Origin of the sequence: Acinetobacter sp. Q186-3 (assembly GCF_013420655.1) — a bacterium.
In the GTDB taxonomy this organism is placed as follows: Bacteria; Pseudomonadota; Gammaproteobacteria; order Pseudomonadales; family Moraxellaceae; genus Acinetobacter; species Acinetobacter indicus.
On record NZ_VOXS01000007.1, the window covers coordinates 1 to 115,343 of the forward strand.

103 protein-coding genes, 7 tRNA genes and 1 pseudogene (1 of these 111 running past the window's edge) are annotated in these 115,343 nt (G+C 46.4%); 56 read left to right on the plus strand and 55 right to left on the minus strand.

All coding sequences use genetic code 11. The annotated features are described in order from the left end of the window. Positions 1-109, plus strand: a pseudogene (locus FTT64_RS07860) (IS5/IS1182 family transposase); the annotation flags it as partial. Between the two features lie 85 nt (positions 110-194). On the opposite strand, the gene FTT64_RS07865 reads toward FTT64_RS07860, so the two are convergent. Continuing rightward, positions 195-280, minus strand: a tRNA-Leu gene (locus tag FTT64_RS07865). A 199-nt stretch (positions 281-479) separates the two neighbouring features. Between FTT64_RS07865 and FTT64_RS07870 the strand changes: the two genes are divergently transcribed. Beyond that, the gene (locus FTT64_RS07870) at positions 480-2,249 is read left to right on the plus strand and encodes an alkaline phosphatase (RefSeq protein ID WP_180182258.1); all 1,770 of its coding nucleotides are present in this window, start codon (positions 480-482) and stop codon (positions 2,247-2,249) included. Between the two features lie 39 nt (positions 2,250-2,288). On the opposite strand, the gene FTT64_RS07875 is transcribed toward FTT64_RS07870, so the two are convergent. The 3 genes from FTT64_RS07875 to FTT64_RS07885 form a co-directional block, all read right to left on the minus strand. Next, positions 2,289-3,020 (minus strand): hypothetical protein, encoded by a 732-nt coding sequence (locus FTT64_RS07875; protein WP_180182259.1) that lies wholly within the window; start codon positions 3,018-3,020, stop codon positions 2,289-2,291. A gap of 91 nt (positions 3,021-3,111) precedes the next feature. Continuing rightward, positions 3,112-3,197 (minus strand) — tRNA-Leu (locus FTT64_RS07880). A 14-nt stretch (positions 3,198-3,211) separates the two neighbouring features. Then, positions 3,212-3,285 (minus strand) — tRNA-Cys (locus FTT64_RS07885). A 153-nt stretch (positions 3,286-3,438) separates the two neighbouring features. Here FTT64_RS07885 and folD point away from each other — a divergent pair. Together folD and FTT64_RS07895 are read left to right on the plus strand one after the other, a co-directional pair. After that, complete coding sequence (gene folD, locus FTT64_RS07890) at positions 3,439-4,287, plus strand: bifunctional methylenetetrahydrofolate dehydrogenase/methenyltetrahydrofolate cyclohydrolase FolD (RefSeq protein ID WP_005176331.1); 849 nt, start codon at positions 3,439-3,441, stop codon at positions 4,285-4,287. Positions 4,288-4,484: 197 nt separating this feature from the next. Then, positions 4,485-5,153, plus strand: coding sequence for a methyltransferase (locus FTT64_RS07895; protein ID WP_034597408.1), 669 nt, complete (start codon positions 4,485-4,487; stop codon positions 5,151-5,153). Positions 5,154-5,184: 31 nt separating this feature from the next. Here FTT64_RS07895 and FTT64_RS07900 read toward each other — a convergent pair whose 3' ends face one another. Further along, positions 5,185-5,619, minus strand: coding sequence for a hypothetical protein (locus FTT64_RS07900; RefSeq protein ID WP_168381648.1), 435 nt, complete (start codon positions 5,617-5,619; stop codon positions 5,185-5,187). Between the two features lie 175 nt (positions 5,620-5,794). Continuing rightward, on the minus strand, positions 5,795-7,624 hold the full coding sequence (locus tag FTT64_RS07905; protein ID WP_005176337.1) for a phosphoenolpyruvate carboxykinase (GTP): 1,830 nt from the start codon (positions 7,622-7,624) through the stop codon (positions 5,795-5,797). Positions 7,625-8,040: 416 nt separating this feature from the next. On the opposite strand from FTT64_RS07905, the gene FTT64_RS07910 reads away from it, so the two are divergent. The 5 genes from FTT64_RS07910 (at position 8,041) to FTT64_RS07930 (ending at position 13,258) form a co-directional block, all read left to right on the plus strand. Next, on the plus strand, positions 8,041-8,979 hold the full coding sequence (locus FTT64_RS07910) for a diacylglycerol kinase family protein (protein ID WP_180182260.1): 939 nt from the start codon (positions 8,041-8,043) through the stop codon (positions 8,977-8,979). Further along, on the plus strand, positions 8,960-9,718 hold the full coding sequence (locus FTT64_RS07915; protein ID WP_127798940.1) for a metallophosphoesterase: 759 nt from the start codon (positions 8,960-8,962) through the stop codon (positions 9,716-9,718). The genes FTT64_RS07910 and FTT64_RS07915 overlap by 20 nt, the downstream gene beginning before the upstream one ends. 200 nt (positions 9,719-9,918) lie before the next feature. Continuing rightward, positions 9,919-10,209, plus strand: coding sequence for a co-chaperone GroES (gene groES, locus FTT64_RS07920; RefSeq protein ID WP_004810787.1), 291 nt, complete (start codon positions 9,919-9,921; stop codon positions 10,207-10,209). A gap of 57 nt (positions 10,210-10,266) precedes the next feature. Beyond that, on the plus strand, positions 10,267-11,901 hold the full coding sequence (gene groL, locus FTT64_RS07925; protein ID WP_127798938.1) for a chaperonin GroEL: 1,635 nt from the start codon (positions 10,267-10,269) through the stop codon (positions 11,899-11,901). Between the two features lie 202 nt (positions 11,902-12,103). Next, on the plus strand, positions 12,104-13,258 hold the full coding sequence (locus FTT64_RS07930; RefSeq protein ID WP_180182261.1) for a LuxR C-terminal-related transcriptional regulator: 1,155 nt from the start codon (positions 12,104-12,106) through the stop codon (positions 13,256-13,258). 62 nt (positions 13,259-13,320) lie between these two features. Here FTT64_RS07930 and FTT64_RS07935 read toward each other — a convergent pair whose 3' ends face one another. Further along, positions 13,321-14,460, minus strand: a complete 1,140-nt coding sequence (locus FTT64_RS07935; RefSeq protein ID WP_005176354.1) for a glycerophosphodiester phosphodiesterase — start codon at positions 14,458-14,460, stop codon at positions 13,321-13,323. 289 nt (positions 14,461-14,749) lie between these two features. Here FTT64_RS07935 and FTT64_RS07940 point away from each other — a divergent pair, with 289 nt between their 5' ends. The 3 genes from FTT64_RS07940 to FTT64_RS07950 all read left to right on the plus strand — a co-directional run bounded on the left by FTT64_RS07940 (position 14,750) and on the right by FTT64_RS07950 (position 19,979). Next, a complete protein-coding gene (locus FTT64_RS07940; protein ID WP_180182262.1) occupies positions 14,750-17,842 on the plus strand; it encodes a multidrug efflux RND transporter permease subunit in 3,093 nt (1,030 codons plus the stop codon). A gap of 117 nt (positions 17,843-17,959) precedes the next feature. Then, positions 17,960-19,297 carry a magnesium transporter gene (gene mgtE, locus FTT64_RS07945; RefSeq protein WP_005176359.1) on the plus strand — a complete coding sequence of 446 codons (1,338 nt, stop codon included), beginning with the start codon at positions 17,960-17,962 and terminating at the stop codon, positions 19,295-19,297. 88 nt (positions 19,298-19,385) lie between these two features. Then, positions 19,386-19,979, plus strand: a complete 594-nt coding sequence (locus FTT64_RS07950) for a DUF4112 domain-containing protein (protein WP_005176362.1) — start codon at positions 19,386-19,388, stop codon at positions 19,977-19,979. A gap of 94 nt (positions 19,980-20,073) precedes the next feature. Here FTT64_RS07950 and htpX read toward each other — a convergent pair whose 3' ends face one another. Both htpX and FTT64_RS07960 read right to left on the minus strand, forming a co-directional pair. Beyond that, positions 20,074-20,979: a protease HtpX gene (htpX, locus tag FTT64_RS07955; RefSeq protein ID WP_180182263.1), complete on the minus strand. Its 906-nt coding sequence runs from the start codon at positions 20,977-20,979 to the stop codon at positions 20,074-20,076. A gap of 115 nt (positions 20,980-21,094) precedes the next feature. Beyond that, complete coding sequence (locus FTT64_RS07960) at positions 21,095-21,937, minus strand: lytic transglycosylase domain-containing protein (RefSeq protein ID WP_034597413.1); 843 nt, start codon at positions 21,935-21,937, stop codon at positions 21,095-21,097. 509 nt (positions 21,938-22,446) lie between these two features. Between FTT64_RS07960 and ttcA the strand changes: the two genes are divergently transcribed. After that, positions 22,447-23,370, plus strand: a complete 924-nt coding sequence (ttcA, locus tag FTT64_RS07965; RefSeq protein WP_005176370.1) for a tRNA 2-thiocytidine(32) synthetase TtcA — start codon at positions 22,447-22,449, stop codon at positions 23,368-23,370. A 216-nt stretch (positions 23,371-23,586) separates the two neighbouring features. Next, positions 23,587-23,970: an SCP2 sterol-binding domain-containing protein gene (locus FTT64_RS07970; protein ID WP_016659963.1), complete on the plus strand. Its 384-nt coding sequence runs from the start codon at positions 23,587-23,589 to the stop codon at positions 23,968-23,970. Positions 23,971-24,041: 71 nt separating this feature from the next. Here FTT64_RS07970 and FTT64_RS07975 read toward each other — a convergent pair whose 3' ends face one another. Next, positions 24,042-25,157, minus strand: a complete 1,116-nt coding sequence (locus tag FTT64_RS07975; protein WP_005176374.1) for a transglycosylase SLT domain-containing protein — start codon at positions 25,155-25,157, stop codon at positions 24,042-24,044. Positions 25,158-25,523: 366 nt separating this feature from the next. On the opposite strand from FTT64_RS07975, the gene greB reads away from it, so the two are divergent. Together greB and FTT64_RS07985 are read left to right on the plus strand one after the other, a co-directional pair. Continuing rightward, positions 25,524-26,018, plus strand: coding sequence for a transcription elongation factor GreB (gene greB, locus FTT64_RS07980; RefSeq protein WP_005176376.1), 495 nt, complete (start codon positions 25,524-25,526; stop codon positions 26,016-26,018). 90 nt (positions 26,019-26,108) lie between these two features. Next, positions 26,109-26,198 (plus strand) — tRNA-Ser (locus tag FTT64_RS07985). Between the two features lie 326 nt (positions 26,199-26,524). Here FTT64_RS07985 and FTT64_RS07990 read toward each other — a convergent pair. The 6 genes from FTT64_RS07990 to FTT64_RS08015 all read right to left on the minus strand — a co-directional run bounded on the left by FTT64_RS07990 (position 26,525) and on the right by FTT64_RS08015 (position 33,961). Continuing rightward, on the minus strand, positions 26,525-27,457 hold the full coding sequence (locus tag FTT64_RS07990; RefSeq protein ID WP_180182264.1) for an IS5 family transposase: 933 nt from the start codon (positions 27,455-27,457) through the stop codon (positions 26,525-26,527). Between the two features lie 230 nt (positions 27,458-27,687). After that, a complete protein-coding gene (locus tag FTT64_RS07995) occupies positions 27,688-29,316 on the minus strand; it encodes an iron ABC transporter permease (protein WP_005176455.1) in 1,629 nt (542 codons plus the stop codon). A gap of 80 nt (positions 29,317-29,396) precedes the next feature. After that, on the minus strand, positions 29,397-30,410 hold the full coding sequence (locus tag FTT64_RS08000; RefSeq protein WP_016659966.1) for an extracellular solute-binding protein: 1,014 nt from the start codon (positions 30,408-30,410) through the stop codon (positions 29,397-29,399). A 24-nt stretch (positions 30,411-30,434) separates the two neighbouring features. After that, positions 30,435-31,547: an ABC transporter ATP-binding protein gene (locus FTT64_RS08005; protein ID WP_180182265.1), complete on the minus strand. Its 1,113-nt coding sequence runs from the start codon at positions 31,545-31,547 to the stop codon at positions 30,435-30,437. A 312-nt stretch (positions 31,548-31,859) separates the two neighbouring features. Continuing rightward, positions 31,860-32,552: a pirin-like bicupin family protein gene (locus FTT64_RS08010; RefSeq protein ID WP_180182266.1), complete on the minus strand. Its 693-nt coding sequence runs from the start codon at positions 32,550-32,552 to the stop codon at positions 31,860-31,862. Positions 32,553-32,722: 170 nt separating this feature from the next. Further along, positions 32,723-33,961, minus strand: coding sequence for a L,D-transpeptidase (locus tag FTT64_RS08015; protein ID WP_180182267.1), 1,239 nt, complete (start codon positions 33,959-33,961; stop codon positions 32,723-32,725). Between the two features lie 204 nt (positions 33,962-34,165). On the opposite strand from FTT64_RS08015, the gene hemE reads away from it, so the two are divergent. The 5 genes from hemE to FTT64_RS08040 all read left to right on the plus strand — a co-directional run bounded on the left by hemE (position 34,166) and on the right by FTT64_RS08040 (position 40,153). After that, the gene (hemE, locus tag FTT64_RS08020) at positions 34,166-35,236 is read left to right on the plus strand and encodes a uroporphyrinogen decarboxylase (RefSeq protein WP_005176463.1); all 1,071 of its coding nucleotides are present in this window, start codon (positions 34,166-34,168) and stop codon (positions 35,234-35,236) included. A 28-nt stretch (positions 35,237-35,264) separates the two neighbouring features. After that, complete coding sequence (locus FTT64_RS08025) at positions 35,265-36,089, plus strand: DUF817 family protein (RefSeq protein ID WP_016659970.1); 825 nt, start codon at positions 35,265-35,267, stop codon at positions 36,087-36,089. 123 nt (positions 36,090-36,212) lie between these two features. Continuing rightward, positions 36,213-36,683 carry a DUF3015 family protein gene (locus FTT64_RS08030; RefSeq protein ID WP_005176467.1) on the plus strand — a complete coding sequence of 157 codons (471 nt, stop codon included), beginning with the start codon at positions 36,213-36,215 and terminating at the stop codon, positions 36,681-36,683. Between the two features lie 76 nt (positions 36,684-36,759). Beyond that, positions 36,760-38,658, plus strand: a complete 1,899-nt coding sequence (locus tag FTT64_RS08035) for a DUF4105 domain-containing protein (RefSeq protein ID WP_180182268.1) — start codon at positions 36,760-36,762, stop codon at positions 38,656-38,658. A 133-nt stretch (positions 38,659-38,791) separates the two neighbouring features. Next, the gene (locus FTT64_RS08040; protein WP_180182269.1) at positions 38,792-40,153 is read left to right on the plus strand and encodes a diguanylate cyclase; all 1,362 of its coding nucleotides are present in this window, start codon (positions 38,792-38,794) and stop codon (positions 40,151-40,153) included. Between the two features lie 111 nt (positions 40,154-40,264). Here the strand turns inward: FTT64_RS08040 and FTT64_RS08045 are convergent, their stop codons facing one another. From FTT64_RS08045 to FTT64_RS08070, 6 genes are all read right to left on the minus strand, one after another. Next, on the minus strand, positions 40,265-40,621 hold the full coding sequence (locus tag FTT64_RS08045; protein WP_005176472.1) for a cupin domain-containing protein: 357 nt from the start codon (positions 40,619-40,621) through the stop codon (positions 40,265-40,267). A 96-nt stretch (positions 40,622-40,717) separates the two neighbouring features. After that, positions 40,718-41,266, minus strand: coding sequence for a GTP cyclohydrolase I FolE (folE, locus tag FTT64_RS08050; protein WP_005176473.1), 549 nt, complete (start codon positions 41,264-41,266; stop codon positions 40,718-40,720). A gap of 93 nt (positions 41,267-41,359) precedes the next feature. Next, a complete protein-coding gene (locus FTT64_RS08055) occupies positions 41,360-42,043 on the minus strand; it encodes a Smr/MutS family protein (RefSeq protein ID WP_168381699.1) in 684 nt (227 codons plus the stop codon). Positions 42,044-42,249: 206 nt separating this feature from the next. Continuing rightward, entirely contained in the window at positions 42,250-43,056 is an 807-nt protein-coding gene (gene trpC, locus FTT64_RS08060; RefSeq protein ID WP_005176475.1) for an indole-3-glycerol phosphate synthase TrpC, read from the minus strand. A 17-nt stretch (positions 43,057-43,073) separates the two neighbouring features. Then, entirely contained in the window at positions 43,074-44,120 is a 1,047-nt protein-coding gene (gene trpD, locus FTT64_RS08065) for an anthranilate phosphoribosyltransferase (RefSeq protein WP_016659977.1), read from the minus strand. Between the two features lie 19 nt (positions 44,121-44,139). Further along, positions 44,140-44,724, minus strand: a complete 585-nt coding sequence (locus FTT64_RS08070) for an aminodeoxychorismate/anthranilate synthase component II (protein WP_005176479.1) — start codon at positions 44,722-44,724, stop codon at positions 44,140-44,142. Positions 44,725-45,533: 809 nt separating this feature from the next. On the opposite strand from FTT64_RS08070, the gene glnA reads away from it, so the two are divergent. The 4 genes from glnA to FTT64_RS08090 all read left to right on the plus strand — a co-directional run bounded on the left by glnA (position 45,534) and on the right by FTT64_RS08090 (position 49,887). After that, positions 45,534-46,949 carry a type I glutamate--ammonia ligase gene (glnA, locus tag FTT64_RS08075; RefSeq protein WP_171065055.1) on the plus strand — a complete coding sequence of 472 codons (1,416 nt, stop codon included), beginning with the start codon at positions 45,534-45,536 and terminating at the stop codon, positions 46,947-46,949. 182 nt (positions 46,950-47,131) lie between these two features. Further along, complete coding sequence (locus FTT64_RS08080) at positions 47,132-47,641, plus strand: chorismate lyase (protein ID WP_016659978.1); 510 nt, start codon at positions 47,132-47,134, stop codon at positions 47,639-47,641. A gap of 8 nt (positions 47,642-47,649) precedes the next feature. Beyond that, positions 47,650-48,528, plus strand: coding sequence for a 4-hydroxybenzoate octaprenyltransferase (ubiA, locus tag FTT64_RS08085; RefSeq protein ID WP_168381698.1), 879 nt, complete (start codon positions 47,650-47,652; stop codon positions 48,526-48,528). Positions 48,529-48,654: 126 nt separating this feature from the next. After that, on the plus strand, positions 48,655-49,887 hold the full coding sequence (locus FTT64_RS08090; RefSeq protein ID WP_127800416.1) for a S9 family peptidase: 1,233 nt from the start codon (positions 48,655-48,657) through the stop codon (positions 49,885-49,887). Between the two features lie 44 nt (positions 49,888-49,931). Here the strand turns inward: FTT64_RS08090 and FTT64_RS08095 are convergent, their stop codons facing one another. Further along, positions 49,932-50,825, minus strand: a complete 894-nt coding sequence (locus tag FTT64_RS08095; RefSeq protein WP_168396304.1) for a LysR family transcriptional regulator — start codon at positions 50,823-50,825, stop codon at positions 49,932-49,934. A gap of 213 nt (positions 50,826-51,038) precedes the next feature. Here FTT64_RS08095 and FTT64_RS08100 point away from each other — a divergent pair, with 213 nt between their 5' ends. Beyond that, positions 51,039-52,781 (plus strand): FAD-dependent monooxygenase, encoded by a 1,743-nt coding sequence (locus FTT64_RS08100; RefSeq protein ID WP_168396303.1) that lies wholly within the window; start codon positions 51,039-51,041, stop codon positions 52,779-52,781. Between the two features lie 167 nt (positions 52,782-52,948). Beyond that, positions 52,949-53,227: a hypothetical protein gene (locus FTT64_RS08105; protein ID WP_005176496.1), complete on the plus strand. Its 279-nt coding sequence runs from the start codon at positions 52,949-52,951 to the stop codon at positions 53,225-53,227. Here the strand turns inward: FTT64_RS08105 and FTT64_RS08110 are convergent, their stop codons facing one another. The 6 genes from FTT64_RS08110 to FTT64_RS08135 form a co-directional block, all read right to left on the minus strand. After that, the gene (locus FTT64_RS08110; protein WP_005176498.1) at positions 53,228-53,671 is read right to left on the minus strand and encodes a DUF2726 domain-containing protein; all 444 of its coding nucleotides are present in this window, start codon (positions 53,669-53,671) and stop codon (positions 53,228-53,230) included. Between the two features lie 56 nt (positions 53,672-53,727). Further along, positions 53,728-53,803, minus strand: a tRNA-Asn gene (locus tag FTT64_RS08115). A 263-nt stretch (positions 53,804-54,066) separates the two neighbouring features. Then, positions 54,067-54,142, minus strand: a tRNA-Asn gene (locus tag FTT64_RS08120). A gap of 5 nt (positions 54,143-54,147) precedes the next feature. Beyond that, positions 54,148-54,223: transfer RNA gene (locus FTT64_RS08125), tRNA-Asn, on the minus strand. 146 nt (positions 54,224-54,369) lie between these two features. Continuing rightward, positions 54,370-54,996, minus strand: coding sequence for a superoxide dismutase (locus tag FTT64_RS08130; RefSeq protein ID WP_005176500.1), 627 nt, complete (start codon positions 54,994-54,996; stop codon positions 54,370-54,372). A 151-nt stretch (positions 54,997-55,147) separates the two neighbouring features. After that, positions 55,148-55,906 (minus strand): Nif3-like dinuclear metal center hexameric protein, encoded by a 759-nt coding sequence (locus tag FTT64_RS08135; RefSeq protein ID WP_168381693.1) that lies wholly within the window; start codon positions 55,904-55,906, stop codon positions 55,148-55,150. 170 nt (positions 55,907-56,076) lie between these two features. Here FTT64_RS08135 and FTT64_RS08140 point away from each other — a divergent pair, with 170 nt between their 5' ends. Further along, positions 56,077-57,255, plus strand: a complete 1,179-nt coding sequence (locus tag FTT64_RS08140) for a trypsin-like peptidase domain-containing protein (RefSeq protein WP_168396301.1) — start codon at positions 56,077-56,079, stop codon at positions 57,253-57,255. A 317-nt stretch (positions 57,256-57,572) separates the two neighbouring features. Here the strand turns inward: FTT64_RS08140 and FTT64_RS08145 are convergent, their stop codons facing one another. From FTT64_RS08145 to FTT64_RS08155, 3 genes are all read right to left on the minus strand, one after another. Next, entirely contained in the window at positions 57,573-58,565 is a 993-nt protein-coding gene (locus FTT64_RS08145) for a Tim44 domain-containing protein (RefSeq protein WP_168396300.1), read from the minus strand. 121 nt (positions 58,566-58,686) lie between these two features. Next, complete coding sequence (gene radA, locus FTT64_RS08150; protein ID WP_168396299.1) at positions 58,687-60,078, minus strand: DNA repair protein RadA; 1,392 nt, start codon at positions 60,076-60,078, stop codon at positions 58,687-58,689. A 135-nt stretch (positions 60,079-60,213) separates the two neighbouring features. After that, positions 60,214-61,563, minus strand: coding sequence for a sodium:alanine symporter family protein (locus FTT64_RS08155; protein ID WP_180182286.1), 1,350 nt, complete (start codon positions 61,561-61,563; stop codon positions 60,214-60,216). Positions 61,564-61,877: 314 nt separating this feature from the next. Between FTT64_RS08155 and FTT64_RS08160 the strand changes: the two genes are divergently transcribed. The 7 genes from FTT64_RS08160 (at position 61,878) to FTT64_RS08190 (ending at position 68,031) form a co-directional block, all read left to right on the plus strand. Continuing rightward, positions 61,878-63,281 (plus strand): amino acid permease, encoded by a 1,404-nt coding sequence (locus FTT64_RS08160; RefSeq protein ID WP_127800407.1) that lies wholly within the window; start codon positions 61,878-61,880, stop codon positions 63,279-63,281. A 133-nt stretch (positions 63,282-63,414) separates the two neighbouring features. Further along, complete coding sequence (locus FTT64_RS08165; RefSeq protein ID WP_016659988.1) at positions 63,415-63,645, plus strand: lipoprotein; 231 nt, start codon at positions 63,415-63,417, stop codon at positions 63,643-63,645. Between the two features lie 22 nt (positions 63,646-63,667). Further along, the gene (gene lysA / locus FTT64_RS08170) at positions 63,668-64,912 is read left to right on the plus strand and encodes a diaminopimelate decarboxylase (RefSeq protein ID WP_168396298.1); all 1,245 of its coding nucleotides are present in this window, start codon (positions 63,668-63,670) and stop codon (positions 64,910-64,912) included. A 13-nt stretch (positions 64,913-64,925) separates the two neighbouring features. Further along, complete coding sequence (dapF, locus tag FTT64_RS08175; RefSeq protein WP_016659990.1) at positions 64,926-65,771, plus strand: diaminopimelate epimerase; 846 nt, start codon at positions 64,926-64,928, stop codon at positions 65,769-65,771. Positions 65,772-65,860: 89 nt separating this feature from the next. Beyond that, complete coding sequence (locus FTT64_RS08180; RefSeq protein WP_164844958.1) at positions 65,861-66,484, plus strand: alpha/beta fold hydrolase; 624 nt, start codon at positions 65,861-65,863, stop codon at positions 66,482-66,484. A gap of 34 nt (positions 66,485-66,518) precedes the next feature. After that, complete coding sequence (locus FTT64_RS08185) at positions 66,519-67,445, plus strand: tyrosine recombinase XerC (protein WP_168396297.1); 927 nt, start codon at positions 66,519-66,521, stop codon at positions 67,443-67,445. Between the two features lie 214 nt (positions 67,446-67,659). Beyond that, entirely contained in the window at positions 67,660-68,031 is a 372-nt protein-coding gene (locus tag FTT64_RS08190) for a hypothetical protein (RefSeq protein ID WP_034597425.1), read from the plus strand. An 82-nt stretch (positions 68,032-68,113) separates the two neighbouring features. Here FTT64_RS08190 and FTT64_RS08195 read toward each other — a convergent pair whose 3' ends face one another. Beyond that, positions 68,114-68,608: an Lrp/AsnC family transcriptional regulator gene (locus FTT64_RS08195; RefSeq protein WP_045795165.1), complete on the minus strand. Its 495-nt coding sequence runs from the start codon at positions 68,606-68,608 to the stop codon at positions 68,114-68,116. Between the two features lie 113 nt (positions 68,609-68,721). On the opposite strand from FTT64_RS08195, the gene FTT64_RS08200 reads away from it, so the two are divergent. The 7 genes from FTT64_RS08200 to serC all read left to right on the plus strand — a co-directional run bounded on the left by FTT64_RS08200 (position 68,722) and on the right by serC (position 77,683). Then, positions 68,722-69,327: a LysE family translocator gene (locus FTT64_RS08200; protein ID WP_016659994.1), complete on the plus strand. Its 606-nt coding sequence runs from the start codon at positions 68,722-68,724 to the stop codon at positions 69,325-69,327. Between the two features lie 500 nt (positions 69,328-69,827). Next, positions 69,828-70,577: an electron transfer flavoprotein subunit beta/FixA family protein gene (locus FTT64_RS08205; RefSeq protein WP_005176529.1), complete on the plus strand. Its 750-nt coding sequence runs from the start codon at positions 69,828-69,830 to the stop codon at positions 70,575-70,577. 18 nt (positions 70,578-70,595) lie between these two features. Beyond that, positions 70,596-71,528, plus strand: coding sequence for an FAD-binding protein (locus FTT64_RS08210; RefSeq protein WP_005176532.1), 933 nt, complete (start codon positions 70,596-70,598; stop codon positions 71,526-71,528). 175 nt (positions 71,529-71,703) lie between these two features. After that, a complete protein-coding gene (locus FTT64_RS08215; protein ID WP_016659995.1) occupies positions 71,704-72,405 on the plus strand; it encodes a hypothetical protein in 702 nt (233 codons plus the stop codon). Positions 72,406-72,844: 439 nt separating this feature from the next. Next, positions 72,845-75,808 carry a DNA gyrase subunit A gene (gene gyrA / locus FTT64_RS08220; RefSeq protein ID WP_180182270.1) on the plus strand — a complete coding sequence of 988 codons (2,964 nt, stop codon included), beginning with the start codon at positions 72,845-72,847 and terminating at the stop codon, positions 75,806-75,808. Between the two features lie 68 nt (positions 75,809-75,876). After that, entirely contained in the window at positions 75,877-76,308 is a 432-nt protein-coding gene (locus tag FTT64_RS08225) for a DUF3887 domain-containing protein (protein WP_168396295.1), read from the plus strand. A 295-nt stretch (positions 76,309-76,603) separates the two neighbouring features. Next, positions 76,604-77,683 carry a 3-phosphoserine/phosphohydroxythreonine transaminase gene (gene serC, locus FTT64_RS08230; protein ID WP_168396294.1) on the plus strand — a complete coding sequence of 360 codons (1,080 nt, stop codon included), beginning with the start codon at positions 76,604-76,606 and terminating at the stop codon, positions 77,681-77,683. Between the two features lie 62 nt (positions 77,684-77,745). Here the strand turns inward: serC and FTT64_RS08235 are convergent, their stop codons facing one another. Then, the gene (locus FTT64_RS08235) at positions 77,746-77,886 is read right to left on the minus strand and encodes a hypothetical protein (RefSeq protein ID WP_005176552.1); all 141 of its coding nucleotides are present in this window, start codon (positions 77,884-77,886) and stop codon (positions 77,746-77,748) included. Between the two features lie 397 nt (positions 77,887-78,283). Further along, on the minus strand, positions 78,284-79,216 hold the full coding sequence (locus FTT64_RS08240; RefSeq protein WP_075168247.1) for a hypothetical protein: 933 nt from the start codon (positions 79,214-79,216) through the stop codon (positions 78,284-78,286). A gap of 264 nt (positions 79,217-79,480) precedes the next feature. Between FTT64_RS08240 and FTT64_RS08245 the strand changes: the two genes are divergently transcribed. Then, positions 79,481-79,948: a YaiI/YqxD family protein gene (locus FTT64_RS08245; RefSeq protein ID WP_160232612.1), complete on the plus strand. Its 468-nt coding sequence runs from the start codon at positions 79,481-79,483 to the stop codon at positions 79,946-79,948. Between the two features lie 5 nt (positions 79,949-79,953). Continuing rightward, the gene (locus FTT64_RS08250; RefSeq protein ID WP_005176560.1) at positions 79,954-80,877 is read left to right on the plus strand and encodes a DMT family transporter; all 924 of its coding nucleotides are present in this window, start codon (positions 79,954-79,956) and stop codon (positions 80,875-80,877) included. On the opposite strand, the gene FTT64_RS08255 is transcribed toward FTT64_RS08250, so the two are convergent. Further along, positions 80,865-81,431: a PilZ domain-containing protein gene (locus tag FTT64_RS08255; RefSeq protein ID WP_005176561.1), complete on the minus strand. Its 567-nt coding sequence runs from the start codon at positions 81,429-81,431 to the stop codon at positions 80,865-80,867. The genes FTT64_RS08250 and FTT64_RS08255 overlap by 13 nt on opposite strands. Positions 81,432-81,456: 25 nt before the next feature. Between FTT64_RS08255 and FTT64_RS08260 the strand changes: the two genes are divergently transcribed. The 3 genes from FTT64_RS08260 (at position 81,457) to FTT64_RS08270 (ending at position 85,856) form a co-directional block, all read left to right on the plus strand. Then, positions 81,457-82,692, plus strand: coding sequence for a lipoprotein-releasing ABC transporter permease subunit (locus tag FTT64_RS08260; RefSeq protein WP_005176562.1), 1,236 nt, complete (start codon positions 81,457-81,459; stop codon positions 82,690-82,692). Beyond that, the gene (gene lolD, locus FTT64_RS08265; RefSeq protein ID WP_005176563.1) at positions 82,685-83,368 is read left to right on the plus strand and encodes a lipoprotein-releasing ABC transporter ATP-binding protein LolD; all 684 of its coding nucleotides are present in this window, start codon (positions 82,685-82,687) and stop codon (positions 83,366-83,368) included. Before FTT64_RS08260 ends, lolD begins: the two co-directional genes overlap by 8 nt. A gap of 85 nt (positions 83,369-83,453) precedes the next feature. Then, positions 83,454-85,856, plus strand: a complete 2,403-nt coding sequence (locus FTT64_RS08270; RefSeq protein WP_180182287.1) for a DNA internalization-related competence protein ComEC/Rec2 — start codon at positions 83,454-83,456, stop codon at positions 85,854-85,856. Here the strand turns inward: FTT64_RS08270 and FTT64_RS08275 are convergent. Further along, positions 85,853-86,797 carry a lysophospholipid acyltransferase family protein gene (locus FTT64_RS08275; RefSeq protein ID WP_180103592.1) on the minus strand — a complete coding sequence of 315 codons (945 nt, stop codon included), beginning with the start codon at positions 86,795-86,797 and terminating at the stop codon, positions 85,853-85,855. The two genes, FTT64_RS08270 and FTT64_RS08275, sit on opposite strands and share 4 nt — an antisense overlap. A 130-nt stretch (positions 86,798-86,927) precedes the next feature. Between FTT64_RS08275 and sppA the strand changes: the two genes are divergently transcribed. Both sppA and FTT64_RS08285 read left to right on the plus strand, forming a co-directional pair. Beyond that, positions 86,928-87,953 (plus strand): signal peptide peptidase SppA, encoded by a 1,026-nt coding sequence (sppA, locus tag FTT64_RS08280; RefSeq protein ID WP_045795154.1) that lies wholly within the window; start codon positions 86,928-86,930, stop codon positions 87,951-87,953. Continuing rightward, positions 87,950-88,753 carry an alpha/beta fold hydrolase gene (locus tag FTT64_RS08285; RefSeq protein ID WP_005176572.1) on the plus strand — a complete coding sequence of 268 codons (804 nt, stop codon included), beginning with the start codon at positions 87,950-87,952 and terminating at the stop codon, positions 88,751-88,753. The genes sppA and FTT64_RS08285 overlap by 4 nt, the downstream gene beginning before the upstream one ends. A 76-nt stretch (positions 88,754-88,829) precedes the next feature. Here FTT64_RS08285 and purN read toward each other — a convergent pair whose 3' ends face one another. Together purN and purM are read right to left on the minus strand one after the other, a co-directional pair. Beyond that, positions 88,830-89,459 carry a phosphoribosylglycinamide formyltransferase gene (gene purN, locus FTT64_RS08290; RefSeq protein ID WP_016660003.1) on the minus strand — a complete coding sequence of 210 codons (630 nt, stop codon included), beginning with the start codon at positions 89,457-89,459 and terminating at the stop codon, positions 88,830-88,832. Between the two features lie 6 nt (positions 89,460-89,465). Next, entirely contained in the window at positions 89,466-90,536 is a 1,071-nt protein-coding gene (gene purM, locus FTT64_RS08295) for a phosphoribosylformylglycinamidine cyclo-ligase (protein WP_005176576.1), read from the minus strand. A gap of 136 nt (positions 90,537-90,672) precedes the next feature. On the opposite strand from purM, the gene cxpE reads away from it, so the two are divergent. The 4 genes from cxpE to FTT64_RS08315 all read left to right on the plus strand — a co-directional run bounded on the left by cxpE (position 90,673) and on the right by FTT64_RS08315 (position 96,996). Further along, a complete protein-coding gene (gene cxpE, locus FTT64_RS08300) occupies positions 90,673-91,896 on the plus strand; it encodes a chloramphenicol efflux transporter CxpE (RefSeq protein ID WP_005176578.1) in 1,224 nt (407 codons plus the stop codon). Positions 91,897-91,914: 18 nt separating this feature from the next. Next, a complete protein-coding gene (gene hda, locus FTT64_RS08305) occupies positions 91,915-92,619 on the plus strand; it encodes a DnaA regulatory inactivator Hda (RefSeq protein ID WP_005176580.1) in 705 nt (234 codons plus the stop codon). 120 nt (positions 92,620-92,739) lie between these two features. Continuing rightward, positions 92,740-94,548, plus strand: a complete 1,809-nt coding sequence (gene rbtA, locus FTT64_RS08310) for a rhombotarget A (RefSeq protein WP_180182271.1) — start codon at positions 92,740-92,742, stop codon at positions 94,546-94,548. A gap of 15 nt (positions 94,549-94,563) precedes the next feature. Then, entirely contained in the window at positions 94,564-96,996 is a 2,433-nt protein-coding gene (locus FTT64_RS08315; protein ID WP_180182272.1) for a CSLREA domain-containing protein, read from the plus strand. An 84-nt stretch (positions 96,997-97,080) separates the two neighbouring features. Here the strand turns inward: FTT64_RS08315 and FTT64_RS08320 are convergent, their stop codons facing one another. The 5 genes from FTT64_RS08320 to FTT64_RS08340 form a co-directional block, all read right to left on the minus strand. Then, positions 97,081-97,479, minus strand: a complete 399-nt coding sequence (locus tag FTT64_RS08320; RefSeq protein WP_005176585.1) for a DUF3106 domain-containing protein — start codon at positions 97,477-97,479, stop codon at positions 97,081-97,083. Further along, the gene (locus FTT64_RS08325) at positions 97,469-97,789 is read right to left on the minus strand and encodes a hypothetical protein (protein WP_016660007.1); all 321 of its coding nucleotides are present in this window, start codon (positions 97,787-97,789) and stop codon (positions 97,469-97,471) included. Before FTT64_RS08325 ends, FTT64_RS08320 begins: the two co-directional genes overlap by 11 nt. Continuing rightward, complete coding sequence (locus tag FTT64_RS08330; RefSeq protein ID WP_005176588.1) at positions 97,786-98,400, minus strand: RNA polymerase sigma factor; 615 nt, start codon at positions 98,398-98,400, stop codon at positions 97,786-97,788. The genes FTT64_RS08325 and FTT64_RS08330 overlap by 4 nt, the downstream gene beginning before the upstream one ends. A 159-nt stretch (positions 98,401-98,559) precedes the next feature. Further along, complete coding sequence (locus FTT64_RS08335) at positions 98,560-99,336, minus strand: RNA methyltransferase (protein ID WP_127800507.1); 777 nt, start codon at positions 99,334-99,336, stop codon at positions 98,560-98,562. Positions 99,337-99,388: 52 nt separating this feature from the next. Further along, on the minus strand, positions 99,389-100,363 hold the full coding sequence (locus tag FTT64_RS08340) for a class 1 fructose-bisphosphatase (RefSeq protein WP_180103589.1): 975 nt from the start codon (positions 100,361-100,363) through the stop codon (positions 99,389-99,391). Positions 100,364-100,551: 188 nt separating this feature from the next. On the opposite strand from FTT64_RS08340, the gene FTT64_RS08345 reads away from it, so the two are divergent. Beyond that, positions 100,552-100,749 (plus strand): NF038105 family protein, encoded by a 198-nt coding sequence (locus FTT64_RS08345; RefSeq protein ID WP_163145979.1) that lies wholly within the window; start codon positions 100,552-100,554, stop codon positions 100,747-100,749. 93 nt (positions 100,750-100,842) lie between these two features. On the opposite strand, the gene pal is transcribed toward FTT64_RS08345, so the two are convergent. From pal to ybgC, 6 genes are all read right to left on the minus strand, one after another. After that, a complete protein-coding gene (gene pal, locus FTT64_RS08350) occupies positions 100,843-101,412 on the minus strand; it encodes a peptidoglycan-associated lipoprotein Pal (protein WP_005176597.1) in 570 nt (189 codons plus the stop codon). 35 nt (positions 101,413-101,447) lie between these two features. Beyond that, positions 101,448-102,731, minus strand: coding sequence for a Tol-Pal system beta propeller repeat protein TolB (gene tolB / locus FTT64_RS08355; RefSeq protein WP_370459252.1), 1,284 nt, complete (start codon positions 102,729-102,731; stop codon positions 101,448-101,450). 199 nt (positions 102,732-102,930) lie between these two features. After that, positions 102,931-104,121: a cell envelope integrity protein TolA gene (tolA, locus tag FTT64_RS08360; protein WP_180182288.1), complete on the minus strand. Its 1,191-nt coding sequence runs from the start codon at positions 104,119-104,121 to the stop codon at positions 102,931-102,933. A gap of 3 nt (positions 104,122-104,124) precedes the next feature. Further along, a complete protein-coding gene (gene tolR, locus FTT64_RS08365) occupies positions 104,125-104,577 on the minus strand; it encodes a protein TolR (protein ID WP_180182273.1) in 453 nt (150 codons plus the stop codon). After that, positions 104,577-105,275 carry a protein TolQ gene (gene tolQ, locus FTT64_RS08370; RefSeq protein ID WP_005176608.1) on the minus strand — a complete coding sequence of 233 codons (699 nt, stop codon included), beginning with the start codon at positions 105,273-105,275 and terminating at the stop codon, positions 104,577-104,579. The genes tolR and tolQ overlap by 1 nt, the downstream gene beginning before the upstream one ends. Positions 105,276-105,297: 22 nt before the next feature. Continuing rightward, positions 105,298-105,711: a tol-pal system-associated acyl-CoA thioesterase gene (gene ybgC, locus FTT64_RS08375; protein WP_005176609.1), complete on the minus strand. Its 414-nt coding sequence runs from the start codon at positions 105,709-105,711 to the stop codon at positions 105,298-105,300. Between the two features lie 667 nt (positions 105,712-106,378). Here ybgC and FTT64_RS08380 point away from each other — a divergent pair. Then, entirely contained in the window at positions 106,379-106,543 is a 165-nt protein-coding gene (locus FTT64_RS08380) for a hypothetical protein (protein ID WP_180182274.1), read from the plus strand. Between the two features lie 192 nt (positions 106,544-106,735). On the opposite strand, the gene ruvB is transcribed toward FTT64_RS08380, so the two are convergent. The 5 genes from ruvB to FTT64_RS08400 all read right to left on the minus strand — a co-directional run bounded on the left by ruvB (position 106,736) and on the right by FTT64_RS08400 (position 112,145). Further along, entirely contained in the window at positions 106,736-107,737 is a 1,002-nt protein-coding gene (ruvB, locus tag FTT64_RS08385; protein ID WP_005176611.1) for a Holliday junction branch migration DNA helicase RuvB, read from the minus strand. A gap of 297 nt (positions 107,738-108,034) precedes the next feature. Continuing rightward, positions 108,035-108,637, minus strand: coding sequence for a Holliday junction branch migration protein RuvA (ruvA, locus tag FTT64_RS08390; RefSeq protein ID WP_005176612.1), 603 nt, complete (start codon positions 108,635-108,637; stop codon positions 108,035-108,037). A gap of 188 nt (positions 108,638-108,825) precedes the next feature. Next, positions 108,826-110,166, minus strand: coding sequence for a deoxyguanosinetriphosphate triphosphohydrolase (locus FTT64_RS08395; protein WP_005176613.1), 1,341 nt, complete (start codon positions 110,164-110,166; stop codon positions 108,826-108,828). 198 nt (positions 110,167-110,364) lie between these two features. Next, a complete protein-coding gene (locus tag FTT64_RS14370) occupies positions 110,365-110,496 on the minus strand; it encodes a putative transporter small subunit (RefSeq protein WP_005176614.1) in 132 nt (43 codons plus the stop codon). A gap of 11 nt (positions 110,497-110,507) precedes the next feature. After that, positions 110,508-112,145 carry a sodium:solute symporter family protein gene (locus tag FTT64_RS08400; RefSeq protein WP_016660013.1) on the minus strand — a complete coding sequence of 546 codons (1,638 nt, stop codon included), beginning with the start codon at positions 112,143-112,145 and terminating at the stop codon, positions 110,508-110,510. Between the two features lie 1,287 nt (positions 112,146-113,432). Between FTT64_RS08400 and purL the strand changes: the two genes are divergently transcribed. Next, positions 113,433-115,343, plus strand: the start of a protein-coding gene (gene purL, locus FTT64_RS08405; RefSeq protein WP_168381678.1) for a phosphoribosylformylglycinamidine synthase. The gene runs 1,923 nt beyond the window's last position; the window shows 1,911 of its 3,834 coding nt (coding positions 1-1,911); its start codon is at positions 113,433-113,435; the stop codon falls past the right edge of the window.

Sequence of the window (115,343 nt, forward strand, 5' to 3'; positions counted from 1 at the left end):
TGCTAGATTAAAGCAATTTAGAGGAATTGCCACACGCTATGACAAGCTAAAGCAAAGCTATGAAAATTCTGTTGCCTTAGCTTGTATCTTTATTTGGCTACCATTATGAAATGTCAACAGACCCTAAATTTCGGGCATAAAAAAACCAGCTTGACGCTGGGTAATTTATTGCACCATTTTAAGATCTATTAAAATGGTGCCCGAGGCCAGACTCGAACTGGCACGCTTTGAGGGCGGGGGATTTTAAATCCCCTGTGTCTACCGATTTCACCACTCGGGCATGTGCGCAATAATAGAGGAGGATGGAAAACTTGGCAAGTAAATTTGCTTACAATTGCTTTCTTTTCAAGCAAATCATTGTATTAGCCTAAACTCGAAGCAGGCTGGATGTCGACTGTCATCATTTTTTCATCAAAATGAGATCAAAGCTAAACCTCGGTTTTCTAAGGTAGATCAAATAAAAACAACAGGAAAACCGTATGACAACGCACATGAACCGTCGTGAACTGATTCAAAAAACCATTGCTGGTTTTGGGGCACTGTCTTTGCCACTCAGCTTAACTGCCTGTGGCGATGATGATCCAGAGCATCCATCTCCTGATGCGCCACAAATACAATTTTTACATGGCGTGGCCAGTGGTGACCCATTGGCAGACCGGGTGATTCTATGGACCCGTCTTAGCCCCGAAGATACGGCTATGCGTCTGGAAGTACAGTGGGAAATCGCGACCGATCAGGCGTTTCAGCACATTGTAAATACGGGCAAAGTGCTAACCACACAGGCGCAGGACTTTACCGTCAAAGTTGATGCAGACGGTTTAGAAGCCAATCAGACCTATTTCTACCGTTTCCGCTATGGCGCGCAAAGCTCACTGGTGGGCCAGACCAAAACCTTGCCGCTTGATACTGCTGCTGTAAAGTTTGCGGTCTGTTCCTGCTCCAACTATCCGGCCGGTTATTTCCATGTCTATAAGGAAATGGCCAAGGAAAATCTGGATGTGGTCATCCATCTGGGTGATTATATTTATGAATATGGCGCCGATGGTTATGCCACTGAAGATGCGGAAAAACTGGGACGTACCTTGGCCGCAGATAACAATCAGGAAATTATCCGTTTAGATGATTATCGCAAGCGTTATGCCTTATATCGTGGGGATACCGACTTACAGGCGGTGCATCAGCGCCATCCGTTTATTGTAATCTGGGATGACCACGAGCTAACCAATGACACCTGGATGGAAGGGGCGGAGAATCATCAGGACAACGAAGGTGATTTCTTTGCACGCAAGTTGGCTGCATTGCAGGCCTATTTTGAGTGGATGCCAATTCGTCCGGTCTCTGAAAATGACCATCTGAATATTTACCGCCAGTTCAATTTCGGTCAGCTGGTGCAGTTGAATATGCTGGATACGCGGGTACTAGCACGTCACAAGCAGCTGGATTATGCCCATTATTTAACCGCGACCGGTCTGGATGCCGCCCGATTTAGCGCAGATTTAACTGACACTAACCGTACCTTGCTTGGACGTACTCAGTTTGCCTGGCTGGCCCAGCAGCTGACTCAATCTCAAGCCACCTGGAATGTGCTGGGGCAACAGGTGCTGATGGCGAAAATGCTGATTCCGGCGGAAATCTTGCAGGTGCTCGGGCAAATCACCAGTGGTCATGCAACCGTAGAGACCTTGGCCAATGTCGAGCGGATGCTGGTAGAGCTGGTCACATTGAAAAGCCGTTATTTACAGGGCGATCCCACTTTAACCGCACAGGATAAGGCCCGTATTTTGACCGTGGTGCCGTATAATCTGGATGCTTGGGATGGCTATGCTTACGAGCGTGAAGCACTGTATAGCGTATTGGGTCAACTGGGTAAAAAAGTGGTGGTGCTGGCGGGCGATACTCATAATGCCTGGTCTGCACAGCTGTATGATGCCCAGCAGAACTTTGTCGGGGTGGAGCTGGCCACCAGTTCGGTGTCCTCTCCGGGGATGGAAAAATATCTGCAGATTCCGGCGGCCAAGCTATACGAATTTGAATTTGCCTTTAATACCCTGATTGATGAGCTGAGTTATTGCAACCTGAATCAGCGAGGTTATCTGACCGTCAGCTTTACGGCAGATGAGATGCTGGCCGAGTGGAAATTCGTGAACACGGTCAAAGCAGCAGATTATCAACTGGATGATGCGCGTTATCACCGTCTGCAATACACGCCGGCTCTGGTGGAAATTAAAGACCTGCCGGCCAGTGCTTAAACCCTGTTTCTATAAAAAACCGGGATTGTCCCGGTTTTTTTATTGGCTGATTTCGTTGAGATAACTGTCCAGATCAATAAATTTAATCTGCTGCGCAAACTTGTGTTCAAACTGCATGATTTGCTGATGCAGATTGGCATATTTCATCCGCTGTACCGCCAGGTCTGCATAGCGTGCCGAACTTTTGGGATAAAAGTACATTTTTAGGTGGGTATTACGAAGCTGACGATATGACCAGTACGCTGCACGGCGAATCTGCTGCAAACAGTATTGCTGTTCTGGTGTAGCCTCATGACGAAACAGGTTTTCTTTATAAAAACGTACAAAGCCAAAACTCAGGGCAAAAAAGAACAGTATCCCTTGCAATAGCACGCTTTGCCAGTAATAGACATTCAGTGCCTGCACTAAAATCACGATCGCCAGTTTGATTGGGGTATGGCGGAGCATGCGATATAAGGCCGCTGCACTGTGTTTGAGTTGGTAAATCACATAGGGTGTCGTGAGCATCAACAGCAACATGAGCGCTAAAATTGCCATACTTTTGCTTTGTGCGGCATCAAACTGTGGCAAGTGCTGCTGAATCACATCTGCAAGGACCATCGACAGCGGAATAAAAATCAGCAGGGCCAGCACCCAGGGGAGGATTTCTTTCCACTCATCCAGCATGCCTTTGATTTTTATTGCGCCATACAGCAGAAAATTGCGTTTAAATGCAGCCGGATGGTGTTGTTGTAGCTGTTGTAGAAAAAGCAGGGGCTGTTGTGGGGTCATGGACAGGGTCAACGCAGAAGCTAAATTGCAGGCATAAAAAAACCAGCTTGACGCTGGATTCTTTACTGCACCATTTTAAGATCTGTTAAAATGGTGCCCGAGGCCAGACTCGAACTGGCACGCTTTGAGGGCGGGGGATTTTAAATCCCCTGTGTCTACCGATTTCACCACTCGGGCATTTTTACCAAGATTGGAGGCGGAGGTCGGAATCGAACCGGCGTCCACGGAGTTGCAGTCCGCTGCATGACCACTCTGCCACCCCGCCACGTCTTGGTGATGCACATATTAGCAAGCTCTGGGAAAAAAACAATACTATAAATCGCGCATATGCACATAAATTCGGCATATGAAAGAAAATTGCCTAAATTATCATGTATTATTTGCAAAATTGATTCCTATCAACATTTGGAGATGTGCCGTGGCATTAGTTTTGGATGGTCGTGCATTAGCAAAGCAAATTGAAGCTGACTTGTTAACACGCGTAGAAGCATTAAAGGCGAAAACAGGTCGTACCCCAATTCTGGCGACTATTTTGGTAGGTGACGACGGTGCATCTGCAACTTATGTACGTATGAAAGGGAATGCCTGCCGCCGTGTCGGTATGGACTCTTTAAAAATCGAGCTTCCACAGGAAACCACCACTGAGCAGTTACTGGCTGAAATTGAAAAACTCAATGCCAATCCTGATGTACACGGTATCCTGTTACAGCATCCGGTACCGGCACAAATTGATGAGCGTGCCTGCTTCGATGCCATTTCACTTGAAAAAGATGTCGATGGTGTGACTTGTTTGGGTTATGGTCGTATGGCGATGGGTGAAGCGGCCTATGGTTCGGCAACACCAGCGGGCATCATGACTATTCTGAAAGAAAACAACATCGAAATCGCGGGTAAACATGCAGTGGTGGTTGGTCGTTCGGCTATTCTGGGTAAACCAATGTCGGCGATGCTGCTAGAAGCCAATGCAACTGTAACCACCTGTCACTCACGCACACAAAACCTGGCTGAATTCGTGAAGCAGGCAGACATTATTGTGGGCGCAGTTGGTAAAGCTGAACTGATTCAGAAAGACTGGATTAAGCCAGGTGCAGTGGTCGTTGATGCGGGCTTCCACCCACGTGAAGGCGGTGGTGTTGGTGATATCCAACTCGTTGGTATCGAAGACATCGCTTCTGCTTACACACCAGTGCCAGGTGGTGTTGGTCCGATGACGATTACAACCTTGATTCGTCAAACCGTAGAAGCGGCTGAGAAGGCTTTGGGTTAATCAAATCCTCCCTAACCCTCCACTTGCGCTAGATTTAAAAGCAGTGCTTTAAATCTTGCTCAGGAGAGGGAAAATTCATTGTAAAAATAATGGATACTCCTTCTCTTGCGCCGTATACGGCTCAGGGAGAAGGTTGGGATGAGGGTAAAACCTCTAACATCAGATTTTTGCTGAAATACATAAAGAATAAAAAACCAATGAGCTGCACCTTTCAATTTCCTAAAGCCCCTGAACATCTATTAAGTGCTTTGCATGATGTGATTCCACATTGTGAACTGCAGGCACAGCAATTGCCTGAAACACCGATTTCACTTTGGTTGATTCCGCCGGTTTTTCCCACCGATAAACTCGATGATGAAGTCATCCGCCGGATCTGGAATGATACGCCGTACTGGATTTTCTGCTGGGCCTCAGGATTGGCCATGGCGCAGTGGTTGCTGGCTGAACCACATCATGTGAAAAATAAAGTGGTGCTGGATTTTGGCGCAGGTTCAGGTGTGGTGGCGATTGCTGCCAAAATGGCAGGTGCCAAGCGGGTGATCTGCTGTGATATTGATCAGGTCAGTCTGGATGCCTGTCGGGCCAATGCCGAACTTAATGGCGTCGAGCTGGAATATCTGGATGATCTCTACAAAGCCGAGCAGGTTGATGTACTACTCGCAGCGGATGTGCTATACGATCAATGCAACCGTTTTTTCCTGGATGAGTTTTTAAAATTTGCCCCAGAAGTGTGGGTGGCGGACAGCCGAGTGAAAAACTTTAGCCATCCCAAATATGAAAAGCTGGATGAGCGTAGTGCCACCACTTGGCCCGATTTAGATGAGTCGCCCGAATTTCGTAATGTCAGTTTTTATAAGACGCTGTAAACAGCGTCTTTTTTTATTGGCTTGCAGAAGCTTAAGAGCAGGTATAGCGCACCACAGTTAAAGTGCTTGGGCGGGCAGTGAGGGCATCACGTGTGGCCGGATTTTCACTGCTGTGCAGGCCAGGGGTATTCGACAGGCTGAAGGTGGCACGGGTATCGCCAATTTGACGTCCTGGAGCAGTAAGATTATTACCGGCCGCCGGGTTGGCAATTTCATTGACGCTGAGAATATTTAATTTAAAGACTTTATTGCTGGCCAGCACTTTCTGGCAGGCACGTTGTAGGCGCTGTTCATCTAATTGCTGATTGTTGCGTGTTGCAAGGGTGTAAGCCAGGGTGGCTGTGCTGTCAGTGCGGCTTTCGATCTGATAACCGACATTGCCATTAAATTCGCGTGGCCCACTCTGGCAGGCAGTGAGCAGGGTAACCGTACAGGCAAGTCCTAAAAGTTTATAAGTATTGTGCATTGCTATTATGGCTCATGATCTCTAATTTATACTTTCAAGTATGCCATAAAAGCCTGACCTGGGGACGACTGCTTTCCTCAATGATGTGTTGAAATTTATTGCCGGTAAAATGTAGCGTGTATAGGCAGGCAATAAAAAAGGCCGCTTTCGCGACCTCTTTCATGTTAATCAGCAATTAAGCAGATTTAACCGCTTCTAAAAGCTCGGCTTGACGTTTTTTCAATGCTTCTGGTAAACGCTCACCCAGTTTATTGAATAACTCAGTGTGGCTTTCCAGTTCTTTGATCCATTGATCTTTGTCTTGTGCTGTCACAGTTTCAAATTGCTCTTTAGAGAAATCTAAACCAGTCCAGTTCAGCTGTTCGTAAGTTGGAACGCGGCCAATTGGAGTGTCTACAGCATCTGCACGACCTTCACAACGGTCAATGATCCACTCAAGTACACGCATGTTTTGACCGAAACCAGGCCATACGAAGTTGCCTTCAGCATCACGACGGAACCAGTTCACGTTGTAGATACCAGGCAGTTTGTTACCTGCAGCTTCAGCTTTCGCACCCACTTTCTCACCCATTTCTAACCAGTGAGAGAAGTAGTCCGCCATGTTGTAACCCGCGAATGGCAGCATTGCGAATGGGTCACGACGAACGATACCTTGTTGACCAACCGCAGCAGCAGTGGTTTCAGAACCCATGGTTGCCGCTTTATACACGCCATCAACCCAGTCAAATGCTTCTGAAATTAGAGGCACTGTGTCTGCACGGCGACCACCAAAGATGAATGCAGAGATTGGAACACCTGCTGGATTTTCCCAGTCAGCATCAATTGAAGGACATTGACCTGCAGATACGGTGAAACGCGCGTTTGGATGCGCTGCTTTTTCTTCACCAGTGTGTGGTTGACCTTTCCAGTTGGTCAGGTTGGCAGGTGCTTCTTTAGAAAGACCTTCCCACCATACTTCGCCGTTGTCTGTTACAGCAACGTTGGTATAGATCACGTCTTTGTGCAGCGTCGCCATACAGTTCGGGTTAGTTTTGGTGTTTGTACCAGGTGCTACACCGAAGAAACCAGCTTCAGGGTTGATTGCGTATAGGCGACCATCTTCACCTGGTTTGATCCAGGCAATATCGTCACCTACAGTTTCAATCTTCCAGCCTTCATAACCTGCTGGTGGAATCAGCATCGCGAAGTTGGTTTTACCACATGCAGATGGGAATGCCGCTGCGATGTAGTGTTTTTCGCCTTGAGGATTGGTTACGCCAAGAATTAGCATGTGTTCAGCTAACCAGCCTTGTTGACGACCCATGAACGATGCAATACGTAATGCCAGGCATTTTTTACCTAACAATGCGTTACCGCCGTAACCTGAACCGTAAGACCAGATTTCACGTGTTTCTGGATAGTGCACGATGTATTTTTCTTTGTTGCAAGGCCATGCAACATCTTTTTCACCTTCGGCAAGCGGAGCGCCTACAGTGTGTACACATGGAACGAATTCGCCATCTGTACCTAATACGTCATAAACAGCTTTACCCATACGAGCCATTTTAGACATGCTGACTGCAACATAAGGAGAGTCAGTTAACTCGATCCCGATGTGTGCAATGTGTGAACCGAGTGGACCCATTGAGAATGGAACCACATACAGCGTACGACCTGCCATTGAACCGTCAAATAAACCGTTCAATTTTTCGCGCATTACTGCAGGCGCTTCCCAGTTGTTGGTCGCACCGGCATCTTCCTGGTTTTCAGAGCAGATGTAAGTACGGTCTTCAACACGAGCTACGTCAGAAGGATCAGAGTTTGCAAGATAAGAACCAGGGTGAGTTTCTTGGTTAAGCGCTTGCATTGTGCCGTTAGCGATCATCAAGTCGATATAACGTTGATATTCTTCTGCGCTACCGTCACACCATTCAATTTTTGCTGGTTTTGTTAATTTAGCAATCTCTTCCACCCAAGCAATAAGCTTAGGGTGACGAACGAATTCTGGTGCGTTCACTTGGGTCATGGTGAGGCCTATCTAAAATGTGTACAAACTGTTGTACAAAGTACAATCTGAGAGACGAAATGAACCGCTCAGATGAAATATGAAAAAAAAGTGGCTGTATTAAAGCACAAAATGACGAAAAAAATAAGACTAAAGGACTAAAGGAATTATTTTGGTAGTTAATGCAATCTAAATAATAAGTTTATAAAAAACAAAAAGATAATGTTTAAATAAAAGGTGGTCTTATTTATTTTTTATATTTATGTATATTATTTAATTTACTTATTTCCTTTTAAAACAATAATTTATATCTAAATTTTTTCTGAGAATCATTATTGATTAAATAAATGGTGATAATTCGATTTTTACATAAAGGTGCTTTAAATTTCCACTTAATTGGCTGAAATTAGAACAAATGCTTTAAAGATGTGGACAAAATGTCTGAACAATTCAAGCCATTGTCTATTGTATATAACAAAAAATCAGGCTTTCATGCGACCCATAAAACCGAGGTGTATGAAGAGCTGATCCAGATTTTTTCCCAATACGGTTTTGAAATCCAGTCCTTTGATATTGAACAGTATGCCAGTTTTGATGAATTAATGGCGCAGGTATTTTTACGTCATCAGGACCCGGACAATTATGGCGTGGTGGTGGCCGCAGGGGGCGATGGCACCTTGAATGCTGTGGCGGCCAAACTAATTCATACCGATATTCCCATGGGCATTTTACCTTTAGGTACCTTTAACTATGTGGCCCGCGTATTTGATATTCCGGTGGATATTATTCAGGCAGCGCATGTGATTGCAACCGGCCGGCCACGCAAGGCACATATCGCGCGGATCAATGAACACATCTATTTAAACAATGCCAGCTTGGGGCTATATCCTTTATTTATCCAGAAACGGGAGCTGTATAACCGCTATCTGGGTCGCTTTCCTTTACATGCCTATACCTCCGGTCTGGATGTGCTGATTCGTCATCGCAAGGAACTGAAATTAAAAGTTGAAGTGGATGGCCAGCTGTTTCCGGTGAAAACTCCGTTGGTATTTTTTGGCAATAACCAGCTGCAATTGTCGGAGATGAATTTGCGTATTGCTGCAGCGGTGGCACAGGGCAAGGTGGCTGGCATTGTGGTGGCGAAAAGCGATAAGTTGACCTTGTTTAAAATTTTATGGCAGCTGGTGAAAGGGGAAATTGAACAAGCGCCCGATGTATATACTTTTGCTGCAGATCAGGTGGTGATTCATGCACAACTAAAAACCATGCAGGTGGCCATTGATGGTGAAATTGTCCGGATGCGACCACCGCTAAAAGTCACAGTGGAAAAAAATGCCTTAAATATGATGGTGCCTTATGATTCTGCATCTGTCTGACTTGCATTTTGGCACCGAAAAGCCGGTCTGCATGGCAGCCATCCGGCAATTTTGCCTGGAGCATCAGGCTGAAGCGATAGTGGTCAGTGGTGATTTAACCCAGCGTGCGCGTTTTAAACAGTTTTATGACTGTAAGCAGTTTCTCGACAGCCTGGAGCGGCCGTATCTGGTGGTGCCGGGCAATCATGATATTCCGCTGTTTGATTTATGGACCCGTTTTGTCAATCCATTTGCGCGTTATCAGCTGTTTTTTGGCAAGATGGAAACTGTGCTGGAAACCGAGCATTTTTTTCTGATTGGTTTAAACAGTATCCGGCGGCGTTACCATACCCGCGGGCATATTTCGCTGGCGCAAATCCAGCTGGTCGATCAGATTCTGGCCGCGGCGCCGGCGCATAAAATCAAGCTGATTGCTGCGCATCAACCGTTTTATACCCCGCCGGATGATCCGCATGGGGTAAAAGACTGTCCAATGCTTGGCAAAATGGCGCTGGAAAGCTGGAGTCAGCATGGCCTGTTCGGGCTGTTGCATGGTCATCTGCATCAGTCCGCAGTCTATGATTTAAACCAGATTTATCATTTGCAGGCCAGTCATCCGGTGCTGGATATTCATGCCGGCACGGCGCTGTCTTATCGTCTGCATCATCGTTTTAATAACAGCTTTAATGTGATTCATGACAGCGGTGAAATTCAGGCCTATTTTTTTAATGAACGCACACAAAAATTTGAACCGTATTAGAAATATGGGGAATAAAGCGACAGTGGTCTGATGGCTGGCGAAAAAAAAGACAAAAAACAGATTTTTTTTCATTTTTCCCCTTGAAGCGTTTTTTTCCATCCCCACAAAAGTGACATCTAAAATTCATTTTGATGATGACCAAAGGAATAAATAAGTCGTCATCAGTTATCTAACGAAGACTTAGTCTGATGGAGTTATTTATGAGCAACATTCGTCCATTACATGACCGTGTAGTAATTCGTCGTGTCGAAGAAGAAACAAAAACTGCTGGCGGCATTTTATTGCCAGGTTCTGCTGCTGAAAAACCTGCTCAGGGTGAAATCATTGCAGTTGGTAATGGTCAAATCACAGACAATGGCGTACGTGCATTAGATGTGAAAGTTGGCGATAAAGTATTGTTTGGTACCTATGCCGGCACCACTGTAAAAGTAGACGGTGAAGAACTGCTTATTATGAAAGAGTCTGACATTTTAGCTGTTTTAGAAGGCTAATTTCTCACTAACTCAATGGTTATCAGATTTAGTTAAGATTTAAAATTGGAGTAAATCATGTCAGCTAAAGACGTAAAATTTGGTGATTCAGCTCGTAGCAAAATGATTGCGGGTGTCAACATTCTTGCAGATGCAGTGAAAGTAACGTTAGGTCCTAAAGGCCGTAACGTGGTGATCGACCGTTCTTTCGGCGCACCGCACATCACTAAAGATGGTGTTTCTGTTGCGAAAGAAATCACGTTAAAAGACAAGTTCGAGAACATGGGTGCGCAACTGGTTCGTGAAGTGTCTTCTAAAACCAATGACATTGCAGGTGACGGTACCACAACTGCAACTGTATTGGCGCAAGCCATCCTGAACGAAGGCATCAAGTCAGTGACTGCGGGTATGAACCCAATGGACTTGAAACGCGGTATCGACATCGCGGTGAAAACTTTAGTGGCTGAAATCAAATCAACTGCACAACCTGCATCTGATTCGAAAGCAATTGAACAAGTCGGTTCGATCTCTGCAAACTCTGACACCACTGTAGGTGCTTTAATTGCACAAGCAATGGAAAAAGTGGGCAAAGAAGGCGTAATCACTGTTGAAGAAGGTTCAGGCTTTGAAGATGCGCTTGACGTTGTAGAGGGTATGCAGTTTGACCGTGGTTATATCTCTCCATACTTCGCCAACAAACAAGATACATTGACTGCTGAACTTGAAAACCCTTTCATCCTGCTGGTAGACAAGAAAGTCAGCAACATCCGTGAACTGATTACGGTTCTTGAAGCGGTTGCAAAAACAGGTAAGCCACTATTAATTATCGCTGAAGATGTTGAAGGTGAAGCGCTTGCGACGCTTGTTGTGAACAATATGCGCGGCATCATCAAAGTATGTGCGGTGAAAGCACCTGGTTTCGGTGACCGTCGTAAAGCAATGCTGCAAGACATCGCGATCTTGACTGGCGGTACTGTGATTTCTGAAGAAATCGGTATGCAGTTAGACCAAACAACGCTTGAACACTTAGGTACTGCACACAAAGTAACTGTATCTAAAGAAAACACCGTGATTGTGGATGGTGCGGGTAACGCAGGCCAAATCGCTGAGCGTGTTCAACAAATCCGTGCGCAAATCGAAGAATCGACTTCTGAATACGATAAAGAAAAACTTCAAGAACGCGTTGCTAAATTGGCAGGCGGTGTAGCAGTGATCAAGATCGGTGCTGCAACTGAAGTTGAAATGAAAGAGAAAAAAGACCGCGTAGACGACGCGCTTCATGCAACTCGCGCTGCAGTTGAAGAAGGTGTGGTTGCTGGTGGTGGTGTTGCACTGGTACGTGCTGCCAAAGCACTTGACGGTGTAACAGGGGCCAACGATGACCAAAACGTAGGGATCAACATCCTGCGCCGTGCAATCGAAGCGCCGCTTCGTCAAATCGTGGCAAACGCAGGTGATGAACCATCTGTTGTGATCAACGCTGTGAAAAATGGTGAAGGTAACTTCGGTTATAACGCTGCAACTGGTGAATACGGCGACATGCTTGAAATGGGTATTCTTGACCCAGCGAAAGTAACCCGTTCTGCACTTGAGCATGCTGCATCTGTTGCGGGCTTAATGCTCACAACTGAGTGCATGATCACTGAAATCCCAGAAGAAAAACCAGCAATGCCTGACATGGGCGGCATGGGTGGTATGGGCGGCATGATGTAATACATCTGCTGGTCATTCGATCATAAAAATCCCCGCAATTGCGGGGATTTTTTTATATGCAGGTCAATAAAAAACACAATGCAGTAAAACTAAACTTAATGCATAAAAAAGTAAGAAATAGATAAATGGTTCAAAAATAATTAAATGTATGATGAGCTTTTGTATTAAATTGGTAGGGCTTAATGATTAAGCTGGGGGAGAGATGAAAGAACAAGAACACCAGATCATTGGGTTAATTTATGATGCCGCGATGGATACGCGTTTATGGCCGCAAGTAATTGAAGCCATTGTGCACTACACCAACAGTAAAACCGCGATTTTTACCGCTTTGGACCAATTGAGTCCAAGTTATGACTTTGTGCATACTTATAATATTCCGCAAGCCTGTATTGATGCCTATCAGGACGAACGGATTAAAGTCATTGATATGAAACTGCATGCGCCGTTATGGCAGCAAATCGGGGTGGGGGATACTATTGAACAAAACTTGCAGTCCTATGGCCAGATGCCAGGCACAGATGAATATATCTTTTATGAGCGCTGTCTGGAACCGACCGGGATTTGTCATATCGCAGCTGTTTTACTTGATCAGGGGCAACATCGTTGGGCGGTCTTGGGTATTCACCGGGCGCCCGATGCTCAGCCTTATAGTCCGGAAGAGCATGAATTTCTTAAGCGGATAGGTAAGCATTTACGCCGGGCACTACAAATTCATCGGCAGCTTTGTCAGGCCAAGCAGCAGAAACTGGCTTTAGGCCATATTTTAGATCACTTAAAAACGGGCGTGCTGCTACTCGATCAGCAGTCCTGTTTGATCTATTCTAATAAAAAGGCTCAAGCAATTCTTAATCGCTCCAGCCTGATTGAGCTGGACCGTTATAATCATTTAAAAGTGGGCCGCGGCTTTCAGGCCAAACTCGATCAGCTCATTGAGGGGGCAGGTTCGAATTTAAGTCAATGGAACAAAGAGCCGGGTGGGGTTATGGCCTTGTCTGCTCCAGATCAGACGACATTAATGCTCACCATTATTCCTTTTAATTTAAGCCAGCTAAAGAATACTGAAGGACTACCAGAACAGGCCTATATCGCTGTTTTTGTGACTGAAACCGAGCAAAAATATTATTTAGCTGCAGATTTTTTAAAACAGCAATATCACTTGTCAAACCGGGAAATTGAGTTATGCGAGTTATTTATTAATGAGCATGATTTAGAAAAGATCGCTGAATATTGTCAGCTCAGTTTAAGTACCGTTCGAACCTATTTTAAAAATATTTATGCAAAAACCCAGTGTAATTCACAGGCCGAGTTAATTCATTTACTGATGGGCATTACCGTAAATTTTGAGCATATCGTATAGGCTGTTTTGTTTGAGAGTAGAAAAAAGACGCATGCCGCGTCTTTTTTAATATATGAGAATTTTTACTGTTTTAAAAACAGGTCTGCAGCCTGACGTCCTAGTCCAGGATCATCTGTAAAGACACCATCAACACCGGCTTTAAAGAAGATTTCAAACTCGGCCAACGCCCCTGTTTCACACTTCTCAGCAGGATTTGGACTACAATCGAGGCGATCAGGTAAAAATTCATTTTCTGGGCGCAAGGTATAAGGATGTACTTTCAGGCCCTGTGCATGTGCCAGACTCACAAAATTGGTGATTACTCCCTGATTACTGACGATATAGGTTTTACTTGGTCCCACACCATCAGCATATTGCGCAACCGTTTTAAGTCCTTCTGCACTGGCCAATTGACCATAAGTAGTCCCCAGACCTGCTTTTAGTGCATCAGCAGGCTGAGAACTCTGTCCGCTGTAGAGCTGAATGATTTTTGCATGTTGCAAGGTGTTTAAACGATCTAGCTGACTGCGTAGATATTGCAGATTTTTAACTTCAAAAGATTGTAGATAGACCGGGGCAATACTTCGCGAATATTCATATTTCGCCAAGCTACTCAATAAACGGTCTTCCATGGCCAGATTTAAATCCTGGAAATAGGTTGGGTGTTTAGTCTCAATATACAGCCCAATAATTTTTCCTGTTTTTTGATAGTGCTGATCAGCCAGTTCAATAATTTCTTCTATCGTCGGCACTAAAAACTGATCATTATATTGAGTGTTTTGTGGGCGAATATCTGGAATACGTTCGCGGGCTTTCAGCTGCTTCAGTTCACTTAAGGTGAAGTCTTCGGTAAACCAGCCTGTTAAGCTGACTCCATCAATGATTTTGGTGGTTTTACGATCTGCAAATTGTGGCAGTTCACTGACATTGGTCGTACCGCCAATTTCATTTTCATGACGAGCAACCAAATAACCATCTTTGGTTGGAACCAGATCAGGCTCAATAAAATCTGCACCATCCTCAATGGCTTTTTGATAAGCCTCCAAGGTATGTTCAGGACGCAAGGCGCTAGCGCCTCGATGTCCGACAATAATAATTTCAGGTTCAACATAGGCCGGTGGTGTCGGCGTTGGAGTGGGATTATGCGTTTGATTATCACGATCATCACTATTACAAGCAGTTAAAGTGAGAATGCTGGTCAGTATCAGTGTTTTTCTTAGCATGTGGTCCTCTGATGATGCTGTTATTTTATTTGACGCATGCGTAGTGTTGAAGGAAAAACTTGCATTCTCATGACAGGTTGCAAAATAGCGACAATGTAAATGATGCTAGAGCAAGATAAATCTTTTATCTCCACATTTTCTCCTTATTTTTCGTTCAGCACATCTTTATGTAATATTTTCTTGTATTTTTGGCTTTAGTCACTGAATATCAATATAAATTTGCTAGGGTAAAGCGCCTTCAGAAGTGCTCAACCAAATCTTGGCTCAACCCCATCATGTGACCAAATCTATGCTGTCAAAATTTTTTATTGAACGTCCTATTTTTGCTGGAGTCCTGGCCATTATTGTCATGGCGTTTGGTATTTTTTCCATTTTAGGTTTGCCGGTCGAGCGTTATCCAGATATTGCACCACCCCGCATTACCGTGAGTGCCACTTATACTGGAGCTTCGGCAGAAACAGTGGAGGAGAGCGTGACCCAGGTGCTGGAGCAGCAGATTCGAGGGCTAGATCATCTGCTGTATTTTAGCTCGAGCAGTGATTCTTCGGGGCGCAGCCGTATCAGTATCAGTTTTGAAAATGGCACAGACCCAGATACCGCACAGGTACAGGTGCAAAATGCGATTAACAGCGCCATTAACCGTTTGCCTGAAGATGTACAGCGCCAAGGCGTGAATGTGTTCAAATCTCTGGGTGATACCCATATGGTCATCGGGTTGTATGACAGCGCTGGTCACAGTTCCAATATTGAACTGTCCGATTATATGATGACCCATCTGGAACAGGATCTGGCGCGTATTGAAGGCGTGGGTGAGGTGGATGTCTTCGGTTCGCAATATGCCATGCGAATCTGGTTGAATCCTTTAAAACTGAAACAGTATGCCTTAATGCCAAGCGATATTCGGGCCGCTGTTGAAGCCCAGAATACCCAGGTGGCAGCCGGCAGTATTGGCGATTTACCCACCGCAACCGATCAGTATTTAAATGCCAAAGTCACCTCCGGTTCACGTTTAAAAACTGTCGAAGAATTTGAAAATGTAATTTTAAAGTCGGCTCAGGATGGCAGTTTTGTCTATTTAAAAGATGTGGCGCGGGTTGAGCTGGGCGCAGAAAATTATCAGTCCTTTAATACTATTAACGGCTATCCTTCTGCTGCGTTGGGCATCTCCCTGGCCTCTGGTGCCAATGCACTGGCGACCTCGGCTTTAATCCAGCAGGAAATTGATCATCTCTCCAAACAGTTGCCTGAAGGCTACAAGATTGTCTATCCACGCGATAACACGCCGTTTGTGAAAGAGTCGATGAAAGAGGTGGTCAAAACCCTTATCGAGGCGATTATTCTGGTGGTGATCGTGATGTTCCTGTTTTTACAGAACTGGCGTGCCACCTTAATTCCGACCATCACTGTACCGGTGGTGATTTTAGGTACCCTGACAGTGCTGTATGTGCTGGGCATGACCATCAATACCTTAACTCTTTTTGCATTGGTACTGGCGATTGGTCTGCTGGTCGATGATGCGATTGTGGTCGTAGAAAATGTTGAGCGTTTGATGCATGAGCAGCAGCTTTCAGCCAAACAGGCGGCAATCCAGTCGATGCAGGAAATTAGCGGGGCACTGGTCGGGATTACCTTGGTACTGACCGCGGTGTTTATTCCGATGGCATTTTTTGGTGGCTCGACCGGGGTCATCTACCGTCAGTTTTCCATCACCCTGGTGGCCGCGATGTCCTTATCTTTGCTGGTGGCACTGATTTTAACCCCGGCCTTATGTGCCTTAATTTTAAAGCCAAAGCAGAAAACCGCCCGATGGGCCGCCTGGTTTAATCAGAAACTGGAAAATCTGAAACAGCATTATCTGCGTTCTTCAAGCTGGACCCTGCAACATCGCACCATCTGTCTGGTGATTTTTGTGGCTTTAATCGGGGTATTTGCCTTGTTCTATCGAGCCTTGCCGACCAGCTTTATTCCAAGTGAAGATCAGGGCATGCTCACGGTACAATTTAAATTGCAAGAAGGCGCGCCCCTGTCAAAAAGCCGTGAAGTTGGGGAAACGATTCGTGCCTATTTTATTGCACAGGAACAGGCCAATGTTGATCTGGTGATGATTCGCTATGGCCGTAATTTCTCAGGTACTGGTCAGAACTTGGGGCAGGGCTTTATTGCGCTGAAACACTGGGATGATCGTCCGGGCAGTGACAATGCTGCGCAGGCAATTCGTGAGCGGGCCATGCAGCATTTCCAGCGTCATCCAGATGCGCAGATTATGATTGGGATGCCGGCCTCGGTGCGCGGTTTAGGCCAGACCGATGGCCTGCAGTTTTGGCTGCGAGATTTAAATGGGCAGGGCCGTGATTATCTGGAGCAGCAATTCCAGAGCCTGCGCAGTCAGGCCGACCGTTATTCCAGCTTTGCCAATCTGGATAAAAAATCCAATCCGGAAAAAGCCGAGCTGAATGTCAATATTCATCAGAAACAGGCCATGGCCAATGGCCTGAGCCAAGGCGCGATTAACAGCACCTTGTCGGCGGCATGGGGCGGCAGTTATATCAATGACTTTATTGATCGTGGCCGGATTAAACGGGTGATTATGCAGGGTGATGCCGAGTTCCGTGCCACCCCGGAAGATTTGCAGGCCTGGTCGGTCCGTAATGCCAACGGGCAGATGGTGCCGTTTGGTAATTTCTCTACCCTGAGCTGGGGCGGCGGACCAGAAGTGGTGAACCGGTTTATGGGCTATACCGCACTGGAAATGGAAGCCGATACCGCAGCCGGTGCCAGCTCTGGTCAGGCCATGCAGGATATTCAGCAGCTGGTTGACCAGCAGGACGGTGTTGATCTGGCCTGGAGCGGCTTGTCCTTTGAAGAAAAGCAGTCCAGCAATCAGGCTTTATTGCTGTATCTGGTATCAATTGGTTTTATCTTCCTGTGTCTGGCAGCGCTGTATGAAAGCTGGACCATTCCAACTGCGGTGATGAGCGCGATTCCACTGGGTATTGGTGGTAATATCTTGTTCAGCTACCTGGCCGGGTTCCCGAATGATATCTATTTCCAGATTGCACTGCTGACCACCATCGGCCTGTCCTGTAAAAATGCGATTCTGATTGTCGAGTTTGCTTCGATGGCGCAGCAGCAGGGGCGCAGCGCCGTGGAAGCCGCACTGGAAGGAGCGAGTCTGCGTTTACGTCCTATTCTGATGACCTCGCTGGCCTTTGGGGCCGGGGTCATTCCGCTGGTATTTGCCTTTGGGGCCGGTGCGGTCAGCCGTCAGGAAATTGGCGTGAGTGTGCTGGGTGGGGTGATTTTCGGTACGGTTCTGGTGCTGATCTTTATTCCCTTTATGTATGTACTGGTGCGTTCGATCTTTAAACTGAAACAGGCCTGATCCGCCGGGTTTATACAGAGAAAAATGCTGCTGCTTCAGGGACACTGCGGCAGCACGCAGATGCAGTGCAAATCACTTTACATTTTAAAAAATAACCAAGAATAATGATGAGAGTTTATGCTGAATCCTTTTGAACTTCAGGCACTGGAACAGGCCATTTTGCAGCAGCATCCAGAGCGGGTACAGACCCTGATTGCGCATATGAATCCGGCCGATTTGGCGGTCTGGATTGAACAGCTGTCGCTGCAAGCGCAGGTTCGATTGATTCCCACCCTGGAGCAGGCCGCGCTGATCTTTGAGTTTTTGCCAAAAACTGTGCAGGCGCAAATTGCCGAACAGCTGGACCCAGCCGATTTGTTGCAGCTGATGAGTGCCATGCATTCAGATGACCGGACCGACCTGTTTAAAGGTTTGAGTCCGACGCTACAGCCGTGGATTCTGGCCGAGCTGGCCCCGGAAAAACGTCAGCAAATTCAGCAGCTGGCGGCTTACCCGGAAGAATCTGCGGGGGCGATCATGAGTTCGGATTTTGTGACTTTATCCCCAGAGCTGACGATCCAGCAGGCGATTGAACAGTTGCGTCAGGTGGCGGCAGACCGGGAAACCCTGTACCTGATTTATATTGTCGATGCGCTACAGCATCTACTCGGTGTGGTGTCCTTGCGGCAGATTATTCAGGCCGCGCCAGAGGTACAGCTGCAGCATCTCATGACCACGGATCTGGTGATGGGCCAGGTCGATGAAGATCAGGAACAGATTGCCTGGAAGCTGGCGCATTATGATTTTCTGGCCTTGCCGATTGTTGATCAGGCGCAGCGTCTGGTCGGGATTGTCACCTATGATGATGCCATGGACATTGTCGAGGCCGAAACTACTGAAGATATTTTAAAATCCGGTGCGATTGAATCCTTGCCCAACCTGAGCCTGAAAAATGCACCAATTTTATCTTTATATCGCCAGCGCGTGTTCTGGCTGGTATTTCTGGTGTTTGGCAGTTTGCTGTCCGGTTTTGGGATTGCCCATTTTGAAGAGATTATTGCCGCGCATATTGTGCTGGTGTTCTTCTTGCCCTTGCTGGTCGGTAGTGGCGGGAATGCCGGGGCGCAATCGGCGACCTTAATGGTCCGTGCTTTAGCCACCGGCGATGTGCATTTTCGTGACTGGTTCTATCTGCTCGGGCGGGAAAGTCTGGTGGCGCTTTGTTTAGGTGGCACCATGGCACTGGCCGTGTCGGTACTGGGTTATGTGCGTGGCGATTTGATGGTGGCGGTGGTGTTGGCCTTAAGTATGCTGGGCATTGTGCTGATGGGCTGTCTGGTTGGCATGAGCCTGCCGTTTATTCTCAATAAGCTGAAACTGGACCCGGCCAGTGCGTCGGCACCTCTGGTGACCTCAATTTGCGATGCCAGCGGGGTGGTGGTTTATCTGTTTATTGCCTCACAGCTGTTGTTTTAGCCTGTATTTACAAAGCAGTAAAACGTTTGAGCAGCGCGCTCGAGTATAGTAAAAACATGACATAAATAGATAAAAATCAGGTTGATTCATGACAGAGCTGCACAGCACCAAACCCAAACTTTCCCGGCAAGAGGTGATTCGCCTGGAGCGTGATCTGGCCAAGTTTGCCAATATGATGGATTCGGTGGTGCGGATTCCGTTTACCAAACAGGGCGTGGGCGCTGATGCGGCTTTAAGTACCATTCCGGTGGCCGGCGATCTGGCCGGTTTTGTGCTGACCTGTTATGCAATTTATAAAGCCAAACAGGTCGGCGTGCCACAAGCCAAACTGAATCCGGTCATGAAGCTGGCGGTTATGGATGCGGTGGTGGGCTTTATTCCGATTGCCGGGACGATTTTTGATATTTTTATTCGCCCTAGCCGTAAGGCGCTGGATATTGTGCATGATCATATCCGGCAGGAATATGATATCCAGAGTGACCATCATGTGGTGCATCCTTTCTTGCATGAAAAACTGGAGCAGAAGCAGCAATATTCGGCATTCTGGCGTAATCCTGTGGTGGCCTGGCTGTGGATTCATCTTCCTGATTTATTAGGCCTGTTGTTCCTGATCATTCTGGTGGTGGCGACCTTGGCCGGGCTGCAATGGGTCTGGCAGTGGATGCAGGGTTTAAATCTTTAAGTAAGCTGTCATCATTCCAACCAGTATCTATCACACATAAAAACAAAAGCCTCCATATGGAGGCTTTTGTCTATTTAACGGTTGGGCATTATTATTAAGGCAGGTTTAACTGCTGTAATGCTGCCACACGCTGTTCAATGGTCGGGTGGGTCTGGAATAACGCTGCCAGACTAAACCCTTGTTCCTGACCGGCAGAAATCGCGAAGGCTTTCATTTCTTTTGGCATTGCATCTGGCATCTCAGACTCTGCTTGTAAACGCAATAACGCAGAAATCATGGCTTGTTTACCTGCTAAACGTGCACCTGCTTCATCTGCACGGTATTCACGTTGACGCGAGAACCACATCACAATTGAAGACGCCAAAATACCAAAGACAATATCTAATACAATGGTAATCACGAAGTAGGCAATGCCTGGCGCTTCGCCATCTTCACGGCCAAATACGTTACGATCAATGAAATCACCGGCAACACGGGCAAAGAACATCACGAAGGCGTTGACCACACCCTGGATTAACGCCAGCGTAACCATGTCACCATTGGCCACGTGACCAATTTCGTGCGCCAGTACGGCACGTAATTCATCTTTGTTCATACGCTCCAGCAGACCGGTTGAAACCGCCACCAAAGCATCATTCTTGTTCCAGCCGGTTGCAAAGGCATTCGACTGATAAGAAGGGAAGATACCCACTTCTGGCATTTTAATGCCAGCACGTTGCGACAATTGTGCAACTTCATTTAATAACCACGCTTCAGCCTGGTTACGTGGGGCATTCGGGTCAATCAGCTCTGTACCGGTGGTTTTTTTCGCCATCCATTTAGACATGAACAGGGAAATTAAAGAACCGACCATACCGAAGACAAAACAGATGACCAACAGGTTGCCTAGATTTAAGCCACCCGCGCCATGGTAACTACCGACACCGAAGAGTGACAAAATAATGCCAGCTACAACCAGTACCGCGAGGTTGGTTAGCAAGAACAAACCAATCCGCATCATTGAGTAAATCCTCTTAAAATGAAAATGTAATCTGATTCATAAATCATGCAAGTAAATATGCGGTGAATGTATTAAAAATTCAAGAAAAAATCGTGAAAATCAACAAAAAATCGTCTTAGTCCGAAATGGTGATTCGGGCTGCAGCAGAGGCATGTGCCGTGGCATAGGAGCGGACCGGTGCATCGGTAAAGCTGCCATCTGCGGCAACAATAATTTCACGCGATGGGCGTGCAGGCTGGGCTGCAGTTAAATGCGAACCAGAAGAAAGCGTATTGGATTGGGCCAGTAACGGTCCCTGATCGCTACTGCTGACACCACCGGCATACAGATTGTGATAACGGCTGGTCACGCGGCGCACATAGTCCTGAGTTTCACGGAAGGGCGGAATGCCACCGTATTTGGCGACATTGCCTTCACCGGCATTATAACCGGCCAATGCTAAGGATGTATTACCGTTAAAACGTTTTAGTAACCAGGCCAGATATTTGGCCCCGGCCATAATATTTTCATAAGGATCGTAGGCATTAGAAACCTGAAAACGTTTGGCAGTGGCCGGCATCAGCTGCATTAAGCCTTGGGCCCCGACCGGAGAGCGAGCATTGACATTAAAGCCGGACTCGGTGTGCATGACGGCTTTAATCAGCCCAGACGAAATACCGTGGCGCTGCGCGGCCTGCTGGATAATATGGTCAAAGGCATTTTTATTGCGGCTATAGCTTGGTAAGACCGATGCTTCAGAGCTGCCCCAGTTGCTATAACGATGAATATTGCTGTCGGGATAATACGTCACTTTGACTTTTTTCAGGGACTGGTCTGAACTTTTACGATTGGTCAGCAGGGTAGAGCCATTATTGTCTTTATAGACATAAATCTGTCCGGCATGACTGTGTGATGCAACCGCAAGCAGCGTCACACATCCCCAAAAAGCCAGTTGTTTAAAATGTAATCTTTTATACATTATCGTATTCATTATGGTAACGAAGTTCATACTGTCCCCAAACAGGTGGTTTGAGTTTAACAAAAAAAACATTGATGAAAAGAGTCTTTACATTTATTTCCCCGTTTACTTTGTAAAAATCAAGCCCTGTTTGCTGACAGAACAATCAAAAAAAATATTTATTTTTTTTTATTCTGGTCTGCTTGACACACTTAAACCATTGATTTTAATTATAAATAAAATTGATTAAAAAATGATCAATTTAAATAGAAGCCTTCAATTGCAGGCAAGTGACCTTGTCAAGTTGTTTTAAATCCACAAAGTTATCCACAGCTTTTGTGGAAAACTGTGGAAAAGTCCAAAAGATAAGCATCTTGCTTAAAAGATGAACGCAAACGTTCAAATTAGCATAAAAATAAAGACAGCGAGATGACAAAAAATGACAAGCAGGAAATTACATTCTTTTGATGCGTGCCGGGACTGAATCGGCTAAAATTGCGCGGTATTTTTTTTATGGGTAAATCTCGTCTATGTTCTCGCCAGTTGAGTCCGATCAAGGATTTAATTTTAAACCAGAACTGCCAACCAGCTCTGCGTATTACCGTTTGCTGAAAAAGCTGCGTCGCCAGGTGGGTCATGCCATTCGTGATTACAAGATGATCGAAGACGGTGACAAGGTCATGGTGTGTATTTCGGGTGGTAAAGACAGTTATACCTTACTGGATATTCTGTTGCAGTTTAAACGTATTGCCCCGATTCATTTTGATGTGGTGGCGGTGAATCTGGACCAGAAACAGCCGGGCTTCCCTGAAGATGTGCTGCCGCGTTATCTGGAAGAAAATAATATCCCGTATTATATTCTGGAAAAAGATACCTACAGTATTACCAAGCGTCTGACCCCGGAAGGCAAAACCTACTGTGCAGTGTGTTCGCGTCTGCGTCGTGGTTCACTGTACGGCTTTGCCCAGGAAATTGGGGCAACCAAGGTGGCACTGGGGCATCATCGTGATGATATTCTGGCGACTTTCTTCCTGAACCTGTTCCATGGCGGCAGCTTAAAGGCGATGCCACCGAAGCTGTTATCTTCCGACAAGAAGAATATGCTGATTCGTCCACTGGCTTATGTGGAAGAAAAAGACATCATCAAATACGCGCAAATGCGCCAGTTCCCGATTATTCCATGTAACCTGTGTGGTTCGCAGGAAAATCTGCAACGTGCGATTATCAATGACATGCTGCGTGAATGGGACAATGCTCATCCAAAACGTCTGCACAGTATTTTTGGTGCATTGCAAAATGTATCACCATCGCAACTGGCAGACCGCGAGCTGTTTGACTTTGAAGCACTCGATAGCGAGCGCGAGTTTGACTTTAAAGGCAGTTATTCGCACGAGAATGAAGATGGTCAGTCCAACCGCATCAACATGGTCAATTTAGGCTATGCAGCTGACTAAATAGTCAAAAAAAGCATTGAACTTCAGTTCAGTGCTTTTTTTATATATTTGAATTATTTCAATATTGTATTAAAAATATAAAATTTGAACGCATCGTACAAAAAATCTTAGCCATCTTTTATGATTACATGCTATAACAGGTCACAAGCATCATTGCTTCACAAAAATGTTGTCTGGACAGGCGACACAAATGAACAAATAAATTGAGGAATAATCATGCCTGCTTTTTTATCTGATGATTGGTTTGCAACCGTAGAGAACCTGACGGCTCAAGCTGGTGACTTAAATTTACCACCTGCGCTTGCGAATCTTGCAATTAATTTGGTTGTTACGGATGCTTCAGGCAATACAGAATTAGCTTTAGACGGTGGCAAAATCCAGAAAGGATTGTCTGCAAATGCAAAAACAACCCTGAATATGGATGCTGAGACCTTACGTAAAGTGTTCCTGGAGTTTGATATGGCTGCAGCCATGCAAGCCTTCATGACCGGTAAAATCAAAGTACAAGGCGATATGTCTCAATTAATGGCATTGCAAACTGCAAAACCAAGCCAAGAGCAAAAAGACCTGTTCAAAAACGTTTTGGCGCAAACCACCTGATTGTGACCCGACACAAAAAAGCTTACCCGAAGGTAAGCTTTTTTTTGCCTTGAAGATCAACGGTGAAGCATTTAAATATTCACCAGCTGCGGCGTGGTCTTGATGTGTTCCAGATAGGCACGGATACGGGTCACGTATTGTAAGGCCTGACGATAACGTCCGTTCTTGGCTTTATTGCCGTCTAAGTAAGCATACAGGTTGACCCAGTTGTTCGGGTTTTTACCGGTGGCCTGAATACGCTTCTGAATCTGGCTCACGGCACCCGGACCCATGTTATAGGCCACCAGTGCATACCAGTTACGGTCTGGAAACGGAATATGCTTATAACGGTTCAGCATCAGGTTGTAATACTTGGCACCGCCCTGAATGCTCTGGGTTGGATCGGTACGGTTACTGACGCCCATGGCTTTGGCTGTGCTGTTGGTCAGCATCATCAAACCACGAACACCGGTTGGTGAAACAGAGTTCGGCTTTAAGTACGATTCCTGATAACCAATGGCCGCCAGTAAATGCCAGTCCAGATCATACTGCTGCGCAGTGCGCTGGAAGCTGGCCTTATATAAAGGCATGCGATTGCTTAAGTCGCGCTGGATAGTATTCCAGGATTCCTGCTTAACCACATTCTGGTTATAGAACGAGGCCAGCTGGTTGATGGCACCGCTTTGTTTGCCACGGCAGACAAAGGCACTGGCGGTCTGGCTCAGCGGATCATCGGCATGTTTAAATACCCAGTTTAAATTGCTGTTTAGGCCATTTTTCTGCAAGGTGTTTAAATCGCCACAGGTGGCCGAAAAACCGGTCAGATGCTTGTTTTCAATGCTCTGAATACTGGCAGTGGTCATGGCAAAGTTGGCTTTACCTGACGCCACCCATTGCAACGCTGTCGCATTGTCCGGTACGGTTTTAAACTCGAGTTTGACATTCAAGCTATGCGCATAGTTGCGCACCAGGTCATAACCAAAGCCATGCAGATGCTGACTGTTCTGAAACACGGTGGTCGGATTCGAAACAGAAACCACGGTCAATTTATTGTGATTGACCACGCGATCAAACTGATACGCTGCTTTACTTGCATTAATACTATGAAACGGAATTAACGCACTGCTTAATACTAAGACTTTTAAAGGGAGAGAGTTGAAAAAAGAGTGAAGGCCAAGCCTCGACCCAGAAGTTGAACTACTGTGCATGTTGTCTCCGCTACAAGTAATTTATGCCCTACAAAGCAGGAGGCAAAAGGCCTCAGACTTTTTCAAGTTTGATAAATTCAATAAGAGGGTGGGCACTCATGACGTCATTCAAAATGACATGGGATGAAAGATAAAAAATGTGGCTACGCCACACAGGTTAAAAAATGATCACAATTAAAAGATGTGCGCATAATAAAGACCAAAATTTGAGTTGTCAAATTTTGTCCATAAAAAAATAAAAAACTGTTTCATAAGTAAATGATTCTATTTAGGAAAAATATTTTATAAACTTTAAAAGTGGAGTAATTGGGGAGAAGGCAGCAGTTTTTGGTAAGCTACAGGCATATTTTTCTGCTGTTAAAGGCCATGAAATCGAGCTTAATTACCCGTGGTGGACATGACAAACTGGTCGCGGAACTTCAGCATTTGTGGCATGAAGAACGCCCTGAAATTACCAAAAAAGTGAACTGGGCGGCCAGTCTCGGCGATCGTTCGGAGAACGCCGATTACCAATATAACAAGCAGCTGCTGCGCAAGATTGACCGTCGGGTACGTTACCTCGGCAAGCGGCTGGAAGAGCTGCGAATTATTGATTTTTCACCTGAACAGGAGGGCAAGGTCTATTTTGGCGCTTGGGTCGATATTGAAAATGATGATGGCGAGCAGAAAACCCTAAGAATTGTCGGGGTTGATGAAATTTATGATCATCATCCACAACATATTTCAATTGACTCGCCAATGGCGCGCGCCTTGCTGGGCAAAAGTGTGGATGATGAAGCAGTAGTGCAGACGCCATCAGGTGCAAAACACTGGTATATTGTCGACATTCGCTATGAAAAGTTTGAAAATTCAGCAAATTAAATGATTTTGATTTTATTTTGTACAGTCGGTTGCGAAAACCTGGAAAAATATTTGCCAAGTTAAAATTTTCTTTATATGATAGCCGCCATTGGAAGCGTGGCAGAGCGGTTTAATGCACCGGTCTTGAAAACCGACGAGGGTGTGAGTCCTCCGTGAGTTCGAATCTCACCGCTTCCGCCAAATTCAAAAAGCCCTGACATTGTCAGGGCTTTTTTTATTGCGCTCCGTTTTATTTTTATATTCTTTATATGGAGCTGATTTATTTTAAAGAGGAGAGCTAAACATATTTTATAAGTATTATATAAATACCTTTAAGATATATTATTTTGCTTCGAATATCTAAAAATAAAAATCCATAAAATATGAAAAACGAATATTTATATAGATTGCTTTTATATAAAATAATCATCGATAATCTTTCACCTGTCGCAATGTATATGCGACAGATGAAGATGGCTTTGTTGCATAAAGATTTTAAAGATAGAGCTTTCCTAAGTTGTTTAAATTTAAGTGACAACTTGGGTATGAGCTCGGCCTAATTCCATAAATTTATTTAATACTGCCACACGTGCATGAATCTCATTCACCTGGCTTTGAAAACTCCGTGCACTGAGTTTATCTCCCAATAATTTGATGCAATGCATCTTGGTTTCTACCAAGCTTCGGCGATGATACCCAGACCACTTTTTCCAAATTGCTCTTCCTAGGCATTTAACCGTTTTCAACAATTCATTTCTTTCTAAAGATCTCAGCTTTTTGTCTTTCCAGGGCTTCGCATTTTTTCTTGGCGGAATGATCGCATGTGCCTGTCGATCTAAAATGACTTGTCTGCAGTGCTTCGTATCGTAAGCACCATCGGTATAGACCGAATCAATTCGTTCAGCTAAAGGAATTTGAGCAAGTAAATCACCGAGTACTTGCGAATCGCTCACATTATTTGTAGTAAGCTGTACTGCACGTATTTGCAGGGTTTCAGCATCGATACCAATATGCAGCTTACGCCATTGGCGATGATATTCAGGTCCATGTTTCCTACATTTCCATTCACCTTCACCTAGAAACTTCAAGCCAGTTGAGTCTACAAGTAGATGTAACCCATCACTATTTTTTTGATAGCTAATCGCAATATCAATATGTTTTTGTCTTCGACAAAGCGTACTGTAATCTGGCGCTGTCCAACTTAATCCACATAGTTTAATCAGGCTTTGAACAAAACCTGTGACCATGCGTAGAGAGAGTCTGAATAAAGATTTGATCATTAAACAGCATTGAATAGCGGTGTCTGAGTAAGTTTGACTTCGACCTTGCTTGCCTTGTGATTGTGCATACCACTGAGTGTTTGGATCGAACGAAATAGCAATATTCCCACGATTAATGAGAGCTCTGTTATATGCGGGCCAATTGGTTGTGCGGTAGATTTTGTGTGTAGGCTTCTTCATTTGAAAATTATATTGCTGAAGAAGCCGTCTATGCTAGGTTTGTGCAACAAAGTCCTATCTGCCTAAACTATTTCTGAATAAAATTCTTTATCCCAAGCTTATTAAAAATCAAAAGTGTATCTCTATTTTATAAGGCTATTCTCTTTAAACGATTTGCACTATAAAAAGAGAGAAGGCTAAACATTGCACTCAATGTTGAAGCAGAGTTTAGCCAGTTCATCTAGTTCAGATTAACGTACAGTTTTCCCCAACCGTGCCAGTAAAATCACTGGAATCAGTCCGACCAGAACAATCAATAAGGCTGCAATTGCGCCTTCTTCATAGGTACCACGTGAGGCTTCGGCATATAACTGCGTGGCCAGGGTTTCCATATTCAGCGGACGTAGCAACAATGTGGCCGGCAGCTCTTTCATACAATCCACAAAAATCAGTAAGGCTGCTGAAATCAGTGCAGGACGTAATAAAGGCAAATGGATACGGGTCAGAATCCCGCCTTTGCTCTGGCCCAGATTACGTGCGGCATCATCAAAAACGCCATGAATCCGGTTATACCCCGATTCAATCCCGCCAATTGAAATGGCTAGAAAGCGTACCGCATAGGCGTAAATTAAGGTGAAACTGGTGCCTAAAAACAGCAGGCCGGTATCCAGACCAAGCTGGAATTCCAGAAAATCCGCTACGGCGTGATCAATCGCGCCCAAAGACAGCATCAGGCCAATGGCCAGTACGGTGCCCGGAATGGCATAGCCCAAACTGGCAACCCGGCTTAGCCAGCTGCTTCGGCTAAACCGTGCGGTACTCACAATCATAAAGCCAATCAGCATGGTCACAAAAGTGGCAATACTGGCTAAGGTAAGCGTATTGATTGAGGCTTGCAGCAGATATTCAGAGAAACCGGCATATTGTAAACGCTGATAAGATTCGACCAGTAAATGACTGATCGGAATTAGAAAACCAATAATCACCGGAATCAGCCCTAGGCCGAATAGCAGCCAGGCTTTGGCGCCGGTCACTGGCTGGGCGGGCATCAGCCGGCTACGCTGGGCCGAGTTCATATAGCGCTGTTTGCGTCGCCCCAGCCGTTCTACCAGTACCAGCAGGCTAATGATCAGCAACATAAAAATTGCAATCTGGGCGGCACTGGCCAGATCGGACTGGTTGGTCCAGGTCGAATAAATTGACAGGGTCAGGGTTTTAATGCCCAGAAATTCGGTGGCACCAATATCATTGATGGTTTCCATCAGGGCCAGACTGGCACCAACCGCAATGGCCGGGCGAGCCAGCGGAATCGCAACCCGGAAAAATACCTGTTCCGGTTTTAATCCCAGACTGCGCGCTACTTCAATCAGGCTGGCTGACTGCATCAGGAACATGGCACGGGTGCTTAAATAGACATAGGGATACAGCACAAAACTAAGCAGAAAAATCGCGCCCCAGAGCGAGCGGATATTCGGAAACCAGAGCTGCTGCATTTCTAGCTGAAGCCAGTCCCGCAGCAGGGTCTGCACAGGACCAATCGGATGCAAAATATCAATATAGCTATAGGCAATAATATAGGTCGGTACGGCCAAGGGCAGTAACAGTGCCCAGTCCAGAAAACCACGGCCACGGAATTGATAGGCCGTGACCAGCCAGGCACTGCCGGTACCAATCAGAATCGTCAGAATCCCGACACCAAACAGCAACAGGCCGGTTTCAATCAGGGTGGGAGGAATCACATATTGCAGCAGATGGTCCCAAATCTCGCTATTGCCCTGTAAGGCCGTCCAGAGCAAAGCCAGCACAGGCAGACAGGCCAGCAGGGTAAACAGGCCACTGAGTGAAAAAAGTGCAGTTACAGGAGATTTTTTCTGGGTCATCGGGGGATCAACAGGCTGGACATGGACAAAAGACTGATAGCACGAGCAGCAGTCTGCCCGCGCTATCTGATGATTCAGGTTTAGTGATTAAACTGGACTTTATCAACCAGCAGATTGGCTGCCTTACGATGGCGAGCAATCTCACTTAAACGCAGTGAATCAATATCTAACTTGCCGAAACTGGCGATAATCGGATCAATCTTCACGCCTGGTTTGACCGGATATTCATAACCACTTTGTGCATACATGGCCTGAGCCTGATCTGAGGCCAGGAACTCCAGTAACTGTACCGCTTCTTTGCGATTTGGCGCATGTTTGGCTACAACTGCACCTGAAACATTGACATGGGTGCCGCCATTTTTAAAGCGCGGTAACACCACATTAATGGCATTGCCCCAGCGCTGCTGTTCAGCATTGCCATTGCGCATGGTGCCCACATAATAGGTATTGGCCACACCAATATCACAGATTTTACCCAGAATATCGCGCGCCACATCGCGGTCACCGCCACTGGCCGGACGTGCCAGATTGGCTTTAACCCCACGTAACCAGGTTTCTGCTGCTTTTTCACCATGATGGGCAATATAGGCGGCAATTAACGCGGTATTGTAGGGATGGCTGCCCGAACGGATACAGATTTTGCCTTTCCATTGCGGATTGGCCAGATCTTCATAATGAATGGCGTTCAGTGGGGTACGTTCTTTGGAGGCATAGACTGCACGGGCACGCATTGACAGGGCATACCAGTGGCCATTGGCTGCACGTAAATTGGCCGGAATGGCATTATTTAATACTTTGGAATTCACGCGCTGGGTGAGGTCCGCTTCGACCAGATCCACCAGATTGCCAAAATCGACGGTCAGCATCACATCGGCCGGTGAACGGCGTCCTTCAGCTTTCACTCGCTCCAGCAGGCCATCTTTAATAAACACGGTATTGACCTTAATGCCGCTGCTTTCGGTAAATTCTTTTAATAAGGGCTGAATCAGCACCGGTTCACGCGTGGTATACAGGTTTACCTGCGCGGCTTGCGCCAGACCGCTCAGCGCCAGCAGGCCGCTGGCCAGCAGTGGAATTTTGATTGTTACTTTCATCATTTTTCATTCCTTATTGTCAATTTAAAAAGTATTGGCCACTTCAGTCGTGGTGGTGGCTGCCGGCTGTGAATCTTGGACGAAGAAAAAACACTGCTGCAGATCGAGGCTCACATAGACCTGTTCCTGATAAGCGGTGTGTGCCGGGCTGACCTGCGCCAGAATAATAGTCTCGGGGTCCAGTTGCAGGCGTAGCTGTTCGGCATGCCCCATAAAGCTGGAGGACAGCACGGTCGCCGGGATTGCACCGGTAGTCGGCTGGCTAAACACCTGCACCTGATGTGGACGAAAACAGCAGCGGATTGGCTCTTGGTGATGCGCCAGCGCTTCACTGATGGGATGTGCGCCAAAACAGGTCAGTAATTGCTGCGCGACACGCTGCGCCGGAATTTCATTCAGGGCAGAAAAATAACGGGCGGCAAATAAGGTGGCTGGCTGCCGGTACAGGGCTTTAGGCGTACCGATCTGAATAATTTCACCCTGATGCATCAGGATAATCTGATCGGCAATTTGCAGCGCCTCTTCCGGATCATGGGTAACAATAACTGTGGTGGTGCCGGTCTGCTTCAGAATTTCGATGGTATTTTGCCGGATCTGGTCACGCAGGCGATGATCGAGATTGGAAAAAGGTTCATCCATCAAGAGCACCTGCGGTTTAGGTGCCAGGGCACGGGCCAGGGCCACGCGTTGCTGCTCGCCACCAGACAGGGTATAGGGATAACTGTGCAGATGATGCTGCATCGAAACATGCTGTAGCGCCTGTTCGGCCACCGCCTGACGCTGTGCTTTGGGCAGTTTTTTCAGGCCAAACATGACATTGTCCAGTACGCTTAAATGCGGAAACAGGGCATAGTCCTGAAACACCAGACCAATATTGCGCGCTTCGGCTGGAATCTGTTGCTGTTCATTCCACAGGATTTGCTGTTCAAGCTGGATTGAGCCACTGCTTGGGGTTTCTAATCCGGCAATCAGACGAAGCATGGTGGTTTTGCCACAGCCAGAATGGCCCAGCAGGCAGAGAATCTGTCCGCGCTGTGCAGACCAGCTGGCCTGATGCACCGCAAAACGCGAGCCGAATTGTTTGCTCAGTTGCCGAATGGTCAAGACATTGGCCTGAGCTGCAGTATAAGCATTCATGGTCAATTCACAGGATGATTTTTATGCAGTTATCATAACTGAGAATTTTTCTCATGTAGAGTGTTTTTACCAATGAGAATGTAAATAGTTTTAGTTTTGAGAGTTTTATCGGGGGGTTACAGGCGATCGGCCGATTTTATTCAGTTTATTTTCATAAATGGTATTTGAGTTGCTGCAAAGTGTGCAGCTTAAACAGACTGTTCACACTCAGGTAAAAGTCAATCAAGGCCGGCTTTAAGACATAAAAATAGCCGCTCAATGGAGCGGCTATTGGGCCAAAATCATCATGGCCCTTGGGAGAGAAGGACGGGTTTATTTGCCCGGTAAGTCAAACCAGATCATCTGGCTTTCTTCGATTGCCTGAATATCCGCATGTTCCGCGAATAACAGTGCATCACCAGCTTTAACCGTATGTTCACCAATCTGCACTTCACCACGAATCACATGCACATAGTTGAGCTGCTGGGTCGCCTGTACGTTTAGGCTTTGGCCGGCTTCAAGTACCGCGGTTTTCACTTCAGCCTGCTGGCGAATATGCATTGGAGCCTGTTCGTTCGGGCCAACAATCAGGTGCCATTGGTTCGGCTGTTCACGTGGGTCGAGTTTAATTTGCTGATAATTTGGCTCTGCATCACGCACATTTGGATGAATCCAGATTTGCAGCATATGCACTGGTACATCGCCCTGGTTGATTTCACTGTGCTGAACCCCGGTTCCGGCGCTCATCAGCTGCCATTCACCCGCACTGATATGCCGTTCATTGCCCATGCTGTCTTTATGCGAAATGGTGCCATCCAGTACACAGGTTAAAATTTCCATGTTGTCATGCGGATGGGTACCAAAACCATTGTGGGCGGCAATCCGGTCATCATTAATTACACGAAGCACACTAACACCCATGTATTTCGGGTTGTACCAGCTGCCAAATGAAAAGCTGTGTTTGGTGTCTAACCAGCCGGCTTTGACATGACCACGTTCTTCACTATGATGTAAGTAGGCGTTCATCAGATAATCCTCTAATTCTTTTTGAGCTTGAGGCTATCTTAGTGTTTTATCTGGTGGCTGTTCTAGGCATGGAATGCAACATATCGTTCCAGATTCGCAACGTCATACATTCAAACCTTCGTAATCAAAAAAAGCCTGCATCGGCAGGCTTTTTATAGGGTATGAGCTGATTATTCGAGGAATTTAACTGTAACCCCTGAACGGACTTTACGGCCCAGGTCGTTGGCATCCCAGTTGGTCAGACGGATACAGCCATGCGAATAGGATTTAGAAATCATCGACGGCTTTGGCGTACCGTGAATACCAAAGGATTTTTTGCTCAGGCCAATCCAGATATTCCCCACTGGACCATTTGGACCTGGTGGTAAGGACAGCGGCTTCATGTTCTTGCCCTGGATAAAGTTACTTGGCGAGTAGCTGTACCACGGGTTTGGTGCCACACCAGTCACTTTATAAGTCCCGGTTGGTGAAGGGGTGTTGGTATTACCAATACTGGCCGGGAATGATGCGATCATCTGGTTGCGGCTGTTAAATAGATACAGCTGTTTAGCACCTTTATGCGCCACAATCAGGTGGATATCTTCCGGCAGGTCATTACGCACATTGGCCACAATCAGTTTTTGACCGGCTTTGTTAAAGTTGGCATTTGGATTGAGCTTTTTCAGGAAGTTTTCATCCATATGGAACTTTTCACCCAGCATTTCAGTGACACTGGTGTAGTGCAGGCCTTTCATTTTGGCTTGCAGTGCATAATCGCCCGGAATTGATTTCACATACGGACCTTTCAGGTCATCTTCAGTAATGGTGTATTCCACGAAAGCCGGTTTTGAACCCTGACGGGCAATTAAAGCATCCCAGGTTTCCTGCGTGAGCACACCGGTCGGTTTAATCCCGTTCATCTGCTGGAAAGAGGCAATCGCTTTCAGGGTATTTTTACCGCTGGTTCCATCAATCGCACCCGGAGAAGCATGGGCATTATTGAGCATCACATGCGCGCGCGCATAGACCGGGAACTGGCCTTTGCCAATATTTTCATACCAGCTGGCATTGTTCAGGCCATCTAAAGTCCAAGAGGCTTTGGCTGGCGCTGTGCTGGCTGAAGTTGTTGCAGGCGCAGCAGTTGTCGGTGCGCTGCCGATATCAGCCTGGGTATCTTCGGCATTTTGCAGGTCTTCAAGGGTCGCTGAAGCCTTGTTCAAATCTTGTTCTTCTTGTTGCGTAATCTGCGTTTCAACTTCTGAAGGTACGACTGCCGCTGATGCGTCTGTTGCAAGCGGATCAATCGGATCTTCAACCGCTGTATCGCTAATCAATTGAGGATTCAACGGCTGTTCAGCAGTGGTTGCAGCCAGGGCTGTACCAGCAAACATGCAACTTAAACTCATTGCGAGTACTGTGCGAACGAACATGTAAGTCAACCTTAAGAATTATTCATTTACATTTTAAAAACTACACAAGTATTACAGAAAAAATGAGGAGATGCAGTATCTGTTTTGTGTAAATATCACTTTTATCTTTTACAGTCCGGCATTTTTAAAGGACTAAAGAAGTTATTAAAATTTCTGCCTTTTTGATATGATAGATGCAAGATTCAGTCGAAGTTAGGAAAGTAAATGACGGCCTTAAAAAATGATCGTTTTCTACGTGCCTTGTTGCGTGAACCCGTAGATACCACGCCGGTATGGATGATGCGTCAAGCAGGACGTTATCTGCCTGAGTATCGTGAAACCCGTGCCAAGGCCGGAGATTTTCTTTCCTTGTGCAAAAATACCGAATTTGCCTGTGAAGTGACCTTACAGCCTTTGCGCCGTTATGAGCTGGATGCAGCCATTCTATTCTCCGATATTTTAACCGTACCGGATGCTTTGGGCTTAGGTTTGTACTTTGAAGCTGGTGAAGGTCCGAAGTTTCATAAAACCGTGCGTACCGAGCAGGATGTCGCCAATCTGCCGAATTTTAATGCCAAGTCAGATCTGGACTATGTCATGAATGCGGTGTCGACCATTCGTTCGGCTCTGGGCGGACAGGTGCCGTTAATTGGTTTTTCTGGCAGTCCGTGGACGCTGGCGACTTATATGGTTGAAGGTGGTTCAAGCAAGGATTTCCGCTTTACCAAGCAGATGATGTATGCCCAGCCGGAAGTGCTGCATGCTTTGCTCGACCGTCTGGCAGTCGCTGTGATTGACTATTTGAATGCGCAAATTGATGCTGGTGCACAAGCGGTGCAGATTTTTGACAGCTGGGGCGGGGCACTGGCGCATCGTGAATATATCGAGTTCTCGCTGAACTATATGCAAAAAATTGTAGCGGGTCTGCAACGCGAAAAAGATGGCCGTAAAATTCCGGTCATTCTATTTACCAAAGGCGGAGGTCAATGGCTGGAGCCAATGGTGGCCACCGGTGCCGATGCTTTTGGTCTGGACTGGACCACGCCATTAAATGTGGCGCGCCAAACCGTGAATGGCCGTGCTGCGTTACAGGGCAACCTTGATCCAGCCACGTTATATGGAAGCCCGGACTCAATTGCCAAGGCGACCAAAGCCATGCTGGATGATGCCTATGCGCATGGTGAAAAAACCGGCTATATTGCCAACCTAGGACATGGTATTACCCAATGGGTTGATCCGGCCAATCCGAAAGTCTTTATTGATACGGTACATGAATACAGTGCCAAGTACCTTTAAGAAGATGCAACAATATTAGGATTCAGCCTTGATCACAATTTTAAAATCAGGTTTTGAATTCACTTATAAGGCAGCTTCGGCTGCCTTATTTGGAATTTTATTGCTGATTGCTTTTGCTTTTACCGCCAGTCTGGGTAGCCAGGACTATTACGGTTTTTTCCGTTATGACTATTTGCTGTTTTATGCGGTCCTCATTCAGATTTTACTGCTGTATCTCAAGCTAGAATCCTGGGCCGAAGCCAAAGTTATTGCACTGTTTCATCTGCTGGCGATGATCATGGAAATTTTTCTGACCCATCCGGCGATTGCGTCCTGGCAGTATCCGCAGCCGGCCGTTTTTAAAATTATGACCGTACCACTGTTTGCCGGGTTTATGTATTCGGCCGTCGGCAGTTTCTTTGCCCGGTCCTTGCGTTTGTATCGGGTATCTTTTACTCGCTTGCCGGGTTTTGCCAATATGCTGAGTCTGGCGGTGCTGTCTTATATTAATTTTATGAGCAAGTTTTTTGTGCCGGATATCCGCTATGTGCTGTTTGCCTGGAGCGTACTGATATTCTGGAAAACCCGTATCCAGTTTGAATTGCAGCATCACCGGATGCAGCTGCCGATGTTACCGGTCTTGTTGTTACTGGCCTTTATTATCTGGATTGCAGAAAATATCAGCACCTTTTACCAGATCTGGCTGTATCCAAGTCAGGTCGACAGCTGGCATATGGTTGGCTGGGGCAAGTTGGGGTCCTGGTATCTGCTGTTATTGCTGAGTCTGGTGCTGGTCTTGAAAATTCTGGGTGATCGTCAGCCAAATGGCATCTGGCAACTGAAACCTGCGCACTTAAAGGATACAGAAAAATAATTTTTCCACTTTGGTATAAAGTGTTTTGTGTTCGCTGGCGGATGCGTTATCTTTAAACAGTGTAATAAAAATTACACATTGTGAAACAATAACAAACTCAGATAATAAATTCTGGAGACTTTTATGTTAAAAAAATTAGCTTTGGCAGCAGTATTGGCAGCAGGTTCAACAGCAGCATTTGCAGACGCTGATGCCGGCTGTGGTATTGGTTCTCAAGTTTGGGCAGGTCAGTCTGGTAAAGTGCCTAAAATTTTAGCTGCTACAACCAATGGTATTTTTGCAAACCAGTTGTTCGGTATTACCTTCGGTACTTTAGGCTGTAGCGGTACTGGTACTGTAACTGCGCAAGTGGTGACATTTACCAATGAAAATGCCGAAACGCTGGCGCGTGATATGGCTGTAGGCGAGGGTGAAAGCCTGAACGTACTGGCTGAATTACTGAGCATTAAAGCAGAAGACAAAGCACGTTTCTTTGCAGTGACCAAACAAAACTTCTCTGAAATTTATTCAGCTGATAACCAGACTTCTGTTGAAGTGCTGGCTTCTTTACAGTCAGTGATGGCACAAGACGACATCTTAAAAGCCTACGTCTAATTAAGCATCCCATAAAACCCTGTCTTCTGGCAGGGTTTTTCTCTATATAAGAACCGAATAAGAATTGATCTGCTGAATGAAACCTCTTGCTTTTGTATGTGCTGCTTTGTTATCTCCTGTGGCGTATGCCGCGACGTCTTCTCCTGAATCTTCAACGCCGGCACAGTTGTATATCCAGCGTGCTGAACAGCAGCAACTGGCACAGCAAAATACCTGGCAACGCTTAATGTATGCCAATACTTCGGGGCAGAGTACTGTCAGCTATGCCGGCTATTTTTTAACAGAGGCCAAAACACCCGATTTAAATCAGGAATTACAGGCGCATATTGCAGCGCTGTTTCAGCAGGCCGAGCCAAATCAATCGGTACAATGCCGTTTTCCGGCACGTAGCCGCTGGCTGGTGCAACAACTGAATATTCCACAGACGGAACTGGCTGCCGTGGCCTGTCCGGAACTGGATGAATGGATTGGCCAGATTCGTCCATACAAAACCACTTTAATTTATGCCACCGATTTTATGGGCAATCCCAGCTCCATGTTCGGGCATACCTTGCTGCGACTGGACCCGAAAGATCAGCAGGAACTGAACCTGATTTCCTATGCGGTGAATTATGCGGCCACAGTGCCGGGTGAGCAAAGCTGGTCCTATGCCTGGAAAGGTCTGACCGGACAGTATCCGGGTGAATATTCCCTCATGCCGTATTACCGCAAGGTTAAGGAATATGGTGATCTGGAAAGCCGCGATTTATGGGAATACGAGCTGGATTTAAGCCCGGATGAAACCCGTTTTCTGGTGGAACATATCTGGGAAATGAAGCACGTCAGCTTTCCCTATTATTTTGTCAGTGATAACTGTGCCTATCGTTTATTGGGCCTGATTGATCTGGTCCGTCCAGAGCTGAATTTACAGCAACAGTTTAAAGTGGCGTCGATTCCGGTTGAAACCATCAAGGCGCTGGCAGATTCAGATCTGGTCAAAGACACCGTGTATCGCCCGGCGCTGGAAACCCAATTACTGGCTCAAGCCCGCCAGCATGGTACAGACCTGGCGCAAGCGGCACATCAGCTGGCTTTTGCCGAATCTGCCGATTTAAATACGTTATTACAGTCTTATACCGCATTAGAGCAGGCCAAAATACTGGAAATGGCCTATGATGATCTGTACCTGCAGTTTTTAGCCCGCAAAGTTGAAACCGGTTTCGCCCAGCCGCGTTTACGCCAGTTACTTAGCCTGCGCAGCCAGCTACAGGTCGACAAGCAGCGCCGCGCGCCGGACGTCCCAAACGTTGATCCAAGTCAGGGCCATCATGCGCGTAATCTGACGTTAAGCACTGGTGAAGTGCAGGGACAATCCTTTATCGAACTGGGCCATCGGCAGGCTTATCATGATCTGCTCGATCCGCAAGGTGGTTTTCGCACTGGGACTCAATTGCTATTTTTACAGGGTGCGCTGCAATATCGGGATGAAACCCTAAAACTGAGTCAGCTCGACGTGCTGGCGGTGAACTCCTATAACCCGATTACGCCGTTTAAAACGACGTTGTCTTGGGGTTTTAATCTGGGCTGGAACCAGGAAGCGCTCGATCAGCATGGTCAGTTCAGCACTCAGGAACAGCATGGCGTGGCCAATTTACAGGTCCAGATGGGCTATAGCTGGGCCAGTGCCGACCGCGAGCATATTTGCTATGCCCAGCTACAAAACCATCTACAGGCCGGTAAAGCACTGGATCGTGGCTGGCGCGTGGGTGTTGGGCCAACAGTGGGCTGCCAGAATATCTGGAGTCCGCAGCTGAATAGCGTGCTGCAAGTAGAATTACCGTATTGGGAAGATACCCAGCAATGGAATTTGAGACTGCACAGCCAGCTGCAATATGTGCTGAATCCGCAGCATGCGATTCGTCTGGGCTGGGAATATCAGCAGCAGGATCAACAGGACTGGCATCAGACCAGTCTTGGTTATGCCTGGTTCTTTTAAGCTGAAGTCGTGAAGTCAGGCTTGAAAATCCAGATTGTTATTAAGTGAATATTCATTTAATTCACAAAAGAATTGTCTTATGTGACAGCTGCGTTAAAATCTGCGCTGTAATTCATCTGTGTGAGCCGATTGTATGAACCAAGAGCGTATAGAGGAACTTGCAGCGCAGTGGCAGGCGATTTGCGGGCAATTTTCTGAAACCGATTTATGCTATAGCTTCGAGTTCATTCAACAGCATGTCACGGTGCTGGTGGCCGAATTTTATCGACAGATGATGCAGGAGCAGGAAGCCTCCTATTTCCTGTCCGATGAACTGGTGCGTAGCCGCCTGAAAAATGCCTTGCAGCAATGGCTGCTGGACAGTTTTGCGGTTCCGTTCAAGCAGGATTTTAAAGCCATTGTCGCCAAGCAGCTGAAAGTCGGGGAAGTGCATGCGCGTATTGGCGTTCCCTCCTGGCTGATTATTCGCGGCATCCGCGAAATCCAGCGCAAAAGTTTTGTCTTTTTTCTGCAAACCCCGCAGGCCGATGTACTGGCTGCTGCCGATTATATGACTCAGGTGCTGAGCCTGGCCGCAGAAATCATGTGCCGCACTTATGAGGCCAAGGTAGAAATTCATAATGATATGAAACACACCTACCGTCTGTTTTCTGCCATGCAGGATGTGGCCGTGCAAAAAGACCGCCAGCGCGGTTGTCTGCTGGACTGGGAAAATGAGCTGATGTTTAAGGCCTTTTCTGATCAGTCACCGCTGTTTCATCCGCCACTTTCCAAATCTGAATTTGGCCTGTGGTTCATCCATAAAGCAGCCTATGCTTTTGCCAGCGCCGAGCAGGTGGAGTTTATTATCCAGCGGATTTATCAGGTGGATCAGTTGAACCAGCAGCTGCTGGACACTTCCGATCAGCAGCAGATGCTGTTACTGATTCAGCAGATTCGCTGTAAAAACCGCGAAATCCAGCATCTGGTCGATCAGCTGTTTCAGGTGGCAGAATATATCGGCACGGGCAATGATTCGCTGACCCAGCTGTTAAACCGGCGTTATTTAAATACCATCCTGATTCGTGAAATCCAGTTCTCGCGCAAAAACCGCTCACCTTTAAGTCTACTGGCGATTGATGCCGATTTCTTTAAAGAGATTAATGACCGCTATGGCCATGCCGCCGGTGATCTGGCCTTGCAGTTTATAGCCGAAGTGCTGCTGGAATCGAGCAAGGGTAGTGATTATGCTTTCCGGGTTGGTGGGGAAGAGTTTTTATTGCTGCTGGTCGATAGTGACTGGAACCGGGCCCAGATGATTGCCGAAACCATCCGTCGCCGGGTTGAAGATACCCCAATCCGTTCTGCTGAAGGTGAGAGTTTTAAATTTACCGTGAGTATTGGCGCAGTGCAGTATGATGGCCATCCGGATTATCAGCGTTTTCTGGATGCCGCAGATGCAGCCTTATATAGCGCCAAAAATGCCGGACGTAATCAGGTCTATCTGGCCAAATAAGCCTTTTAAGTCTCATCCCGGCATGAAAAAACGCCCAAAACTGTCGGGCGTTTTTTATATCAAAGCAGCAAGATAAAACCAGCCAAAACATCAAAAAGCTCAAGCGGTATTTTAGGCCTCAACCACCACATAATATTTTTTCACTGCTGCAACCACTTCAAAGGTACCGACAAAACCCGGTGGAATAATTCCGGCCTGACCGGCGGTAACTTCAATATATTGTCCGTGCTGGTCATGAATACGCACCACGCCTTCAATCACATTAAAGAATTCCTGTTTATTGTCAGCAAAGACAATATTCCAGGCGCCGACTTCGCACTGCCAGATGCCACAGCTCATATTGGGATGTTCATAGGCACTATAGGTATCACGTTTGGGATTGCCTTTGACCAAACGATCCGGACGCGGGAAGTCGACACTGCATTCACTTTGGGTCAGGCCCTGACCGGCTAAATAAATTGAAGACATTTGCATTCCTTAAAATAATAGGGAAACCAGCGGTAGTATAAGAAACAGGACATAAAAAAGCCCCAACAGATGTCGAGGCTCCAGCATTATTTAGGTTTAGTAACTTTCAGGTACGGCACTTAAAAATTCACGGCGTGCATCTTTATCAGTTTTAAAGTCACCAATAAATGACACGGTACGTGTGGTCGATTCCTGCTTGCCAACACCACGCATCATCATGCACATGTGTGCAGAGTCAATCACCACCGCAACACCGCGGGCTTTGGTCACTTCAGCCACGGCTTCTGCAATCTGCTGGGTCAGGTTTTCCTGAATCTGTAAACGGCGCGCAAACATTTCAGTAATACGGGCAAATTTAGACAGTCCCAAAACATTGCCTTCCGGTAAATAGGCAATATGCACACGGCCATAAAATGGCAGCAGGTGATGCTCGCATAGCGAATAGAATTCGATATTTTTGACCAGCACCATTTCACGGTTATCAGACGGGAACACGGCGTTGTTGGTCACTTCAGCCAACGTCTGGCTATAACCCGAGGTTAAATACGAAAATGCTTTAGCAGCACGCATAGGCGTATCTTTGAGACCAGGGCGATTTAAATCTTCACCAACGGCAGTAAGAATGTTTGCGTAGGATTGCTGCATAGACATAAGACGTGTTCACTTACACTGATATTGAACAAGGACGGCATTGTAGCAGAAAACCGCAACAATGCCTGCTTTTGAGGAAAAATCCGCTTATTGTTTAAACTTTGGATTCTTTTCTGCACGTTTTAGCAGAACCAGCACCGCACCGGTGCCGCCCTGTTTTTCCGGCGCACTGACAAAGGCCAGAACATCGCGATGCTGACGTAACCAGCCATTGACATAGGTTTTTAAAATGGCTTCCGGGCCTTTCCCATGCACAATTTTAATCACATTCTGATTTTCATCTTTGGCCATCTGAATAATTTGCAGCACGGCCACCCGGGCTTCTTCCACGGTACAGCCATGCAGGTCGACCGCTTCAAACCAGCGCAAATTGCCAGCTTTTAAATCTTCAAACACCTTATGCTGCAAGGTGGCAATGCGGTAGCTTAAACTGGCCTGACTGCCCACCGGATTGAGCATGGCTTGCGTGTCCGACAAAATGGTCTCATTAGTTTGCATGGGGCCTTCGGCGGCTGCGCGTTTAGCCAGGGTCTGGGCATCCAGCTTTTTCTTGGTCGGTTGGTTCACCTGCGCGATATTGCCATGATCCATTTTTTGGACCCCACGCATTTCTTTTTGAAACAGCTCAAAATCTTCGGCCTGTTCCTGTTCGGCAGTTTTGATGGCCGGCGCTGCCGGCTCTACGCGCGGATGCGGATTACTGATCTGCTTTTTAAAGTCTTTGAGTAATTTAAACTGTTCTTTCGATAGCGAAGAATCGTGTTTGCTCATAATCGAAAATAGGAGGATAAAATTTCAATCCAGTATAGTCTGAATTACGCCTGATTTGAACTGAAACGGATTCAGCTTGGCGCTGCATCTGGCTTGAAATGAGAGATGTTAAGATGGGGCGATATAGGAAGATGATCGCCCTATGAAAGTAGGGCAGTGAAATTGCACAGTTCAGGATAAACCTGCCTCCTGAACTGCACCAAGACTTAGACCTTTTGCGGCGTACCAAACAGCTCGCTAAAGGCCTGATCCGGACACGGTTGTTTCATAAAGCTTTCACCGACCAGGAAGGCATGAATGTCATGCTCCTGCATCATCTTGACATCTGCCGGGGTGGCAATACCGCTTTCGGTTACCAGTAAACGTGCTGGATCGAGTAATTTTTTCAGACGCAATGAGGTGTTTAAATCCACATCAAAGGTTTTTAAATTACGGTTGTTCACGCCAAGCAGACAGCGATCACTTAAACGCAAAGCGCGTTCCAGCTCTTCTTCGTCATGCACCTCAACCAGTACATCCAGATTGTGTTCAAATGCGGTTTTCGACATTTCTTCCAGTTGCTGGTCTGACAGGCAGGCTACAATCAGCAAGATACAGTCGGCATGTAGCGCACGAGCTTCAACCACACCATAAGGATCAATCAGGAAGTCTTTCCGCAGTGCAGGCAGGCTGCAATGGTTACGGGCCAGCGCGATATTTTCATCAGCGCCCTGGAAAAAATCGACATCGGTCAGTACAGACAGACAGGCAGCACCGGCAGCTTCATATTGCTGGGCAATTTCAGCCGGATTAAAGTTTTCACGAATAATCCCTTTAGATGGCGAGGCCTTTTTTATTTCTGCAATCACGCCCGGACGTTTGCTTTTCAAGCTTTGGGCAAAACCGCGCACCGGTGTGGCGGCCTGGGCCAGTTGTTCCAGATCATTCAGACTGCGCTGTTTCAGACGTGCAGCAAACTCTTCCTGTTTGCGATCAACAATTTTACCTAAAATGGTATTTGCGATATCCACCATGATTTTATCCTGCCGTCTTAAGCTTCGTACTGTTTTAAGGTTTTGGTAAATTCGGCCAGTACGCCCATTTTTTCCAGTGCCTGACCGCCATAAATAATGTCATGCGCCAGTGCCACACCCTGTTGATAGGTTTTGGTCAGACCAGACACATAAATCCCGGCGCCGGCATTCAGGGCAATCATGTTGGCCGCTTTTTCACCGCGTTCAGATTTATTTTTGCCAAGTGCATCTTTAATCAGGGCCAGACTTTCTGCCGAGTTTTCCACCACCAGACCGGTGAGGGTTTGCGATTCAATGCCCACTTCTTCTGGAGTAATGGTCCATTCGGTGATTTCCCCATCTTTCAGTTCTGCTACGGTCGTGGCAGATGCCAGACTGATTTCATCCAGACCATCACGTGAATGCACCACCAGCACGTGTTCAGCACCCAGCTGGTTCATCACTTCAGCAATCGGGCGGCAGAGTTCGCTGGAGAATACGCCAATCACAAAACGTTTAACTCCGGCCGGATTCGTAAGCGGGCCGAGCAGGTTAAAAATACTGCGAATACCCAGTTCTTTACGTGGGCCAACTGCATATTTCATGGCTTTATGATGGTTCGGCGCAAACAGGAAACCTACGCCCATATCGCGGATACAGCGTTCAGTTTGCTGCATGTTTAAGTCTAGGTTAATTCCAGCCTGTTCCAGCAGGTCAGAGGAACCAGATTTGGTCGATACGCCGCGGTTACCATGTTTGGCAATGGTGGCGCCAGCGGCTGCAATCACAAAGCTGGATGCCGTCGATACGTTAAACAGGTTCTGGCCATCACCGCCGGTACCGACAATATCGACCAGATACGGAATATCGCTAACGTCAATTTTAATCGCGAACTCGCGCATGACGCGTGCGGCTGCGGTAATTTCATCAATGCTTTCACCTTTCAGGCGCAGGCCCATCATCAGGGCGCCAATTTGCGCATCGGTGGCTTCGCCCGACATGATGGCACGCATCACATCTTCCATTTGTGGCTGAGTCAGGTGAATCTGTTTTGTAATATGATTTAAAGCTTGTTGAATATTCATGGTGTTCACTTTGTGCAAATTAGGCATAAATTTCTAAAAAGTTCTGGAAGATTTTGTGGCCATGCTGGCTCAAAATGGATTCCGGGTGGAACTGCACGCCTTCGACCGGCAATGTCTTATGTTTCACGCCCATAATTTCTTCCATGGAACCATCGGCTTCATTGGTCCAGCAGGTGACTTCCAGACATTCTGGTAAGGTCGCCTGATCAATCACCAGCGAGTGGTAACGGGTCGCAGAAAACGGGCAGGGCAAATTGCTGAAAATTCCCTGATCGCTGTGATACATATCCGATAAACGGCCGTGCATCACTTTTTTGGCCCGTACAATGTTGCCGCCAAAGGCCTGACCAATACTCTGATGGCCCAGACATACGCCCAATAACGGGATTTTGCCGGCAAAATGCTGAATCGCTGGAATGGAAATGCCGGCTTCAGATGGTGAGCACGGACCGGGACCAATCACCAAATACTTCGGTTGCCATCGCTCAATATCTTCTAATGTGACGCTGTCATTGCGAACGACTTTAACTTCTTGATTTAACTCGCCAAAATACTGGACGATGTTGTAAGTAAAGCTGTCGTAATTATCGATCATCAAAAGCATGAGCTTAACCTGTCAAAATTTATGCACCTGACTGTGCTTGAAGAATTCCCTGAAATGCCTGGTTTTCCAAAGTGGAGGGAGGTCACAACACGGCTATTTTTCGAGCGAAAAAATGCGGGGAAAACGCAGTGCAAATCATCATAGCAAAAAATAAACATGTGCGGCTGAACATTTTCAAGCAGAATAGCTTTTATACAGATGAAATCTTTTAAGTTTATGGCTGAGCTGCATTCAGCTTGTGGCTTTTACGTGTCCGCTGTGATGTTGACCCCTCTTGCTGCCAAACCCCTAAAATGATGCATAATGACGCAGATTCACCAAAATGGCGCATTTTAAAATGGGCATAAAAATTTAGCTGAGCACGACTTGCGAAAAGCGCACAGAAAAGCACTTGAAGAAAAAATAAGCAGAAATAAATGAAAATCTGATTTTTACTGGAAAAAAGAGTTTTTATCTATAAATCACTCAATTAATCCAGTCTGAAATTCATTAGAAAAATTGCATGAAGCGCGAAATTGGCGAAATAAACAGCAGTATTATTAAGCTGTGTTAAAATGAAATCTGATTATTTGCACTATTTTGATACACACGAGAAATCTTTTGCAGGAAAAATCGCAAAGAGTGCTTGAATATGGTGCATTTCAGTATAGCCCTAGTATAATAGGCACAAAGCAAAATCCCTAAATCTTAATTTCTCATAAGAAATTCAATATTTTAACTTTGCTTTTAAAAGTTGGTACGGTAATTGCTTAATAACTGCCAACTACTAACACGCACTTGGGTGTGCAACAAAATATCATTGGAGCAAAATGAGCATGGCGAACAAGGTCCTTCAACTCATACAAGAAAGTGGTGCAAAATGGGTCGATTTCCGCTTTACTGATACTAAGGGTAAAGAGCAGCACGTAACTTACCCTGCAGACAGTATCGATGAAGATACCTTCGAAGACGGTAAAATGTTTGATGGTTCTTCAATTGCTGGTTGGAAAGGCATTGAAGCATCTGACATGATTTTACGTCCAGACGCTGAAACTGGTTTCATCGACCCATTCTTTGCGGAACCAACAGTTGTCGTGACTTGTGATGTCATCGAACCATCTACAGGTCAGGGTTATGAACGTGACCCACGCTCGATTGCTCGCCGTGCAGAAGATTACTTAAAGTCTACCGGTATTGGTGATACTGCATTCTTTGGCCCAGAACCAGAATTCTTCGTATTTGACGAAGTGAAATGGGACATCGATATGTCTGGCGCACGCCACACTTTAATTGCTGAAGAAGCGGCTTGGTCTACAGGTAAAGACTACGAGTCTGGTAACTCTGGCCACCGTCCACGCGTTAAAGGCGGTTACTTCCCGGTTCCTCCAGTTGATTCTCACCACGATATGCGTGCAGATATGTGTGCAAAAATCGAAGAGATCATGGGCCCAGGTCGTGTAGAAGTACATCACCACGAAGTTGCATCTTGCCAGTTAGAGATTGGTGTGAGCTTCAACACCATGGTGCGTAAAGCTGACGAAGTGCAACAGTTCAAATATGCGGTGTGGAACGTAGCGCACCAATACGCGAAAACTGCGACGTTTATGCCTAAACCAATGGTAGGCGATAACGGTTCAGGTATGCACGTGCATATGTCGATCTCTAAAGACGGCAAAAACCTGTTCGCGGGTGATGAATACGCTGGTCTGTCTGAAATGGCACTGTACTTCATTGGCGGTATCATCAAGCATGCCCGTTCATTGAATGCGATTACTAACCCTTCGACTAACTCGTACAAGCGTCTGGTTCCGCACTTCGAAGCACCGATTATGCTGGCTTACTCAGCGCGTAACCGTTCTGCTTCTATCCGTATTCCTTACGTGTCTAGCCCGAAAGGCAAACGTATTGAAGCACGTTTCCCAGATCCAATGATGAACCCGTACTTAGGTTTCGCGGCACTGTTAATGGCGGGTATTGACGGTATCCAGAACAAGATTCACCCAGGTGAAGCTGCGGACAAGAACCTGTACGATCTTCCACCGGAAGAAGAAGCAAAAATTCCAACCGTTGCTCACAGCCTTGAAATGGCGCTGGAAGCACTGGCCGCTGACCATGACTACCTGTTAAAAGGTGGCGTGTTTACAAAAGAAATGCTCGATGCTTATATCGAGCTGAAAACTGAAGAAGTTCGTCGTCTGAACACGACTACTCACCCAGTTGAATTAGACATGTACTACAGCCTGTAATTTGACCTCAGATTCATGCTCAGAAAATCCGCGCTTGTCGCGGATTTTTTTATGGCCTTCATATTCATTTAGGTGAGGTAGATTGATAGTGAATATGACATTTGCGCTTTTTGGCTGAAAAGCCCATGGTTTAGTAACAGATTTCAGTTACACTAGGCCAAGCGATAAAAGGGGAATAAGTGATGCGCGGCCAACAGACCTGTCAATTTCAGGATCAGACCATTCCTGCAGGATTGAAGACATGGCTGTATGCACCGGGCTCTCTGACACAACAATTAACCGATCTGGCCGGTGGCCAGTTTCAGGTACAGCCACTGCGCGAAAGTTTCCAGCGCCTGAGCTTTGAAGATGCCAAATGGCTGGGCATGCCGCATCAGCATACCTCCTGGGTGCGGGAAAGCTATTTATATGGCTGTGAAGAGCAGCCCTGGGTTCAAGCCAAAAGTATTTTTCCGATTTTAAGCCTGCAAAAAAAAGCACGCCTGTTCAAGCATATTGGTAAAAAGCCGATTGGCCGGTTTTTGTTTCAACGTACCAATCCGGCCTGTGAGCGCCGGGTGATTTTATTGCCCGAAGGCTGGACCAGACAGAGCTGCTATACTTGGCATGGCTGTAAATTTATTGTGCAAGAAAGTTTCTTGCCCAGCTTTGAGCAATTTCTACATTCTTCTTTTCAACAGCAACGTGGTTAAGGACAGTCATGGCAACTGCACATTCAATTACCTGGCGTGAGCGCTTGGAAGCCTATTACTATTTATGCCGTTTTGATAAGCCGATTGGCACCGAACTGGTGTTCTGGCCAACCATGTGGGCCTTATGGATTGCTGCTCAGGGAACACCGACCATAGGTGTGCTGATTCCAATGATTCTGGGTGTGATCTTTATGCGTGCGGCAGGCTGTGCCATTAATGACTTTGCCGACCGTAAAGTCGATGCCCATGTTGAGCGCACCAAAACCCGTCCTTTGGCCACCGGCATCATTAGCGCTAAAGAAGCGGTGATGGTGTTTCTGGTGCTGGTTGCTGCCAGTGCCTGCCTGTTGTTGTTCTTGCCGCTTGAAACCTTTTACTGGTCGTTTGGGGCGTTATTTCTGGCTTTTATCTACCCGTTTATGAAACGCTATACCCATTTACCGCAGGTATTTCTGGGCGCCGCATTTTCATGGTCTATTCCTATGGCTTATACCGCGGTGGGTGCAACCCCGGATTTAACCTGCTGGTTATTGTACTTTGGCAACCTGGCCTGGACTGTGGCCTATGACACTCAATATGCGATTACTGACCGCGAATATGATCTCAAAATTGGGGTGAAATCGACAGCCATTTTATTTGGTCGTTATGATATTGAGATTATTTCTGCCTTGCAGCTGATCAGTCTGCTCCTGATTGGCGCGGCGCTGTGGATCGAAAATCTGTTCATGCCATTTGGTCTGGTGGCACTGGCTGCGGTGGCACTGGATTTTATCTATCAATGGCACAAAACCAAAGACCGTAATCCGCAGCAATGTTTCTGGGCTTTTCGGCATAACCGTTGGGTTGGGCTGATGATTTTTACCGGAATTTTTCTTGCACTTCTCTAGGCTTATACATTTAGTCTGATCTTGCAAAAAGCCAACAAAGCATCCGAGCAGGATGCTTTTTTTTATGCTTAATTCAAAGAACTCAGGCTGAGTACTTAACAACAAGAAGATAAAGAGGAATTCAAGATGACAACGACATTTAAAAAACTGTTATTGGCGGTAACCTGCTCCTCGGCGCTGTTATTTACAGCATGTGGTGGCGATGATAATGACTTTAACTTTATCCGTGACAAAACTTTTGTATCTGATGCTGCCTATACCCAAGATGGTATTGAAGGTGCGATCATCCGGGTCATGACCTATAAAATGCCAAATGTACGTGACCAGAAAACAGAAGCTACCGCCATGGTATTTTATCCGTCCGCACCTCGTCCGGTAGATGGCTGGCGTGTGGTGGTCTGGGAACATGGAACAGTGGGCATTGCTGATCATTGTGCACCGAGTCGCAACAGTTTAAATCCGCGTTTTAAGGCCATGGCGGAAAGTTTACTGGCCGCAGGCTATGTGATTGTCGCGCCAGATTATGAAGGGCTGGGCACGCCGGGCATTCATCCGTATTTACATTTAGAAAGTGCGGCCCAGTCTGCTATTTATTCAGTACGCGCCTTAAAAGAAGATCTGGGTGCACACATGCATGGTGCCTGGATGTCGGTGGGGCAGTCACAGGGTGGTCATGCCTCTTTAGGTACTGCGGAATTTGCCAATCAGGATGCCAATTATAAAGGTGCAGTGGCAGCAGCACCGGCTTCGAGTCTGGGTTATATCATTGCGGAAGTCGCGCCGGCGGCCATTCATGATCTGGAGCTGGCAGAGAGTGTTGGTCTGTATCCGGTTGGAACGGCCCGTAATGTCTATGCAGAACTGATGGCCTATGCTGCCTATGTCGCGGTCGGCATTAAAGCCTATGAACCGGACTTTAATTACCTCAGCATCTTCCAGCCGGAATCGCAGGATATTGTGCCAGAAGCCGAAGGCAACAATGGTGAAAATGGCCAATGTCTGGACGAGCTGATGCAGTCCTTTAGAGAAGATATAGATGCCTTTACTGAAAATAGTGGTCTTGCTGTGGCTGATTATCCGGGGCTGACGGCAAATTTCCAGGACAATGCAACCATTAAGCGCTTCCTGGCCATTAACCAGCCGGCCACCAAAAAGCTGGATAAACCGATTATGGTGATTCAGGGTGAAGCAGATACTGCTGTGCCGGCAGCTGTCACCACGGCACTGGTAGATAACTTAAGAGAAATGGGGACGATGGTTGAATATGAACTGGTCCCGGGTGCCTCGCATACCCAGGCCATTGTGCAGAGAAATGCCGAGCTGGTGCGCTTTATTCAAACCCACATGCCTGCGCAATAATATCCTCCTAAAACTCGATGATCAGTCCGGAAGATCGGGGCTAATCAGCTCTCAGTGACCGAGATTTCGAGTTTGGCCAGTTCCTGAGTAATGAGCTGCAGTGCCAGATTATGGTTATTTTTACGGTAATTGGCATACAGATGGAGCGGCTGAACTTCAAAATCAGTTTCAATGATCGTGACATGCTCATCCAGAAAGCGTAGCAGATATTCCGGCACAAAACTGTAGCCCATCCCCAGATTAATCAGGTTGATATGCTGTAATACATTGGTGACCCAGAGTAACTGCTCGGCCGGCATCTGTTCAATTGGCACCTGCCGGCTGACCTGTTCATAAAACACCGGAGAAGCGGTTTGCTCGCACATAATCAGCCGCTGTTGCAGCAAGGCTTCAGCACTCATCCGCGACTTGGTCGGTGCAGATTTTTGCCCTGACACCAGATAGATTTTCTCTGACAAAATGGGAAGATCGACAAAATCATCCTGCTGAATGGCATAGCGGGTCAGGCTTAAATCCAGCTCAGCATTTTTCAGGCGCTGAATCTGCTCCAGACAGGTCAGGCTCTGGATATGAATCTGCAGATTGGGAATGGCCTGTTTTAAGCGTTCTAGCATCAGCGGCAGCACTTTCAGCTCGGCCACGTTCAATAAGCCAATATGAATCTGGTTGTTTTTCTGATGCGCCACCTGACGCGCTGCGGCAATTGCAAGTTTGGCGTTTTCAATCGCTTGCAAGGCATAAGGTAAAAAGGCCCGGCCTTCATCGGTCAGTTGAATCTGCCGCGCGGAGCGATCAAGCAAACGAACCCCGACTTCTTCTTCTAAATCCTTAATCTGCTGGCTTAAAGAGGGCTGGGCGGTAAAGAGTTTATCGGCTGCTTTGGTAAAACTCTGTTCTTCTGCCACCGCTGCAAAATAGCGTAAATGCCGTAATTCCATGACTTTCATCCACCGTGCAGATCATCGCCCTAGTGTAACCCAACACAGTCTGAACTGCATTTCACATCAGCTGATGTGTTTTATCCAGCAGCTGACTAGAGCTAAAACCAATAGCACTATCGTTTATACGCATAGAAATAGGCGGGCTGGATGGAGCGGATTACACTGCATACAAATATTCTGCAACAGATACAGCGGTGAAAGGAGTCCGGAATGTCTACACACTATGATACTGATGTGCTGGTGATTGGTACGGGGCCGGCGGGTTCTACTTTAGGGCTGGCCTTGGCCAGTTATGGCATCAGGGTACAGCTGTTTACCCAGTTTAACTGGCTGGCCAACAGTCCGCGTGCGCATATTACCAATCAGCGGGCGATGGAAGTTCTGCGTGACTTAGGCATTGAAGAGCAGGTCAAAGCCATTGCCACGCCGTGGCAGCAGATGGGCGAAAGTTTACTCACCACCAGTCTGGTCGGGGAAGAAATTGCCCGGATGAGCTGCTGGGGCACGGGCGATGAACGTCATGGCGATTACATCAAAGGCAGTCCATGTCCCTTTGTCGATCTGATCCAGCCGAAAATGGAAGCACTGCTGGTCAAGAATGCGGCCGAACGCGGTGCGATTTATAACTTCAATACCGAATATTTATCACATACTCAGGATGAGCACGGCGTAACCGCGACCTTCCTGAATCGGGTGACCCAAACTGAATTTAGCCTGCGGGCCAAATATTTAATTGGGATGGATGGGGCGCGTTCGAAAATTGTTGAAGAGCTGAAACTGCCCTTAGAAGGGGGGATGGCGCGTGCCGGAACCGTGTACGTCACTTTTAAAGCCGACCTGTCCAAATACGTGACGCATCGTCCGGCCATTTTACAGTGGATTGTGAATCCGGAAGCCAGTTTTGGTGACTTGGGCATGGGATTGCTACGTGCCATTCAGCCCTGGAATGAATGGATTATGGGCTGGGGCTTTGATATCAGCAAAGGCGAGCCGCAAGTCACCGAAGCCCAGGTTCGGGCGCGACTGAACACCTTTGTGGGTGAAGAGGTGCAGCAGGTCGAAATTGAAAAAGTATCTTACTGGTATGTCAATCAGACCTGGGCCACCCAGTATTCGGTGGGGCGTGTGTTCTGTGGTGGCGATGCGGTACATCGTCATCCGCCATCGAGTGGTTTAGGTTCCAACACCTGTATGCAGGATGCGTTTAACCTGGGCTGGAAGCTGGCTTATATGCTTAAAGGCTGGGCCAAGCCAGCGCTACTGGACTCTTATAGTGATGAACGGGCGCCGGTGGGCAAGCAGATTGTGGCGCGTGCCAACCAGTCCCGTTTTGACTATAAGCACTTAAAAGCAGTATTTGGTTTTGATCAGGGCGTGCAGACCCAGGCCGAGATGTTGCAGCGGATTTTTGCGGAAACACCGGAAGCGGCCGAGATTCGGGAAAAGCTGTATCAGGCGCTGGCGATTAAACATTATGAGTTTAATGCTCAAGGGGTGGAGCTAAACCAGCGTTATCTGTCCAATGCCGTGCTGGCAGAAACAGATGAAGAAATTTTTGTACAGGACCCGCAGCTGTATTTGCAAGCCACCACACGTCCGGGCGCCAAACTACCGCATACCTGGCTGATTGATGCGCAGGGCTATAAACATTCCACCCTGGATATTGTCGGTAAAGGGCGCTTTACGCTACTGACCGGTTTATCGGGTGCAGCATGGAAAGCGGCAGCGGCCCGGTTAAAGCTGGACTATCTGGATGTGATTCAGATTGGTTCACGTGAACATCGCGATGTCTATGCCACCTGGCAGCAAAAATCGGAAATTGCCGATGCCGGTGCCGTGCTGGTACGTCCGGATGGCTATGTGGCTTGGCGGATGCAGGACACACCAGAACAAGGCTTTGATCATCTGGCCTGTTTAACTCAGGTTTTTGGCGAGATTCAGCTGAACCTCTAATCGGGTAGATGAGCAGTCTGACGTGATCTGTAACGCAGCCGTCTGTAGCCGTACAGGCGGCTGTGTTGTATCTTCAGGTTCAAGCAAACATCAACAGAGGCTTTGTCCTCGAAAATGATTTTGTTATATTGAGCGTCATTTTGATGCATCTGACAGAGGACTCTCTCATGACCGCGCCTGAACAGCAACGACCGAATCAGCCACTCAATACCAAAAAGATTATTCTGTTGGCCAGTTTAGGTCTGCTGATTCCTGTTTTTCTGGTCAGTATGGCGTTTCTGGCTGTCAACAGCGATGCGAAAAATCAGGAAAAATACAAACAGCAGCAGGCAGAGATGATTGCGCGGATTAAAGCGCGTGAAGCGGCTGAACAACAGCAGGCGCAGCAACAAGCTCAACAACAAGCCGATGCAAACCCAGCAGCTTCTGAAGCTGTAGCGCCTTAATTAAAGAATATCCTGCTGCAATTGTCTGATACTCGGAATCTCCGTGTATCGGATCACCTGATAGCCCGCCTCAAGCAACATGGCATCCCGCTCGGCATCTTCGCTTTCTTTGCCAATATGAGTGGGATCATCCAGTTCAATAATAATCACCACATTCATCTGCTGATCCAGCAAAACAAAATCGGTGACCTTGCGATTAAAGCGGGAACGGATCTTGTAGTTACTATTGGTAATTAACGCACTAAAAGCAACTTGAGCCAGAATATGATGTTCGGGAAAAGCCTGCTTTAAGCGGGCAAACATCTTGGCTTCAAACGGGGTAATGACTTTTTTCGGAAAATATTTCTGTTTGGGGCGCAAATAGGAGGCCGCCACCAGCAGCATCAGCACCAGTGTGGCCAGGCAGCCAATAAAGAAGAAAGTCGACTGAGCGCTATTGAACACAACACATACTTGTATAAAGAAAAAACCCACTCAAATGGAGTGGGTTTTTAGAATCTTGGCTCTCCCACCTGGGCTCGAACCAGGGACCTGCGGATTAACAGTCCGTCGCTCTACCGACTGAGCTATGGGAGAATCTGAAACGCATTCTAGGCGGCAAAGGGTAGGTGGTCAAGTCCGCGGCCTGAAAAAATGTAGTTTTTCAGTTTAACTGAATTAAAAATAAACGAATGAAGGCGTTTGGAAGCAGAAAGCTTGGTGTGTGGCTTTTACTGGTCTATGACGGGCAGGGTGCCGTGGTACAGGTAGGGGCTATTTTAGGATGATGATTCTCATTGAATCCCCCAATCTAAACGCCATAAAAAAACCCACTCAACTGGAGTGGGTTTTTAGAATCTTGGCTCTCCCACCTGGGCTCGAACCAGGGACCTGCGGATTAACAGTCCGTCGCTCTACCGACTGAGCTATGGGAGATTAGATGGCTCTCCAACCTGGGCTCGAACCAGGGACCTGCGGATTAACAGTCCGTCGCTCTACCGACTGAGCTATTGGAGAATCTGATGCGCATTTTAGGGAGGAATGCGCCGGTCGTCAACCAGATTATTTAAACAAATGAATCATTTGCCTTAGATTTATGCAGTTATTCCCTAAAAATAAAAAAATCACCCTTAAAGGGTGATTTTTTACACAGAAAAATAAAATTATTTTTCTACGCCAGCTGGTTGGCCTGCAAGTTTCGCGTTGGCATAATCCCAGTTCACCAGGCTTTCAAGGAAAGTCGAGATGTACTTAGGACGTGCATTACGGAAGTCGATGTAGTAAGCGTGTTCCCAAACGTCAATCGTTAAAACTGCAATTTTGCCGTGCGCCATTGGCGTATCTGCATTTGAAGTTTTCATGATTGATAGTTTGCCGTTTACATCGTCAGCCACTAACCATGCCCAACCTGAACCGAATTGAGTTGCAGCAGCAGTTGCAAATTCTTCAGCAAATTTTTCGTATGAACCGAAAGCTTCATCAATTTTCGCTGCAATTGCGCCAGTAGGTTTACCACCACCGTTTTTCGCCATACAGTTCCAGTAGAATGTGTGGTTCCATACTTGTGCCGCATTGTTGAAAATACCTGCTTTAGAAGCATCGCCAGCACTTGCCTTGATGATTTCTTCTAAAGTTTTACCTTCAAGCTCAGTACCTGCGATCAGGTTGTTCAGGTTCACAACATAGGTGTTGTGGTGCTTGTCATGGTGAAATTCTAAAGTCTCTTTGCTGATGTGTGGCGCAAGATCTTCGTAACCATATGGTAATGCTGGTAAAGTAATCGTTGTCATGTTTTCAATTCCTTGCTTATGCTGGGTTTTGAGTTTAAGTCGGCTTATTGTAATAGATTATTCAACAAAATTGCGCATTGCTTATAAATAACATTACACAATAAATCCTTAATTTATACGTATAAGCCAGCCTCAATTCATCTCCCAAGTTTTAAATCGGATTATTCAATTCGAAATAGACATATTCGAGATTAAATTCGCGTGCCAGTGCCTGTCCCAAACGCTGTACACCGTAGCGTTCAGTCGCGTGATGGCCACAAGCATAATAATGGACGCCCAGTTCTTTGGCTTCATAAAAGGTACGTTCTGAAACTTCGCCAGAAATATAGGCATCACAGTCTTGTGCTGCGGCTTTATGAATATAATCCTGCGCACCGCCGGTACAGAAACCGACTTTGCGGATTTCGGTTGGATTGGCCGGTAAATGAATGGTATCAAACCCCAGTTTTTCGCTTAATAGGGCTTTAAACGCTTCTGGTGACATGGCCTGTTTTAAATAGCCAATATTGCCAATCGGATGACGTTCACTCGGGTCCAGTGCTTCTAGTTGCTCCAGTCCCAAAATATCAGCAATGGCCGCATTATTGCCCAGTTCAGGATGTGAATCGAGCGGTAAATGATAGCCCACCAGCGAAATATCATGCTGGATTAGGCTTTTAATACGTTTACCGCGCATTCCGGTAATCGGGTAGGGTTCACCTTTCCAGAAATAGCCATGATGCACCAGTAGCACATCGGCATGCTCGGCAATAGCTGCTTCAATAGCATCTTGTGATGCAGTTACCGCACACAGAATTTTTTTGACTTCTGGTTTGCCTTCAATTTGCAAGCCGTTCGGGGCATAGTCTTTAAACTCGGCTGATTTTAAGGTTTGATCACACCAGCGGATCAGGTCATGCAGCTTAGCCATAAATCTCTCAAAAGCCTTAAATTTTGTTGTCATCAAAACATATTTTGAATTGTAACTAAAGCAGCACAAAACTCTTTAGTGATTTTTATGTTTCCTTATGTATTTCGCTTTACAATAGGTCATAAATTACTTAGTCATCAATGAATTAAAAAATTTTAGAGGATAGAGCTGTGCGCCGGACCTTTACATGGTTACCTTGGGTGTTACTTATTATCGTGATTATTGGCTTTTTGGGCTGGCAACAGTTTCAAAAACCGAAAGCTCCCGTTGCCCCGGATGGGGTAAAAATGCCTGCTGAAAAAGTAGAACCGCTGATTGATACCACCCGTACTGGCGGGGTGGTGTCTTATAGTGCTGCCGTAAAAGTAGCAGCACCGGCCGTGGTCAATATTTTTACCACCCAGAAAATCAAGCAGCCTAATCATCCTTTGTTTAATGATCCGGCATTCCGTGAATTTTTTGGTGATCAGTTACCGGAACAATATCGCCAGGGACCTAATGAAAACAGCCTCGGTTCCGGGGTGATTGTACGTGCCGATGGTTACATTTTGACGAATAACCATGTGATTGCCCAGGCCGATCAGATTGTGGTGGCTCTGCATGATGGCCGTCGTGCCGAGGCAAAAGTGGTCGGCACCGATCCGGATACCGACTTGGCGGTAATTAAAATTGAGCTGGATCAGTTACCGGTTTTACCATTTAAACTCAGTGGCAATGAAGTCGGTGATGTGGTGCTGGCGATTGGTAACCCGTTTGGGGTAGGCCAAACCGTCACTCAGGGGATTATTTCCGCGACCGGTCGTTCGGATTTAGGCATTAATACCTATGAAGACTTTATTCAGACTGATGCTGCCATTAACCCGGGGAATTCCGGTGGTGCACTAATTGATGTGGCCGGGAATTTAATTGGGGTCAATACCGCAATTTTCTCGCAATCGGGCGGTTCTTTGGGTATTGGCTTTGCCATTCCGGCTCAGGTCTGTCAGCAGGTACTGAACTCGATTTTAAAAGATGGTCGCGTGGTACGTGGCTGGTTAGGCATTAGCTTGTTGCCGGTACAGCAACAGAATATTCTGGAGCCAAAACAAAGTGGCGTGGTGGTGGCGGATGTGTTGGCCAATGGTCCTGCAGCCAAAGCCGGTATTCGCCGTGGCGATAAAATCCTGAGAGTGAATGATGAAGAGATTAGCTCAACATCGCACCTGATTAATTATGTAGCGCTGCAGCAACCGAACCAGCCGGTGAATATCCTGATTGAACGTGAAGAACAGTCTTTAGAGCTGCAAGTGGTGGTTGGTGAACGTAAAGTGCAAAACAGTGATAAACAGTTTATTCCTTTACCAGAATAAGCTCGCAGCACGCGCTGTAAATTAAACATGAAAAAGCTCCGCAGGTCGGGGCTTTTTTTAATGGGTGAATTTTATCAGCAGTCTGTTAGTGAAGAGCGATATTGTAAGATCAAGCGAAAATACGTAGGAACGTACTGAATGGCGCAGAGCAGACATACCGTCTTATAGAGATGATCGCTGTATCACATCTCTAGGTCTTTCCATCCCTCGAGATAATCGGTTGGGGACAAAATAAAGCAACTAAATGAATAACATTCCGCAGGCGGTGCAAAAACAAAAACAGCGGCCGAAGCCGCCGTTTTTGATCTTAGGTTTAATTAGTGTTCTTGCTGGATACCCGCAACCAACCAGTCCTGGCTAGAGCCTGCTGGCTTAACAAAATGCCAGATTTCAGTGAATGGCTGTGGCAAGCTGTTTAAATCTTCACTCACCGTACCGGTAAAGCGCACACTCACCACATACTGACCATTTTCAGTAGCAGAATCGACCACCATCGCATTTAGGTTAGAAAACTCAGCCACATCCTGATCCTGATTGGCCATGATGTCCTGATACATCGACTGGTACAGATCAGGGGTTAAATAACGCTGAATTTCAGCAATATTGCTGGCCGTATTCATAGACTGAATATGGTTAAAACGCTGACGTGCAACACGCAGAAAGGCTGCTGGCTCCGTACCATCTGGTAACTGGTTACCACTGTTGGTGTACGCGGTACCAAAGGCAGCGTTATTCACTGGTGCTGCACCAAATGGCGCATTGTTGCTTGGGGCTGAACCACCGACGTTCTGACCAAAGATATTGGTGTTATCGCCACCGGCATTTGGTGCAGCAGCAGATTGACCAAACGGTGCGTTGTTGGCACCGTTATTTGGCGCATACGGGTTATTGGCTGCTAATTTTTTTTTTGCGCCCATCTTGCGGAAAATGAAGAAGGCGACTGCTGCAGCGAGGAGAATCCAGATCCAGCCTGGGATTCCACCTTCTTCCTCCTGTTGAGCCTGTGCCTGGCTGGCTGGCTGATCATCTGCTAAGGCATTGGCAGCCACTGCACCAATCGCAGCACCTGCAACACCCGCAGCGACCATACCACCGACACCCGGACCAGATTTCTGCTGCGCAGGCGCAGTAGCAGGCTGTTGTGCAGGAGTAGCTTGACGAGGCTGTTGGTAAGATTGAGTTGGTGTTGCTGAACGGCTCATGCCATGGCTTTTACCACCACCGGCACGTTTTGCTTCGGCTGCTAAAGGGGCAACCAAGAGGGCAGCTGTTAAAATACCAGCCATCAAACCACGCTGTCGAACTTCCATCAATTTTTCCTATTTAAAAAAAGAAATTTATCGCCCTGTATTTATGCAGGCATTTGTCCCGAATTTCAATACAGAATTCAGCTTTTTTCACATGAAAAGCTCAAAAAATAGGGCAAAGGCTCTAGTGCAGTTCTTCACTTAAACTTATGGCCTCGCTCAGGGCTTCATGCAAACGGGCGACCGCAATCACCTGCACTCCTGGAATTGCTTTTTGCGGTGCATTGGCACGTGGCAAAATAATATATTTAAAGCCATGTTTAATCGCTTCTTTTAAGCGTTCCTGACCATTCGGCACCGGACGGATTTCACCGGATAAACCGACTTCACCAAACACCGCAAGTTGCTGGGGCAGGGCTTTGCCGCGAATACTCGAAGCACAGGCCAGCAGCACCGCCAGATCGGAGCCGGTTTCGGTAATTTTCAGCCCGCCGACAATATTGACATAGACATCCTGACCGGACGTCTGCACACCACCATGACGATGCATCACCGCCAGTAGCATATTCAGCCGGTTTTGTTCTAAGCCGAGTGCGACCCGGCGTGGCTGACCATGTGCATCATCGACCAGCGCCTGTACTTCAACCAACAGTGGTCGTGTGCCTTCGCGGCTAATCATCACAATCGAGCCGGGAATGGCTTCATCATAACGGCTCAGGAAAATCGCTGACGGATTGGCCACTTCACGCAAGCCTTTATCGGTCATGCCAAACACGCCCAGTTCATTGACCGCACCAAAACGGTTTTTCACCGCACGAATCATCCGGTAGCGGGAATCGGACTGACCTTCAAAATACAGCACACAGTCAACCATATGTTCCAGCACGCGTGGTCCGGCCAATGCACCTTCTTTGGTCACGTGACCGACAATAAACAAGGCTGTGCCACTATTTTTGGCAAAACGGGTCAGGAGCGCCGCCGATTCACGGATTTGCGATACGCCACCCGGTGCAGATTGTAAGGTTTCGGTATATAAGGTCTGGATAGAGTCCAGAATCGCCACCGCAGGGCGTTGCTGGGCCAGTACCTCACAAATCCGTTCCACACAGGTTTCAGCCATCACCTTGAGCTGATCGGTCGGTAAATCCAGACGCTGCGCGCGTAAGGCCACCTGTGATAAGGATTCTTCACCGGTGACATATAAGGCTGCGCTGTTGCTGGCGGCCATATGGGTCGCGGTTTGCAGCAAAATGGTCGATTTCCCAATCCCGGGATCACCACCAATCAGCACCACTGAACCAGTGACCAGACCACCACCAAGTACCCGGTCAAATTCGCCAATACCGGTGGCAAGGCGGGTTTCGGTAGAGACTGAAATCTGGTTTAAAGTGGTCACAGTTGAAGCCTGACCGGCATAGCCGCCGCCCATACGCGGCTGGGCTCGATGGGTCACCGCAGGGGCAATACTGACTTCGGTTAAACAGTTCCATTCACCACAGTCTGAACATTGACCGGCCCATTTGGGATGATCTGCGCCGCATTGTTCACAGCGATAGACACTTTTTGCTTTTGCCATAAATAAACGTCTGGAATGTGTTTTTTAAATCTTGCCCCACAGCATACAGAGGAAATGCTGATTTTCAAATTGTTGATACAGCGGCAAAGAAAAACCACCCGCAGGTGGTTAATCTTGTAGTTTTGTCTAAACGCTTTAGTAAAGTTCGCTGGATTTGCGTCGTGCAATAAAATCTTTCGATTCTTTGGCAATTACACCCGACAGCAGCAATAAGGCAATCAAGTTCGGTACTGCCATTAAACCATTAAAGGTATCGGCAAACAGCCAGACCAGATCTAGAGTTGCGACACAGCCAATAAACACCGACGCAATGTAAATCAGGCGATACGGCAGTACAAATTTCTCACCAAGCAGATAGGTCGCACATTTTTCACCGTAATAGCTCCAGCCTAAAATAGTCGAATAGGCAAAGAAGATCACCCCGAAAGTCACCACCCAGCCCCCGATTCCAGGCAGCAGTTTGTCGAATACGCTAATGGTCAGTACTGCACCGTTCTGATCACCAAAAGACTGGCCGGCCATAATAAAGCCCATGACCAGCACAATACCGGTAATTGAACAGACAATAATGGTGTCAATAAAGGTACCAGTCATTGAAACCAGACCCTGACGTGCCGGATGGTCGGTTTTGGCCGCAGCGGCAGCAATTGGCGCAGAACCCATACCGGCTTCATTGGAGAAGACCCCGCGCGCAACACCATAACGGATCGCGGCACCAATCGCACCACCTGCGGCAGCTTCACCGGTAAAGGCATAGGTGACAATCATTTTGAGTGCTGGCACCACCAGTTCAAGGTTATTCAGGATGATGACCAAACCACCGGCCATATAACCAACCGCCATAATCGGCACAATAACCGAAGAGGCTTTTGCGATGGATTTAATCCCGCCCAGAATTACCAGGGCTGAAAATACGGTAATGATGATGCCGGTAATCCAGGTTTCCAGGCCAAACCCATTTTCAACGGCCAGTGCTACCGTGTTGGATTGCACCGAGCTACCAATCCCGAAGGAGGCCACTGCACCGAAAAAGGCGAAAATCAGCGCCAGCCATTTCCATTTCAGGCCACGTTCAATGTAATACATTGGACCACCGGACATTTCACCTTTCTCGTTTTTTACCCGGTATTTGACCGCCAAAACACCTTCACCATATTTGGTCGCCATCCCGAACAGGGCAGTCATCCACATCCAGAATACGGCGCCCGGACCACCGAGTACGCAGGCTGTGGCCACACCGGCAATATTACCGGTACCAATGGTGGCAGAAAGTGCGGTCATGAGGGAGGCGAATTGGGAAATATCGCCGGAATGTTTGTCCGGGTGTTTGCCAAAAACCTGTTTAAAGGCCAACGGCAGCATCCGGAATTGCCAGAACAGCAGGCGGAAGGTCAGGAATATCCCGGTACCGACAATCAGCACCAGCATATATGGGCCCCAGACCCAGCCACTAAGGGTTTCCATGAGTGTTTGTAAATCTTGCATCATTGTTTCTTCTTATGTCTCAAAATAGATATTTTGTTTTCTGTATAAGCAATTGATATGCCATGCTCATCCTGAGCAAGAGATATAGTTGCGTGCTGCATTTTTATTTGTTACACAGAATTTATGTTTTGACAAGAAAATTGATATAAACCTTGTCAATCCTCCCTTTGGATAAATTGATAACTTTTTGTTATAAGAAAAATAAATTAAATTTAATTATTCCGCAGAAAATATAGATGAAGCGGCATTTCTTTTTGTTTTCTGATTTCTTTTACGTTAGTTTGTCGTGGTTAACACTGAAGTTGAATTCAATAATGTCGTATCAAAATACAAATTCGTCACAAGAAAAAGGCGATCTGCAGCGAAGCTTATCTAACCGGCATTTACAGCTGATTGCCATTGGTGGCGCCATTGGAACAGGATTGTTCATGGGCTCAGGCAAAACCATCAGCCTGGCCGGGCCATCGATCCTGATTATTTATATGATTATTGGTTTTATGGTGTTCTGCGTGATGCGGGCGCTGGGCGAACTGTTGCTGTCCAATCTGCAATATAAATCCTTTATTGATTTCAGCACCGACCTGATTGGCCCGTGGGCCGGCTATTTCGTCGGCTGGACCTACTGGCTGTGCTGGATCACCATCGGCATTGCAGACCTGTCGGCGATTATTTATTACCTGCAATTCTTTAATGGCGGGATACCGTTTACACCTGAAGAAGGGGTGATGATCAGTATTGCAGCTATTGTCTTCATCATGGGCTTAAACCTGGTGACCGTGAAGCTGTTTGGTGAAATGGAGTTCTGGTTTGCGCTGATTAAAATTATTGCCATTATTGTGCTGATTGCAGTCGGTTTATGGATGATTTTTACCGGTTTTACCTCAGATGCCGGCACAGTCGCATCCTTTACACATATCTGGAGTCATGGCGGCCTGTTCCCGACAGGTACTATGGGCTTCTTGGCCGGTTTCCAGATTGCGATTTTTGCCTTTGTTGGGGTAGAACTGGTCGGTACCACAGCGGCTGAAACCAAAGATCCAGAGAAAAACCTGCCGAAAGCAGTGAACTCGATTCCGGTACGTATCATCATTTTCTATGTATTGGCCTTATTAATTGTGATGTCGGTAACGCCATGGAACCAGATTGATCCAAATATCTCACCGTTTGTAAACCTGTTCAGTCAGGCGGGTATTGCGGCCGCGGCGATTATCATGAACCTGGTGGTACTGTCTTCGGTGATGTCGTCGATGAACAGTGGCGTATTCTCGACCAGCCGGATGCTGTTTGGTCTGTCACGTGAGCAGCAGGGTCCTAAAGCTTTTGGCCGTTTAAATAAACGTGCAGTACCAGCCAATGCGTTGTATTTCTCGGCGGTGTGTCTGCTGTTGGGTGCGGCGTTACAATACTTTGTACCCGATACCGTGAAAGCCTTTACGCTGGCGACCACGCTTTCGACCATTCTGTTTATTTGCGTCTGGCTGATTATTATCTGGAGCTATATTGTCTATTACAAAACCCGTCCGGAACTGCATGCCCAGTCGACTTTTAAATTGCCGGGTGGCCTGTTCACCTGCTGGATGGTGATCATCTTCTTTATTAGTATGATCTATGTGCTGTCTCTGGAGTCAGATACCTTGCAAGCCTTAATGATCAGTCCGATCTGGTTTGTGATTCTGCTGATTGGCTATTTCGGTTTCTATAAGCCAAAACAGAAATAAGCCATTGCACAACAAAAAACGTCAGTGTCCAACTGGCGTTTTTTTATAGCACAAGCTAATCTCTAGCGTTTAACACTTTGGTCACAGCAGTGATCGCGTTATACTTCATTGAAAATTTTAAATAGGTGGTCAGATGCGTTCTGTCATTTGCTGCATCAGTTTATTGACAGCCAGTTTTGTACTGGTCGGTTGTGGTCAATCGGGAGCTTTACAGTTGCCGAGTGATCCAAATTACGACAAACGTGCCAAATATCTGTTATATCCCAATGTCGATTCAGAGCAACATCCTGAAGAGCCGACACCTGCACCGGTACAGCAACAGTTTGCTGCACCTGTAGCTTCGAATTCCACGACGACACCTTAACGTTCATAGAAAGGATACATTCATGAGTTTCACCCGCATCAATGGGGTTTTGCACGCCGAACAATGTTCTTTACAACAGCTGGCGCAGCAATTTGGCACACCACTTTATGTTTATTCAAAAGCAACCTTTGAAAAGCATTATTTAGATATGGATCGTGCTTTTGGCTTTATCGACCATCAAATCTGTTTTGCGGTCAAGTCAAACTCCAATATTGCGGTGCTGAATGTATTGGCCAAGCTCGGTGCGGGTTTTGATATCGTGACCGGCGGCGAGCTGGCACGCGTATTGAAAGCCGGTGGTGATGCTTCGAAAATTGTATTCTCAGGTTTAGGCAAAACCGAAGCTGACATTAAAAAAGCACTGGAAGTGGGCATTGCCTGCTTTAACGTTGAATCCTATGCAGAGCTGGATCGGATTCAGAAAGTGGCGGCTGAACTGAAGGTTAAAGCGCCAATTTCTTTACGTGTGAATCCGGATGTCGATGCCAAAACCCATCCTTATATTTCAACCGGTTTAAAAGAAAACAAATTCGGTATTCCATCAGATAGTGTATTTGATACCTATCAATATGCAGCATCGTTACCTAATCTGGACATTGTCGGGATTGACTGTCATATCGGTTCACAACTGACCGAAACCCAGCCTTTTGTTGATGCGCTGGATCGGGTCATGCTGATGATTGAGCAGCTGAAACAGATGGGCATTACACTCAAACACATTGATATTGGTGGTGGCTTGGGCGTGACCTATAAAGATGAAACTCCGCCATCGGTTGAAGAATATGCCAATGCACTGCGCCCGGCTTTAGAAAAACTGAGCCTGAAAGTGTATATGGAACCGGGCCGGAGTATTTCCGCCAATGCCGGTGTGCTGCTGACCAAAGTCGATTTACTCAAACCGACCAATCACCGTAATTTCGCAATTATTGATGCGGCAATGAATGACCTGATTCGTCCTGCTTTATATGAAGCGTGGATGGACATTCAGCCGGTGACGCCACGTACCGATGTCGAAACCCAACAGTGGGATGTAGTCGGTGCCATCTGTGAAACAGGTGATTTCCTTGGTAAAGAGCGTGATCTTGCCATTCAGGAAAACGATGTACTGGCAGTGCTGGGTGCCGGCGCTTATGGTTTTGTGATGAGCTCCAACTACAACAGCCGTGGCCGTGCTGCAGAAGTGATGGTCGATGGTGATCAGGCGCATCTGATTCGTGAACGTGAAACCATTGAATCACTCTGGGAACGTGAGCGTTTATTGCCTTAAGGAGTAAATCAGGATGTTTTTAGAATTTACCAAGATGCATGGTCTGGGCAATGACTTTATGGTGGTTGATTTAATCAGCCAGCGCGCCTATTTCGATAGCCTGACCATTCAGCGTCTGGCCGACCGTCACTTTGGTGTCGGGTTTGACCAGTTGCTGGTGGTTGAGCCACCTGATGTTCCGAATGCCGATTTTAAATACCGTATTTTTAATGCCGATGGCTCAGAAGTCGAGCAGTGTGGTAATGGCGTACGCTGTTTTGCGCGTTTTGTGCATGAGCGCCAGCTGACCAGCAAAACCAAAATCAAGGTGCAAACCAAAGCCGGGATTGTTGAGCCGGAACTGGGTCAAAATGGCTGGGTGCGGGTAAATATGGGGCAGCCGAAATTCCTGCCGCAAGAAATTCCGTTTATTGCCGATGAACCGGATAACTTATATGACCTGATGCTGGCCAATGAAGAGAAGCTGAGCATTGATGTGGTCAATATGGGGAATCCACATGCTGTGACCATTGTGCAGGATATTCTGACGGCTGATGTCGCACGTTTAGGTCCACAAATTGAATCGCATGAGCGTTTCCCGCAGCGCGTGAACGCCGGTTTTATGCAAATTCTGGATGAACAGCATGCCCGTTTACGTGTGTTTGAACGTGGTGTCGGTGAAACGCTGGCCTGCGGTACGGGCGCGTGTGCAGCAGCAGTTTCAGGCATGCGCCGTGGCTTACTGGCCAGCAAAGTTGAAATTGAACTGGCGGGTGGCAAGTTACAGATCGAATGGAAAGAAGGCGATGTGGTCTGGATGACCGGTCCAACTGCCAATGTCTATGAAGGCCGTCTGGATTTACGTTATTTCCAGGGCTAATCTGACCATTTCCTATACAAAAGCACCGTTCTATTCACGGTGCTTTTTTATGTTAGGATGATTTGAGTTTTGCCTGCAGAGCCATGATGATGCATAAACTTGTTTTTCTACCGGGTGCCTCAGGTAGTCAGCAATTCTGGCAGCCGTTAATGGCCCGGTTGCCAGCATCGGCCAGGAAAACCGTGATTGCTTATCCTGGTTTTGATGGGGTAGAAGCCGATGCCAGCATTCAGAGTCTGGCCGATCTGAAAACGCGGGTGATCAGTCAGATTGAAGAGGACAGCATTCTGATTGCCCAGTCGATGGGCGGAGTGTTGGCCATAGCCGCTGCATTGCAGCAGCCGAATAGACTTCGGGCCTTGGTGTTAATGGCTACTTCGGGCGGACTGGATTTAACTCCGTTTCAGGCCAAAGACTGGCGTGAGATTGAACCCCTGCAATGGGCCAAGCTGCCGCAGTGGTTTGTGGAAGATCAGACCTATTATCATCCGGAACAATTGGCCAGTATTGATCTGCCGGTGTTATTGCTTTGGGCCGATCAGGATGAATTGAGTCCGGTTGCCGTTGGTGAGTTTCTGGCCCGGCAGTTGCCGAATGCCCGATTGGTGATTATGCCCGATGCTGATCACTGGTTTGCATCCTCGCAGGCTGAACGTGTCGCCGGGGAGATCAACCGTTTTTTACACGACTATTTTTGCAAAGCTACTTTTTAAAAGACAATTTTTTACCAGAACATAGGATGGTGTGATGAAGTTAAGTGCTGAACAGTTACTGGAGATGTGGCTGAAACAACGCGAAATCCAGCATCAGTCGGCACATACTTTGCATGCTTATGCACGTGATGTTGGTGATTTCCTTCATTTTTGTCAGCAGAAAAACATGCCGCTGGCCGATGTGGAAACCGCTGACTTGCGTGAGTTTCTGGCGCATAAGGTCGAAGCGCAGCAGTTGAGTTCCAGCAGTTTGCAGCGCATGTTGTCTTCTATTCGCCAGTTTATGAAATGGGCTGAACAGGGGGGTTATTTGGCGTTTAATCCGGCTGATGATTTTCAGCTAAAACGTCAGCCACGTCCTTTGCCGGGCATGGTCGATATTGAAACAGTACAGCAGATTTTAGATCAGCCAGAGCCGGAGTCAGAGCGGCAAAAACAGCTCTGGGTCCGTGATAAAGCGATTTTAGAGCTGCTGTATTCCAGTGGATTGCGCCTGGCGGAAGTACAGGGCTTAAGAATTAAAGATCTGGATTTTAACCGGCAGTTATTGCGGATTACCGGTAAGGGCAATAAAACCCGGGTGGTACCGTTTGGTTCTAAAGCCAAAGACAGTGTGATGCGCTGGCTACAGATTTATCCGCTGTGGCAGGGTGATTTTGTCCCGGATGCGCAGCTGTTTATTACGGAAAAAGGACAACCACTCGGTGCGCGGCAAATTGAAAACCGAGTCAAATTGCAGGCCCAGCGTGCTGGTGTCAATGTCGATTTGCATCCGCATTTATTGCGCCATTGTTTTGCCAGTCACATGTTATCCAATAGTCGTGATTTGCGCGCGGTGCAGGAGATGTTGGGGCATAGTAATTTGACCACCACGCAAATTTATACCCATGTCGATTTTGATCATTTGGCGCAGGTTTATGATCAGGCTCATCCAAGGGCGCAGCGTAAAGAGCGGGGCTAAGTTGATGCAGGTGAAAAGGACTTTCAATTCACGGGTGAAAGACTAGAATAGAGGTGTCAGGCGTGAGCATGTGCCACCATTGTAGAATAAAAATAAAGGTGGAGATGGCGTATAAAGAGGGTTAATTTTTGACTCGAGCAATATTTAGAACGAGCACAAAAATTCCGAGGACCCAACCTGATTGATGATTTGGGAAAAATGTAAAGGCATAGATATGATTTCGGATATTCAACAAAAATATGAACAGCTGAGTCCGGCGCAAAAAGAAATTTTTGCCGGTTATGGTTTAAGACAGGTGAAGCACTTTGTGGAAATTAACCTGCCAGCCATGCAGGCCATTTTACCTGAACAGGCCGTGATTCAAGGCATTAACGCACAAGGTAAGGTGCAGGCGGTTCATACGGAAACAGGTCAAGGCTATTTATGGATTTCCGATCGTCAGTGGCAGGAAAGCCAGCAATTGACCCAAACCGTCGATGCAACTGAAGATTTTATGCAGGTCTGGAAAGTGTTTAATCTGGCTGAATATGACCTGATTGATTTAAGCCACGTGCACCGCGACTTTTTGGATGGTCAGCAGGCTTAAACATAAGCACTACGTGCAGCATAGCAAGAGAAGGTTATCTTGCGTGCTGCAACTTAACAATCTTCAAAATCGCCGGCTAGGCTTATAAATCTTCCAGCGGCAGTTGAAAACTCTGTTTAATAATTTGACTTGGCAAATCGGTTTTGACACTGGTGATGCCATTTTTTTTGGTTAAATGGGTGGACTGAAATTTACGATAACTTTCTAAATCGGGCACCACCACTTTCAGCATGGCATCGCATTCCCCCAAAATAATATAGCACTCCATCACCTGCGGTAATTCTTTCATCGCCTCAATGAAGGTATCAATAGTTTCGGCATCCTGCCCGACCAGCCAGATCCGGGAAAATAAAATCAGTTGAAACCCAATCTTATGCGGGTCCACCACCGTAGTGTAATTCTGGATTACTCCGGCTTCTTCTAAAATTTTCACCCGTCTTAAGCAGGAGGACGGCGACAGGCCAATTTCACGGGCCAAATCGTTATTCTGAATGCGGCCATTGTTTTGTAAAGCTCGAATGATATTTTTGTCGATGCGATCCAGTTTTATTCGAACAGACTTTGGATATTGCTTCATAAATTAGAGGATAATTTGAAAAATTATTTAAATTATAGAATATTTGAAATCCTATTTTATAGCGTTTCGCAGATACTAATTTTCACTTTCTCAAGTACGACGGGAAAAAGGAAATGTCTGTATGGGTACTTTTTGCATTGACTGTGTTGCCGCTGATTTTTACGCCGGGGCCGGATATGTTATTCATTTTGTCGCAAGTGATGGGTAAAGATGCAAAAGCAGGCATGATGGCCACAGTCGGCGTGTGTAGTGGTTATCTGGTGCATTCGATTCTGGTGGCGTTGGGAATTGCCGCGATTATTGTGTCCTTTCCGCTATTATTTGAAGCGATTCGCTGGTTAGGGATTGCATATTTGCTGTATTTGGCGGTGGGTTTATTCAAGTCGGTATTGAGCAAGAAAAAGCTGGCGATTGAAAGTCGCAGCAGCAGTCATCCGGTGCGCAAAGGATTTTTTACGGCACTGTTGAATCCAAAAGGCATGCTGATTTACTTTGCGATTTTGCCGCAGTTTATTGATAAAACTGGAAATACCGTTACTCAAGGCTTGTTATTGTCCTGCATTTTTATTGGGCTAATTTTTATTGTGTACTGCGCGTTAAGTCTGATCTTTGCCAAAATCACCCAGAAAACCCAGCTGGATGAACGTAAACAGAAGTGGATTGATGGTACATCTGGTGGTTTACTGGCGCTGGCGGCCAGCTGGTTAATGGTCAATTAAGCTGTGAAATTTAGAAAAAGCATGTCCTAGGTCGACATGCTTTTTTATAGGGAGAGCGTGAAAAAGAGAATTATTACAAAAACAGAAATGAACCGATGGTCATCTTAGACCAAAGTCTGGCAGATCATACAAACTGCTATCCTAAATGACATCAAAATAGCCAGGTTTTAGCTTACTAAGGTAAAAAATGAATAATAATTCATTTTATTGTATTGGCTGGTTAATCAGAACAACTGATGTGATACATAAGATAAAAAGATAATATAAATCAATGGTTAAAATATGGCTTAATCTGGCTGAAACATAGCTGAGTTAAGCTGGATGAAAAAAGTATGAACGCAACGTTCAGCTATTTTTACGCATTTTTACAGCTTCTTGGGCAATTGTGACTTGACCGAAATGCCAAACCCATTGCAAGATAAGACACCTACAAAAATTTAAGTGAAGAGTTATCTTAACTTTTCTCCTCTTTTACATTTACTAAAACAGCCGAGGATTACATGAAGGCTCTTGTTGCTGTAAAACGTGTGGTTGATGCCAACGTTAAAGTTCGCGTTAAACCGGACAATAGTGGGGTTGACCTTACTAACGTTAAAATGTCAATTAACCCATTCTGTGAAATCGCCGTGGAAGAAGCGGTTCGTCTAAAAGAAAAAGGAACAGTTTCAGAAATCGTTGTTGTTTCTATCGGTCCTAAAGAAGCGCAGGAACAAATCCGTTCTGCTATGGCGCTTGGTGCAGACCGTGGTATTTTAGTTGAAACTGCAGATGAAATTGGCGCACTTGAAGTGGCTAAAATTTTAAAAGGTGTTGTTGAGCAAGAGCAGCCACAACTGATCCTTTTAGGTAAACAGGCAATCGATGATGACTCAAACCAGGTGGGTCAGATGTTGGGTGCTTTACTGGGCGCAGGTCAGGGTACATTCGCTTCTGAAGTGAAAGTAGACGGCGACAAAGTACAAGTGACACGTGAAATCGATGGCGGTTTACAAACTGTTGAATTATCACTGCCAGCAATCATCACCACTGACTTACGTTTGAATGAGCCACGTTATGCGGCACTTCCAAACATTATGAAAGCGCGTAAAAAACCTCTGGATACCAAGTCTCCTGCAGATTACGGTGTATCAGCCGGGACTAAACTGAAAACTGTAAAAGTTGAGTCACCAGCTGAACGTAAAGCGGGCGTACAAGTGAAGTCTGTAGATGAGCTTGTTGAAAAATTAAAAAATGAAGCGAAAGTGATCTAATACAGAAGGATATAAATCATGAGTATTTTAGTTATCGCTGAGCACGACAACAAAGCACTAAATGGTGCAACGTTAAACGTTGTGGCTGCAGCTCAAAAAATCGGTGGTGATATCACTGTATTGGTTGCTGGTTCTGGCGCGCAAGCAGTTGCTGATCAGGCAGCTAAAGTTGCGGGCGTGAGCAAAGTATTACTGGCTGATGATGCTGCCTATGCAAATCAGCTGGCTGAAAATGTCGCAAAACTGGTTGCTGAATTGGGTAAAGGCTATAGCCATATCCTTGCAGCATCTACAACGACAGGTAAAAACATTTTACCTCGCGCTGCAGCATTGCTGGATGTCAGCATGATTACTGACATTATTGCAGTAGATAGTCCAAATACATTCAAGCGTCCAATTTATGCCGGTAACGCGATTGCAACTGTTGAATCTTCAGAAGCAATTGTTGTTGGTACTGTACGTGGTACAGCATTTGATGCGGTTGCTGCGGAAGGTGGTTCAGCTGCGGTTGAAGCTGCGGCATCTACAGGCGATGCAGGTATTTCTAAGTTTGTGAACGAAGAAATCGTGAAATCTGAACGTCCTGAATTAACAGCTGCACGTATTGTAGTATCAGGTGGTCGTGGTGTAGGTTCAGGTGAGAACTATCACAAAGTACTTGATCCACTGGCAGACAAACTGGGTGCAGCACAAGGTGCATCTCGTGCAGCGGTTGACGCGGGCTTCGTTCCGAACGATATGCAGGTTGGTCAAACAGGTAAAATTGTTGCGCCTGATCTGTACATCGCTGTGGGTATCTCAGGTGCGATCCAGCACTTGGCCGGTATGAAAGATTCTAAAGTGATCGTTGCGATCAACAAAGATGAAGAAGCACCAATTAATGCAGTAGCTGACTACTGGTTAGTAGGTGACTTGAACACTGTAGTTCCAGAATTGGTTTCTAAAATCTAATTCCTGAACTTCGGTTAAAAAGACGCTCTTGCGCAAGCAGTAAAAGTTTTTACTTTGCTGTTTTGTTCAGGGGCGTTTTTTATTCTGTAATTTTTTATCGGAATTCATCAAAATTTAACATTTTTAGTATTGTTAAATTCAATAAACAGCAGAAGAGTCTAAAAATTATGCTAGTATGCCGGTTTTTGAAATCTTTGATTTCGTCAGCCGGAGTCTCCCATTGAGTTTTGATACCCGATTGTCCAATCAAGTCTTTATCTTATTTCTGCTGTGTCTAGGTTTGCCATTCCTGGTCGATTTGCATCTGCCACTTTTAGATGGTCAGCTCGTGCGTGGCGTTGAAAATGTTCAGGCTTTCTTATTATTGTTCTGTGCAATATTCAGTTATTTTTATATCCGTCCTTTTGATTTGGCGGATGGACAAAAGCAGTTCTGGTTATGGGCAATTTGCTGGTGGCTATTGTTGTTTGGCCGCAGTATCAGCTGGGGGCGAGATTATTTTCCGGAAGTGCCGAAAGTGTATTTCAGAGCGATTTCAATTGTGCTGATTGCGCCTGTGGTGTTTATGCTGTTCTCTCGTCATTTGCGTGCCGAAATTGTGCGTAAATTTAAGTCGGTATCCTTGCCGCTCTGGGTTTTAATTTTGAGTGTAGTCGGTCTAATTGCCGCAGATTCTATCGAACATGGCCGTGCCATCAGCTTTATTTTCCTGCACGATGTGGCTTATAAAGATTTTATGGAAGAAATGTATGAATTCCCGTTAATCCTGGGCTTATTCATGATGACTCTGCATATTATGAAGCAGGATAAACCGCCAGTGGTGGCCGAGCCAGTATATCTGGAGCTGGATGATCACGAAGCGGTGGCCAAGAACTAAGTCGGTTTCACATCATGCTCTCAAATATAAATCATGCCTTGTCCGAGGCATGATTTTTTTATGTCTTTTATTTCAAAAAAGAAGATTGCTTGATCCAAGGCCAATTTTGTCGCAAAGCGTATATTTTATGCATAGCGCAATATTGATCAAATGAGCAGAAATGCCATGTGGCGCGATGGATTTCACAGCTGGATATGCTGATGAAAAGTAGCTGCAAGACCGATTGGCAAAAATAGCTTAAAAATGTACCAAAAACTCATCTTTAAACATTAGAAAATTAACGAGATTAAGATGAACAGGATGACACAAAAATAGGACTATTTATGCTATAATTACCAGCTAAATTTTCGTTTTTTAACTCAAGTTTTGAGTTAAATTTTTTGCCAAATTTACGATATAAAATGCGGGCAGAAATCTGCTTGTATAACAAGGAGTATGCATGAGCGTATCGGAAATTAGACCGATTGCCATTGAGGATGAACTCAAGCATTCATATCTCGATTATGCAATGAGCGTGATTGTGTCACGGGCATTGCCAGATGTACGAGATGGTTTAAAACCTGTTCATCGTCGTGTGCTTTATGCAATGCACGAATTGGGCAATGACTACAACAAAGCCTACAAAAAGTCTGCCCGTGTTGTGGGTGATGTGATCGGTAAATACCATCCACACGGCGATTACGCAGTCTATGAAACCATCGTTCGTATGGCGCAAGACTTCAGTCTGCGCTATCAACTGGTGGATGGTCAGGGTAACTTTGGTTCGATTGATGGCGATAGTGCGGCCGCAATGCGTTATACCGAAGTACGTATGACCAAGCTGGCCCATGAACTCCTGGCCGATCTGGAAAAAGATACCGTAGATTGGGTCGATAACTACGATGGCTCGGAGCGTATTCCTGACGTTCTGCCAACCCGTATTCCAAACCTGCTGGTGAATGGTTCTGCCGGTATTGCTGTCGGTATGGCGACCAACATGGCACCGCATAACCTTACCGAAGTGATTAATGCCTGCCTGGCCTATGCCGATAATCCGAATATCAGCATTGAAGGCCTGATGGAACACATCAGTGGTCCAGACTTCCCGACAGGCGGCATCATTTACGGTAAATCGGGCATTGTTGATGCTTACCGTACCGGTAAAGGCCGTTTGCATATCCGTGGTAAATATCATTTTGAAGAAGACCAGAAATCCGGTCGTACCACCATTGTCTTTACTGAAATTCCGTATCAGGTTAACAAGGCCAAAACCATTGAGCGTATTGCTGAACTGGTTAAAGAGAAAAAACTGGAAGGAATTTCAGAGCTACGTGACGAGTCCGATAAAGACGGTATGCGAATTGCGATTGACTTGAAACGTGGTGAGAACGCTGAAGTCATCGTCAATAACCTGTTCCTGAATACGCAGCTGGAAAACTCGTTCAGCATCAACATGGTCTGCCTCGACAACGGTCAGCCAAAACTGATGAACCTGAAAGACATCATTGCTGCGTTTATCCGTCACCGCCAGGAAGTGGTGACTCGCCGTACCATGTATGAACTGCGCAAAGCACGTGAACGCGGTCATATCTTGGAAGGTCTGACCGTTGCTTTGGCGAATATTGATGCCATCATCGAAACCATTAAAACTTCTGCCAACCCGGCCGAAGCGCGTGAGCGTTTACAGGTTGGCGAATGGGCCGCTGGTGGTGTGGTGGCATTGCTGGAAAAAGCCGGTTCCGTGTCTATTCGCCCGGATGAAATTGAAGGTGAAGATTTAAGCCGTCCATTTGGTTTGGATGGAGATGTTTATCGTCTTTCTCCAGCGCAGGTCGGTGCGATTCTGGAACTGCGTTTACACCGCTTAACCGGTCTGGAACAAGACAAGTTACATGCAGAATATTCTGAAATTCTGGCGCAAATCGCTGAATACACTGCTATTTTAAATGACTTTAATTTATTGATGGCGGTGATTCGTGAAGAGCTGGCGCTGGTATTGCAGCAATATGGCGATGCACGTCGCACTGAAATTGTTGAATCCCGCATCGACTTCTCGCGTGAAGATTTAATTCCTGAAGAGCAGGTGGTGTTAACCGTTTCACAATCCGGTTATGCCAAAACTCAGCCATTATCCGATTATCAGGCTCAGCGCCGTGGTGGTCGTGGTAAGTCTGCCACAAGCATGAAAGAAGATGATTATATCCAACATTTAATTGTCACCTCGAACCACGCGACCGTACTGTGCTTTACCGATGTCGGTAAGGTCTATCGCCTGAAAGTATTTGAAGTGCCACAAGCTTCACGTGGTTCGAAAGGCCGTCCAATGGTCAACCTGTTGCCATTAGATGCCAATGAAACCATTACCGCGATTCTGCCAGTAATTGATGCACCGAAGAAATTCAAAGAGCGTCTGGCCGATTTCCGTAGTTTTGTGAAAGCTAACTCAGCACAATTACAGCAAAATCAAGTAATTGCTAGCCATTATGCCGAACTTGAAGCCGCATTTGCAGAACTGGCAGATGGTGATGATCTGTCGGATGCCTTGCGTGTTCAGTTAAAGCAGCTGGGCCTAGAGCTGTCAGCCACAGACCTGGATGATGAAATTGTTGCAGAATTTGCCGAGCAGGCTGAAAATCTGCGCAAAAACTTCTATGTGTTTATGGCAACAGCGTCTGGTACGGTTAAACGTGTCGAGCTGGAGCAGTTCAGCAATGTGCGTTCTAACGGTTTACGTGCCATTGAACTGAACGAAGAAGACACCCTGATTGGCGTGGCGATTACCGATGGCGAGCAGCAGATCATGCTGTTCTCGAATGAAGGTAAGGCAATCCGTTTTGCTGAAACTGATGTTCGTGCCATGGGCCGTTCAGCCAAAGGTGTGCGTGGTATGCGTGTCACCATTGGTGCAGCTCAAGCGGAAGAGGCCGAAGACGATACAGCCGATAGCGAAGATGATGCAACCGATAGCAATTTTGTTAGCCGGATTGTGTCGCTGGTCGTGGTGCCAGAAACCGGTGAAGTGCTGTGTGCATCCGCCAATGGTTATGGTAAACGTACTCCGGTCGATGACTTCCCGACCAAAAAACGTGGCGGTAAGGGTGTAATTGCGATCAAGACCTCTGAACGTAACGGTGAACTGGTCGGTGCGGTGGCCATTGATGCCTCGAAAGAATTGATGCTGATTTCGGATGGCGGTACGCTGGTACGTACCCGTGCTTCGGAAGTGGCAGAAACTGGTCGTAATGCGCAAGGTGTACGTTTAATCCGTTTAGGTGAAAATGAAACCTTGGTGGGTGTAGAAGCGATTGAAGCCGTGGAAGAAGATGAATTTTCTGAAGATTTAGCTGATGAAAATACAGCTTTAGATACGGTAGAGACCGATGCAGCAGCTGCTGAGCAGGATGAAAAACCGACTGAAGAATAATTTTTCTTCTCATGAAAAGGACGCTTCGGCGTCCTTTTTTACACAGTACCGTACAGGAATAACCCGATATGCAGTTTAAATTATGGATGGGCTTGAGTGTTCTGGCTTTGGCCGGATGTGATCAGCTGGGTCAAAAAGTCATGGACGCCATTCCAAATCCGAGTCCGCAGCAGGAACAGGTGGCACAGGCGGCCTATGACAATTTACGTGATGGCGAGTTCGAGCAGTTTCTGAATCATCTCGAGCCAGAACTCAAAAGCCATTTTCAGGACAACCAGAAAGTCATGAAACGCTTCGCCAAGGTGATTCCAAAAGGCGAATATAAATCGCGTACCCTGATGACCAAAAGTATTGAAACCGGTAGTAATCAGCCGGGCCAGTACAAGATTAGCTATGAATATGCATATCTGAAAAATCTGGTGCAATATGACGTCAGCTTTGACCAGCCGGGCGGTAGCAGTAAAATCCGCAACTTGAATATTCAGGTATTTGGTGAGTGAGTGCACTCTTAATCACTACATTTTACTAAGCTTTACCAGATCGCTGCGTATTACTGCATATATGCTTAAGATCAGCGCAAATTACATTTAATCAAGAGAAAAAGGTCATCCACATTGGGCCAGATATAGAGATGAATAGGCTTCCAATCTGCTGGAAAAGTTAAAATTATCTTGTGAATCTATATTGATTTTTCGACTGTATCTGCGTGCCAAGATTGAAATAATTTTGTGCAAGCCCGAGCAAGATGTGGTTAAATGCCTATTTTATTGTGTTTCACCTTGACAAGGAAAAATCATGCGCGCGTACAACTTCTGTGCTGGCCCTGCTGCATTACCCACTGCCGTATTAGAAAAAGCCCAAGCAGAAATGCTGGACTGGCACGGCAAAGGCCTTTCGATCATGGAAATGAGCCATCGTAGCAAAGATTATGTTGCGGTTGCAGAAAAAGCAGAAGCCGATTTACGCAAACTCATGAACATTCCTGAGAACTATAAAGTACTGTTCTTGCAGGGTGGGGCATCCTTACAATTCTCGGCAATTCCATTAAACCTGCTCGGTAAAAATAACAAGGCCGATTATATCCATACCGGTATCTGGTCTGAAAAAGCATTAAAAGAAGCACAGCGTTATGGCGATATTCATGTCGTGAACGCGGGTATTCAGATTGATGGTAAACATGCCATTAGCGCACAAAGCGAGTGGGATTTATCCGCAGATGCAGCCTATGTGCATTATGCTGACAACGAAACCATCGGTGGTTTACAGTTTGCCTGCATTCCAGAAACCGACAAGCCGCTGGTTTGTGACTATTCATCTAGCATTCTGTCTGCACCGCTAGATGTTAGCAAGTTTGGTTTAATTTATGCGGGTGCACAGAAAAATATTGGCCCGGCAGGTTTAACCCTGGTGATTATCCGTGAAGATTTACTGGATCAGGCCAAGCCGGAAATTCCAAGCATCCTGAAATATTCAGATCAGGCGAAAAATGGTTCAATGGTGAATACGCCATCGACCTATGCCTGGTATTTATCCGGTCTGGTTTTTGAATGGTTACTGGAAAATGGTGGGGTTGATGCCATGCATCAGACCAACCTTGAAAAAGCCAAACTGCTCTATGGTTATATCGATTCAAGCGATTTCTACGCCAACCCGATTGTTGAAGCCAACCGTTCGATCATGAACGTACCATTTACGCTGGCCAATGCCGATCTGGAAAAACAGTTCCTGCAAGAAGCGGAAGCCAATCATCTGTTGAATCTGGCTGGTCACCGTTCAGTTGGTGGTATGCGTGCCAGCATTTATAATGCCGTGCCACTTGAAGGTGTTCAGGCACTGGTTAACTTTATGGATGACTTTGCCAAACGCAACGGCTAATCCAGCGTATACGAAAAAGCCCATCATCAGGATGGGCTTTTTTATGGGATATGGAATACGGATTAAAAAATAAATTGATGCAGCAGGTAGGCAGAAATCATCATGCCCAGAACAAAAAACAGGCAGGACATTTTATCCAGACGATAACGCTGACCCATTTGATGTTCAACAGATTGTAAGTTTTCTTCTTGCACGATTTTCATAGATATTATATCCAGTGATCTATTTATCGTTAATACTTTCGATTTGTCACATATTATTAACATAAAAAATTGGTTAAATAAAGTACTAAATACATTTTCCTTAATAAACTTTTCAGCCGATTTAAAATCAGAACATCATCTCTTCATTCTGTTGACCGGATTTATTCAATATTCAATTTTTAAACAGATTTAATCTAAGTCTATGAAAATCAATAGAGATTAAATAATAAGCTTTAAAATTTAAAACTGTGGATAAATAAGTGATTTTTGAATTTAAAATAGTGCTATTTAGAATAAAACTGTGGATAAAATATAATCAAATAAATTCAAAAGATACAAAAAAGACCTGCTTCAAGCTGAAAGCTCATATTGAAGCAGGTCTTTATTTAAATATAAATTATTGTTTTTTCGCGTAAATACTGACCTGAATCCAGATATTGCCGCGAATGAACTGGCCAATTTCAAAATCAGCAAACTTGGGTTCTTTGGTCGCAATACGGATTAAAGTGGCTGGCTGGTTGTCTTCATGAATCAGGCAGACATCATACAGGGTGTAATCCTGATTCATAAATTGCGCTTGGGTTTTACCGACCACATTGCCCTGGAACCAGGCTTCATCTTCCTGTCCTAAGACTTCACCATATAAATAGGCCACCATTTTGGAGAAATTCACGGTCACCGGGGCTTTATCTTCTTCAGATTTTGGCTCCCAGGCGTCAATCTGTTCCTGCAAATTGGCCGGGGCAACACCATTATTGGCCGCCAGAATATCATTTAAGGCACGGTGATGTTTAATCGAGGCCGGATCATCAACAATCAGTTGCTCATCTTCTGCCACGGCTTCCAGCTCGTAAGCCCAACCATTCAGATGCGCGATATAAGTCTGGTCTTTTTGGTACTGGTGGTGATTGACGCTATACAGACTGTCAAAGGCATAGACCGTGGTGTTTTCACCCAGATTTAATCCCAAAACCGCCTGGGTATTGGAAGGGCAGCTAATAATCCGTTCAATGGTCACCGGGGTTTTATACGGGCTTTCAAAACATGGAAAGGCCGTTTTAACCGCTTTCGGCTGATTGGCCTCTACGGCAATGACCTGCGCCAGTTGAATCGGCTGTTTGACCGGACCCTGAATCAGCCAGGTGCTGTCATCCATATCACATTCTTGTGCGCATAGCCCCATTGGCATGATGGGTGCATCCAGTGCCTGACCTAACCATTTGGGAACATCAACATTCGGCTGATCGGTGAGCAGCGTCCAATGCTCTACATGGCTGCCAAAACTTTGATCTTCAATGGTAATAATGTCTGGTCTGTTCTGATTTTTCATAAGCACGTTAAGAGAATGTCGAGTGGCCTTAATCTATTTAATCGAGGGTGTTTTAAATTTTTCAAGTCGGGGCGCCGATTTCTCCTTTGAAAATGCCCGAAATGATGAGAAAAGTCAAAGGATGAGCTTAAGCTGCTTAAGCAAAATCAGCTGATTCAGCGTGTTATTACTCCAGCATTATCTTGGTGAAAAAGCCTGTATTTCCCACCGCGACGTTGAGTGAATTTTGCTACACTAGGGACATCAAAATTGCCGGAATTGAAAGTGCTGCCATTTAAGCTGTGGGTGGATGCCGATGCCTTACCAAGAATTTTAAAAGATGTGATTATCCGGGCTTCTGACCGCTATCAGCTCGAAGTAATTTTTGTAGCCAATCAGAATGTGGGCATTACTCCATCGGTGCGGATTAAATCCCTGCAGGTCATGAGCGGCGCAGATGCGGCCGATCAGGAAATTGTTGAGCGGATGCAGGCCAACGATATTGTGGTAACTCAGGATATTCCACTGGCAGCGCAGGTGATTGAAAAGGGCGGTATTGCGATTCATCCACGTGGTGAAATCTATACCACTGCCAATGTTAAAGCGCGGCTGCATTTACGTGATTTTATGGATACTCTACGCGGCGCTGGCGTGCAGACCGGTGGGCCACCGCCAATTTCTGAGCGCGATAAACGTGAATTTTCCAATAGTCTGGATCAGACCATTCAAAAACAAAAACGTAAAACCGGCTGAATTACATGCCCTCAAAAAATAATATTGCCCTGACTTATATGCTGCTGGTGTTTATCTGGGCCTCGACACCGCTGGCGATTGTCTGGAGTGTGTCGGATCTGCATATGCTGTGGGCGCTGGCTTTACGTTTTTTTATTGCCTTGCCGCTGGCCTTTATCTTTTTGTTGCTGCTCAAAGTGCGTTTTCCGGTTGATCAGACGGCATTGCATAGTTATGTGGCCGGTTCCTGCAGCCTGTTTGGTTCCCAGATTTTTACCTATCTGGCCACCAGCTATTTAAGTTCAGGCATGATTGCACTGATGTTTGGTCTGGCACCGATTATTGCCGGCCTGATCGGGCGTTTTGCCTTTCAGCAGCGTCTGAAAAAACTGCAATGGTTCGGGATGCTGGTTGCAGTGCTGGGACTGGGTATTATCTGTCTGGGCGGAGAAAACCAGCATGTACAGCCGGTCGGGATTGGTCTGATGCTGCTGAGCGTGCTGATTTATGCCATGTCCATTTTCTGGGTCAAAAAAGTGAATGCCAAGGTGGAACCTGTGGCACAGGCCACTGGTTCAATCCTGATTTCAACCTTGATGGCAATTTTGATGTTGCCAATAATCTGGCCTTATGCACCGACTGAAATTCCGGAAACCAAGGCTTTATTCTCTTTACTGTATACGGTGGTGATGGCTTCACTGATTGCCATGTTCTGTTATTTTAAGCTGGTACAGAATATTCAGGCGACCACATTGTCACTGACCACTGTCATGACCCCAATGCTGGCCCTGCTAATTGGTGCATTTCTGAATCAGGAAGCCCTGAGCTTGACAGTGCTGATCGGAGCTTTGGTCTTATTGTTTGGCTTGTTCTTATATTTCTTCCATGATTTACGTGCAAGCCGGGCGTTGGCACGTAAACAGGCACATCCTGAAACTTATTTAGATTGACACTGCTGGATGACTTCGGCCAGTTTGCTGCGGTCTTGCGGGTGTAAAGTAATAAAATAGGCCCCGGTACGATAGCGGCCATTATCTTCGGCATTGCTATAGACCACCTGGGCAGTTGCAGCAATATGAAAGAAATTTTCCGGATGACTTAAGGTCACGTGAATATAGCTGCCATCGGCAATTTCACGCTCGCTGTAGAAGCTTAAACCGCTTTCGGAAAAGTTGACCTGTTCTGGTACAGGTAACATGCTTTGTACAATTGCATCGTATAAAGAACCGGTAATCAGGTTTAATTTTTGGTTGAATAAGGATAAGATTCGAGCAATTTGTTGATCTTTTTCAGATAATTGTTCTAATTCGTAGTTAAGCGCATGATCAAATTGATCTAATTCAGCGAGTAGTAGAAAATAACGCGGCAACATAAAATTAGGATCGTAAGGATCATTAAGAGCAACTTGATCAGAAATAAGCTGATAGTTGATTCTCAACGCAGCATCGATACGTGACATCACGCGACGTTCATTTTGAGCGTTTTGATGCTGTAAATTTTCCATAATGTATTACCTCGGACTAGATGGTATGTTTAAACCAATCTCGCTATATATAGGGTTGAGATATACGCGCGCTCGGCGCAGTAATCACTTTATTTCTTTTATTGCTCTGGTTTCAATGATCGGTCTCACTTTAGGTGTTGCTGTTCTGATTACAGTGTTATCTGTGATGAACGGATTTGACCGTGAATTGAAGAACCGGGTCTTGGGGATGATTCCGCAAGCGACTGTTTCATCTACCCAGATTTTAACAGATTGGCCTGAACTTGCAAAAAAAGTTGAGCAACATGAGCATGTTACAGGTGCTGCACCGTTTACCCAATTACAGGGGATGTTGACCGCACACGGTCAGGTTTCCGGCATTATGGTGACTGGTATCGAGCCGGAATATGAGAAGAAAGTTTCGATTATTCATCAGCATATGGTGGAAGGCAGCATTGATAACCTGAAAAAAGGCGAGTTTGGGATTGTGCTGGGCAAGCAAATGACCGATGCCTTGGGCCTCAGTTTAAATGACAGTATTACTTTGGTCTTGCCTGAAGCAACGCCATCACCGGCCGGTGTGGTGCCACGTTTTAAACGTTTTACCATTGTGGGGATTTTCAGCATTGGTGCCGAAGTTGATTCGATGATGGGCTATATCGCCCTGAATGATGCTTCGACTCTGTTACGTCTGCCGGATGGCGCACAAGGCGTACGCATGAAGCTGGACGATATTTTTGCCGCACCTACCGTTGCCAACGACATTGTGAGTGAACTGCCAGCCAATTTCTATGCTTCAGACTGGACCTATACCCATGGTAACCTGTTCAGTGCGATTCAGATGGAAAAGGCCATGGTCAGCCTGTTGCTGTTCCTAATCGTACTGGTCGCAGCCTTTAATATTGTCTCTTCTCTGGTGATGGTGGTGACTGACAAAAAAGCCGATATCGCAATTTTACGGACCTTAGGTGCATCTCCGGGCACAATTACCCGAATCTTTATGGTGCAAGGTACCGTAATTGGCGTGATCGGGACAGTCTCCGGTGCGATTCTTGGAATTATTTTTGCCTCCAGCATCAGTGGTTTTATTGCCTGGCTGAATAATGTTTTGGGCTTGAATCTGTTTGATGCCTATTTCATTAACTACTTACCATCGCATTTAAGATGGCAGGATGTCGTGGTCATTGTCAGCCTGTCTTTAATTTTAAGTTTCCTGGCCACAATTTATCCGGCGTTACGCGCGGCGAAAATTCAACCTGCAGAGGCGCTTCGTTATGAATAAAACTGTACTAGAAGCCAAACAGGTCACCAAACATTTTACTGATGGTAAAACCACAGTAGATGTACTGCGCGGCCTCGATTTAAAAATCGAACAGGGACAATTTGTGTCGATTGTCGGCGCCAGTGGTTCAGGTAAAAGTACCTTGCTGCACGTCCTTGGCGGGCTTGATCGTCCAAGTCAGGGCGAGGTTTATTTAAATGGCCAGCGCTTTGACAATTTAGGCGAAGCTGAGCGTGGTTATTTGCGTAACCAATATCTGGGCTTTGTTTATCAGTTCCACCATTTGCTACCTGAATTTAGTGCGCTGGAAAATGTGGCAATGCCCTTGATGCTGCGTAAGGAAAGCAACTTTAAAGAAGTCAAACAGCAGGCCGAATATCTGCTGGATCGGGTGGGCTTATCGCATCGATTGACCCATAAACCGGGTGAACTGTCGGGTGGTGAACGTCAGCGTGTGGCCTTGGCGCGTGCCATTGTCACCAAGCCGGCAGTCATGCTGGCTGATGAACCGACCGGGAACCTGGACCGTAAAACCGCCATCAAGATTTTTGAGCTGTTACGCGAGCTGCGCCGTGAGTTTAATATGGCCATGCTAATTGTGACCCATGATGAAGAGCTGGCCAAATCGGCCGATACCATTTTGCATATGCAGGATGGCATCTGGGTACCCGACTAAAACCCGATTATCAGATCAATGACCCTTGAAGCCCACTCCGGTGGGCTTTATGCTTGCTCAAAATAAAAATAAGACAGAAAACGACATGTTCAAAATCATGGGTGCCGGCTGGATTGTAGGTATTGCCTGTATGGGCAAAACGCTATGGCCGATGCTGGATTTCCCGCTCTGGTTGTCAGGCCTGTTACTGATTATCCTGCTTTTACAGCAAATAGCTGCTTTACATTGGTCCCATCTGGGCATCCAATTGATTAATACCTGTGTGGCATTTGTCATTACATTTTTGTTGGGGCTGAATTTTGCCCAAAACCAGTTGCAAGAGCGGTTGATATTTCGTGAACTGACCCGCCAGCCGGCAGAGGTGGTGGTCTATGTCCAGCAAATCAATCAGCTGGGTAGCAGCCAGCTCCGGCAACCGGTTCAGGTGCTGAACCGGCATAGCCAGCCGGTGCAATGGCTGGCCTTGCTGCCGGCTGAACAGGAACTACAGCTGGGGCGTTATTATCGTTTACAGGGGCAGACCTTGCCGGCGCACAGTTTTGCCGTTCCGGGTGCGTTTGATGTAGAGCAGTGGTATCTCCAGCAAAATATCATGAGCGGCTTTCAGGTCCAGTCGATTGTGGAACTGACTGAATCGGAACTGTATCGGCTGGGATTTGGGGCACATTTAAGACAGCATCAGCAACTCTGGCCGCAATTTAAATTGTGGATCGAAACACAGCGTTTACAGATTCGTGACTTTATCCAGCAGCAGGCATTGCAGCATCCCGGCTTAATACTGGCACTGCTGACTGGCGATAAAAGTTTACTCGATGAAGCCACCGAGCAGCAGTTTCAGCGTTTCGGGATGAGTCATTTGCTGGCGATTTCCGGGCCGCATGTGCTGATTTTTGCCGCCATGCTGTGTTTTGTGCTGCAGCGCCTGGTCACTCGCTATTGGCCCGAATTATATGCGCAATTGCCCCGAAGTTATCTGCTGTTGCTGCCGTTTATGGGCTGTGTATTTGTATATTGTGCCTATGTTGGGTTTGAAATTCCTGCGCTCAGGACTTTACTGATTTGTCTGGTGGCAGGCGCCTGCCTGTTGCTAAAGCAGCCGATACAGCCGCTGTCTTTGCTGATTGGTAGTGCTTCGTTATTGCTGCTGCTTGATCCGTTGAGTGTGCTGTCGGCGGCATTCTGGCTGTCTTATGGCGCCTGCTTTGTGCTGTTAAGGATTTACCAGACCCTCCGGCAACAACCGGTGCATCCGCAGCAGACGTTGATGCAGAAATTGTGGCAGGGCTTCCGGCTGTTATTTGAATCGCAATGGAAAATTTTTATTGCGCTGTTTCCGCTGATGATCATCTTCTTCAAGCAGATTGCCTGGATTGCGCCGCTGAGTAATCTATTGGCCATTCCCTGGATCGGTCTGGTGATTGTACCGCTGGATATTCTGGCCGGTTTAAGTTTTTATCTGGCGGAACCGCTGAGCCAGTTGCTGTTTCAGCTCAATGACTTGGCGCTAAGTCTGTTATTGGGTTGTTTGCAGTTGCTGGATCTGCTGTTTGCACCACAACTGATTCCGGTTGCGCTGAGTCCACCGATGCTGCTGAGTCTGGTGCTGGGACTGATGATTTTATTTCTTCCCGCAGGTCTAGTGCCTAAAGTCTGGTCAGCGCTGTGTTTATTGCCTTTGCTGTTTCAGGACCAGTTTTCTCGGCAGGTGGAACTTACTGTGCTGGATGTTGGGCAGGGGCAGGCAATCTTTTTACGCTATCGTGAACACAGCATGATGATTGATATGGGCGGTCATTATGATGAACAGAAATGGAGTATCGGCCGGCAGATTATCCAGCCCTTTTTAAGTGTCAAAGGCGTGCAGCAGTTAGATTATTTATGGTTGACCCATCTGGATCAGGATCATAGCGGTGCTTATCAGACCTTAAAGCCACAGTTACAGGTGCAACAGGTCTATGCCAATGCTCAGCTTGAAGTAAATCCTCATAGCCATTTTGACTATTGCCAGCAAGGACAGCAATGGCAGTGGCAGCCGGGCATCCAGATTCAGGTACTCTCTCCGAAACCGGAACAGTTAAATCCTGTAGAACAGCAGAAAAATGAAAGCTCCTGTGTGCTGCTGGTTGAGTTTGCACAAGCTCAGCCTTACTCACGCTTTTTATTGATGGGCGATGCAGGCTGGCCGACTGAATATCAGTTATTACAGGATTATCCGGATTTAAAAGTGGATGTGCTGGTGCTCGGCCATCATGGTAGCCGGCACAGTTCATCTTACCAGTTTTTAAAACAGCTGGAGCCTAAACTGGCAATTGCATCGGCGGGGCTGAATAACCGTTATGGGCATCCGAGCACGCAGGTACAAGCCCGACTGAACGCCTTAAAAATTCCGTTATGGCAGACAGCGCAGCAGGGCAGCATCCAGTTTTATCCCACTGAGAATGAGGTGCTACCGTACCGGCATACGCGGGTTTGGCTGCGGCGCGATTAAGCGGAATTGGCCTGTTTGGTATTTTGAATTAACGCCAAGGCTTCATCTGCCGGAATATCATAAATTCGTCTTAAGGCTGGATGTGCCTTAAAGCGTTTATAACTCCAGTGATAATGTTCCGGATGCCGGGCAATCAGCTGTTCAATTTTCTGGTGAATCATTGCAGTGCCTTCATTGGCAGAACAGTCGTAGAGCTGTGCGTCCATGGCCTCAATGAAAATATCAAAACCTTGCTGTTCATTGCGCAGTGCATATAAGAACAGGGCGGCGGCTTTGGTTTTCTGAATCAGCTTGGCGCTCAGGTTGCTGGATTCAAGTGGCAGGCCAAAATAGTGAATCATTTCACCCCCCAAATGCGGGGTGTGGTCCGGCAGAATCACGGTGGTTCCACCTTGTTTTAGTGCCTTAAAAATCTGACGAATACCGCTGTCATTGGTCGGCACCAGATTGGCCTGTTCACGGCTGCGAGCATTACGGACAAACTCATCAGCCGATGGATTTTTTACCGGTTTATACATGATGGTCATTTCAGTATGCTGCGCCACCCAGGCATTCATGATTTCCCAGGTGCCAAAATGCGGCACAATCAGCACCACGCCTTTTTGCGCAGCCAGTGCCTCATGTAACAGCTGTTCGCCATGCACCTGATGAATGCGGGAAATATTCTTGTGGTTTTCTGCACCCCAGATATTAAAAAACTCAAAATAAGAGGTGAGTTCATTGCGAATGGCCTGACGCGCCAGCTGTTCACGCTGGGTCGCATCTAAATGCGGCAAGGCAATATTTAAATTGAGGCGAATCACCTGAGAGGTCTTGCTGAGCTGAAAGACATTCAAAAATGCCGCCAATACGTGGGCCGCCCAGCGGGAAAGGCTGAGAGGCTGTCGACTGACAAAATGAAGTAAACGAGAGATAGTCGTTGGGGCGAGTTTATCAGTCATTCAGTATAGTGAAATCTAAAGAAAAGGTTAAAAATGAAAATATTATAGGGGAAAATATTCAATTTAGACAGCAATCAGTTTTTCGGCGTATATAATGGAGTAAAATTAACTCGAGTTTTGGATTGTTTTTATGTCCGATTGGCCGCCTAAACCAGAAAATGAAATCAAGAATAGCCATCCACCCACAGCACAACAACCGACAGGAAACGAATGGAAGTTACTGGAAAAAGCGGTTTTAGCCTCTGTTGAAGAACAGCGCCGCGCCAGACGCTGGGGAATTTTCTTTAAGTTCCTGACCTTTGCCTATATTTTTATTCTGCTGGTGATTATGGGTAAAGGCTGTAGCAATAATTCCGCTACGGCCGTGACCAGCAGTTCGCATATTGCTGTGGTCGATATTGTGGGCACCATCGCAGCCGATAAACAGAGCGTCAATAGTGAAAATACCATTAAATCACTGCGTAAAGCCTATGAAGCAACCGGCAGTAAGGCGGTAGTGCTAAATATTAATTCACCGGGCGGATCACCGGTTCAGTCCGATGAAATCTGGCAGGAAATCCAGTATTTAAAACAGCAGCATCAGGATAAAAAACTGTATGCGGTGATTGGCGATACCGGTGCTTCAGGGGCTTATTATATTGCTTCAGCCGCCGATGAAATTATTGCCAATCCATCCAGTCTAGTTGGTTCGATTGGAGTGATTATGCCGAACTATGGCGTTAGTGGCTTAATGCAAAAGCTGGGTGTCGAAGATCGCACCATGACCTCCGGTGAAAATAAGGCGCTGCTGTCGATGACACAACCGGTGGATCCAGCGCAAAAAGCCCATGTTCAGGGTGTACTAGATAATGTGCATGCGCATTTCATTAGCGCAGTCAAACAGGGCCGTGGCAACAAGTTAAAAGCCAATGATCCGACCTTGTTCTCGGGTTTATTCTGGACCGGCGATCAGGCGTTGAAACTGGGGATTATTGACCGTCTGGGCAGTATGAATACTTTAAAACGTGAATTAAAAGTCGACAAAACCGTCAACTATACCATTGAATATAATCCGCTAGATTCGATGCTGGGTCGTATGGGCACTGCGGTAGGTCAGGGGATGGCCAGCGCTGTATCGCAGCAGATTCAATCTGAACAAAGTACCAAATTACAATGAAACCATTAATCCATTTTGCTCACGCCAATGGCGTACCGTCACGGGTCTATCAAAAACTATTTCAGCATCTGCAAGATGATTATGACGTGATTGATGTGCCTTTGCTCGGGCCAGATAAACGTTATCCAATCGATAATCACTGGAACAGTCTGACCCAGCAGGTGATTGACAGTATTGTGCGGCAGGCACAAGGCCGCAAGGTGATTGCACTGGGTCATTCACTTGGTTCGGTGCTGAGCTTTCAGGCCGCGCAGCAACGCCCGGAACTGTTTTCCCAGCTGATCATGCTGGATCCGCCAATGATCATGGGTAAAGAAGCCTTAGTGATGCATGTAGCGAAACTGTTGAAGCTGAAAGCCCTCGATAAAATGTCACCGGCGGGATTGTCTAAACGCCGCCGTGATCATTGGGAGTCACGTCAGCAGGCGGCCGAGCTGCTCAGACCCAAAGGCTTTTATCAAGATTTTGATCCGGACTGTTTTCAGGCTTATATCGACCATGCACTGACAGAAGATCCTGTACGTGGTGGGGTGACGCTTACCATTCCTAAAATGGATGAAGTACAGATTTTCCGTACCAATCCATCTTTATGGTGGTTGCCACAGGCCAAATTGAAAGTACCGGCACAACTGGTGGTGGCCGAGAAAGGTCCGTTTCTGGCCCGCAAGTTTCCACAGCAAATTGAGAAGAAATTCGGGATTCCTTTTCATGTTGCGCCGGGCGGTCATATGTTCCCACTGGAACAGCCTGAGCAAGTGGCACAGATGATTAAATCCTTATTACAGGATCAGGCACCTTAAGATTACTTTTGGGAAAAATTAGGTCATAAAAAAACGCATCCGAGGATGCGTTTTTTTATAGATATTACTTTTTATTTTAGCGCTGACAGAACTGTAGCGGTTGCGCTAACACCTGACCACGATACAGCACCGCGTTTGGTGTGTGCTGCAGCGTACCACTACAAATCCATTCCACCACTTGCGGATAAATCAGATGTTCCAGCACATGCACACGATTGGCCAAGCTTTCCACGCTGTCCTGATGCGATACAGTAAGTACCCCTTGGGCCAGCGCCTGACCGGCATCCAGCTCGGCAGTCACATAATGTACCGTACAGCCATGATAGACATCACCCGTGTTTAACACCCGTTGATGAGTATGCATGCCTTTGTAATGCGGCAGCAGAGAAGGGTGAATGTTCAGCATTTTCCCTTCCCAGGCTTTAACAAACTTGGCGCTTAAAATGCGCATAAAGCCTGCCAGCACCACCAGATCAACCTCCCAGTCTAAAAGCTGTTGATGCATCACATCATCAAAACTTTCACGGTCTGGGTATTGCTTGTGTTCAATTACCGCAGTGGCAATACCGGCTTTTTGGGCACGTTCCAGCGCATAGGCTCCAGGTTTGTTGGAAATGACCCCGACAATTTGTCCCGAAAGACGGGCATCAATCAGGGCCTGTAAGTTCGATCCACTGCCTGAAACAAGTACAGCAATTTTCAACATAGACAATTACGCAAAAATCACACGGATTTTTTCGTCAGCACCTTCAACAGATTCTGCATTGTCAACAATGTGACCCATTGCCCAAGCTTTTTCGCCCAACTGGTTCAGCAATTCAACAGTTTTGTCAGCATCCGCTGCATCCACTGCCAATACCATACCAACGCCACAGTTAAAGGTACGGTACATTTCGAATTGTTCAACACCGCCTTCTTTTTGCAGCAGTTTGAACAGTTCTGGCCATTCCCAAGAGGATTCGTTAATTACCGCTTGCGCACCATTTGGCAGAACGCGTGGTAAGTTACCAGGTAAACCGCCACCGGTGATGTGCGCCATTGCGTGAACATCAACAGATTTAAGTAATTCAAGAATAGGTTTGACATAAATACGGGTTGGCTCCATCGCTGCATCTGCCAGCGGACGGCCATCTACGATTTGAGTCAGGTCAACGTTTTTCACGTCCAGAATTTTACGAAGCAGAGAATAGCCGTTTGAGTGTGCACCTGAAGACGCAACACCAATCAGAACGTCACCCGCTTTGACTTTAGAGCCATCAATAATTTTGCTTTGCTCAACCACGCCTACACAGAAACCTGCAAGGTCATAATCTTCGCCTTCATACATGCCAGGCATTTCAGCAGTTTCACCGCCAACCAGTGCACAGCCCGCAAGCTCACAACCTTGACCGATCCCGGTAACTACATTGGCTGCAACATCAACGTTTAAGTGACCCGTTGCATAGTAGTCGAGGAAGAACAGTGGTTCTGCGCCACAAACCAGCAGGTCGTTCACACACATGGCCACCAGATCCTGACCAATAGTGTCATGACGGTTTAAATTAAGGGCTAAACGTAATTTTGTACCAACACCGTCTGTGCCTGATACGAGAACAGGTTCTTCATAACCTTTAGGAATTTTACAAAGTGCGCCAAAGCCGCCTAATCCGCCCATCACTTCAGGACGAGTGGTGCGTTTCGCAACAGATTTAATTCGATCGACTAACGCGTCACCGGCTTCGATGTCGACACCAGCATCTTTATAGCTTAAACCAGGGGTAGGGTTAGAAGTTGAGTTGCTCATAATGAAGTCTCCGCATTCGCGCGGGGGATTATAACCCGAATATACGAAACTCTTATGTTATTTATGCGCTAAAATGCTATCTTTATTAAAATATTTTACTTTATATAACGATTACACTGCAAAAAGGCGAGATTCTATGGCAGATCGTACTTTACGTCGCATTTTTATCCTTGCCGGGATAGCTTTAATTTTTTGGATTTTATATTTACTCAAGCCGGTCGTTATTCCATTTATTGTCGCCTTTCTTGTGGCTTATCTGTTCAGTCCACTGGTTGATACTTTATATCGGGTTGGGGTGCCGCGCTGGTTATCCATCAGCATCGTTTTTGTCGGAATCGGGATTCTACTGACCGTGGCAGTCTGGTACATCATTCCGCTGGTCTGGAAACAGCTGATGATTGCCCGCGACAGTATTCCGGTCGGAATTAACTGGATCAATACCACCTTTTTGCCTTGGATTTCTGAAACCTTTAATGTCGATGAGATGGAAATTGATACCACGCATATGTCAACCATTATCATGGACTATGTGCAGACCAATTACAGCGCCGACAGCATTCAAGCCATGATTTTACGGGTGGCGCAGTCCGGTCTGAACTTTATCCAGATTGGCGGGACCATTGTTTTAATTCCAATTATTGCCTTCTATTTTCTGCTCGACTGGGACCGTATGCTGGACAGTCTGCGCCGTTTAATTCCACGTCCGTATGAGCGCAGCACCCTGCATATTGTGAATGAATGCCATAACGTATTAGGCGCGTTTGTCAAAGGTCAGTTCCTGGTGATGATCCTCCTAGGTGTGGTCTATGCCACCGGTCTGCAACTGATTGGTCTGGACGTTGGCCTGATTATCGGGATGGTGGCAGGTCTGGCCAGTATCATCCCATATTTAGGTTTTGCGGTCGGGATTATTGCTGCGGTCATTGCCACCTTATTGCAGTTCGGTATCGACTGGATGCAACTGTTCTTGGTGCTGGTGGTGTTTATGATTGGTCAGGCGGTAGAAGGCTACGTGCTGCAACCGTTTTTACTGGGCGATAAAATTGGACTGTCACCGGTAGCAGTGGTATTTGCTGTACTGGCTGGTGCGCAACTGGCCGGTTTCCTCGGGATGTTAATTGCCTTGCCGGTTGCCGCGGTAATTGTGGTCTTGCTGCGTCATGCCCGGGATTGCTATGAACGCAGTCAGTGGTATGGACAGTCGACGGCTATCATTCATCATGACCAGCAAACGGGCAGTATCAGCATAGAAACTGATCAGGTGGATGTCGATATTGATCTTGAGAAAGATCAGACAAAGCCACTGCAACAGACTGAAAAATCGAGTAAGATGAATCCTCTTGATCCTAAAGATGTTTAACGAAGGCCTATTCTGTATATGCGTCAACTGCAGCTTGATATAGAACCTCAACTCGATGCCCGAATCAGTGATTTTTCTGGTCCGGGCTGGGGCCATGTAATTGACGCAGTGCGCCAGTTGCATGCGGGGCTGGTTAACCGTTTTTATGTTTATGGCGGTGCGGGTACCGGCAAAAGCCATCTGCTTTCGGCGATTTGCGATTCTTATCTGGAAATTGGCAAATCCGCGATTAAAGTCTCTTTGCTGGAACTTCTGGATGCCCCGACCGAAGCCATTACCTCTTTAGATCATTTTGATCTGGTCTGTCTGGATGATATTGAAGCGATTAGCGGCGTGCCGCATTGGCAGCGCGCGGTATTTCATTTAATCAATTACAGCAATGAAATGGGCGGGCAATTGGTGTTTTCATCACGTTTTGCCCCGATTGAACTGAAACTGGAATTGCCCGATTTACAGTCCCGTTTAACTCAGGCTGTGAGTGTGAAAGTGCCGACCGGCAGCCTGTTTGCCGACCGTCAGGCGTTGGTAACTTCGGTGCTGCAACGTAAAGGTATTCAGATTGATCAGCAGATTATTGACTACTTGCTGTTACATGGTCCGCAGCAGACTTCAATGCTGTTACAAAGCCTGCAACAACTGATTCAGCTGCTAAAAGGCGAAAAAACCAAACTGAGCGGTGCGAATTTGCGTCAGATCTACGCATTAATTGACGAATATCGGTAAAATACAAAAAAACTTGAGTAATTACTCTAGCTATGACAAATTACACTCAAAATAAGTCTTAGTTGCAAGGAAGCTGCAACTTAAAAATAAAAATGAATAAATAGGTTAAGGAGTAAGCTTATGCTCAAGCGGAGCATCGGCATTGGTATGCTGTTTATTGCGGGACATGCTTATAGTAGCAATATTGTTGTCACCATCACTGAAGATATTCAAGCCAATGATAAAGAATGCTCACTGCGCGAAGCAGTCGAGTATATTAATTTGGGGTTGCCGGAAGAAGGTCATAATGGCTGCGGTGGCGAAAATTCCTCCAATGTCATTCTGTTAGAAAAACACGCCGTTTATAAACTCAATCAGCAGTTAAAAATTACCCAACCCTTAAGCATTAAAACCACCTATGACACCGGCTTGAAAGAAAACAATATCAAAGGCCTGAACAATGCCATTATCGAAATGGCTGGTAATGAACGTATTTTTCATATTGAAAGCAGCGATGATAAACGTATTCAGGTCAACCTGAGCGAAGTCAGCCTGCAAGGCTGTGGCAGCGACAGTTGCCGTCCCAATCAGGGCGGTCTGATTCTGAACCATGAATACCTGGTGCTGGATTATGTCAAGCTGAGTCAGGGTCGAGCCAACCAGGGCGGCGCCATCTATAATCTGGCTGAAGAGGGAGAGAATATCGCGCCAGCCTTTATTGAAATTAAAAACAGTTTAATCCAGCACAACCATGCCACCGAGGGTGGCGCCATCTATAGCCGACTGCCAAGCTTCCGGATTTATGCAGCGGTGTTTAGCGACAACAAAACCAGCGATCTGGCATCTGCCAACCTCTACACCCAGTTACCTACAGAAGATGTCGAAAATCTCAAGCTGCTGGCCGCTGCCAATACCATCAGCAGTACGACCTTTAACCGCAATGAAGGCTATGTGCTGAACCTGAGAGACAATATCGGGGTCAATAACGTCACTTTAATGGGCAATAGCGCAGGGGTACGTTTAGAAGCCCCGGCAGGAAAAGGCTATATTGCCAACAGTATTCTGCTGGCCAATCCACATCCTGTGACGGCGAAGTCTGCTAACTGTAGCAAAGAGGCAGCCGATCAAAGCGTGCTGCAAAACAATCTGGTCTCTGAAGAATGTGGAACGGGCGATGCCAATTACCCGAACCAGATCTGGCAGGGTAGCCATATTTTTAGCGGGAATATCCTGGAAGGTGCCTGTAAAGTGCTGAGCGAAGATGAGGATGCCTTATTCTGCCCGTATCAGGTCAAAGAAGAGCAGTTCCTGGGCTATATTCGCCCACGTATTTTACTGAATTACCAAGCTCTGGCTGACTCTCCAATCGTCAACAAAGGCTATGCACAAGTGGGCACCACTGAGCAGGTTACTTGTGCCTCGGCAGATCAGCGCGGGGTGAACCGAGCTTCGGATAATACCTTGTGTGACCGTGGTGCAATTGAAATTACCGTACCTGATGCCTCAGGTCTCATTGGTCGGGATATTCTGGCCGGTGAAATTGCCGAAATGTCGGTCAGCGATTTAATTGGTGATAGTGATCTGGTACCAGCCGAGTTCTGTGATAGCCTGTTTAGCAGCAATCCGACCGGGAAAGCCTGGCAAGCCGGCTGTGTGCAGATTGAGCAGACCCAGACCAGTTCCAAAGGCCAACTGACAATTGATGAGCAGGGCAAGATTATTTATACCCCGGATTCTGCTTGGCATGGCGCAGATGTTTTTAAAATTAAACTGGTGACCAGCAGTACACGTTTTAATACCACCAAACCGTATGTAGAAATTCGTGTACAAGTGATTCAGGCACCTGAAAACCACATGGATAGTGACAAAATTAAAACATCTGGCGGAGCAGTGGCTGGCTATGGCGTGCTCATGTTGATGTTATTGGCAGCTTGGCACCGTAAAAAATAAAAACAGGGAAAGGGAATGAAAAATTATAAAAAAGCACTCTTGGGAGTCATGATTGTCAGTGCCATGTCATTAATGGCCGCAGAAGACCGTACTATTTATGTCACCACATTTGCCGATGAAAATGGTGAAAACCCGGATAAATGTTCGCTACGTGAAGCCTTGGTGGCGGCCAAACAGAACAAAGCCTTTGGGGGCTGTAGTGTCGGCAATACCAACTATATTGCAGTGGATTATATCCGTCTGCAAGCGGGTGAATACAAGTTAAATGCTGAATTACGCCCGCAGTCCAATGTGCGGATTATGGGCGCAACACCGCTTGATTACAGCAAGAAAGATCCTATTACCCACCGTTATCCGGCGCTGATACCGCATCAGACCATTATTAACGGCCAGGGGCTGCATCGTATTGTTAATACGCTCGACAGTCAGGCCAATGTCATGTTTGACGATCTGACCCTTAAAAATGGCTATAGCGATGGGCTGGGCGGGGCTTTACTGGTTGCCGGACCGTTGACCTTGACCAATACCGCAATTCTGGATTCGCAGGCAGCGCGGGGTGGTGCACTGTATATTGCTGCCCATAATCAGGAACAGCCAATTACGGTGGTGAATAGCCTGATTCAGGGGAACAGCGCCAGTGTCGGCAGTGTGCTGGCGATGGACTGTACGGCAAATCTAGCAGATACCCAGGCCAATATCACCATTCAGCAAAGCAGTGTCATTCAAAATGGCAACAGCAACAGCCTGAGTAGCTTTGATTTTTGTGGCAAGCCGCGTCTGACTTTAACCAATACCACAGTGGCTAAAAATAAAGCGAACTTAACGCAGGGGCATATTTTTAACCTGGCCAATGGCCCGGAACACCGCCTCAGTACGCAATCGGTCTTCAGTTTAAATAACAATACCATTGTCGAAAATGAGGCCGTCAGCACCTTCTATTATGATGATTCAGGCATCAAAGTGTTAAGATTTAATGTGCTGGCATTTAATACGGGAAAATCATGCCGTTATGCACTGAACAATGGCAGTTTAACCGAGCGGCAGCCGAATATCAGCTCATCACGCAATGCACTAATTTTCCCGAATGCACAAAGTGCAGAGCAGGGGGGGTGTGACCTACCAGAAACGCTCGCGAGCACAGAAGAAAACTCAATGAGCTCGGTGAATTTGAGTGGCAAGCAGTTAAGTGATGTGCTCTATCCAATGCAGCCAGCTTCAGCCTACAACTTATTCCTGCCGTTATATTATCCAAAAAATCTAGGCAATGATGCAGACCTGGTCAATGTCGAAGGATTTGGCTGTGAAGTGTCAGATCAGCGTGGTTTACAGCGTGTGACTGATGGCACCCTGATTTTAGACCCAGAACAGAAAAACAGCTGTGAAATTGGTTCGGTTGAACTCATGCGTATGACCGCAGCAGATATTGTCAATCTGAAAAACGTGTCGCATGTGACCTTGTTTGACAGCTATCAGCAGGAGATTGATCGTTTAAAAGCGCTGGTTCAGGCACCAGAGAAAAATAAAGAGCTGTTGGCCCAACATCAGGCAGATCTGCAAAACTATGAAAATTTACTTAAATTTTCCAAGCAAAAACAGAAGTATCGGACTATTTATATCGATCCATTTGCACTGGCCCTCAAGCATGATGAACCAAATGCCGATGGTAGCGTGGCACAATTGCTGGAACTAAAACCGGAACACTTTAATATCAGTACAGAAGTCTATGGTATTGGCGGTGGTTTAGAAGATGTGGCCTTTGACCGCAGTAAACTGCTGCATGATCCAAACCTGAAATGCGAATGGGATGCCGATGTAAAACGGATTCTGTTCTATCGGGTCGATGATCAGGTGACCCAGAATATTGATTCTGCCTATTGTGCCTATACCATTACGTCGGTGACGGATCCAACTGTTCAGTCGAGTGGTTTGCTTGAAGCAAAATTCATGAACATCAAACCGATTGCCAAAGCCGACCGCTACACCATTGAATATGGTTCGGATTTGAAAATTAATGTCAATCCGCTGGAAAATGACAGTGATGATGGCGATGGACCTGTCAATACACTGCTGTCTGGACAAAATAAACCGGCCTTTTATACCGATAGCAATGGACTTGAATTGCCAATCCGTTTAACCAATGTGCCTTCAAGTGTACTGGTCACGGCAGACCGGAGTGGTCCATGTCCAGGGGATTATGTGCGTGAAACTTGTTATGGCGGAAACCTGCAGATTCAGGTGCGTAACAGCTATAGCCCGTTTGATTATGAGCTGAAATACACGGTATTTGATGCTGAACAGGAGCTGTCTAATGAGGCGACCATCAGCCTGATCAATACCGCGAAAAACAGCAATACTGAAGGAAGCGGTGGTGGAAGTCTAGGGCTTGCTGGATTATTTGGTTTATTGGGTATGGCAGCATATCGTGTACGCCGTCAGTTTAAATCATAAATCATAAATCCAGTGAATGTAAAAAAGCCTCTGATAAGAGGCTTTTTTATGGACCAGCACTGGGTTGATGTGTGGCTTAATCGCTTAGTATTCTGTCGGCGTGATATATTTATTGATATATTCTTCACGAATCAGCACGCGTTCTTCAGGCGTGGCCTTCTGCATTCTTTGGCCGAGTTCCTTGCGTTCCTGGGTACTCATTTTTTGCCAGGTTTCACGCATTTTCTGCTTTTCTGCATCGGGTAGCTGGATAAACCAGTCCATACGCTGTTGCAAAGAAGCACTTTTATCGGACGGCAGTTCTTTTAAATTCTGATAACGTTTGATTAAGGCCAATTGTTCTTCATCTGAGAGGGTTTCCCAGCTTTCAACAATTTTCGTATCTGCATCTTTGGAGAAAATCCAGAAACGCTCAAAGCCAGCAAAGCTGGTTTGTAAAAAGCCCAGCGCACAGAAGGCGAATGCTAAACGTTTAGCTGCCATGTTGAACTTTATCCTCACCCAGCACCAATAACATTTCTAGATCTTCCATCATTTGCGGTGAAAGTTTTGGCGTAGCCACCACCTGATTTTGCGGTTGTGCGGTCATTTCTACCGAATTTGGTAAAATGACGAACCCTGCAATGGCAGCCGCAAGTGCAAAACCGGACATTTTCCACAGGCCATAGCGTGATGTCTGCTGGTCCTGAATCTGATCCAGAACATGATTCATCACCACAGCTTTGTCTTTGTGGTGGTGGGCGAGTCCATCAAGTTTGGAAGTCACTTGTTTTAAGAAATCATCTTGTTTCATTCTGATGATCCTCCCAGATATGGATTCATATGTGCCAGAGTCTGGCGTAAAGCCTGAATAGCACGATGATAATGGGTTTTTACACTGCCTTCAGAACAATTCATAATCTGGGCAGTGGTCTGAGTATCGAACCCTTCCCAGGCCCGCAGCATAAACGCTTGTTGCTGACGCACTGGAAGTTTGGCGATTGCCTCCTGAATTTCTTCAGCAGTCATGGCTTGGTCCAAAAACTCAGCAGGATTGAGTGCACGTTCATCGACCAGATCATTTTGTTCGACATCATCGTCATCCAGGCTGACTTTGCGGAAAAATGAAAAGGGTTGTGCACGACGGGCTTCTTTACGTCGCCAGTCCTGTAATTTGTTATTTAAAATGGTGTAGAACAGCGGATACCACTCATCTGTGCTTTTATCGGCATAGGATTTGTGCAGGGAAATAAAGGCTTCCTGAACCAGATCCATCGCGATGCCATGCTGTCCCTGAGTGGCACTTTCCATCATCACTAAGGCGCGCCCGGTGACCTCGTGCATAAAAGTTTTCAGGCGTTGTTCAGCCGTACTCTTCAGAGTACTCAAACTTTCAGGTTGAGACTTTTTGGGTGCTAAATCCATAGAGATGGAAAATCCTGTCATTGGATACCCACCATTATTTTTAACTTCATGGCACTATTAACGTTAAAAATAATGGTTCGGTTGACATTACAAGTTATTATTTTTCTAGTGTAATCTATTTTTTTAATAGGGCCAGCCTATTTAATATAAATTAACGTATTAGAGTCGTTGACGTACCATTTCAAAAAAACAGACTGAACCGGCAATCGCGACATTTAAGGATTCCTGTCCGCCCGGTTGGGGAATGGTAACGGCTTCTGCATGTGCTAGTGCGTAATCCGATACACCTTGACCCTCATTGCCGAGAATCCATACGCATGGCTGGCTTAAGTCTTTGACATACAGGCTGGTGGAACGGTGTGAGCTGGTGACATAGACCGGAATTTTAAACTGTTCCAGAATCTCCTCGAGCTGGATATTTTCAAAGGTCTGCAAAGAAAAATGCGCACCCATCCCGGCACGTAATACCCGTGGTGACCATAACGAGGCGGAGCCTTTGGTGCAGACAATTTGCTGGATGCCGGCTGCAGCAGCCGAGCGTAGCAGGGTGCCGACATTGCCCGGGTCCTGGACATTTTCCAAGATTAAGGTATCGGCCTGATAGTCAAGCGCCTGACTGGAACTTGGCAAATCGACAATAGCCAGACAGGCAAGGGTGGTGCCCAAGGTACTTAAATCTTTATATAAAGACTCGCCAATCACAAACACCGTACCCTGATACTGGTCCAGAATATCGTTCAGATCAGGATGTTTCAGGGCATTTTCGGTGGTGAAAATCGCGTTAATTTTCCGGTTTTGTTCTAACCATGCCAGACAAAGGTGCGAACCTTCAAGCACAGTCTGACCTTGTTTTTTACGGTAGCTGTTTTGTTCAATCAAGCCACGTAGGTGCTTAATTTTAGGATTATCTTTCGATTCGAGAAATAAGATAGGCATGGAGAACATCCACACCTGTGAGCACAGACCCACAGGTGTTAATCAGAAAAAATTAAGCGTGGTAGCCAGTAACAAGATCAACTTCGTTTTTAGAACCAATGATCACTGGTACACGTTGATGCAGATCGGTCGGTTCAATTTCCAGAATACGTACACGACCTGTTGTCGACGCACCACCGGCTTGTTCCATGAGCATACTCATCGGGTTGGCTTCATACATTAAACGTAAACGGCCAGCTTTTTTCGGGTCTTTCAGATCGTATGGATACATGAAAATCCCGCTACGGCATAGAATACGGTGGATATCACCTACCATACAGGCTACCCAGCGCATATTGAAGTCTTTTTCACGTGGACCGGTTTTACCTGCTAGCAGTTCATCAATATAACGTTGAACGGGTGTTTCCCAATGACGCTGGTTAGAGGCATTAATTGCATATTCTTTGGTGTCGGCTGCCACCTGGATATTTTCCGAAGTCAGCAGGAATTCCTGAGTTTCCGGGTCAAAGGTAAAGAACACTACACCTGCACCGACGGTTAAGGCCATCATGGTTGATGGGCCATACAGTACATAACCGGCAGCAACCTGGTGAACACCGGCCTGCATGAAATCAGCTGCTTGCGTGACGGCATTTTTTGCCGGAAGAATCGAGAAAATGGTGCCGACACACATATTGATGTCGATGTTGCTTGAACCATCTAGCGGATCGAACAGCACTAAATATTGGCCATTTTCCTGTGCCGGAGTGAATTCATCCAGTTCTTCTGAGGCTAAACCGCCCACATTGGGATGTTTCTGTAAGGCATCAATCAGGTAATCATTGGAAATGACATCGAGTTTCTTTTGCTCTTCGCCTTGCACGTTCTCATTTTGTGCGCTGCCCAGAACCCCAGCCAAGGCACCTTTTTGTAAAGCCTGATCAATGGTTTTGCAGGTGTTGGCAATGGTCTCAATCACCTGTGCAAGTTCAGGGGTTAAATTTCCGCTTTGTTGTTGTAGAAATTGGGACAGGGTGCGATAAGACATAATAGGAAAACTCCGAATAAGAATCGATCGGGCATGATCAAAAAAGCTTTGTCCGATATTTTAGATGAGAACAGCTTAAAAGAAAAATTAAACTCAACTATTTGACGTGATTTTGCCCTTGCAAGTCTGCTAGAAAGTGCTATGTTGATGTGAAGGAACAGAATCAACCAGTATATAGGAGCACACATATGACAACGTTAAAGTTTGATGCGACTCCAACCCCAAGCGAAGGCATTAGTTTAGATGAAATTAGCGCCGACAAGGTTAAAGAAGCCTGGAAGGGGTATGAAGCAAAGCCAGAGTACAAGAAATTTAACAAGCACGACATGATTGAGTCGATGCAACCCGCCAAAGATGAAGAAGATGCACAGGCAAATGCACCTTAAATAGAATTTGGCTCAGCTCTTGTGTTTGAGTATTAAAAAAGCGCCCGATGGAGCGCTTTTTTATATTGAGCAACTCTGCTCAATGATGCCATCTTAACGCAGTAAAGGTGGTACCGCTTCGTAGTTGATTTCAACACGGCGGTTTTCTTTCCAGGCACTTTCATCATGACCTGGGTTAACCGGCATTTCTTTACCATAGCTGACCGGTTCCAATTGACCCGGATTCACGCCTGTGGTGACCAGGAAGCTTTCGACTGCTTTGGCACGACGCTCACCAAGGGCCATGTTGTATTCACGGGTACCACGTTCATCGGTATGACCTGTAAGCGCGACTTTCGAGTTGGCATTGGCCATCAGGAACTGTGCATGCGCCTGTAAGGTTTGCAGGTCTTCATTCGACAGTTCGCTGCTGTCATAGTCAAAGTGCACCACACGTTTCGCCAAGAATGCTTTATTGGCTTCAGTTACACCTTTGGCAGATGCACCAGCCAGGTTTTGTGCATTCAAGGCTGCATCATCACTTAAGCCTTGTGTATTGACTGTGGTTGAAGAGGTCGGTGTTTGTCCTGCTTGAACATCGGTTGCAGGCTTACGGTTGGCACAGCCAGTCATCACCAGCGCTGAGGCCAGTACAGGCAATACAAATAATTTTACTGCGTTCATTTTCATCTCCATGAAACTTGGTTGTTCAGTTGCTCTTATTTTGGTGCCCAAGCCGGTTCACGCACTTCACCTTGTTCACTTGGCAAATTCATACGGAAACGACCATCTAAAGACATAATGGACAGCAGGCCACGCGCACCTTCACGGGTTGCATAGACCACCATCTGTCCATTTGGTGAGAAGCTTGGAGATTCATCCAGGCTGGTTGGGGTGAGGATATTGGTAATGCCGGTATTAATGTCCTGAATCGCAACTTTATAATTGCTGCCACTTGGACGATGAACCAGCGCCAGTTTTTTACCATCGGCACTTAAAGTACCACGCGCATTAAATGCGCCGCGGAAGGTCAGACGTTTGCTGCTGCCCGTGTTCAGGTCATAGCGATAGATTTGCACTGAGCCGCCACGATCTGAAGTAAAAATAAACGATTTACCATCGGGTGCGTAGCGTGCTTCTGTATCAATGGCGCTGTCATTGGTCATGCGCTTGAGTTGACGCGTGCCCAGATCCATCTCGTAAATTTCCGGATTGCCGTGCATTGAAGCTGTAAACAGCATGCGTGAACCATCTGGAGAGAAGCTTGGTGCGCCATTTAAGCCACGGAAGCTGGCCAGTTTTTCACGTGAACCGGTAGATAAATCCTGAACATAAATCGCAGGGCGTTTGGTTTCAAAGGACACGTAGGCAATTTTCTTGGCATCTGGCGTCCAGGCCGGCGACAAGATTGGATCGCGTGAAGTCAGAATGGTTCTTGGCTGTTCACCATCGGTGTCGGCAATTTGCAGGGTATAGCGCTGCTCCGGAGTGGCCGGATTTCGCAAGACATAGGCAATACGACCACTGAAATCGCCTTTAATACCGGTCAGTGCTTCATAGATGGTGTCACTGATCATATGTGCAGCCTGACGGGTACGTGAAGCCGGTACAGTCAGTAATTCGTTTAATAAATACTGCTGCTTTTGCACATCATACAGCTGATAGTGAATTTCAAAGCCACCATCTGCAGTTGGCTTGCTGGTACCAGTCACTACATAAGGTACACCGGCGGCCTGCCAAGCAGCGGCATTCGGACTATTATTTGCTGCACTTGCCGGCAAGTTTTTTGATGAGCTGGTGAATTTGCCGGAACGGTTCAGGTCATTTTCAACAATCGGGTAAATGCTTTGATCATTACTAAACGGAATGATGGCAATTTTCGGGGCTTCTGCAGGTGCTTTGGCAATTTCCAGATGTAGCTGGGCATGGGTTTGAGAGACCATTATTGGACCCAAAGCAGTAAAAATTGCCAAGCAAAGTAGATGTTTAGGCTTCATTTCCATCATTCGCTATTTACTCAAAACATAATTCTTGTTGATGTGATTGTTCTACATAATGCCATGCTTATTTGAGATTTAAAGCAGAGAATTATGACCAAACTGTTATAACACTGTGAAAAGTGAATAAAATTTTGTCGCTTGTTGTGCAGTGTAACTGAAAAATAACAGGCCATCCCGGCTTTTGACAGGATGGCGAGTCAGCTTATTTGGCAGTAAAGCTGGAGGTAAAACTGCGTGCTTCACGGCGTGCATCCGGGTCCGAAGGCATTGGATAGGGTGCAGCAGCACGTACCGCGGCCTCGACACTGGCTTTCATGTCCGGATCACTGGAGTTCACAATCACCGAGGCCACCGAACCGCTGTCGGTTAGCGTAACCCGTGCCGTGGCAGTTTTGCCAGAAGAGCCGACCGGAATATCCCAGGCGCGACGGATCTTGTTTTCAAAATCGCGTTTGGCTGTAGAGGCAATCCGTTTGGCTTCAGCTTTCTTTTGTGCCGCTTCTTCAGCCGCCTGTTTGGCTGCCGAGGCTTTAGCTTCTGCTTCAGCACGGGCTTTGGCCTCTGCATCGGCTTTGGCTTTCGCCGCTGCATCCGCATCCGCTTTAGCTTTTTCAGCTGCTTCGGCTTTGCGCTTAGCCTCCGCTTCAGCCTTGGCTTTGGCTGCTGCTTCTGCTTTGGCCTTATTCGCAGCATCTGCTTTACGTTTGGCTTCGGCGTCGGCTTTACGTTTCGCCTCGGCATCTGCCTTCGCCTTGGCTGCCGCATCTGCCTTGGCCTTATCTGCCGCTTCGGCTTTACGTTTGGCTTCTGCTTCCGCCTTACGACGTGCATCAAGTTTGGCTTTTTCTGCGGCTTCTGCCTTACGCAGGGCTTCGGCTTCACTGCGGCGTTTGGCTTCGGCCTCGGCTTTGGCTTGTGCAGTAGCCTTGGCTTTTTCAGCGGCTTGGGCTTTACGTTCAGCTTCTGCCTTGGCGCGCTGGGCCTGTTGTGCCTGTAATTTTTCTGCTTCCGCCTGTGCACGTGCTTCCAGTCGTTTTTGCTGTTCGGCCTGTTGCTGTGCTGCGGTATTGCTTGGTTGTACTTTGGCCGGTTCTGGCTGAGGCAGAGGTGGCGGTGCGACCGGAATTACCGGGGCATCTTCAACCGGAGTCGCGGTTTGCTGAATCTCGGCTTCCACATTTTCATGTGCAGTTTCAGCAAACTCGGTTTCTTCACGGGTAACAGGGGGTAAATCTTCCGGTTTAATCAGCACGGTCCGAATCTGTTTGGGTGGTTCCGGTGGCTGGCTCATGCCCAAATAAAGTAAACCCACCACGGCAATGACATGCACGCCGAGCGTGAAGCCAATGGCCAGTGCTTTTTGCTGAAACGGTGGTTTTTGCAATCTTTTCATCATTTACTTTAATGGCTCAGTCAGTAAGCCAACCTGAGTTAAACCGGCGTCCTGAAGGCTGCTCATCAGGGCCATAACTTCGCCATACGCACGAGATTTTTCACCTTCAATGACCACATGCAGTTCTTTATTTTCCGCTTGCGCCTGTTGCTGCGCTTCACTTAATACGGCAGTCAGTTCACTGAGTGTTAGCGGCTGACTGGAATTTTGAGCTTTGTATTTCAGAAAATACTGGCCATCTTTGTCCAGACTGACCACAGCCGGTGCATCTTTGGATTCAATCGGATTGCCATTGGCCCGCGGCAAATCGACATTGATACCGCTGGTAATCATTGGGGCAGTGACCATAAAAATGACCAGCAGCACCAACATCACGTCGATGTAAGGTACCACATTCATATCACTTTTTAAGGGCTTTTTAATACGCTCGAAGCGTCCGGAACGTTGAATGGCCATTAGTCATGTTCCCGTGCTGAACCCAAAGACTGACGTTGTAATAAGGCCACCATCTCTTCAGCAAACAAGGCACGGTCTGAATAGAGGCTTTCACCTTTGGCGGTGTAATGGTTAAAGGCCAGTACAGCTGGAATTGCGGCAAATAAACCAATTGCGGTGGCAATCAGCGCTTCGGCAATCCCCGGTGCAACGGTAGCCAGTGTTACCTGATCGACATCGGCCAGGCCAATAAAGGCATTCATAATGCCCCACACGGTTCCAAATAAACCAATATACGGTGCCACAGAGCCAATGCTGGCCAGCGCGCCTAAGCCTTGTTCCAGTTGGCCTTGGTCACGGCTTAAACCGACACGTAAAATACGTTCGGTACCTTCTAGACTTTGTGCAGTCGGGGCATGACGTTTTTTCAATTTGAGAAATTCACCCAGACCCTGATAGAAAATATCTTCCAGGCCGGTGCGTTTGGAATTGAGTTGGGCGTTGTTATATAGCGTATTTAATTCAGCACCAGACCAGAAGATTTTCTGGAAATGATCATCATCAGCCTGGGCTTTTTTATAACTGAGATGTAACTTGGCGATCAGATACCAACTATACAAGGAGGCCAGTAACAGCACCAACATGACCAGTTGTACCACAGGGCTTGCCTGCAAAATAAGATCAGAGACTTGTAGAGATGATTCTAATTGTGTTGCCATAGTTACGTAGTGCCATAAGTTTTTAGTCTTGGTCCTGTCCTAGCTCTTTTAGAATCAGGCCACGAATTTCATCCGGAAGGCGACGTGGACGCATTTCAGAACTTAAACATGCCAATTCCACCTCACCAGAAGCAAGCATGATTTCACCACGATAAATATTTTGTTGCAATACAAATGACGTTGCTTTACACGAAACAACACTTGCTGTAACAGTAATCAGATCATCCATTAAGATTGGACGCATATATTTGACATTAATTTTATGTACGACAAAGTTATAGTCGTTTTGATGCCAATAATGATCGACGCCGGAAGCACGCAGCCATTCGGTCCGGGTGCGTTCCATGAAACGAATATGATTGGCATGGTATACAATCCCGCCTGCATCGGTGTCTTCCATATAGATACGAATTTGAAATTCAAATTTATTCGCCATGATACTGTTCCATTACAATTTTCAGTTTTGGTCTGGAAGGGCCGTACAGAACTGAATTGAAGTTGTCTGAGGTTCTGTCAAATGCCCGACTGGGTTGGCTTTGCAGTTTAGCATAATGACTTTTTGCTCCTATGGCACAAGGTGTCAAATCCAGTGGCAAAGGTATAAAGAATATAGAGCCGAGATTGGATATTTATCGTTCGGTACAGGTTGAATTAGGTGAATTGGCACGTGATTTATGCTTTTTTTGCCATACCGCCTGTGCTTGACTATTGGCAATTTTGATAGCGCGGTTTTAGGCACTGTCCGGATGACTGAGGTACAGCCGCTCTACCGCATAATCGCGTAGATGCAAGGCGAAATAGCTGCTGATCACGAAAGTTCGCTCAAACTGCTGAGGCTGCTTATTGGCAAAATATTGCCGTAGCTAAAGTAAGCCATACCAGATCATACTAAGAAAGAACGCAGCCACAGATAAGACAATCCCTACAGCGTCTTGCAGCAGATAACTACCAATTCCGCCCAGCACAGCCACTAATGTCAGAATCAGGGCAAGCTTCTGTTTCGGTTTTACTGAAGCGGGTGGTTGGGTATAGGTTTCAATAAAGGGGTTAAGTTCTTCAGAAAAATACAGGCTAATCCAGTGGATGACACATAGCTGATCAAAATGGATGGCATCAATGGACCAGTGCCCATGCCGATGCAGGTCGATCTGTTCAATGCCGGCTCGATCTGCATCAATGATTTTGCCGCGTTCATTTTTAAAGTCGAAGCTCAGTCAGGGACTGAGATTGCCTTGCAAAAGCTGGTTCAGATAGTTCAGATTCACTGAAAAACTGGAATGGTTTGCTATAAGGTAGGGGCCGGATTGGCTGCAATTGCTCTATCAGCTCATCAAAATGCCGCTGAAGGTGTTGAATTAGTTGTTGTTCGGTCATCATTATTGTTGTTCGAGTATGTATTCAAGTTGTTATTTATCAAAGACCTTCATCATCTCATAAGCAATGAAGGTCAGGCATTGCTGTTATTTCGGTTCCGGCGGGGTCATGCCAAACTGCAAATAAGCCATATTGGTGGCAATCCGGCCACGTGCAGTACGCATCACATAACCTTGCTGAATCAGATAAGGCTCAATCACATCTTCCAAGGTGCCTGAATCTTCTGCCATGGCTGCGGCCAGTGCTTCAACCCCGGCAGGTCCGCCATCAAAACGTTCCAGTAACATCGACAGATAGCGACGATCCAGGGTGTCTAGGCCATCTTTATCGACATTGAGCATATCCAGAGCGCGCTGGGCCATTGCATGGGTGACTTCGCCGGTGCCTTTGACCTGGGCATAGTCACGTACCCGGCGCAACAAGCGGTTGGCAATACGCGGTGTGCCGCGGGAACGGCGGGCAATTTCTGCCGCGCCTTCTTCGGTCATCGGGACATCCATTAAACTGGCAGAACGTTTTACGATATGGGTCAGATCTTCCACCGAGTAGAATTCTAAACGCTGCACAATTCCGAAACGGTCACGCAGCGGCGAAGTGAGCAGACCGGCCCGCGTGGTGGCGGCGACCAGAGTAAATGCCGGCAAGTCCAGTTTGATCGAACGCGCTGCCGGGCCTTCACCAATCATGATGTCCAGCTGGTAATCTTCCATCGCCGGATAGAGGATTTCTTCAATCACTGGTGACAGGCGATGAATTTCATCAATAAACAGTACATCGCCTTCTTCAAGGTTGGTCAGCATGGCTGCCAAGTCACCGGCACGTTCAAGCACAGGCCCCGAAGTCGATTTCAGGTTGCCGCCCATTTCACGGGCAATGATATTGGCTAGGGTGGTTTTACCTAAGCCCGGTGGGCCGAAAATCAGGGTATGATCGAGGGCTTCGCCGCGGCCGCGCGCTGCACCAATAAAGATTTCCATTTGTTCACGCACCACCGGTTGACCGATGTAGTCATCGAGGGAGGTGGGGCGGATGGCGCGATCAATTTGATCTTCGGGTTTTTCAGAACCACTGATAAGACGGTCTTGCATATATTATGTAAACTTCAGGTAAATACAGTTTAATGGGGCAGACGTCAAAAGCGCTTTTTGACGGATGTTCCAAGAAAATTAAATTTCGGGAATAACCTGCGGTTGGCCTTACCTTGCGAAATATATTTCTCATTCGGCAAAAGTAAGCAAAACCATCGTCATTCGCAAAACTCGTCAAAAGATGATTCGTTTCGACTATATCGCAGGAAGATTTTTGTGCAAATACTTCCTGCCCCAAACAGTTGCGAATGACATTTTCGCGTATCTCATGCTGGCCTTGAGGCAAGATAGAGTTTTCTATTTGTTCATCGACTTTAATGCTGCCCGGATAATGTCGCTGGCTTCGGTGAAGTCGCCTTTGGCAGCATTCACCAGTTTTTGTGCTTCCTGTGGTTTGTAACCCAGTGACTGTAACGCAGCTTCGGCTTCGGCCACGGCAGAGTTCCCCATAAACTGGATTTGTGCGCTGCTGGTGTTGCTTGGTGTATTGCCGGCAGCCATCGCTTTAAAGCGGTCGCGCAGTTCAATCATCAGTCGTTCAGCGGTTTTTTTGCCGACACCCGGTACTTTGACCAGGGTGTTAATATCTTCATGTTCAACCGTGTGAATCAGCATGTCGACGCTTAAAGTCGATAGAATGCCGAGTGCCATTTTTGGACCAACACCGTTGACCTTGAGCAGGGTGCGGAAAATGGTTTTTTCCTGCGCATCAAGAAAACCATATAGCAGTTGAGCATCTTCACGGACTGCTAAATGGGTCCATAAGGTGACTTTCTGGCCTTTTTGTAATTGGCAAAATGTAGACAGCGGTGTATCGACTTCATAGCCCACACCATTGACATTTAATAAGACCGTAGGGGCTTCGAGGGCAAACACCTCACCAATCAGACATCCAATCATTCAGTTTATTCACTTCTATTCGGTTAAATTTTTCAGTTCCGAGCCTGTCGTCTGCATCTTGAAGTCATCCACTTTTCTGTGATGCTCTGCGATATACAGCCGATGGGCCGGGGTGTTGCACAAGCAATGTCAGCACGCGCAAAAGTATAAAGCAGTTTTGGAGGTTCTCCCAAAACGGCAGGCTGTACTTAAAAGAATCCGGCTTTATTGCCTTGTAATTCCTGCGCCAGGTTATACGCCTGATGATCCGAGAATTTTGAGATAATATCCAGCACCTGCATGATATTGTCATAGTGATCTGGACCAAAATGGGCACCGGAACGCTGCAAAATCGCCATCAGCCGCTGCTCTTTAAAGCTTAAGGTTTTATGCGGTGTGGTCAGCGGAATAAAGGCATCCAGAATACTTTGCAGGCTCTGATGGGCAATAATTTCCAGACCGGCTTTTTGCGGATGTTCAAAAATTTTATCACGCGCCAGTTCTTTGGCCCGGTTAATGCCAATTTCAATATCGGCCGAGCAATATTGCAGTAAGGTCCCTTTCAGCTGGCCCGAAAGAATCTGGTCATGCTGCTTGGCAAAGGCGCTGGTGACTTCATCGACCAGACGTTTCATCACCCGGCCACGTAGCGCGGCAATTTTTTGCTGCCAGGTGGTGCTGTCCAAAGACAGTTCTTCCGGCATGCCATAATCGCCAATCAGGTTCAGGAAAATCGGCTCGACTTCATCATAGCTGAGCATGTTCAGGATAATGCCATCTTCCAGATCAATCAGCGCATAGCAGATGTCATCTGCGGCTTCGAGTAAATAGGTCAGCGGATGGCGGCAATAACGATAAGGTCCGATTTCAATCAGGCCGAGCTGTTCGGCAATCTGTTTCAGAATGTCTTTTTCTGCCTGATAGCAGCCGAATTTGGCGCGCTGACTGGCTGGACGATTGCCCTGCGAGGCCATGGTTTTCGACAGCCACGGATATTTTAAATAGGCACCCAAGGTGGCATAGGTCAGACGCATACCACCATCATGCGGATGATAGTCAATTTTGGTCAGCAGGCGCAGGCCTTGGGCATTACCTTCAAACTGGCGTACATCGGCTTCCTGTTCCGGACTTAGGTCCTTTAAAAAGTCGGTATGTGAGGCATCATCAAACCATTCACGAATGGCATATTCACCGGCATGACCAAAAGGCGGATTGCCAATATCATGCGCCAGACAGGCGGCTTGAATAATCGCGCCGACATCGGCCGGGGTAATCCACGGAGGCAGCTGATCCTTGATTTTTTCTGCTGCCAGCATCCCCAGTGAACGGCCAATACAGGACACTTCCAGCGAATGGGTCAGGCGGGTATGAATACCATCATGTTGGGTAAGCGGATGGACCTGGGTTTTGCGGTTCAGCTGCCGGAAACTCTGCGAGAAAATAATACGGTCATAATCTTTATGAAACGGGCTACGCGCCTGTTCAGTACTTTGCTTTTTACTACCAATCCGAACTGTCGAAAGCAGTTCTAACCAACGCATCTGTGTCATTTATCATTATTCAATTATTTACTGCTTTGCATCATGCCAAAAAACCAAGCCCAGTACTAGAGTGAGGCGACATGAATTGTCATGGGAATGAAAAGCAGAAAAAATCTTGCTCCTCAATATAGACAAGTGATTCAAACAATATGAAACGGCCATAAAAAAACAGGCCAAATGAGCCTGCTTTTTCATGAAGAGTTAAAATTACACCAGCCCTTCACCAGTTTCCTTGGCTTGTTGTGCATCTTTATAGACATTCAAGCAAATTGTGAACAAGACCAGGCTTGCGATCAACGGCCAAAAAAGTACATATAGGGTCAATAATTGACTAGTCATCTGAAATCTCCTTATTTACTTTTCTCAGATAGCTGGTGAAATTCAATCACCATCTTGTTGATTTGTTTAAAATCAAATCGTTCTTTACTGTAGACTAAGGTCAGAACAGTACAGACCAGAGCACTACTGCCATAAGCAGTCAGTGAACTTAATAAGGTGCCGTATTCACGCAAGAAGCCGATGGTCCATGGCATGAAGCCAATACTGGCCAAGATACCCACCACCAAACCGACTTTTTTGCCGAAGAAACCAAAGGTCATCAGACCCAGCACCACACCAATACCCAGGGTTGCAAGTAGCTCAAAGCCAAGCGCAATCAAGCCCTGGATTGGAATCCATTCAAAACGGACAATCAGGAAGCTGACGAAGGCGAGCCCGACCGACCAGTTAAAGGCACGAGAATTCACTTTGTCCCAATACAGGCTGACAATTACCGGAAATACAATAGACCCCCAAAGTGCACCCACAAAAATCAGCATTGATAAAATGTCAAATTTTAAAGTGGCGATAATGATCCCAAGCATGGTGGCGACAATCATGGTTATACGACCAATAAACAGCATTTTCTTGGGATTAGGTTGGTTTTTGGCAATCTGTTTTCCATAAATGTCAGTCATCACAATCGCAGATAACGCAGACAGATCCGAGTCAGCCGTTGAAGACAGCGCACCGATCACCATGATAAATAACAGGGCCACCATAAATGGAGAGAGATACGTCGCTGCCATTTGTGGAATCAGGTTATTCAAGTTGCCATCAATCGGTTGAATTCCGGCAAACAGGGCCAGTAAGCCGAGCATCCCCAACCCGATCACAATCGCGGCATAACCAATCGTCGCCGTAATAAAACTGGGTTTAATCAAGTCTTCCCGTACCGCAAATAAACGCTGGGCAATGGTCTGGTTACCGATGGCATACGCCAGGACTGCGACGAAGAAAGGCGCACCTTGTTCTAGAAATGCAGTTTTAGAGAAGAAATCGAGCTGTTCAGGCTGCAGGTTGTGAATACCCGTTTGAAACAGGGACGGTCCGCCCAAAGTGAAGAACAGCGTTGGGATAATGATCACCGCCGCCACGATCATCGCCACCAGCTGGCCAAAATCGGTAAATACAGAGGAACGGAAGCCAGACCAGAGGGTATAAGACAGCACACCAATCCCGGTGATCAAGACGCCATGTACAAAACTTAGGGGAGATAAAATTTCGACCAAGGCACCTGCTGCAGTAAAATTCACCATCAAACTGATGACACTTCCCACAATATTGGAACCTGCTAAAATCATCTGGCTCTGGTTGCCATGGCGGGCATGCATAATTTCTGCCAGCGTATGTGCATTGGGTGCCAACTCACGAAAGCGCTTACCAAAAGGATAAATAAACAAAATCATCAGCGCGCCCCAGAGGCCGTAGTGCAAGGCACCGGAAACGCCGTATTTATAACCTGAAGAGGCAGCTGCATAGAATGACGCTGCCCAAATCCAGGTTGCGGTCATGCTGGCCGCAGACATACCAAAGCCAATAGAACCATTCGAGACCATATAGCCATCGACATTTTCATTTTTTTGTTTAATACGTAACGACAGTAGAAAGGTAATGCCGTAAAAAAGCACCATCAATAGTACAGTGGTTGTACTAGTGAATTGAAACATAATTACTCCTTAAGCGAGGCACCTTTATTTTAAAAAACAAATCTTTTGGTGACGGACTAAGGCTCTAAAACAGGCAGAGCATAAAGCTGCAGAAAATGAGAAATCTGGTGTTTAAATATCTAGCCGATATTTGATCCACAGCATAAAAAGATGTACGTAGGTGAGTCCAAAAATGGACCTTGCCTCAGCAATTGAGCTAGAGCTTAACATAAAACCATCAAATTCACTGATGAAGTCAGTGGGAAGTAAGGTTTTTTACTGATATAGGGGTGGTTTTTAAATAAAAACTATGATTTTGCAGGGTCAAATATATGAATATTTTTTAGGAATTACAGTAATTTATAGATTGGATTAAAATTTATTGAAGTTTGCATTAATTTAAAATGTTAAAAAAAGTAACAAAACTTAAAAATTCATATTTTTTCGATTTTTACTTGCTACTCAAAGCTTATATTTTAAACCAATTTTTGTTGAATGAATTGGATGAAATTTATTTTAAATGTTATTTCTTCATATTATTGATAAGTGTTTTTTATGAAAGGTAAGTAATCATTTATCAAATAGATGCAATGATAATTTTAGGGTGGATATTTATATATGGTTTTTTTCTTGAGAATGGCGATATATTAACTACTAAATTATCCCTGATATTAGGGAGTGAAATACATAATAGAAAAAACTCTTGTGACATATTCGGGGTATGAGATTATAAGGGTTGGATTTCCTTATTTTCATTCTTTCTTTTAGGTGAATAACTCAAGTTGAACTCAAGAGAATACAGGACGAAAAATAGTAGAAATATTGAACGTAAAAATCCCATCTAAGAGGGGGTGAAGTCTCAGGGTTCAAGGTTCACAAAGGCAAAGACCAAAGAGATCCTGAGCGGATGACAGTAACGCTCTCTTCGGGTGGATATGGGTACTCAGCTTTCAGGATGATTAATTCGTACAAAAAATTTAATTTCTGGTTCTGCAGCAGGCTATTCAGACAATCTTGGGCTAGCTTTCATCATGCGTATAGAACTGTTGAAAAATAATACAATTTTTCTGATGCAAAAAATTATCAATACAGTTTTACTCGATATGAAACAAAATATGATAAGCTGCGCGGCCGGTTCAATTTTTTTGACTGGAAATAAACAGATTTTTATCAAAACTCTGATCGTTTCGCTGTCAGATTTATCAAATCCTCTCTAGCTGATTGGCTCATTTCACAGTAGAATATGCGCTCTCTTCAAGTCACATTGTGGTGAGGTCCAAAAGATCTGCCCGTGGAGCCAAAATCAGCATGTTTATCGTGGCCGGTGCACCTGCACATTCTTCTTTTAAGAAAACTCAACTATTATCACGTTTATCGTCAATTAGTTCTGTTCAATCTTTCGATAGCCAATGGATCTATCTGTTTGACCAAGCGCTCAACGAGCAGCAGCAACAATCAGCTTTAGAGCTGTTAAATGATGGCACTTCTTTTGAATTACGTCAGCCTGCCAGTGACGAAGTCCAAATTTTAGTGACTCCACGTGTCGGTACCATTTCGCCGTGGTCATCTAAAGCGACGGATATTTTTGCCAACTGTAATATTCCGGTGCACCGTATGGAGCGCGGATTGCTGTTTACCCTAAAAGGTGTAAAAGCGCTTTCTAAAGAAGCATTACAGATCTTGCATGACCGCATGACCGAAAGCGTGTTTACTGATATTGCAGATGCAGCCGCACTGTTCGTGGAAACCGCACCAAAACCGTTAAACTCGATTGATATTCTGGGTCAGGGCAAAGAAGCACTGGTTAAAGCCAATAATGAATTTGGTTTTGCACTGTCTGAAGATGAAATTGATTATCTGACCGAGGCTTTCACCAAACTGGGCCGTAACCCGAACGACATCGAATTGATGATGTTTGCGCAAGCCAACTCTGAACACTGCCGTCATAAAATCTTCGGTTCAGAATGGACCATTGATGGCGAAGTTCAGCCGTTGTCTTTGTTCCAGATGATTAAAAACACCTATAAAGAATCACCAACAGATGTATTGTCAGCTTATAAAGACAACGCCTCGGTGATTGTGGGTTTTGATACCCAGCGTTTCTATCCAACGCAAGAAGAAAACGGTCAATACGTTTATAAATACAAGAGCCAAGCGGCTCACATCCTGATGAAGGTGGAAACCCATAACCACCCAACCGCAATTGCTCCATTTGCTGGTGCGGCAACCGGTTCAGGCGGTGAAATCCGTGATGAAGGCGCAACCGGTCGTGGTGGTAAGCCTAAAGCAGGTTTAACCGGTTTCACCACATCGAACCTGAACATTCCAGGCTTTGAACAGCCATGGGAAGACAACTACGGCAAGCCATCGCGTATGGCCTCTCCGCTGCAAATCATGATTGAAGGCCCACTCGGTGGTGCGGCGTTTAACAACGAATTTGGTCGTCCTGCTTTAAATGGTTACTTCCGTACCTTTGAACAAAACGTGAATGGCGAAGTCAAAGGCTTCCATAAGCCAATCATGATTGCCGGTGGTTACGGGAACATCCGTCCGGATCATGTCGAAAAAGATGCAATTCAACCGGGCGATCTACTTATCGTGCTTGGTGGTCCAGCCATGCTGATCGGTTTAGGTGGTGGTGCAGCGTCTTCTGTAGACAGTGGTACCATGGGTGAGAGCCTGGACTTCGCTTCTGTACAACGTGAAAACCCGGAAATGGAACGCCGTTGCCAGGAAGTGATTGATACCTGCTGGCGCATGGAAGATGAAAACCCAATCGTATCGGTGCATGACGTTGGTGCGGGCGGTATTTCAAACGCAATGCCAGAACTGGTCAACGATCATGAGCTCGGTGCGGTACTGGATTTACGTAAGATTCCATCGCTTGAGCCAGGCATGTCGCCAATGGAAATCTGGTCGAACGAAGCACAAGAACGTTATGTGCTGGCAATCCGTCCAGAATCTCTAGCGCTGTTTGAATCGATCTGTGCGCGTGAACGTTGTCCGTTTGCAGTATTGGGTGAAGCGACTGAAGCGCGTCATTTAACCGTTGAAGATCCACTCTTTGGCAACAAGCCAGTGGATATGCCAATGCAGGTGATGCTGGGCGGTACACCACGTATGAGCCGTTCATACGAAAGCATCGAACGTAAAGGCGATGATTTTGATGCGGCTAAAGTGACAGATCTGAAAGATGCAATTTACCGTGTCCTGAAAAAC

Excerpts from the sequence above, each read along its gene's own strand:
- FTT64_RS07870 (WP_180182258.1), top strand. The coding sequence starts at position 480 with ATGACAACGCACATGAACCGTCGTGAACTGATTCAAAAAACCATTGCT.
- FTT64_RS07875 (WP_180182259.1), bottom strand. The coding sequence starts at position 3,020 with ATGACCCCACAACAGCCCCTGCTTTTTCTACAACAGCTACAACAACAC.
- FTT64_RS07895 (WP_034597408.1), top strand. The coding sequence starts at position 4,485 with ATGAGCTGCACCTTTCAATTTCCTAAAGCCCCTGAACATCTATTAAGT.
- FTT64_RS07900 (WP_168381648.1), bottom strand. The coding sequence starts at position 5,619 with ATGCACAATACTTATAAACTTTTAGGACTTGCCTGTACGGTTACCCTG.
- FTT64_RS07905 (WP_005176337.1), bottom strand. The coding sequence starts at position 7,624 with ATGACCCAAGTGAACGCACCAGAATTCGTTCGTCACCCTAAGCTTATT.
- FTT64_RS07910 (WP_180182260.1), top strand. The coding sequence starts at position 8,041 with ATGTCTGAACAATTCAAGCCATTGTCTATTGTATATAACAAAAAATCA.
- FTT64_RS07915 (WP_127798940.1), top strand. The coding sequence starts at position 8,960 with ATGATTCTGCATCTGTCTGACTTGCATTTTGGCACCGAAAAGCCGGTC.
- groES (WP_004810787.1), top strand. The coding sequence starts at position 9,919 with ATGAGCAACATTCGTCCATTACATGACCGTGTAGTAATTCGTCGTGTC.
- groL (WP_127798938.1), top strand. The coding sequence starts at position 10,267 with ATGTCAGCTAAAGACGTAAAATTTGGTGATTCAGCTCGTAGCAAAATG.
- FTT64_RS07930 (WP_180182261.1), top strand. The coding sequence starts at position 12,104 with ATGAAAGAACAAGAACACCAGATCATTGGGTTAATTTATGATGCCGCG.
- FTT64_RS07935 (WP_005176354.1), bottom strand. The coding sequence starts at position 14,460 with ATGCTAAGAAAAACACTGATACTGACCAGCATTCTCACTTTAACTGCT.
- FTT64_RS07940 (WP_180182262.1), top strand. The coding sequence starts at position 14,750 with ATGCTGTCAAAATTTTTTATTGAACGTCCTATTTTTGCTGGAGTCCTG.
- mgtE (WP_005176359.1), top strand. The coding sequence starts at position 17,960 with ATGCTGAATCCTTTTGAACTTCAGGCACTGGAACAGGCCATTTTGCAG.
- FTT64_RS07950 (WP_005176362.1), top strand. The coding sequence starts at position 19,386 with ATGACAGAGCTGCACAGCACCAAACCCAAACTTTCCCGGCAAGAGGTG.
- htpX (WP_180182263.1), bottom strand. The coding sequence starts at position 20,979 with ATGATGCGGATTGGTTTGTTCTTGCTAACCAACCTCGCGGTACTGGTT.
- FTT64_RS07960 (WP_034597413.1), bottom strand. The coding sequence starts at position 21,937 with ATGTATAAAAGATTACATTTTAAACAACTGGCTTTTTGGGGATGTGTG.
- ttcA (WP_005176370.1), top strand. The coding sequence starts at position 22,447 with ATGTTCTCGCCAGTTGAGTCCGATCAAGGATTTAATTTTAAACCAGAA.
- FTT64_RS07970 (WP_016659963.1), top strand. The coding sequence starts at position 23,587 with ATGCCTGCTTTTTTATCTGATGATTGGTTTGCAACCGTAGAGAACCTG.
- FTT64_RS07975 (WP_005176374.1), bottom strand. The coding sequence starts at position 25,157 with ATGCACAGTAGTTCAACTTCTGGGTCGAGGCTTGGCCTTCACTCTTTT.
- greB (WP_005176376.1), top strand. The coding sequence starts at position 25,524 with ATGAAATCGAGCTTAATTACCCGTGGTGGACATGACAAACTGGTCGCG.
- FTT64_RS07990 (WP_180182264.1), bottom strand. The coding sequence starts at position 27,457 with ATGAAGAAGCCTACACACAAAATCTACCGCACAACCAATTGGCCCGCA.
- FTT64_RS07995 (WP_005176455.1), bottom strand. The coding sequence starts at position 29,316 with ATGACCCAGAAAAAATCTCCTGTAACTGCACTTTTTTCACTCAGTGGC.
- FTT64_RS08000 (WP_016659966.1), bottom strand. The coding sequence starts at position 30,410 with ATGAAAGTAACAATCAAAATTCCACTGCTGGCCAGCGGCCTGCTGGCG.
- FTT64_RS08005 (WP_180182265.1), bottom strand. The coding sequence starts at position 31,547 with ATGAATGCTTATACTGCAGCTCAGGCCAATGTCTTGACCATTCGGCAA.
- FTT64_RS08010 (WP_180182266.1), bottom strand. The coding sequence starts at position 32,552 with ATGAACGCCTACTTACATCATAGTGAAGAACGTGGTCATGTCAAAGCC.
- FTT64_RS08015 (WP_180182267.1), bottom strand. The coding sequence starts at position 33,961 with ATGTTCGTTCGCACAGTACTCGCAATGAGTTTAAGTTGCATGTTTGCT.
- hemE (WP_005176463.1), top strand. The coding sequence starts at position 34,166 with ATGACGGCCTTAAAAAATGATCGTTTTCTACGTGCCTTGTTGCGTGAA.
- FTT64_RS08030 (WP_005176467.1), top strand. The coding sequence starts at position 36,213 with ATGTTAAAAAAATTAGCTTTGGCAGCAGTATTGGCAGCAGGTTCAACA.
- FTT64_RS08035 (WP_180182268.1), top strand. The coding sequence starts at position 36,760 with ATGAAACCTCTTGCTTTTGTATGTGCTGCTTTGTTATCTCCTGTGGCG.
- FTT64_RS08040 (WP_180182269.1), top strand. The coding sequence starts at position 38,792 with ATGAACCAAGAGCGTATAGAGGAACTTGCAGCGCAGTGGCAGGCGATT.
- FTT64_RS08045 (WP_005176472.1), bottom strand. The coding sequence starts at position 40,621 with ATGTCTTCAATTTATTTAGCCGGTCAGGGCCTGACCCAAAGTGAATGC.
- folE (WP_005176473.1), bottom strand. The coding sequence starts at position 41,266 with ATGCAGCAATCCTACGCAAACATTCTTACTGCCGTTGGTGAAGATTTA.
- FTT64_RS08055 (WP_168381699.1), bottom strand. The coding sequence starts at position 42,043 with ATGAGCAAACACGATTCTTCGCTATCGAAAGAACAGTTTAAATTACTC.
- trpC (WP_005176475.1), bottom strand. The coding sequence starts at position 43,056 with ATGGTGGATATCGCAAATACCATTTTAGGTAAAATTGTTGATCGCAAA.
- trpD (WP_016659977.1), bottom strand. The coding sequence starts at position 44,120 with ATGAATATTCAACAAGCTTTAAATCATATTACAAAACAGATTCACCTG.
- FTT64_RS08070 (WP_005176479.1), bottom strand. The coding sequence starts at position 44,724 with ATGCTTTTGATGATCGATAATTACGACAGCTTTACTTACAACATCGTC.
- glnA (WP_171065055.1), top strand. The coding sequence starts at position 45,534 with ATGAGCATGGCGAACAAGGTCCTTCAACTCATACAAGAAAGTGGTGCA.
- FTT64_RS08080 (WP_016659978.1), top strand. The coding sequence starts at position 47,132 with ATGCGCGGCCAACAGACCTGTCAATTTCAGGATCAGACCATTCCTGCA.
- ubiA (WP_168381698.1), top strand. The coding sequence starts at position 47,650 with ATGGCAACTGCACATTCAATTACCTGGCGTGAGCGCTTGGAAGCCTAT.
- FTT64_RS08090 (WP_127800416.1), top strand. The coding sequence starts at position 48,655 with ATGACAACGACATTTAAAAAACTGTTATTGGCGGTAACCTGCTCCTCG.
- FTT64_RS08095 (WP_168396304.1), bottom strand. The coding sequence starts at position 50,825 with ATGGAATTACGGCATTTACGCTATTTTGCAGCGGTGGCAGAAGAACAG.
- FTT64_RS08100 (WP_168396303.1), top strand. The coding sequence starts at position 51,039 with ATGTCTACACACTATGATACTGATGTGCTGGTGATTGGTACGGGGCCG.
- FTT64_RS08105 (WP_005176496.1), top strand. The coding sequence starts at position 52,949 with ATGACCGCGCCTGAACAGCAACGACCGAATCAGCCACTCAATACCAAA.
- FTT64_RS08130 (WP_005176500.1), bottom strand. The coding sequence starts at position 54,996 with ATGACAACGATTACTTTACCAGCATTACCATATGGTTACGAAGATCTT.
- FTT64_RS08135 (WP_168381693.1), bottom strand. The coding sequence starts at position 55,906 with ATGGCTAAGCTGCATGACCTGATCCGCTGGTGTGATCAAACCTTAAAA.
- FTT64_RS08145 (WP_168396300.1), bottom strand. The coding sequence starts at position 58,565 with ATGGAAGTTCGACAGCGTGGTTTGATGGCTGGTATTTTAACAGCTGCC.
- radA (WP_168396299.1), bottom strand. The coding sequence starts at position 60,078 with ATGGCAAAAGCAAAAAGTGTCTATCGCTGTGAACAATGCGGCGCAGAT.
- FTT64_RS08155 (WP_180182286.1), bottom strand. The coding sequence starts at position 61,563 with ATGCAAGATTTACAAACACTCATGGAAACCCTTAGTGGCTGGGTCTGG.
- FTT64_RS08160 (WP_127800407.1), top strand. The coding sequence starts at position 61,878 with ATGTCGTATCAAAATACAAATTCGTCACAAGAAAAAGGCGATCTGCAG.
- FTT64_RS08165 (WP_016659988.1), top strand. The coding sequence starts at position 63,415 with ATGCGTTCTGTCATTTGCTGCATCAGTTTATTGACAGCCAGTTTTGTA.
- lysA (WP_168396298.1), top strand. The coding sequence starts at position 63,668 with ATGAGTTTCACCCGCATCAATGGGGTTTTGCACGCCGAACAATGTTCT.
- dapF (WP_016659990.1), top strand. The coding sequence starts at position 64,926 with ATGTTTTTAGAATTTACCAAGATGCATGGTCTGGGCAATGACTTTATG.
- FTT64_RS08180 (WP_164844958.1), top strand. The coding sequence starts at position 65,861 with ATGCATAAACTTGTTTTTCTACCGGGTGCCTCAGGTAGTCAGCAATTC.
- FTT64_RS08185 (WP_168396297.1), top strand. The coding sequence starts at position 66,519 with ATGAAGTTAAGTGCTGAACAGTTACTGGAGATGTGGCTGAAACAACGC.
- FTT64_RS08190 (WP_034597425.1), top strand. The coding sequence starts at position 67,660 with ATGATTTCGGATATTCAACAAAAATATGAACAGCTGAGTCCGGCGCAA.
- FTT64_RS08195 (WP_045795165.1), bottom strand. The coding sequence starts at position 68,608 with ATGAAGCAATATCCAAAGTCTGTTCGAATAAAACTGGATCGCATCGAC.
- FTT64_RS08200 (WP_016659994.1), top strand. The coding sequence starts at position 68,722 with ATGTCTGTATGGGTACTTTTTGCATTGACTGTGTTGCCGCTGATTTTT.
- FTT64_RS08205 (WP_005176529.1), top strand. The coding sequence starts at position 69,828 with ATGAAGGCTCTTGTTGCTGTAAAACGTGTGGTTGATGCCAACGTTAAA.
- FTT64_RS08210 (WP_005176532.1), top strand. The coding sequence starts at position 70,596 with ATGAGTATTTTAGTTATCGCTGAGCACGACAACAAAGCACTAAATGGT.
- FTT64_RS08215 (WP_016659995.1), top strand. The coding sequence starts at position 71,704 with ATGCCGGTTTTTGAAATCTTTGATTTCGTCAGCCGGAGTCTCCCATTG.
- gyrA (WP_180182270.1), top strand. The coding sequence starts at position 72,845 with ATGAGCGTATCGGAAATTAGACCGATTGCCATTGAGGATGAACTCAAG.
- FTT64_RS08225 (WP_168396295.1), top strand. The coding sequence starts at position 75,877 with ATGCAGTTTAAATTATGGATGGGCTTGAGTGTTCTGGCTTTGGCCGGA.
- serC (WP_168396294.1), top strand. The coding sequence starts at position 76,604 with ATGCGCGCGTACAACTTCTGTGCTGGCCCTGCTGCATTACCCACTGCC.
- FTT64_RS08235 (WP_005176552.1), bottom strand. The coding sequence starts at position 77,886 with ATGAAAATCGTGCAAGAAGAAAACTTACAATCTGTTGAACATCAAATG.
- FTT64_RS08240 (WP_075168247.1), bottom strand. The coding sequence starts at position 79,216 with ATGAAAAATCAGAACAGACCAGACATTATTACCATTGAAGATCAAAGT.
- FTT64_RS08250 (WP_005176560.1), top strand. The coding sequence starts at position 79,954 with ATGCCCTCAAAAAATAATATTGCCCTGACTTATATGCTGCTGGTGTTT.
- FTT64_RS08255 (WP_005176561.1), bottom strand. The coding sequence starts at position 81,431 with ATGGAAAATTTACAGCATCAAAACGCTCAAAATGAACGTCGCGTGATG.
- FTT64_RS08260 (WP_005176562.1), top strand. The coding sequence starts at position 81,457 with ATGTTTAAACCAATCTCGCTATATATAGGGTTGAGATATACGCGCGCT.
- lolD (WP_005176563.1), top strand. The coding sequence starts at position 82,685 with ATGAATAAAACTGTACTAGAAGCCAAACAGGTCACCAAACATTTTACT.
- FTT64_RS08270 (WP_180182287.1), top strand. The coding sequence starts at position 83,454 with ATGTTCAAAATCATGGGTGCCGGCTGGATTGTAGGTATTGCCTGTATG.
- FTT64_RS08275 (WP_180103592.1), bottom strand. The coding sequence starts at position 86,797 with ATGACTGATAAACTCGCCCCAACGACTATCTCTCGTTTACTTCATTTT.
- sppA (WP_045795154.1), top strand. The coding sequence starts at position 86,928 with ATGTCCGATTGGCCGCCTAAACCAGAAAATGAAATCAAGAATAGCCAT.
- FTT64_RS08285 (WP_005176572.1), top strand. The coding sequence starts at position 87,950 with ATGAAACCATTAATCCATTTTGCTCACGCCAATGGCGTACCGTCACGG.
- purN (WP_016660003.1), bottom strand. The coding sequence starts at position 89,459 with ATGTTGAAAATTGCTGTACTTGTTTCAGGCAGTGGATCGAACTTACAG.
- purM (WP_005176576.1), bottom strand. The coding sequence starts at position 90,536 with ATGAGCAACTCAACTTCTAACCCTACCCCTGGTTTAAGCTATAAAGAT.
- cxpE (WP_005176578.1), top strand. The coding sequence starts at position 90,673 with ATGGCAGATCGTACTTTACGTCGCATTTTTATCCTTGCCGGGATAGCT.
- hda (WP_005176580.1), top strand. The coding sequence starts at position 91,915 with ATGCGTCAACTGCAGCTTGATATAGAACCTCAACTCGATGCCCGAATC.
- rbtA (WP_180182271.1), top strand. The coding sequence starts at position 92,740 with ATGCTCAAGCGGAGCATCGGCATTGGTATGCTGTTTATTGCGGGACAT.
- FTT64_RS08315 (WP_180182272.1), top strand. The coding sequence starts at position 94,564 with ATGAAAAATTATAAAAAAGCACTCTTGGGAGTCATGATTGTCAGTGCC.
- FTT64_RS08320 (WP_005176585.1), bottom strand. The coding sequence starts at position 97,479 with ATGGCAGCTAAACGTTTAGCATTCGCCTTCTGTGCGCTGGGCTTTTTA.
- FTT64_RS08325 (WP_016660007.1), bottom strand. The coding sequence starts at position 97,789 with ATGAAACAAGATGATTTCTTAAAACAAGTGACTTCCAAACTTGATGGA.
- FTT64_RS08330 (WP_005176588.1), bottom strand. The coding sequence starts at position 98,400 with ATGGATTTAGCACCCAAAAAGTCTCAACCTGAAAGTTTGAGTACTCTG.
- FTT64_RS08335 (WP_127800507.1), bottom strand. The coding sequence starts at position 99,336 with ATGCCTATCTTATTTCTCGAATCGAAAGATAATCCTAAAATTAAGCAC.
- FTT64_RS08340 (WP_180103589.1), bottom strand. The coding sequence starts at position 100,363 with ATGTCTTATCGCACCCTGTCCCAATTTCTACAACAACAAAGCGGAAAT.
- FTT64_RS08345 (WP_163145979.1), top strand. The coding sequence starts at position 100,552 with ATGACAACGTTAAAGTTTGATGCGACTCCAACCCCAAGCGAAGGCATT.
- pal (WP_005176597.1), bottom strand. The coding sequence starts at position 101,412 with ATGAACGCAGTAAAATTATTTGTATTGCCTGTACTGGCCTCAGCGCTG.
- tolB (WP_370459252.1), bottom strand. The coding sequence starts at position 102,731 with ATGGAAATGAAGCCTAAACATCTACTTTGCTTGGCAATTTTTACTGCT.
- tolA (WP_180182288.1), bottom strand. The coding sequence starts at position 104,121 with ATGAAAAGATTGCAAAAACCACCGTTTCAGCAAAAAGCACTGGCCATT.
- tolR (WP_180182273.1), bottom strand. The coding sequence starts at position 104,577 with ATGGCCATTCAACGTTCCGGACGCTTCGAGCGTATTAAAAAGCCCTTA.
- tolQ (WP_005176608.1), bottom strand. The coding sequence starts at position 105,275 with ATGGCAACACAATTAGAATCATCTCTACAAGTCTCTGATCTTATTTTG.
- ybgC (WP_005176609.1), bottom strand. The coding sequence starts at position 105,711 with ATGGCGAATAAATTTGAATTTCAAATTCGTATCTATATGGAAGACACC.
- FTT64_RS08380 (WP_180182274.1), top strand. The coding sequence starts at position 106,379 with ATGGATGGCATCAATGGACCAGTGCCCATGCCGATGCAGGTCGATCTG.
- ruvB (WP_005176611.1), bottom strand. The coding sequence starts at position 107,737 with ATGCAAGACCGTCTTATCAGTGGTTCTGAAAAACCCGAAGATCAAATT.
- ruvA (WP_005176612.1), bottom strand. The coding sequence starts at position 108,637 with ATGATTGGATGTCTGATTGGTGAGGTGTTTGCCCTCGAAGCCCCTACG.
- FTT64_RS08395 (WP_005176613.1), bottom strand. The coding sequence starts at position 110,166 with ATGACACAGATGCGTTGGTTAGAACTGCTTTCGACAGTTCGGATTGGT.
- FTT64_RS14370 (WP_005176614.1), bottom strand. The coding sequence starts at position 110,496 with ATGACTAGTCAATTATTGACCCTATATGTACTTTTTTGGCCGTTGATC.
- FTT64_RS08400 (WP_016660013.1), bottom strand. The coding sequence starts at position 112,145 with ATGTTTCAATTCACTAGTACAACCACTGTACTATTGATGGTGCTTTTT.